General features: G+C 58.0%; 103 protein-coding genes, 15 pseudogenes and 1 other annotated feature (2 of these 119 running past the window's edge). Of the genes and pseudogenes, 62 read left to right on the forward strand and 56 right to left on the reverse strand.

Annotated features, from left to right (window positions below; all coding sequences use genetic code 11):
- Positions 1-658, forward strand: the 3' portion of a protein-coding gene (locus EEQ99_RS02215; protein WP_127429947.1) for an extracellular catalytic domain type 1 short-chain-length polyhydroxyalkanoate depolymerase. The gene continues 365 nt to the left of window position 1, outside the view; the window shows 658 of its 1,023 coding nt (coding positions 366-1,023); its start codon lies off the left edge, out of view; its stop codon occupies positions 656-658.
- Positions 659-958: 300 nt separating this feature from the next.
- On the opposite strand, the gene EEQ99_RS02220 is transcribed toward EEQ99_RS02215, so the two are convergent.
- On the reverse strand, positions 959-1,870 hold the full coding sequence (locus tag EEQ99_RS02220; protein WP_127429948.1) for a LysR family transcriptional regulator: 912 nt from the start codon (positions 1,868-1,870) through the stop codon (positions 959-961).
- 98 nt (positions 1,871-1,968) lie between these two features.
- Between EEQ99_RS02220 and EEQ99_RS02225 the strand changes: the two genes are divergently transcribed.
- Complete coding sequence (locus EEQ99_RS02225) at positions 1,969-2,730, forward strand: SDR family NAD(P)-dependent oxidoreductase (protein WP_127429949.1); 762 nt, start codon at positions 1,969-1,971, stop codon at positions 2,728-2,730.
- Between the two features lie 225 nt (positions 2,731-2,955).
- On the opposite strand, the gene EEQ99_RS02230 is transcribed toward EEQ99_RS02225, so the two are convergent.
- Both EEQ99_RS02230 and EEQ99_RS02235 read right to left on the reverse strand, forming a co-directional pair.
- Complete coding sequence (locus tag EEQ99_RS02230) at positions 2,956-3,864, reverse strand: nucleotidyltransferase and HEPN domain-containing protein (protein WP_127429950.1); 909 nt, start codon at positions 3,862-3,864, stop codon at positions 2,956-2,958.
- A gap of 330 nt (positions 3,865-4,194) precedes the next feature.
- Positions 4,195-4,800, reverse strand: a complete 606-nt coding sequence (locus EEQ99_RS02235) for a TetR/AcrR family transcriptional regulator (protein ID WP_097596194.1) — start codon at positions 4,798-4,800, stop codon at positions 4,195-4,197.
- Positions 4,801-4,860: 60 nt separating this feature from the next.
- Between EEQ99_RS02235 and EEQ99_RS02240 the strand changes: the two genes are divergently transcribed.
- Positions 4,861-5,730 carry a DMT family transporter gene (locus tag EEQ99_RS02240; RefSeq protein ID WP_127429951.1) on the forward strand — a complete coding sequence of 290 codons (870 nt, stop codon included), beginning with the start codon at positions 4,861-4,863 and terminating at the stop codon, positions 5,728-5,730.
- A 95-nt stretch (positions 5,731-5,825) separates the two neighbouring features.
- Here EEQ99_RS02240 and EEQ99_RS34855 read toward each other — a convergent pair.
- The 3 genes and pseudogenes from EEQ99_RS34855 to EEQ99_RS02250 form a co-directional block, all read right to left on the reverse strand.
- Positions 5,826-6,947: pseudogene (locus tag EEQ99_RS34855) on the reverse strand (transposase).
- A pseudogene (locus EEQ99_RS34975) lies at positions 6,927-7,043 on the reverse strand (recombinase family protein); the annotation flags it as partial. The pseudogenes EEQ99_RS34855 and EEQ99_RS34975, both read right to left, overlap by 21 nt.
- Positions 7,044-7,295: 252 nt before the next feature.
- Positions 7,296-8,462: an ATP-binding protein gene (locus EEQ99_RS02250; RefSeq protein ID WP_127429952.1), complete on the reverse strand. Its 1,167-nt coding sequence runs from the start codon at positions 8,460-8,462 to the stop codon at positions 7,296-7,298.
- 316 nt (positions 8,463-8,778) lie between these two features.
- On the opposite strand from EEQ99_RS02250, the gene EEQ99_RS02255 reads away from it, so the two are divergent.
- Entirely contained in the window at positions 8,779-9,156 is a 378-nt protein-coding gene (locus EEQ99_RS02255; RefSeq protein ID WP_097622528.1) for a hypothetical protein, read from the forward strand.
- Between the two features lie 93 nt (positions 9,157-9,249).
- On the opposite strand, the gene EEQ99_RS02260 is transcribed toward EEQ99_RS02255, so the two are convergent.
- Positions 9,250-10,344, reverse strand: a complete 1,095-nt coding sequence (locus tag EEQ99_RS02260; RefSeq protein WP_127429953.1) for a site-specific integrase — start codon at positions 10,342-10,344, stop codon at positions 9,250-9,252.
- 164 nt (positions 10,345-10,508) lie between these two features.
- On the opposite strand from EEQ99_RS02260, the gene EEQ99_RS02265 reads away from it, so the two are divergent.
- Positions 10,509-11,657: an RHE_PE00001 family protein gene (locus tag EEQ99_RS02265; protein WP_127429954.1), complete on the forward strand. Its 1,149-nt coding sequence runs from the start codon at positions 10,509-10,511 to the stop codon at positions 11,655-11,657.
- Between the two features lie 184 nt (positions 11,658-11,841).
- Here EEQ99_RS02265 and EEQ99_RS02270 read toward each other — a convergent pair whose 3' ends face one another.
- Positions 11,842-14,631 carry a restriction endonuclease gene (locus EEQ99_RS02270; protein ID WP_127429955.1) on the reverse strand — a complete coding sequence of 930 codons (2,790 nt, stop codon included), beginning with the start codon at positions 14,629-14,631 and terminating at the stop codon, positions 11,842-11,844.
- A 67-nt stretch (positions 14,632-14,698) separates the two neighbouring features.
- Between EEQ99_RS02270 and EEQ99_RS02275 the strand changes: the two are divergent.
- Positions 14,699-14,943 (forward strand): annotated as a pseudogene (locus EEQ99_RS02275) (helix-turn-helix domain-containing protein); the annotation flags it as partial.
- Between the two features lie 208 nt (positions 14,944-15,151).
- Here the strand turns inward: EEQ99_RS02275 and EEQ99_RS02280 are convergent.
- Together EEQ99_RS02280 and EEQ99_RS02285 are read right to left on the reverse strand one after the other, a co-directional pair.
- A complete protein-coding gene (locus EEQ99_RS02280) occupies positions 15,152-16,297 on the reverse strand; it encodes an XRE family transcriptional regulator (RefSeq protein WP_127429956.1) in 1,146 nt (381 codons plus the stop codon).
- Entirely contained in the window at positions 16,251-16,934 is a 684-nt protein-coding gene (locus EEQ99_RS02285) for a hypothetical protein (protein WP_127429957.1), read from the reverse strand. Before EEQ99_RS02285 ends, EEQ99_RS02280 begins: the two co-directional genes overlap by 47 nt.
- 504 nt (positions 16,935-17,438) lie before the next feature.
- Between EEQ99_RS02285 and EEQ99_RS02290 the strand changes: the two genes are divergently transcribed.
- From EEQ99_RS02290 to EEQ99_RS02305, 4 genes are all read left to right on the forward strand, one after another.
- Positions 17,439-18,707: a YiiX/YebB-like N1pC/P60 family cysteine hydrolase gene (locus EEQ99_RS02290; RefSeq protein WP_127429958.1), complete on the forward strand. Its 1,269-nt coding sequence runs from the start codon at positions 17,439-17,441 to the stop codon at positions 18,705-18,707.
- Positions 18,708-18,757: 50 nt separating this feature from the next.
- Positions 18,758-21,610, forward strand: coding sequence for an SEC-C metal-binding domain-containing protein (locus EEQ99_RS02295; protein WP_210212239.1), 2,853 nt, complete (start codon positions 18,758-18,760; stop codon positions 21,608-21,610).
- 188 nt (positions 21,611-21,798) lie between these two features.
- A complete protein-coding gene (locus EEQ99_RS02300) occupies positions 21,799-22,515 on the forward strand; it encodes an antitoxin Xre/MbcA/ParS-like domain-containing protein (protein ID WP_127429959.1) in 717 nt (238 codons plus the stop codon).
- Between the two features lie 87 nt (positions 22,516-22,602).
- Positions 22,603-23,100: an RES family NAD+ phosphorylase gene (locus EEQ99_RS02305; RefSeq protein ID WP_373289067.1), complete on the forward strand. Its 498-nt coding sequence runs from the start codon at positions 22,603-22,605 to the stop codon at positions 23,098-23,100.
- A 154-nt stretch (positions 23,101-23,254) separates the two neighbouring features.
- Here EEQ99_RS02305 and EEQ99_RS02310 read toward each other — a convergent pair whose 3' ends face one another.
- From EEQ99_RS02310 to EEQ99_RS02325, 4 genes are all read right to left on the reverse strand, one after another.
- The gene (locus EEQ99_RS02310) at positions 23,255-24,400 is read right to left on the reverse strand and encodes a hypothetical protein (protein WP_127429961.1); all 1,146 of its coding nucleotides are present in this window, start codon (positions 24,398-24,400) and stop codon (positions 23,255-23,257) included.
- Between the two features lie 134 nt (positions 24,401-24,534).
- On the reverse strand, positions 24,535-26,952 hold the full coding sequence (locus EEQ99_RS02315; protein WP_127429962.1) for an AAA family ATPase: 2,418 nt from the start codon (positions 26,950-26,952) through the stop codon (positions 24,535-24,537).
- Entirely contained in the window at positions 26,949-27,566 is a 618-nt protein-coding gene (locus EEQ99_RS02320; RefSeq protein WP_127429963.1) for a hypothetical protein, read from the reverse strand. The genes EEQ99_RS02315 and EEQ99_RS02320 overlap by 4 nt, the downstream gene beginning before the upstream one ends.
- A complete protein-coding gene (locus EEQ99_RS02325; RefSeq protein WP_127429964.1) occupies positions 27,563-29,281 on the reverse strand; it encodes an SIR2 family protein in 1,719 nt (572 codons plus the stop codon). Before EEQ99_RS02325 ends, EEQ99_RS02320 begins: the two co-directional genes overlap by 4 nt.
- Before the next feature lie 426 nt (positions 29,282-29,707).
- On the opposite strand from EEQ99_RS02325, the gene EEQ99_RS35550 reads away from it, so the two are divergent.
- Positions 29,708-30,046, forward strand: coding sequence for an FAD-dependent oxidoreductase (locus EEQ99_RS35550; protein WP_373289069.1), 339 nt, complete (start codon positions 29,708-29,710; stop codon positions 30,044-30,046).
- A 503-nt stretch (positions 30,047-30,549) separates the two neighbouring features.
- On the opposite strand, the gene EEQ99_RS02335 is transcribed toward EEQ99_RS35550, so the two are convergent.
- From EEQ99_RS02335 to EEQ99_RS34990, 7 genes are all read right to left on the reverse strand, one after another.
- Positions 30,550-31,614, reverse strand: coding sequence for a hypothetical protein (locus EEQ99_RS02335; RefSeq protein WP_127429966.1), 1,065 nt, complete (start codon positions 31,612-31,614; stop codon positions 30,550-30,552).
- Positions 31,615-31,810: 196 nt separating this feature from the next.
- Positions 31,811-32,251 (reverse strand): hypothetical protein, encoded by a 441-nt coding sequence (locus EEQ99_RS02340; RefSeq protein WP_127429967.1) that lies wholly within the window; start codon positions 32,249-32,251, stop codon positions 31,811-31,813.
- Between the two features lie 7 nt (positions 32,252-32,258).
- On the reverse strand, positions 32,259-33,593 hold the full coding sequence (locus EEQ99_RS02345; protein ID WP_127429968.1) for a hypothetical protein: 1,335 nt from the start codon (positions 33,591-33,593) through the stop codon (positions 32,259-32,261).
- Between the two features lie 18 nt (positions 33,594-33,611).
- Positions 33,612-34,961 carry a hypothetical protein gene (locus EEQ99_RS02350; protein ID WP_127429969.1) on the reverse strand — a complete coding sequence of 450 codons (1,350 nt, stop codon included), beginning with the start codon at positions 34,959-34,961 and terminating at the stop codon, positions 33,612-33,614.
- Positions 34,958-35,326, reverse strand: coding sequence for a hypothetical protein (locus EEQ99_RS02355; protein ID WP_127429970.1), 369 nt, complete (start codon positions 35,324-35,326; stop codon positions 34,958-34,960). The genes EEQ99_RS02350 and EEQ99_RS02355 overlap by 4 nt, the downstream gene beginning before the upstream one ends.
- A gap of 1,258 nt (positions 35,327-36,584) precedes the next feature.
- Complete coding sequence (locus EEQ99_RS34985; RefSeq protein WP_244604748.1) at positions 36,585-36,965, reverse strand: ATP-binding protein; 381 nt, start codon at positions 36,963-36,965, stop codon at positions 36,585-36,587.
- Between the two features lie 34 nt (positions 36,966-36,999).
- On the reverse strand, positions 37,000-37,221 hold the full coding sequence (locus tag EEQ99_RS34990) for a hypothetical protein (protein WP_244604749.1): 222 nt from the start codon (positions 37,219-37,221) through the stop codon (positions 37,000-37,002).
- Positions 37,222-37,493: 272 nt separating this feature from the next.
- On the opposite strand from EEQ99_RS34990, the gene EEQ99_RS02375 reads away from it, so the two are divergent.
- Positions 37,494-37,826 (forward strand): DUF6572 domain-containing protein, encoded by a 333-nt coding sequence (locus tag EEQ99_RS02375; RefSeq protein ID WP_127429971.1) that lies wholly within the window; start codon positions 37,494-37,496, stop codon positions 37,824-37,826.
- A 318-nt stretch (positions 37,827-38,144) separates the two neighbouring features.
- Here EEQ99_RS02375 and EEQ99_RS02380 read toward each other — a convergent pair.
- Positions 38,145-38,812 (reverse strand): annotated as a pseudogene (locus EEQ99_RS02380) (transposase); the annotation flags it as partial.
- A 698-nt stretch (positions 38,813-39,510) separates the two neighbouring features.
- Here EEQ99_RS02380 and EEQ99_RS02395 point away from each other — a divergent pair.
- The 8 genes and pseudogenes from EEQ99_RS02395 to EEQ99_RS02425 form a co-directional block, all read left to right on the forward strand.
- Positions 39,511-39,789, forward strand: a complete 279-nt coding sequence (locus EEQ99_RS02395) for a type II toxin-antitoxin system TacA family antitoxin (RefSeq protein ID WP_097596198.1) — start codon at positions 39,511-39,513, stop codon at positions 39,787-39,789.
- The gene (locus EEQ99_RS02400) at positions 39,786-40,313 is read left to right on the forward strand and encodes a GNAT family N-acetyltransferase (RefSeq protein ID WP_097596161.1); all 528 of its coding nucleotides are present in this window, start codon (positions 39,786-39,788) and stop codon (positions 40,311-40,313) included. Before EEQ99_RS02395 ends, EEQ99_RS02400 begins: the two co-directional genes overlap by 4 nt.
- Positions 40,314-40,366: 53 nt before the next feature.
- Positions 40,367-40,933, forward strand: a complete 567-nt coding sequence (locus EEQ99_RS35335; protein WP_280178049.1) for an NAD(P)-dependent oxidoreductase — start codon at positions 40,367-40,369, stop codon at positions 40,931-40,933.
- Positions 40,918-41,430: an NAD(P)-dependent oxidoreductase gene (locus EEQ99_RS35340; protein ID WP_280178050.1), complete on the forward strand. Its 513-nt coding sequence runs from the start codon at positions 40,918-40,920 to the stop codon at positions 41,428-41,430. The genes EEQ99_RS35335 and EEQ99_RS35340 overlap by 16 nt, the downstream gene beginning before the upstream one ends.
- Complete coding sequence (locus EEQ99_RS02410) at positions 41,414-42,004, forward strand: DUF416 family protein (protein WP_127429972.1); 591 nt, start codon at positions 41,414-41,416, stop codon at positions 42,002-42,004. Before EEQ99_RS35340 ends, EEQ99_RS02410 begins: the two co-directional genes overlap by 17 nt.
- Before the next feature lie 151 nt (positions 42,005-42,155).
- A pseudogene (locus tag EEQ99_RS34995) lies at positions 42,156-42,341 on the forward strand (IS110 family transposase); the annotation flags it as partial.
- A 384-nt stretch (positions 42,342-42,725) separates the two neighbouring features.
- On the forward strand, positions 42,726-43,034 hold the full coding sequence (locus EEQ99_RS02420; protein ID WP_127429973.1) for a type II toxin-antitoxin system RelB/DinJ family antitoxin: 309 nt from the start codon (positions 42,726-42,728) through the stop codon (positions 43,032-43,034).
- Positions 43,035-43,044: 10 nt separating this feature from the next.
- Positions 43,045-43,962, forward strand: a pseudogene (locus EEQ99_RS02425) (KUP/HAK/KT family potassium transporter); the annotation flags it as partial.
- A 251-nt stretch (positions 43,963-44,213) separates the two neighbouring features.
- On the opposite strand, the gene EEQ99_RS02430 reads toward EEQ99_RS02425, so the two are convergent.
- The 4 genes and pseudogenes from EEQ99_RS02430 to EEQ99_RS35000 all read right to left on the reverse strand — a co-directional run.
- Positions 44,214-44,420, reverse strand: coding sequence for a hypothetical protein (locus tag EEQ99_RS02430; RefSeq protein WP_097596206.1), 207 nt, complete (start codon positions 44,418-44,420; stop codon positions 44,214-44,216).
- Between the two features lie 13 nt (positions 44,421-44,433).
- On the reverse strand, positions 44,434-45,681 hold the full coding sequence (locus tag EEQ99_RS02435; protein WP_127429974.1) for a type II toxin-antitoxin system HipA family toxin: 1,248 nt from the start codon (positions 45,679-45,681) through the stop codon (positions 44,434-44,436).
- Entirely contained in the window at positions 45,674-46,009 is a 336-nt protein-coding gene (locus EEQ99_RS02440) for a helix-turn-helix domain-containing protein (RefSeq protein WP_127429975.1), read from the reverse strand. The genes EEQ99_RS02435 and EEQ99_RS02440 overlap by 8 nt, the downstream gene beginning before the upstream one ends.
- Positions 46,010-46,311: 302 nt before the next feature.
- A pseudogene (locus EEQ99_RS35000) lies at positions 46,312-46,434 on the reverse strand (type II toxin-antitoxin system VapC family toxin); the annotation flags it as partial.
- 338 nt (positions 46,435-46,772) lie between these two features.
- Between EEQ99_RS35000 and EEQ99_RS02455 the strand changes: the two are divergent.
- The 4 genes from EEQ99_RS02455 (at position 46,773) to EEQ99_RS02470 (ending at position 49,796) form a co-directional block, all read left to right on the forward strand.
- Positions 46,773-47,846, forward strand: a complete 1,074-nt coding sequence (locus EEQ99_RS02455; RefSeq protein ID WP_127429976.1) for a PAS domain S-box protein — start codon at positions 46,773-46,775, stop codon at positions 47,844-47,846.
- A gap of 810 nt (positions 47,847-48,656) precedes the next feature.
- Positions 48,657-49,133: an Hsp20 family protein gene (locus EEQ99_RS02460; protein WP_097623335.1), complete on the forward strand. Its 477-nt coding sequence runs from the start codon at positions 48,657-48,659 to the stop codon at positions 49,131-49,133.
- A 75-nt stretch (positions 49,134-49,208) separates the two neighbouring features.
- A complete protein-coding gene (locus EEQ99_RS02465; RefSeq protein WP_097623336.1) occupies positions 49,209-49,508 on the forward strand; it encodes a DUF982 domain-containing protein in 300 nt (99 codons plus the stop codon).
- A 9-nt stretch (positions 49,509-49,517) separates the two neighbouring features.
- Positions 49,518-49,796, forward strand: coding sequence for a hypothetical protein (locus EEQ99_RS02470; RefSeq protein WP_097623337.1), 279 nt, complete (start codon positions 49,518-49,520; stop codon positions 49,794-49,796).
- A 393-nt stretch (positions 49,797-50,189) separates the two neighbouring features.
- On the opposite strand, the gene EEQ99_RS02475 is transcribed toward EEQ99_RS02470, so the two are convergent.
- The gene (locus EEQ99_RS02475; protein WP_127429977.1) at positions 50,190-51,095 is read right to left on the reverse strand and encodes a LysR family transcriptional regulator; all 906 of its coding nucleotides are present in this window, start codon (positions 51,093-51,095) and stop codon (positions 50,190-50,192) included.
- A 96-nt stretch (positions 51,096-51,191) separates the two neighbouring features.
- Here EEQ99_RS02475 and EEQ99_RS02480 point away from each other — a divergent pair, with 96 nt between their 5' ends.
- On the forward strand, positions 51,192-51,515 hold the full coding sequence (locus EEQ99_RS02480; RefSeq protein WP_127429978.1) for a nuclear transport factor 2 family protein: 324 nt from the start codon (positions 51,192-51,194) through the stop codon (positions 51,513-51,515).
- On the forward strand, positions 51,512-52,291 hold the full coding sequence (locus EEQ99_RS02485; RefSeq protein ID WP_097623339.1) for an SDR family oxidoreductase: 780 nt from the start codon (positions 51,512-51,514) through the stop codon (positions 52,289-52,291). Before EEQ99_RS02480 ends, EEQ99_RS02485 begins: the two co-directional genes overlap by 4 nt.
- Positions 52,292-52,311: 20 nt before the next feature.
- On the opposite strand, the gene EEQ99_RS02490 is transcribed toward EEQ99_RS02485, so the two are convergent.
- Positions 52,312-52,779 (reverse strand): MarR family winged helix-turn-helix transcriptional regulator, encoded by a 468-nt coding sequence (locus EEQ99_RS02490; protein WP_097623340.1) that lies wholly within the window; start codon positions 52,777-52,779, stop codon positions 52,312-52,314.
- 142 nt (positions 52,780-52,921) lie between these two features.
- Here EEQ99_RS02490 and EEQ99_RS02495 point away from each other — a divergent pair, with 142 nt between their 5' ends.
- Both EEQ99_RS02495 and EEQ99_RS02500 read left to right on the forward strand, forming a co-directional pair.
- A complete protein-coding gene (locus EEQ99_RS02495) occupies positions 52,922-53,716 on the forward strand; it encodes an alpha/beta fold hydrolase (RefSeq protein ID WP_127429979.1) in 795 nt (264 codons plus the stop codon).
- Between the two features lie 183 nt (positions 53,717-53,899).
- Positions 53,900-55,522 carry a GMC family oxidoreductase gene (locus EEQ99_RS02500; protein ID WP_127429980.1) on the forward strand — a complete coding sequence of 541 codons (1,623 nt, stop codon included), beginning with the start codon at positions 53,900-53,902 and terminating at the stop codon, positions 55,520-55,522.
- 220 nt (positions 55,523-55,742) lie between these two features.
- Here EEQ99_RS02500 and EEQ99_RS02505 read toward each other — a convergent pair whose 3' ends face one another.
- From EEQ99_RS02505 to EEQ99_RS02565, 11 genes are all read right to left on the reverse strand, one after another.
- Positions 55,743-56,561: an alpha/beta fold hydrolase gene (locus tag EEQ99_RS02505; protein WP_244604765.1), complete on the reverse strand. Its 819-nt coding sequence runs from the start codon at positions 56,559-56,561 to the stop codon at positions 55,743-55,745.
- A gap of 14 nt (positions 56,562-56,575) precedes the next feature.
- Positions 56,576-57,088 (reverse strand): GlcG/HbpS family heme-binding protein, encoded by a 513-nt coding sequence (locus EEQ99_RS02510; RefSeq protein ID WP_127429982.1) that lies wholly within the window; start codon positions 57,086-57,088, stop codon positions 56,576-56,578.
- 46 nt (positions 57,089-57,134) lie between these two features.
- Entirely contained in the window at positions 57,135-57,854 is a 720-nt protein-coding gene (locus EEQ99_RS02515) for a hypothetical protein (RefSeq protein WP_127429983.1), read from the reverse strand.
- A 33-nt stretch (positions 57,855-57,887) separates the two neighbouring features.
- The gene (locus tag EEQ99_RS02520) at positions 57,888-58,718 is read right to left on the reverse strand and encodes an alpha/beta fold hydrolase (protein WP_127429984.1); all 831 of its coding nucleotides are present in this window, start codon (positions 58,716-58,718) and stop codon (positions 57,888-57,890) included.
- A 144-nt stretch (positions 58,719-58,862) separates the two neighbouring features.
- Positions 58,863-59,018, reverse strand: coding sequence for a hypothetical protein (locus EEQ99_RS02525; RefSeq protein ID WP_210212240.1), 156 nt, complete (start codon positions 59,016-59,018; stop codon positions 58,863-58,865).
- 497 nt (positions 59,019-59,515) lie between these two features.
- Entirely contained in the window at positions 59,516-60,274 is a 759-nt protein-coding gene (locus EEQ99_RS02535) for an SDR family oxidoreductase (RefSeq protein ID WP_127429985.1), read from the reverse strand.
- 679 nt (positions 60,275-60,953) lie between these two features.
- Positions 60,954-61,904, reverse strand: coding sequence for a GlxA family transcriptional regulator (locus EEQ99_RS02545; RefSeq protein WP_097623345.1), 951 nt, complete (start codon positions 61,902-61,904; stop codon positions 60,954-60,956).
- Between the two features lie 1,060 nt (positions 61,905-62,964).
- Positions 62,965-63,741 carry an ABC transporter permease gene (locus tag EEQ99_RS02550; RefSeq protein ID WP_097544138.1) on the reverse strand — a complete coding sequence of 259 codons (777 nt, stop codon included), beginning with the start codon at positions 63,739-63,741 and terminating at the stop codon, positions 62,965-62,967.
- On the reverse strand, positions 63,725-64,555 hold the full coding sequence (locus EEQ99_RS02555; RefSeq protein ID WP_097544139.1) for an ABC transporter ATP-binding protein: 831 nt from the start codon (positions 64,553-64,555) through the stop codon (positions 63,725-63,727). The genes EEQ99_RS02550 and EEQ99_RS02555 overlap by 17 nt, the downstream gene beginning before the upstream one ends.
- 15 nt (positions 64,556-64,570) lie before the next feature.
- Positions 64,571-65,572, reverse strand: a complete 1,002-nt coding sequence (locus tag EEQ99_RS02560; protein WP_127429986.1) for an ABC transporter substrate-binding protein — start codon at positions 65,570-65,572, stop codon at positions 64,571-64,573.
- Positions 65,573-65,619: 47 nt separating this feature from the next.
- On the reverse strand, positions 65,620-66,702 hold the full coding sequence (locus EEQ99_RS02565) for a 4-oxalomesaconate tautomerase (protein ID WP_097623348.1): 1,083 nt from the start codon (positions 66,700-66,702) through the stop codon (positions 65,620-65,622).
- Between the two features lie 109 nt (positions 66,703-66,811).
- Here EEQ99_RS02565 and EEQ99_RS02570 point away from each other — a divergent pair, with 109 nt between their 5' ends.
- The 4 genes and pseudogenes from EEQ99_RS02570 to EEQ99_RS02585 form a co-directional block, all read left to right on the forward strand.
- On the forward strand, positions 66,812-67,714 hold the full coding sequence (locus EEQ99_RS02570) for a LysR family transcriptional regulator (protein ID WP_127429987.1): 903 nt from the start codon (positions 66,812-66,814) through the stop codon (positions 67,712-67,714).
- A gap of 233 nt (positions 67,715-67,947) precedes the next feature.
- Positions 67,948-68,046 (forward strand): annotated as a pseudogene (locus EEQ99_RS35555) (6-chlorohydroxyquinol-1,2-dioxygenase); the annotation flags it as partial.
- 151 nt (positions 68,047-68,197) lie between these two features.
- Positions 68,198-69,208: an IS30 family transposase gene (locus EEQ99_RS02580; protein ID WP_127429988.1), complete on the forward strand. Its 1,011-nt coding sequence runs from the start codon at positions 68,198-68,200 to the stop codon at positions 69,206-69,208.
- A 178-nt stretch (positions 69,209-69,386) separates the two neighbouring features.
- A pseudogene (locus EEQ99_RS02585) lies at positions 69,387-69,881 on the forward strand (helix-turn-helix domain-containing protein); the annotation flags it as partial.
- Positions 69,882-70,180: 299 nt separating this feature from the next.
- Here the strand turns inward: EEQ99_RS02585 and EEQ99_RS02590 are convergent.
- Positions 70,181-71,212: an IS110 family RNA-guided transposase gene (locus EEQ99_RS02590; RefSeq protein ID WP_097596471.1), complete on the reverse strand. Its 1,032-nt coding sequence runs from the start codon at positions 71,210-71,212 to the stop codon at positions 70,181-70,183.
- Positions 71,213-71,333: 121 nt separating this feature from the next.
- On the opposite strand from EEQ99_RS02590, the pseudogene EEQ99_RS02595 reads away from it, so the two are divergent.
- From EEQ99_RS02595 to EEQ99_RS35020, 3 genes and pseudogenes are all read left to right on the forward strand, one after another.
- A pseudogene (locus EEQ99_RS02595) lies at positions 71,334-71,881 on the forward strand (ISNCY family transposase); the annotation flags it as partial.
- A 113-nt stretch (positions 71,882-71,994) separates the two neighbouring features.
- A complete protein-coding gene (locus EEQ99_RS02600) occupies positions 71,995-73,089 on the forward strand; it encodes a nucleotidyltransferase family protein (RefSeq protein ID WP_028759043.1) in 1,095 nt (364 codons plus the stop codon).
- Between the two features lie 1,102 nt (positions 73,090-74,191).
- Complete coding sequence (locus EEQ99_RS35020; protein WP_244604750.1) at positions 74,192-74,458, forward strand: hypothetical protein; 267 nt, start codon at positions 74,192-74,194, stop codon at positions 74,456-74,458.
- Between the two features lie 171 nt (positions 74,459-74,629).
- Here EEQ99_RS35020 and trpB read toward each other — a convergent pair whose 3' ends face one another.
- The 8 genes from trpB to EEQ99_RS02650 all read right to left on the reverse strand — a co-directional run bounded on the left by trpB (position 74,630) and on the right by EEQ99_RS02650 (position 81,185).
- Positions 74,630-75,835, reverse strand: a complete 1,206-nt coding sequence (gene trpB, locus EEQ99_RS02615; protein ID WP_097596436.1) for a tryptophan synthase subunit beta — start codon at positions 75,833-75,835, stop codon at positions 74,630-74,632.
- 286 nt (positions 75,836-76,121) lie between these two features.
- Positions 76,122-76,829, reverse strand: coding sequence for an SDR family NAD(P)-dependent oxidoreductase (locus EEQ99_RS02620; RefSeq protein ID WP_244604751.1), 708 nt, complete (start codon positions 76,827-76,829; stop codon positions 76,122-76,124).
- A gap of 44 nt (positions 76,830-76,873) precedes the next feature.
- Entirely contained in the window at positions 76,874-77,482 is a 609-nt protein-coding gene (gene folE, locus EEQ99_RS02625) for a GTP cyclohydrolase I FolE (RefSeq protein ID WP_097596437.1), read from the reverse strand.
- Positions 77,483-77,716: 234 nt separating this feature from the next.
- Positions 77,717-78,184, reverse strand: a complete 468-nt coding sequence (locus EEQ99_RS02630; protein ID WP_028756936.1) for a TspO/MBR family protein — start codon at positions 78,182-78,184, stop codon at positions 77,717-77,719.
- 61 nt (positions 78,185-78,245) lie between these two features.
- Positions 78,246-78,776, reverse strand: a complete 531-nt coding sequence (locus EEQ99_RS02635; RefSeq protein ID WP_028758878.1) for a lipocalin family protein — start codon at positions 78,774-78,776, stop codon at positions 78,246-78,248.
- Positions 78,773-79,351 carry a hypothetical protein gene (locus EEQ99_RS02640; protein WP_127429990.1) on the reverse strand — a complete coding sequence of 193 codons (579 nt, stop codon included), beginning with the start codon at positions 79,349-79,351 and terminating at the stop codon, positions 78,773-78,775. The genes EEQ99_RS02635 and EEQ99_RS02640 overlap by 4 nt, the downstream gene beginning before the upstream one ends.
- Positions 79,348-80,376 carry an SAM-dependent methyltransferase gene (locus EEQ99_RS02645; protein ID WP_127429991.1) on the reverse strand — a complete coding sequence of 343 codons (1,029 nt, stop codon included), beginning with the start codon at positions 80,374-80,376 and terminating at the stop codon, positions 79,348-79,350. The genes EEQ99_RS02640 and EEQ99_RS02645 overlap by 4 nt, the downstream gene beginning before the upstream one ends.
- Positions 80,373-81,185, reverse strand: coding sequence for a DUF1295 domain-containing protein (locus EEQ99_RS02650; RefSeq protein ID WP_244604752.1), 813 nt, complete (start codon positions 81,183-81,185; stop codon positions 80,373-80,375). The genes EEQ99_RS02645 and EEQ99_RS02650 overlap by 4 nt, the downstream gene beginning before the upstream one ends.
- Positions 81,186-81,442: 257 nt before the next feature.
- Between EEQ99_RS02650 and EEQ99_RS35560 the strand changes: the two are divergent.
- The 6 genes and pseudogenes from EEQ99_RS35560 to EEQ99_RS02675 form a co-directional block, all read left to right on the forward strand.
- A pseudogene (locus EEQ99_RS35560) lies at positions 81,443-81,544 on the forward strand (SAM-dependent methyltransferase); the annotation flags it as partial.
- A gap of 23 nt (positions 81,545-81,567) precedes the next feature.
- Positions 81,568-81,939 carry a DUF2147 domain-containing protein gene (locus EEQ99_RS02655; RefSeq protein ID WP_127429992.1) on the forward strand — a complete coding sequence of 124 codons (372 nt, stop codon included), beginning with the start codon at positions 81,568-81,570 and terminating at the stop codon, positions 81,937-81,939.
- Positions 81,940-81,966: 27 nt separating this feature from the next.
- Complete coding sequence (locus EEQ99_RS02660) at positions 81,967-82,389, forward strand: DUF2177 family protein (protein ID WP_127429993.1); 423 nt, start codon at positions 81,967-81,969, stop codon at positions 82,387-82,389.
- Between the two features lie 255 nt (positions 82,390-82,644).
- Positions 82,645-83,172, forward strand: coding sequence for a sigma-70 family RNA polymerase sigma factor (locus EEQ99_RS02665; RefSeq protein WP_049812552.1), 528 nt, complete (start codon positions 82,645-82,647; stop codon positions 83,170-83,172).
- Positions 83,169-83,822 carry a ChrR family anti-sigma-E factor gene (locus tag EEQ99_RS02670; RefSeq protein WP_127429994.1) on the forward strand — a complete coding sequence of 218 codons (654 nt, stop codon included), beginning with the start codon at positions 83,169-83,171 and terminating at the stop codon, positions 83,820-83,822. The genes EEQ99_RS02665 and EEQ99_RS02670 overlap by 4 nt, the downstream gene beginning before the upstream one ends.
- A gap of 84 nt (positions 83,823-83,906) precedes the next feature.
- Positions 83,907-84,307 (forward strand): annotated as a pseudogene (locus EEQ99_RS02675) (fasciclin domain-containing protein); the annotation flags it as partial.
- A 39-nt stretch (positions 84,308-84,346) separates the two neighbouring features.
- Here EEQ99_RS02675 and EEQ99_RS02680 read toward each other — a convergent pair.
- Positions 84,347-84,544, reverse strand: a complete 198-nt coding sequence (locus tag EEQ99_RS02680; RefSeq protein ID WP_028757999.1) for a hypothetical protein — start codon at positions 84,542-84,544, stop codon at positions 84,347-84,349.
- 1,467 nt (positions 84,545-86,011) lie between these two features.
- Between EEQ99_RS02680 and EEQ99_RS02690 the strand changes: the two genes are divergently transcribed.
- From EEQ99_RS02690 to EEQ99_RS35025, 4 genes are all read left to right on the forward strand, one after another.
- A complete protein-coding gene (locus EEQ99_RS02690; RefSeq protein WP_127429995.1) occupies positions 86,012-87,973 on the forward strand; it encodes an elongation factor G in 1,962 nt (653 codons plus the stop codon).
- 133 nt (positions 87,974-88,106) lie between these two features.
- Positions 88,107-88,346, forward strand: a complete 240-nt coding sequence (locus EEQ99_RS02695) for a DUF982 domain-containing protein (protein ID WP_063476242.1) — start codon at positions 88,107-88,109, stop codon at positions 88,344-88,346.
- Between the two features lie 101 nt (positions 88,347-88,447).
- A complete protein-coding gene (locus EEQ99_RS02700; protein WP_028756947.1) occupies positions 88,448-88,711 on the forward strand; it encodes a DUF982 domain-containing protein in 264 nt (87 codons plus the stop codon).
- 553 nt (positions 88,712-89,264) lie between these two features.
- Complete coding sequence (locus EEQ99_RS35025) at positions 89,265-89,513, forward strand: hypothetical protein (protein ID WP_028756948.1); 249 nt, start codon at positions 89,265-89,267, stop codon at positions 89,511-89,513.
- Positions 89,514-89,599: 86 nt separating this feature from the next.
- Here EEQ99_RS35025 and rsgA read toward each other — a convergent pair whose 3' ends face one another.
- From rsgA to EEQ99_RS35565, 3 genes are all read right to left on the reverse strand, one after another.
- Positions 89,600-90,622 (reverse strand): ribosome small subunit-dependent GTPase A, encoded by a 1,023-nt coding sequence (gene rsgA / locus EEQ99_RS02710; protein WP_127429996.1) that lies wholly within the window; start codon positions 90,620-90,622, stop codon positions 89,600-89,602.
- Complete coding sequence (locus EEQ99_RS02715; RefSeq protein ID WP_028756950.1) at positions 90,619-90,801, reverse strand: hypothetical protein; 183 nt, start codon at positions 90,799-90,801, stop codon at positions 90,619-90,621. Before EEQ99_RS02715 ends, rsgA begins: the two co-directional genes overlap by 4 nt.
- 143 nt (positions 90,802-90,944) lie before the next feature.
- Complete coding sequence (locus EEQ99_RS35565) at positions 90,945-91,145, reverse strand: Eco57I restriction-modification methylase domain-containing protein (protein ID WP_244604753.1); 201 nt, start codon at positions 91,143-91,145, stop codon at positions 90,945-90,947.
- 410 nt (positions 91,146-91,555) lie between these two features.
- On the opposite strand from EEQ99_RS35565, the gene EEQ99_RS02725 reads away from it, so the two are divergent.
- Both EEQ99_RS02725 and EEQ99_RS02730 read left to right on the forward strand, forming a co-directional pair.
- Positions 91,556-92,245, forward strand: a complete 690-nt coding sequence (locus EEQ99_RS02725; protein WP_028757993.1) for a carbonic anhydrase — start codon at positions 91,556-91,558, stop codon at positions 92,243-92,245.
- A 4-nt stretch (positions 92,246-92,249) separates the two neighbouring features.
- Complete coding sequence (locus EEQ99_RS02730; protein WP_127429997.1) at positions 92,250-93,776, forward strand: SulP family inorganic anion transporter; 1,527 nt, start codon at positions 92,250-92,252, stop codon at positions 93,774-93,776.
- A 360-nt stretch (positions 93,777-94,136) separates the two neighbouring features.
- On the opposite strand, the pseudogene EEQ99_RS02735 reads toward EEQ99_RS02730, so the two are convergent.
- Positions 94,137-94,409: pseudogene (locus EEQ99_RS02735) on the reverse strand (substrate-binding domain-containing protein); the annotation flags it as partial.
- Between the two features lie 89 nt (positions 94,410-94,498).
- Between EEQ99_RS02735 and EEQ99_RS02740 the strand changes: the two are divergent.
- Both EEQ99_RS02740 and EEQ99_RS35345 read left to right on the forward strand, forming a co-directional pair.
- A protein-coding gene (locus tag EEQ99_RS02740; RefSeq protein WP_127429998.1) for an IS3 family transposase occupies positions 94,499-95,727 on the forward strand; the annotation gives its coding sequence in 2 pieces (ribosomal slippage) (positions 94,499-94,793 and positions 94,793-95,727; 1,230 coding nt in all).
- Positions 94,780-94,896 (forward strand) — a sequence feature (AL1L pseudoknot). (Overlaps the previous gene by 117 nt.)
- Positions 95,728-96,177: 450 nt before the next feature.
- A pseudogene (locus tag EEQ99_RS35345) lies at positions 96,178-96,437 on the forward strand (response regulator transcription factor family protein); the annotation flags it as partial.
- A 55-nt stretch (positions 96,438-96,492) separates the two neighbouring features.
- On the opposite strand, the gene EEQ99_RS02750 reads toward EEQ99_RS35345, so the two are convergent.
- On the reverse strand, positions 96,493-97,443 hold the full coding sequence (locus EEQ99_RS02750; protein WP_127429999.1) for a LysR family transcriptional regulator: 951 nt from the start codon (positions 97,441-97,443) through the stop codon (positions 96,493-96,495).
- Positions 97,444-97,537: 94 nt separating this feature from the next.
- Between EEQ99_RS02750 and EEQ99_RS02755 the strand changes: the two genes are divergently transcribed.
- The 10 genes from EEQ99_RS02755 to EEQ99_RS02800 all read left to right on the forward strand — a co-directional run bounded on the left by EEQ99_RS02755 (position 97,538) and on the right by EEQ99_RS02800 (position 108,441).
- Positions 97,538-98,422: a dioxygenase family protein gene (locus EEQ99_RS02755; RefSeq protein WP_127430000.1), complete on the forward strand. Its 885-nt coding sequence runs from the start codon at positions 97,538-97,540 to the stop codon at positions 98,420-98,422.
- Positions 98,419-99,477, forward strand: coding sequence for a maleylacetate reductase (locus tag EEQ99_RS02760; protein ID WP_127430001.1), 1,059 nt, complete (start codon positions 98,419-98,421; stop codon positions 99,475-99,477). The genes EEQ99_RS02755 and EEQ99_RS02760 overlap by 4 nt, the downstream gene beginning before the upstream one ends.
- Positions 99,478-99,531: 54 nt before the next feature.
- Positions 99,532-100,812, forward strand: a complete 1,281-nt coding sequence (locus tag EEQ99_RS02765; RefSeq protein WP_028757987.1) for an ABC transporter substrate-binding protein — start codon at positions 99,532-99,534, stop codon at positions 100,810-100,812.
- Between the two features lie 61 nt (positions 100,813-100,873).
- Positions 100,874-101,593, forward strand: a complete 720-nt coding sequence (locus EEQ99_RS02770) for an ABC transporter ATP-binding protein (RefSeq protein WP_097623395.1) — start codon at positions 100,874-100,876, stop codon at positions 101,591-101,593.
- The gene (locus tag EEQ99_RS02775) at positions 101,593-102,312 is read left to right on the forward strand and encodes an ABC transporter ATP-binding protein (protein ID WP_097623360.1); all 720 of its coding nucleotides are present in this window, start codon (positions 101,593-101,595) and stop codon (positions 102,310-102,312) included. The genes EEQ99_RS02770 and EEQ99_RS02775 overlap by 1 nt, the downstream gene beginning before the upstream one ends.
- A complete protein-coding gene (locus EEQ99_RS02780; RefSeq protein WP_097623361.1) occupies positions 102,299-103,162 on the forward strand; it encodes a branched-chain amino acid ABC transporter permease in 864 nt (287 codons plus the stop codon). The genes EEQ99_RS02775 and EEQ99_RS02780 overlap by 14 nt, the downstream gene beginning before the upstream one ends.
- A gap of 9 nt (positions 103,163-103,171) precedes the next feature.
- Positions 103,172-104,257: a branched-chain amino acid ABC transporter permease gene (locus EEQ99_RS02785; protein ID WP_097623362.1), complete on the forward strand. Its 1,086-nt coding sequence runs from the start codon at positions 103,172-103,174 to the stop codon at positions 104,255-104,257.
- On the forward strand, positions 104,250-106,004 hold the full coding sequence (locus tag EEQ99_RS02790; protein ID WP_127430002.1) for an FAD-dependent oxidoreductase: 1,755 nt from the start codon (positions 104,250-104,252) through the stop codon (positions 106,002-106,004). The genes EEQ99_RS02785 and EEQ99_RS02790 overlap by 8 nt, the downstream gene beginning before the upstream one ends.
- Before the next feature lie 7 nt (positions 106,005-106,011).
- The gene (locus tag EEQ99_RS02795) at positions 106,012-106,896 is read left to right on the forward strand and encodes an intradiol ring-cleavage dioxygenase (RefSeq protein WP_097623364.1); all 885 of its coding nucleotides are present in this window, start codon (positions 106,012-106,014) and stop codon (positions 106,894-106,896) included.
- Between the two features lie 477 nt (positions 106,897-107,373).
- On the forward strand, positions 107,374-108,441 hold the full coding sequence (locus EEQ99_RS02800) for an AI-2E family transporter (RefSeq protein ID WP_097623365.1): 1,068 nt from the start codon (positions 107,374-107,376) through the stop codon (positions 108,439-108,441).
- Here the strand turns inward: EEQ99_RS02800 and EEQ99_RS35350 are convergent.
- Positions 108,434-108,556: a hypothetical protein gene (locus tag EEQ99_RS35350; protein ID WP_254955937.1), complete on the reverse strand. Its 123-nt coding sequence runs from the start codon at positions 108,554-108,556 to the stop codon at positions 108,434-108,436. The two genes, EEQ99_RS02800 and EEQ99_RS35350, sit on opposite strands and share 8 nt — an antisense overlap.
- An 89-nt stretch (positions 108,557-108,645) precedes the next feature.
- Positions 108,646-110,205 (reverse strand): phospholipase D family protein, encoded by a 1,560-nt coding sequence (locus tag EEQ99_RS02805; RefSeq protein ID WP_097623366.1) that lies wholly within the window; start codon positions 110,203-110,205, stop codon positions 108,646-108,648.
- 247 nt (positions 110,206-110,452) lie between these two features.
- Between EEQ99_RS02805 and EEQ99_RS02810 the strand changes: the two genes are divergently transcribed.
- From EEQ99_RS02810 to EEQ99_RS02820, 3 genes and pseudogenes are all read left to right on the forward strand, one after another.
- Positions 110,453-111,202 (forward strand): sulfite exporter TauE/SafE family protein, encoded by a 750-nt coding sequence (locus EEQ99_RS02810; protein ID WP_097623367.1) that lies wholly within the window; start codon positions 110,453-110,455, stop codon positions 111,200-111,202.
- A 426-nt stretch (positions 111,203-111,628) separates the two neighbouring features.
- A pseudogene (locus EEQ99_RS02815) lies at positions 111,629-111,742 on the forward strand (TerC family protein); the annotation flags it as partial.
- 444 nt (positions 111,743-112,186) lie between these two features.
- On the forward strand, positions 112,187-113,061 hold the 5' portion of the coding sequence (locus EEQ99_RS02820) for a DUF72 domain-containing protein (RefSeq protein WP_127430003.1). Its footprint extends 10 nt past the window's final position; the window shows 875 of its 885 coding nt (coding positions 1-875); it begins with the start codon at positions 112,187-112,189; its stop codon lies off the right edge, out of view.

The raw sequence follows: 113,061 nt of genomic DNA on the forward strand, positions 1-113,061 counted from the left end.
CAACTGGTTTCGACCAAGCGCCGTCGCGCGAGACCGCGGCGAGGTCCGTTCGATCAAGCAGATGATCGAGTACCTATGCGAGCGACATCGCATCGACCGGTCGAGGATATTCATCGCGGGGCTGTCCGCCGGCGCGGCGATGACGGGCGCACTTGTCGCGAACTATCCCTCACTGTTTGCGGGCGCCGCAATCATCGCCGGCATGCCATTCGGATCCGTCCGCGACGCGATGTCGGCCCTGCGCGCGATGAAGTCAGGCGCGACGCCGCCACCGGGCGGATGGGAACGGCCGATCGCCGAGATTTCGCCAGAAGTCAGGGCATGGCCTCCGATAACCATCTGGCAGGGCATGGAAGACCGGGTGGTCAAGCCCGCCAATGCGCTCGCTTGTGTTGCTCAGTGGCTCGAAGTTCAGGGCATTGTAGAAAGCAGCGGCCGCTTGGAGAAAAAACCATGGGGCAGCTTGCAGTCGTGGAAAGTGACCGGCGAGAGGAAAGTGGCCCTCTATTCGGTCAGCAACATGGGCCACGGGCTTCCGATCAAGAAACGCAAGAGCGTCATAACACCACGATCTGCTGACCCTTATGTGATCCCGGCAGATATCTCGGCTCCAGCTGAGATGATGCGATTATGGGGCTTGTCGAGGTTTCGAATGTAACCAGTTCGCGGGCATGTTCGACCGCACCAGGCAAAGTCCGGTCGCGATGGCTCATAGCGGCCTCCCGAATTCGTTCTCCAAACGTTCCAAGTAGTGCTGCTGTTCCCGCCGTATGGCGATCGTCGCATTGGGCAATCGATGGCTCTTGTTCGGACGTAAAGGCGCCCGCCGAGCGAGAGGAATTCCGCTCATTGCAACAGTCGCTTGGTCAGTGCCGAAAACGGTGGTCGATCGGTTCGTCCGAGAAAGCAGCGCGCCAATCCGATAGCCGTCGGCTGACCAGCCCGCCAGGACGGGTCATTAGGAATGTGGATCTGCCCGCCATTCGGATGTCGCGCCGAATTCTGAAATGGCAAACGAGATGACGCTCTGCAGGCGCGGCGTCATGCGGCGATCGCGATGATAGACAAGCGACATCGGTCGCTCACGGAGATGCCAGTCTGGAAAGAGTTGAACGAGCAGGCCTGCCTCGACATCCGAACGCAGCAGAATGGATGGCTGCATGATCACTCCGAGGGCCGCGCGTGCGGCCATGCGCACGGCCTGACCGCTATTGACAGTGATCGATATCCGCGGGATGACTTCGACCTGAACGTCGCCGTTCGCCAGCTTCCATGGTGACCGTGCCGCCGGAGCAAAGCCGATGGCGTCATGGTTGGCCAGGTCACTTGGATGACCTGGATTGCCCCTTCGAGCAAGGTAGTCTGGTGCAGCGCAGATCATCATCTGGTAAGGGGCAAGACGGCGCGCGATCAAGCGGCTATCGGGTAATTCGCCGATACGGAAGGCAATATCGAATCCTTCGTCGACAATGTCGACATTGCGATCCGTCAAGGTGATATCCAGCGTGACATCCGGGGCAAGCGCGCGGTAGCGCTGCAGTCTCGGCATCAGCACCTCTGCACCGAACGTCGTCGGAGCCGTCATCTTCAGCTTGCCACGAGGCTCTGCTTGCAATGCCTCGGCATCCTGATCGGCGATCGCCACGCGCTCCAGAATATCTCGACACTGTTCGACATAGCTGGCGCCGAAATCCGTCAGGCTCTGACGGCGGGTCGTCCTATTCAGAAGGCGCATTCCGAGCCGTTCCTCAAGTGCTGCCACATGCTGCCCAACCATCGCAGGTGACATCCCGAGCTTGCCGGATGCGGCACTCATCGAGCCCTCTTGCACCGTTGTCACGAATACCTGCATGGATCGGAAGAGGCACATTCGATAGCTCAACTTTTAAATGATGATATTATTTTCACGATTATCCATTTATCTGGGTGAAATACAACTCCTGTGACGCTGCAAACAAGGAGCACGACATGGCGCAGAACAGATTCACGGGCAAAACCATCCTCATTACGGGAGCGGGAACCGGCATGGGGCGGGCTGCCGCGCTTCGACTGGTCGAAGAGGGTGGCCAAGTCGCTCTCGTCGGGCGCCGGCCCGAGCCTATCAGCCAATTGCAGTCGGAGATCGAGGCCGCCGGCGGCACAGCCATTGCGATCGCCTGCGATATCGCCGACAACGAGGCGGTTGCCGCGGCCGTCCAGACGACGATAACTTGCTTCGGCAAACTGGATGCCCTCTTCGCCAACGCCGGCGTGCTTGGCGAGTTCAAGCCATTGGCTGTCACAGAAGCGGACGAATTCGACGCGCTGATCGCCACCAATCTGCGCGGCACCTTTTTCACCATCAAGCAATGCCTGCCGTTTCTGGCCGATGGTGCGATCCTCATCAACGCCTCCTGGACGGCTGGTGGCGTGATGCCAGGCGCCGGAGCCTATGCCGGCACGAAGGGTGCCCTGCAGGCGATGATGCGCACCCTTGCGGTGGAACAAGGCCCACGGAACATCCGCGTCAACGCCATAAACCCTGGCATCATCCTGACGCCGATGGCCGATGACGTCATCGACCCTGTCTTCGCGGCTCGCCTCGCCAGTCACACGCCTCTTCGCCGTAACGGCAGATCAGAAGACGTCGCGGGCACCGTGGCGTGGTTGCTGTCGGACGATGCCAGTTTCGTCACCGGCCAGGAAATCACCGTCGACGGTGGTTTCACAATTGGCGGTATCCGGCTTTAGTTCGGCGCTGTCCTATCCGTCAGGGAACTGACCGCATACACCTCGCAAGGCCGGCTCGCTGGTTAGCTTTGCGAGTTCTTCGGCGCAAGGTCCAACCTCGGACCGATCGAAGCCATCGTTGAAGTTTCTGATCAAGCCTTCCGTCTTCCACCTGTCATGATCACAGGGACAACTGAGGCCTAACGACCACACCGAATGCGTAGCATGTGCCGTGCCTCCCGGATCCTAGTAGATGTCGTGTTCGAGCTTTTCGAGGTGTTCGGAGCAAACCACCTTCACCAATTCAAGCAGCACGGTCGTCCGCTCGCTGAGCCAGGTGAGAGCCTCCTCGCTGATCTCGTAATGTTTCGAATAGCGCGCCTTCACATAGGCCTCGTTCAAAGTGTTGAACCAGGCGCGCTCCTTGTGATGATCACGCGGAAAGGCTTCGGCCAAACGACGGTCCTGCTCCTCGGCGAGCGAGCGCAGGAACTTGATGTTGTGCGATGGTGGGCCGTAGTTGGTCAGAGTGAGGAGGACGCAGGAATAGGCCTGTTCAAGCGATTGGTGAAATGCGAAAGCAGCTCTTTTTCGCTGTTGCTTAGTGCGGGCGTATTCTGCCCAATCAGCGAACTCCTCTGCTGCTACGAACCGGTCCTCATAGTGTTCCTTTGCAACCCGCAGACGATCCTCGGTCGAGAGTGGCTCGGGCTCGGGCAGGGGCTCATCGTCCAGTTCGTAGAGAACGATGCCCTCCTTGCGAATATCGGAGAAGAAATAATGCCCTTCCTTGAGGTAGGTATTCACCTCGCGCCTGGAATGGACGATGAAGCTCACCGGCGTTTCGATCGAGGCCTCGTGGATCAGCCGATCGGCGGCCTTGTACCAGTACTCGGCGAATTCGCAGAGTTTGCGGTTGTTGACGATGATGAGCAGATCGAAATCCGAGCGATACCCCTTCATGGTGAAGGGCTCGTCGACCCACCCGCCCTTGGCGTAGGAGCCGAACAGGATGATCTTCAGGATCCTGCCGCGCTTCTTGAAATCGGCCGTGCCTTCTTTCAGCGCATCCTCGAATTCCTCGTGGAGGATTTCAAGGACCCGGCCGAGTTCTCGTTGCTTGCGAAGCGGCATATGATCGAGCGACGATTTCATAAGCAATCGATAGGCGAAAGATCCAATATCGTCTACTCGCAGTTTTGAGAGGGAATCTGTGGGAACTAATCGCCTCGGAGATCACGTTCTCTCGAGGAACCGCGTTAATCGAAGACGACCGTGAATGTGGCTTCCCAAGAAGGTCCTGCACTCCAGGAACGGGGAGCACACGCTGCGTCACCGGCGCGTTGGCCACCGAAAAGGCAGATGCCCTTTCGCCTCTGAATGGGGATGTCGATCAGCTTGATTACGCGGAATCAATTTCGTTGGAATGATACCACTTTATTACCTGCCAGGATCATTGGAATCTTCCGGATTGGCTGAATGCGACTAGCGGACATTTAGCTTCGTGGGCGAAATCAAACGTTTCAGCCCGATTTCACGGAAGCGGGTGAATGCCAACACACCATCCTTGGCTTTAGCTCGAATGAGCGCCCCCTCGTAAGCGTCCACGATACTCGCTGTTAGATCATTGATGTTCTCGTCACTGTCAATATCGCCATCCTGCTGCGCAGCGGCCAGCACCCCTTGAATACTTTTCTCCCAGCGTTCGAATGAAGCGGCGAGCGCATCGAGAACGACTGCGCTCCGGCCTGCAGCGCTTTGGGCAATCATACCGTAAAGGCACCCTGCATATGGGGCGGCCGCCTTATACTCTTGTTCAAGAGCTGCGAAATAGGCATCGAGGCGGGCCAGCGGACGGAGCGACATGTCAGTGAAGAATTTCTCCCGCACCTGCCGGTACTTCTCCTCATACGCTTCGACGACCGCTACGACGAAGTCATCCTTGCTCTGAAAGAAATAATAGAAGGACCCTTTCGGGACGTCGACGGCCTTCAGGATCGGGCCGATCCCCACACCGTCATAGCCATGCGCCAGCAATTGCCGCATACCTTCGGAAATGAGGCGTTCACGCGTCGCAGATTGACCATCCATAACTAGACCAATCGTCTACTAGGCTGTTTATGCACATCTCTCTCCACGGAGTGACCTCATATGAGCATAGCACGCAGTAGGCTTGTCGGCATCTATCTCGTGATTTCTTCTGCTGTTTTGTGGAGCACGGCCGGGCTTTTTGTGCGCATCGCCGACATGGATGTCTGGTCAATGGTCGCTTGGCGGTCGGCCTTCTCATTCGTCACGCTTGGCGCATTTGTATTGATCCGCCGAAGATGGACGAAGAAAGGTGTTAAAGGGACTTTCGGCATGCCTGGTGTGGTTGCATGTGTCGTTTCTACAGTAGCGGCGATCACCTATGTTGCGTCTTTGCAGCGGACGACCGTCGCGAATGTCATGACGGTGTACGCCACGCTTCCGTTTGTAGCGACCGGGATCGCTTTCTTATGGCTGCACGACCCCGTGACATACCGCTTCGTGATCGCTGGCTGTCTAGCTTTCCTGGGAGTAGTTATTTCGGTCGGAGCAGCTATGTCGGCAAACGACCTTCTTGGCATCCTGGCTGCTTTTATCATGACGGCTGGATGCGCCACGCAGATTGTCATTGCCAAACGGTTTCCAAGCATGGATTCGACGATGATGACGGTCTTGGCCGCGTTGGCCTGCTTTTGCATCGCCCTTCCGCTCATGCAGTATTCGATACCGACATCGACACAGCTCCTCGCATGCGCTTTCTATGGGATTTTCACGACCGGCATTGGTTATGTGCTTTTGTTGCTTGGCTCTCGCCGGATTGGTTCAGGTGAAGCCGGACTATTATCCATGCTTGATGTCATCCTTGGCCCAATATGGGTCTGGATTTTCTACAGCGAGGAGATCACGCTACCAGTCCTTCTGGGCGGTGCAGTCGTTTTGACTTCTGTCTTTTGGTATCTCCTACCGAGCCGTAAGGTTGCTGCCCCCGTTTGAGCAACGGCCGCTTTGGGCAGATACCTTTGATAAAGTCGCGTCGAGATCGTGCGGCAGCTCTGGATTGCGGCTGGCGCGCCAAGGTGTAGCTCCCTTTATGCTGGTTTCGGCATCGGCGTCGGGATTAGCTTTGCGAGTTTCCGGAGGTTTTGGGCTGCGGCTGCGAGGTGGAACTCATCTCTAGCTCCGTTCGGCCCTCGTAGTCGCAAGCGATCTAATCTGAGGATGCGTTTGAGGTGAGCAAAGAGCATCTCGACCTTTTTCCTCTCCCGCCTCGAAGTGACATAGGCTTCCGTTTTGGCGATATCGCGAGCCATGTCGCGAGCGCCCTCATGGATGGAGCGTGGTATTTTGCGCGCCGGGGTGTTCGGGCAGCATTTGGGTTTCAGGGCGCAGGGATCGCAGTCGTGCTCGCTGACTCGGTAGCATACCATGCCATCCTCGTCGACAAGCGGACGCTCATTTTTGTAGGTGATCTGTCGCGAGCGTAACTCCTTGCCGCCAGGGCAGGTATAGAGATCGCGTTTGTGGTCGTAGACAAAGTCGGCTTTTTCGAAAGTGCCGTCGCGCCGCTCGGACTTGTCGAAGACCGGGATATGCGGCTCTATCCCCGCTCGTGCACCAGCCAGCCCAGCATCTCGGCAGAACCATAGGCGCTATCGGCGGCCAGCCGTTCTGGATAAAGGTCGAAGCGATCCTGGGTGCGTTCGATCATGGTGCGTGCCGCGCCGACTTCGGCCTGTTGGATCGCCCGGCTCGCTTCGACGTCAACAATGATGGCATTGTTCATATCGATCAGATAGTTGGTGGCGTAAGCGAAGAAGGCGTGGCCCCCTTCTGCGCTCCGGTCCACTGCGCCGCCGGATCAGACCTCGATACGAACTTCGGCTTCACCTCACTGGCCGCACCCCAGATCACTATCCCGGAAGCGGCCATGCCGGTTCTTGGAGAAAGTCGAATGATCCGGCACATCGCCTTCCAGGCCGAGCCGGCAGAACCACCGATAGGCGAGGTTCAGATGCACCTCCTCACACAGCCGACGCTCGGAACGGATGCCGAAGCAGTAGCCTACGATCAGCATGCGGATCATCAGTTCTGGATCAATCGAGGGCCGCCCGATCTCGCTATAGAAAGGCCGCAAGTGGGACCGCAAGGCCGGACAGGTCGACGAAGCGGTCGATAGAACGCAGAAGGTGGGCGGCGCGCAACTCATCCATCTGCGCGTCATGGACCTGATCGTCCGTCGAGACGCGGGCGTAGCCGACGAGCCGTTTCGGTAATGGCGGCTGATTTGAAGCTGGTCGTCTTGCCATGGGTATTTGCGGCTGCTTTTCAGGTGCTTTGTACAAATAAGGAATGCGCGAAGAAATGACCCTTTGCGAGTATGTTTTATGATCAAAGAGGAGGCGCTTCCAGCGCGTCTTCCGGTCGACACGGAACGCGCGTCAGCGGCCTTCCACCGGCGTAATGCCGCAGAACTGTGTGATTGAATGAGCGCTATCGCATTGTTCGCGCATTGTTGCCCAGAGAGATGCTGGAGCGGGCTTCTATAGGCGATACGCCCGCTAGGTAAGGTCAACCAGAGCTTTGCCTATCGAGGCTAGGGGCATTGCTTCCACATCGTGCTTTAGGCGGAAAGTTTCCTGCCCAGGGTAAACGACGATGCATCGTGCTGGGTCGAGATCTTCGCATGCAAGATAGAAGCCTTTCTCGAGTTTCGGCGTCAGGCTCCGCTTGATTTCGATAGCCCAAGGTCGTTCACCCGGGGGCGTCAGAAGGAGGTCAATCTCCGCACCAGCCAATGTTCGGTAAAAATTGCTCTGAGTTCCGGGGGGGGCTGCTGCAATCAACGTCTCGATCACGAGACCTTCCCAGCTTGCCCCGGCGACTGGGTGTCCAAGCAGGTCCTCCTGAGTGGTCAGTCCCAAAAGGGTGTGGGTGATGCCGCTATCGCGAACATAGACCCGCGGTGATTTGACAAGGCGCTTGCCAACATTCGCATGCCAAGGCTCAAGGCGTCGCACGAGGAGTAGATCAACCAGGAGATCGAGATAGGAGGCGACCGTCTTGCCATCGACGCCGAGCGAACGCGCAAATTCTGCGGCATTCAGAAGTCCGGATTGATGATGTGCGAGCATTATCCAGAAGCGCCGCAATGTCTCGGCAGGAATACGAGGACCAAGCACGGGAATATCTCGTTCCAGATAGGTTCGTATGAAGTCCTGCCGCCAGCGCTGGCTTGCACGATCATTTACCGCAAGGAAACTATCAGGGAAGCCGCCTCGCACCCATAGCTTATTCAGATCATCAACTGGTACTTCCAGGCCGTCGATCGGACCCATTTCAAGGTAGGCGATGCGACCGGCCAGCGTCTCACCCGACTGTTTCAATAGATCGATGGATGCGGACCCGAGCAGCAGGAAATGGCCAGCCTTCCTCCCATTTCGCCGGCCCCGATCGATAAGCCCACGCAAATTCTGAAAAAGATTTGGTAGCCGGTGAACCTCATCCAGGATAACGAGCTTGTCGCTATGCTGGCTGAGATATAGTTCCGGCTCGGTGAGTTTGGCGCGGTCGGCATCCGATTCCAGGTCGAGATAGATTGATGAGCGTTGTTCGGCTATGGCGAGAGCCAGCGTAGTCTTGCCGACCTGACGCGGGCCAATGAGCGCAACGGCGGGGCTCGAATCGATCAACTCAGTCAGTTTTGTAGATATTCGACGTTCAATCATCCTTGCATTTATGGAGTATAATTCCGTAATTGCAAGGACGATATGTTGATAGCTCGGCTGCGTCCGCTGGCGCGTCGCGCGTCGTTCACATTGCCGTGCGCCTAAAGGCTCGCCGCGTCGGTTGTTCGGAACGCCATCTTTAACCCAAGGTCGATGACTGGATTGATTTCTACCGCGGCCGTTGGCGTGGGGCCTTAACTCCAACGGTCGATGAACGGCAGCGAAACGCAACATTCACAGCCTGTTCAGCGCGCCAATGTCATCAAGTAACCAGAAAGAGCCTTACCTCCCAACACAGGCTCTGATGGAGTAGCCGATGAAAAAGCTCATTCTCTCGACACTTGCTACATTGGTCGCGACCGGCAGCATCTTCACTTCCTATGGCTCCGCGAGCGCACATGATTATCGCGAGCACCGGCACGGCGACAGGAGTGCTGCCATCGTTGGTGGGCTGGCGGCGGGGCTCATCGGCGGACTGGTTGCCGGTGCTCTCATCGAGGACAGGGACCGTCCGCGGTATGATGAAGGCGCAGATTATCGCTACAGCCGCGGCCCGCGCTATGAAGGTAATGTCGGTTATCGCGACTATGGTGACTCGGGCTACCGTTATAGCGTTGGTCCGCGTCATGAGGACAACTCCGGCTATCGCGATTTTGACGGCACAGGCTATCGTTATGACAGTGGCTGGCGTTGATGCAGACCAAGTACATTTCCAGCCTTCCATGACGGCGACCTGAATTGCCTCGTAGAACTTTTGCGCCAACGGGGCGATTTGAGGGTCAATCCGTCAAATGACCAGCCTTGCGGCCCGCCCGTTCTTCCGTTCTACATTGTTGTAGTAGCTTGCAGCCTGCGCCACCGATTTATGAAATGACTGCTGCATGGCTTCCTGAAGCGGGATGCCGCGGTTGGCCGCTTCGGTGAGATAACCAGATCGCAGCCCGTGGGCTGAAAATATCTCTGGATCGAGACCAGCCTTCCTGCAGCGGGCCTTGAGGATGAAATTGACGGACTGCGGTGTCAAGGCGCGGCGATCGACGTTGCCCCACTGGTCGATACGACGGAAGATTGGCCCTGCCTCAATTTTTGCCTCCTGGATCCATCGCTTCAAAGCCCCGACCGGACGGCCGATCAGGACGGCATGGGCCTTATCTTCTACATTCGTCGTCTTGGTGCGGCCGAGGTTGAGTGTGAGGCAGGGCAGGAGAGGGGAGGCGGAATTCTGCGGGTCGGCATGCACCGGCTCCTCGTCAATCAGATCCTCGATGCGAAGGCTTGCAATTTCGGAGCGTCGGCGGCCGCCGGAAGCGAAGGCGGTCAGCAGCAGGGCGCGATCGCGAACATCGACCAGACGATCGCCGGCGCAGGTGACCATGAGCTTTGCCAGGACATCGCCGGTAACCGCTTTTTTGCTCTTGCGGCGGCTTTGCCGCGGCGCGGCGCGCACAGCAAGCCGGAGCGCGGTCTTCAATGATGGCGCCGAAAACGCTCCGGTTAGTCCGCGCCAGCGTGTTAGGATCGACCACGAGGTCAGGCGCCGGCGCACCGTGTCGGGCGCATGCGGGCCGTTGACCCGTAAAAACCCTTCGGCGCGCAATCCTGTCTCGACCTCGACCGGCATGCCATGGTTCGGATCCTCGGCACGTTCAACAGGGTCCCAGAGATGATGAGCGACGAATTTCAACAGCAGGCTCTCCGGCGCCGGCCAGGGCAGGGGAGAGCCGATGGCAAGCGCGCACCAAGCCTCAAGATAGCCGAGATCGGAAGCGAGCGCCCTGAGCGTGTTGCCGCCCATGCCCTGTTGCGCCAGATGTTTTAAGGTGGCGACATCATCGTCCGTCAGCAAAGCGGCTAGCTGATCACGACGGGCAAACGGCAGCATGGCGGTCTCTGGCGCTGTGACTTGCCCGACTCTAGCGGTTCTGCGCCGCCAAATCCATCACTATCGATACTTGATACTTATCGATGGTTAGCACCCCAACCAGCTGTCATACCATGTGGCGAACCGCAATATTCATATAGAGTTCCTTTAGCAAATCATTTATCATGATTTCAATGGCTTACGATCTCGCGAAAATCAGCATGACAGCCTTGATGGAGCCGGCTTTTCGCGCCGGCATCGAACTGGCTCGTCTCGACGAGCGGATTGCCCGCTCGCCGGTCGGCCCGGGCTGGATCGAGCGGTCCCACTTCGCCGACGCCTGCGCTTCGCTCTGGATCGACGGCGAACTCGTCCATCTCGAAGACCTCGTCCTCCACGACGCTACAAAAGATATTCGCACACCCACCCACGAACTGACCATCGCCCGCGACGTCTTACGCACCCGCCGGCGCATTTCTGGCCAGCAACCCGACTGGGCGCTCTCGGTCGACGGGGTTCGAACGTTGCGAAAGACTGCGGAAATCACCCCCGCCGACGCGGACGAGGCGGAGACAGCCAGTACCGTTCGGCAAGCGGATGCGACAGATCCAGAAGGGGAGGGGGAAGAGGGGGAAGATGTCGACGACATCGGTAGCCTCGCCGGCGTTGACTATGCCGCCATCGATGCGGTGCTCGCGCGATCGGAAGCGGCTATCCAGCAGGCAAAACTGCCTGGCCGCGCCGGCGCCTCGGAAAGGGATTCGCTGGTTTACGATCTTGACTGGGACGAGGATGCGCGGCTGCAGGAATGGCGCGGGGTGCTGCGGCAGGCGCAAGATTTGCCGGCGGTGCTACAGGCGATCGTCACTCTCGATGCCTGGAACGAGCTTTCCGTCCTGCAGCATGCGCCCTGGCTCGGCCGGCTATTTGCCGCTTCCATCCTGCGCCAGGCCGGTATCACGACCGGCGCCCATCTGACCGCCATCAATCTCGGCCTCAAAACCATCCCCGTCGATCGGCGCCGGCATCGCGATCGTGAGACCCGGCTGCTTGCCATCGCCCGTGGCCTCCTTGCGGCCGCCGAGATTGGCTTGAACGAGCATGACCGGCTGGCGCTCGCTCGGCAGATGATGGAACGCAAATTGTCGGGAAGACGAACATCTTCAAAACTGCCGGAGCTGGTCGAGCTGGTGATGGCAAAACCGCTGGTGTCGGCCGGGATGGTGGCTAAGACGCTCGAAGTGACGCCGCAGGCGGCGCGGCGGATCGTTTTGGAGCTCGGGCTTCGCGAGATGACGGGGAGGGGGAGGTTTCGGGCGTGGGGAATTCTCTAGCTAGATCCGCAGTATTCTGCAATCAACGCTATTCAGGCAAAACGGACGCTCGGGGGAATATCAGTGGGACGACCGCCGGCACCTGGGGAAATCGCCGGTCTGTCGAGTTCTTTGCCTCGGATCGGGCGTCGTCGATCACTGAAACCGAACAGAACGCCGCCGCTAGGTAAATGCCCGTCTCGGTCTAGTTGTCTTGGCCGGCGCTGGGCACGGCAAAGATCCCCGGATGGGCAACCCGTAACTTGTCAAGAAGCTGGGGGTGCTGCTTTCCCAAACGCGCTGATATCGATTTGACGAAAATTGCTCTGGCTTTGACTTTGCTCTGGATGGTTCCTTGCGCAACGAGAAAGAGATTGCCAATAGCCTTGAATCCCTGTTTGCCCATCTTCACTCTGTCCTCGGTGTCGTCGATAAACAATATGCCGGCGCAACGCTCGAGGATGATCGTCATATCTTCATCGACGGTGAGGCGCTTCGAGACGATCTGGTCTTCATAAAGCAGGCGCTCGACGAATTTCGTGCTGGGGCTAAAGCCAACGAATTGGCAATCGGTGAAGCTACAGTGCTCGATCATAACTGGTCGGTAGTGGGGGCCCGCGACGTCGGCGATTTCGCAGTTCTCAAACTTGCAAAAACTTAGGCGAGAAATCGTTCCGACACCAACATCGATCGACAAACTGGTCATCCTGAATTCCGAGGAGTTTACCTGGAATTCGCCCCGCACCGTCAGCGCGCCGCCTGAGATGATGCATGTCTGGAAGACTGTCTTTTGCGTTGATGCCGCCAATACGCAGTTGGACATCTGGACGTCCTCGAAATGACAGTCCTGAAGTCTGCCGTTGAACGAGACGTTGACCCAGCTGCCGCCCTCAACGCGCCAGCCGCTAAAGTGGCTCTGGCTTATCGAGGAATTCGAAAGCGTGACCAAGTGCCAGCCACAATAGGTCCATGTCGTTGCGCGCACGACCAATCCGTCCATTGCGCGCTTCCTGACAGACAGCTCCCAGACGTGATTGTTCGAGAAATAGTCCGTGTTGATTATATCAGTTGCCCCGAGCAATATCCCGATGGCATTTCGCTTTACGAGATCGCCTTCATCTCGCTTCTTCGCTGCATTTGTCTGAGCACGCAGCACCGCGGAGACAGTGGAGAGAAGTTTGGGATTAACCGCGGCAGCCTCCCCGATGAAGGAAATGATTTCGCGCGTGAAGGGCTCAGTAAGCGACGATCTCGCCAGTCTACTTTCAGAGAGCTTGTCGACAACTGACTTTGCGACGAAAAACTCCATAAAGGACTTGTGCGTGAAGCGAAACGAAGAGGCTTGCCGAGACAGGAACGTCGTCACCTGTATATCCGCGGCGATCTGCTCTGGATTGTACTGGCTCAGATCTGCGGAGAACTCGAACGATGAGGGCGTTTTTTTCGCGACCTCAACAATCTCTGAGTGCTCAACATCCAGGGAGGCACGTTTGAACATCGTAAGAGCGATCAGCTGTGCATACTCTTGGCGCTGCTTCTCGTTGAGTAGCTTTCGGCCTTTGCTTTTCCCCCAATCTCTCTTCAAATTGAGACTCGTATAAGCATCGTAGAGCGAAAAAGCGCCGCCGATGACGTTGTGGCGACGAATGTCGATCTGTCCCTGGAGGATCGTGTCCTTGATCATCGACAACATGATGGGCCGCTTCATAAGGTCGGTAAGGTCGTAGATTTTCTCGATCTCTGCCTTCACCTCCTTCCATCCACTGTTGCAGACCCCTTGGAAGTCCGCGTCAAATTTCGTCAAGTACTCATCAATCTGGGCGGGCCGGAAGACGTCAAGGTTTGCCACAGTGCTGGAGAGATCAAGAAGTCTCTCAAGTGTGGTGTTGTCGACATACTTATCGAACAGAAACTGGCTCGTGCGAGCAAGCGTCGTGGTCTCCGCGATGTTGAAAAGATGTGCGTCCCAGCGTCCCGGCAGACCGACATTTCGCTGGCCCTCCTTGAGATTGACCAGGCGTATGAGTTCGTTCAACTCTTCAGTGGAGACGAAGTAGGCCGGACGGCACGTCAAAATGACGGGCGAACCAGATGTGATCAATCGGTGAAGTGATAGAAAGGTCTTGGCACGATCGGTCCGGTTCGACCCTGTAATGATTTCGTCAAATCCGTCGAGAAGAAACAAGAAGCCCGCTTCCCGCGCAAGCGTCCAGAAGACGTTCGGCGGCATATTGCGCTGATATTTCTGCCGGACAGAAGCTGTGATGAAATCATCAAGCCCTTCGTAGAACGAATAATCCTTCAGCGTGAAATAGAGCGGCCGATGTCGAGTTTTCTGCTGAAGGAAAAGGCTTGAATATTCGTATTCGAGTCGCCGTAGAAACGTGGTCTTTCCACCACCAAAGTCGCCTAGAACGGTGAGAAACCCTTCGCCGAAGTCTTCGATCCACTCGATGGTGGTATCCAGGATATTTTCTATTTGCCCATCGGTTTTACCGTAGGGGAGTCTTCCCTGCGCTGATTGCGGTAGGAACTCATCGAATATCTGTTCGGACTCATACCCCTTCTTCAGGGCCAACAACGAATCCGCGACGTTGACCAAGTCATCCTCCAGGTCAGGGAGGCGGACCAGCTTGAAAAGCCTGTCGTTGTCTGCGGCATTCTGTGCCTGTTGCGAAAAACTGGTATTCGTCACCATCACGCAGTGCGAAATGCCGTGGCTTTTCATCAATGCGCCAAAAGTGCTGATCGTGTCGAAGACATCCTGGTTGCTGACCGATCCGCTGGTCTTGTATTTGCACTCGATGATGACACGTGTGACACCGATGCCTTCGAGATGGCGTTCGACGAGAACGTCGATTTGCTGACCACCAAGAGGAACGTTGGTCTTTACGCTGTAGCCAAGGATTGCGTAGAGGCTTGCGACGTAAGCTTCCAGCTCGGCCGGGCCAGCGATCCCGCCTTTTGATCGGTTCCGCCCCGCCGCGCCAGCCATCAATATAATTCCCACTTGGACCAGAATCGTCTTTCGCTATATTCTAGGTAAAGTAGCAAGATGCAAGATCGGCCTGGCGGAGCACGACCGGCTGGCGCTGGCGTGACAGATGATGGAGCGCAAATTGGCGGGGAGAAGAATGTCTTCAAAACTGCCGGAGTTGGTCGAACTCGTGATGGCAAAGCCATTAATATCAGCCGGGATGGTGGCGAAGACGCTCGAGGAAACAACGCAGGCGGCGCGGCGGATTGTTTTGGAGTTGGGCTTGAGAGAGAGGAAAGGGGGAGATACCGTGCTTGGGGGATTTTCTAAAGGGAACCGAGTTCTTAGATCGGCATGCGGGGGCAATGACTGTTCGCCCGACAAGCTGGACGGCAGCTTCGCTAATCCGATCTGCGCCAGCCTGGTCGTAACGGGAGGCGACGAAATGGCCCTCATCTGGTCGCGGCGCCCAGCCGGGAATTAATCGAGCCGCCGGGGCTCGCGTTAGCGGCGCCCGGCACCTCCAAAGGGTCAAGAATCAGTCGCGGCTCGCCACAAGCCGCAGCTTTGGCTTGTCTGCGCCCTTGGGGTCATTTCGAGGTGGCGCAAGGCCATGCATTTCAGCGAATTCACCCGGATCCGTTCGAAGCGCGTCGGCCAATTCCTCAAGAGAATAGCCAAGTTCTTTCATGTGAAGGTCGACAAGCTGCCTGCTAAGTTTCCCCGATTCCGGCGGTATGTCGAATTCCTTAGGCTCACGTGTCCTATACCCATACATACTCATCTGCTTGTACAACCGGGTTGCACTTTCATCTGGGATTACCCCAAGCGTCTTGGCTCTGTAGATCAAGGCGGACATCGCAACCCGCCATTTTTGTTTCAGTTGCCCCAGCTTCGGAATTGAAAGCCCCCGCTTCAGGTCTGCCAGTACCCCCGAGCGTGGCATGAGCAGCTCCGCGGCGAACTCATTCGCCTCTTTCTCCATTGCTTCATACGGATAGGGATGAAGCACGACATGTCCATATTCATGGGCCAAGCTAAAGCGTTTGCGATCAACAGGGCGGTTCTGATTTAGCACGATGACCGGCTTCATTCCCGCTGGCCGGAGCGTAACGCCATCGATGTCGGCCTCACCGAAGTTGCCTTCGACAACGAGGATGCCCGTGGACTCAACATAACGGATCAAGTTGCCGATTGGAGTATCCCCCAACTGCCATGACGCGCGCACATGAAGGGCAGCCATGCTGGCTGACGTGACCGCACTGGCGTGTTCACTGACACTCGACTGGCTATTAACAACCTCAAATTGGAGGAGTGGGTATTCAGGTTCCAAATCGATCGCGTCGAGCAGCCTTCGGAACTGGAAGACGAAATGGTTGGCGAGCGCAATGACAGCATGTTGATCCTTAGCGGAAACAGCAGCCTTCTTTCGAAAAGCTGCCCCGTGAAGGCTCATTGGTGTTCTGTAAAGAAGCTCCTGCTCATAGAAAAAGCTTACCGGGAATCCCAAAAAACGCGCAATCGATTGGGTTTCCTCCAACGAAAGCACGTCTCGAGTGCCGTTTTCGATACGAGAGATTGCGGCTTGAGCAACCCCCGTCCCCGCGGCCAATTCCTTTTGAGTCTTTCCGCGTCTGTTACGAGCTAGAAGCAGCATCTCCCCGTTTATCGGTCTTGCCGCCATGTTTGAACTCGTCTCCTCTTCCCTTCTTCAACGTCATCTTGGTTCCGCTTGGCCCATCTATAGGAGCACGTTCCGCCACGCCAGTGGCTTCAGCGGGCAATTCGCGGTGGATTTCAATTTTCCGCTGATCGACCTTATCGGCAAACTTCAGAAACGCCCGGGCGACCGAGGCGCCAGTGCCGCTGAGATGGCAGGCGATGAAAAACAAGAGGTCGGATGGCGCCTCCACTTCAAAGCCGGGAAGCGTGGGCTCGCTTTCAATATCGTAAGCGGCGAATTGATGCGCGGCTTTCGAAGTGCCGCCGCGCGGCCCGGCAAGATGAAGCTCAAAGCAGACAGTGAAGTCTTTTCCATCGATTTCAAGGTCACCGGTAATCTTATTGCTCTGACCATTTTCGCAATAGCTGATGGCCAGTCCATGATCGGAGAGCTTGGCCGCCGCCGCCGCGTCCGTCAGCGCCCCGTTGAGCACTGATCCAGTGGCCCTTGGATCGCCCAAGTCCACGTGTCGAACTTTCGCGAGATCGGCCAAAGTCCCTTCGAGCTCGCAAATCAGCGCCCAGATTGGAGCTTCGAAGCGTTCTCGAGCAGCAAGCAGTGCGTTGTCTCTGTTCAAGTCCGAATCGCCTTCTACCATTTGACACTCTCCTTATACTGCTGTTGCGGCGATTCGTCAAAATATTCATGAAAATATTCACAGCTTGAATATTTAGACGCTTCGCCGTCGCCAACGAAACCTCTACCCGTGCTCCCGCGTATATCCCAACTGCCCAAAAGGCCCGCTGGTTCGCAGAATGACGATGCTCCGCAGAAGGACTGACGAATGGCCAAGGACTTCGTGATAGATCGGACGATATCAACTCGGGCTGCGAGACTAGGCTCACAATGTCGTCACGCAGGAGCTTGGGACCCGAACTGATCTCGACATCAGCCCTTCGCGCGAACGCCAAATCGAGGCGACCGCTGGACGCAGCTTGGCGACAACTTTATTTTTTCATTGCGGCCTTTTGCATATCAGAAGTCGAGACAGTTGCTCGCTCAAATGGATACGAATTGCTCAGGACGAATACTTCTGTGCGGCTGATCATCTCGTTGCGGGATCTAAGTTTTACCGATAGAGGTCGCTTCGTTGGGGGAAGATATGAAGCGCATCGACATCAATACGGTGGAGCCTGGAGATATCCTTTTTACAGCTCGGCCAGGCAAGGTGAGCAAATCGATCCGTTTTGCCACGAAGGGTATCGTTTCTCACGCAATGATCTGCGTTCAGCTTGGCTCGTTTATCGACTCCACAGCAGAGGGTGTACAGGCGCGGAACCTCCAACGCGAGCTGTTCAATGAGGACGAGTTAATCTTCCAGTTTCGGCTGAAGGACCCTGTGGGTCAGGAGGTCCTGTCCAAGGTCATCGATTATGCGCGGGCCGAGATCGGCGCGCGCTATTCCTTACCCGAAGCTATGCGGTCGGTTGCCGGCATGCGAAAGCCGAGATCTAATCGCCAGTTTTGTTCTCGGCTTGTGGCGCGCGTCTATAAGAAAGCAGGTCTCGATCTTGTTCCGGACGCCGACTACTGCTCGCCGGAAGACTTGAGGCTCAGTCCCCTGCTGGTGGAGATTCCGGTCCAGACCGAAACGGTATCAGAGGAGGAAACACGTTGGCGCGAAACCAACGCCAATCCCGTTCGTGATACCCATCAAGCCCACAATGCAATTCTCGATGTCGCACGTTCGTTTGACCCGGGTATCGAGAGCCTGAACGACCTGTATCCACTGCTGGCGAACCGTCCTGATGTAGATCCGGAAATCGCAGCCGTCCTGCGCGAAAGCGGTTATCTTGATTTATGGCGGATTGAGATTGAAACCTTCCCTTGGCGTTACGACCAAACCCTCATCGCTACGATGACTGATCCTGGGCAGATGGCGCAGCTGCGCGAATACTGCATTGGCACGGTGATAGAAGCGTACAGCGGTGGCATGCGTTTTGCGGTCAATCTGGTTCAATTGCAGGCGCTGCAAAGCCAGTACGGCGGTGAATCCTTCCGGCTATGGGTAGAGCTCTATGAAACGCTGGTTCTGAACGACCAAGCCCGCAGGGAAGTCGCTTTCACATGGCTATCGGAGCACCATCCCGATGACCTGAAACGGCATATGGAACAGATCGAGCCTCACAGTCCCTACTGGTATTCCATCGTTGACCGCGTTGAGCCGAAGCTGGCGGCGCTGTCGCGCCTTGGCGTGGCTGCAGAGGAAGACCTGAACGTCTGCTCATCATGCGGCGATCAGCCAGCGGCGGCGTACCGTGTAGTCAATGGGGCTCAGACCATGCCAGGAGTGCCATCTCTACGCTTGTGCAACGACTGCATCGAAATCCGGCGCGACATGGGCAATATTTTAGCGCCGTTTCTGCCGTAACTTGGAACTGAAATGCATAACCAGCCTGTGAGCCAGAAGGACGCGCTGCTTTGAGTCAGTCAGGAATTAGTGTTCTGGACCCTGCGCAGCTGCTTCGAATTGAAGCCGTACATCGCGGCTATCTTTTTCAACACCTCTATGCGGTTCAATGTTTGTTGTCGGCTGCAACCTTCTCGGCGCAGGCCATCGCTGTAGAAGGGGATGAAGACGTCGAGATCCAGCTCGATGGTCTGCGCATCTATGTCCAGGTGAAACACCGCAAGGATCCCCTCTCCTGGGATGACATTGAGAGTGCGGTATCGCGATTTGCGGATCTGCGCCGCTCGCACCAGCGTTTAGAACGAGAGGGCGCTGCACGGTTCATCGTCGTCAGCAACGCAGCTCCGAATGGACCATTGCTGGAACGGACTAAAGCCTCAGACTGGCCCACCGATGTGAGTATCGATTGGCCGGCGGCAGAGGTGAGCAATCGGATCATTCCCGCCCCCGCGGCCTCCTTGATGGAGGCGGTCCAGGCAAGCTGCAGGTTGGCGGAGGTTTTGCCTTTCGCAACGTTGGCACCGGAAACACTCGTCTGGAAGCTGGCAGGCGTCGTTATGCTGGCGGCGACGGGAGAAAGAGCTTCGCTCGATCACGTCTTTGCGGCAAACGAACTTCCTCCGCTTTTTGAGCAACTTCTGCTGCAATTGCAGGATTTGCCCGTGCCACCGGTTCCTTATCGCGTCCAACAAGACGAGCCCGACCTGTTAACGGGCGACCGAGTCCGTCTGATTGTCGGTCATTCGGGGGCGGGCAAAACGTCGTGGCTCGCGCAGGCCGCGCAGCATGCCGCGGGTCCTTTGGTCTATCTCGACGTCGCCGACACGCCAAGCGCCGCCTTGGCGAATGCGGTTGCGAGGGAGGCCGCAGGTCGTTTGCAGGGAAGAGGCTATGGTCTCGGCGAAATATTCCTGCCTGGCGCCTCCGGACGAGAAATCCTGCAACTTCTCTCGCGCCGGATTGCTGACCGCGGTGATGCTGTAACGGTTGCCTTGGACAATGTGCACAAGCTCGCGGCTGATGACCTTATCGGTGTCATCCAGGCCGGCAAGGATATCAATTTCCTCCTTCTTGCCCGGCCAGAGGGCGAGGTCCCTGCTATCGAAGCGACCGTAGGCGTGAGGCGCGAAACCCTTGGTGGCTGGGCTGCTGATACCGTCGCAGCCGCTGCGCGCGACGCAGGCTGCAAGGGTGATGCCGCCGATTTCCAGCGCTTGATCGATTTGACGGGTGGTCTTCCACTGTTCGTTCAAAACGCTCTCGCTGTGGCGGAGGCCGACTACCAGGGCTCGGTGAAGCGCCTCTGTGCCGACTTGGCCCGCTCGGCGCACACAACGGAGATGGCGCAGGACCTTATCTTGGGCCGCGCATTCGAACGGCTGCCGGACACAATGGCCAAGATCGCCGATCTCCTCAGTCTTTGCGATGCACCCCTCACACGTGAGGAAGCAGCCTCCTACGTGGTCGCGGCGGGTGGGGCAGAACGGCCGATCTTTTTACAATCTCTTCGCAAGTTACTGAGCTCGGGTCTTTTGCAAACCTTCGCGAGCGACAAGATCAAGCTCCACGACGCGGCCCGGGTGGTCGGCAAGGGGCGGCTCGCTCTTCTCGGTACAGAGGCGGTCAAAGCTCATCAGGAAGCCTTGAGAAGTGTCGTCCAGCAAAGCCTGCTGGAAAGCTGGAGCCCAGCGAAGCTCTCGCTGTTTCTGCGGCTCACCGGCGAGGTTGGCCGCCTCGATGTGCTTGTCGAAATGGCAACGGAAGAACTGTTCCATGAAATGGGAGTCTGGCCTGAGGTTGAAGCCTATCTCGAGCACGGCGCGCAGGACGAGGGCATCCCGCCCGACCAGCGCATAAAGGCATTGGATGGCCTCGCTTTCGCCGACATGAAAGCGGGGTCCGACCGGGTCGCCTCATGGCTCGATCAGATGGACGCTCTCATCACGACGCATAAGCTTGGAGCCGAAGAACGGCTTCGCGTCGGCATGAAGCGCATGAATCTTCTGGCTAGCAAAGGCGATGGCCAAGGTACTGCACGCCTGATGGCGGATCTGGCGCCGTTCGTGAATAAACTGTCACCCGGTCATCGGCGCGTCTTTTCTTACAATCTCGCTTGCGCCGAACTTGCACTCGGGGAACCGAAGGCAGCAATCAAACGAATTCAGCCTCTGATCAAGGAATACTACGACCTCATAGGGCTGTCCCCCGAATTGGTGATGGGAAATAACGCCCCCGAGCTCGAGCCAATGCTGAAGGAGGGGGCGGAGGTCGATGACGTCAAGCATCTTGCGGACTCCCTTGATGTCTTGGCCAAGGCGCTGGATGCTGAAGGTAGCTTCTCTCCTCTGGCGCGCGTTCACGCCCTGAAATTCTACGATCTGGCACGCGCCCCGGACTCCCTATTCCGTGTCGGGCAGGATCTCGTCGACCAGTTCATCCGCCAGCGTGATTTCGATGGCGCACTTAATATGATGGAATCGATCGTTCTGCCGCAGCTGCGGCAGTGGAAGTTGGCCGACTATCTTATATCCGTTCGTTCCCAGTTCGCGGTCGTCTTGGCATATTGCGAGCGATATTCTGAAGCCGAGGCCGAGATGTTCCGACTGGAGCCCTACAGATCTGGGCTCGGTCCGTTGGCGCAAAAGGAACTGGATGACCAGCGAAACTTGATTGCAAACCTTAAAAGGTTCGGGCCGCCTCCCAAGTGGGTTCCACCGCCGGGTTTGCTCGACCGGCTTGCCGCGCAGCTCGGCCGCAAGGGGAGAGTTCCATCTATGCCATCACGCGCTGTTGTGCCGAAGGTTGGGCGGAATGAACGATGTCCATGCGGATCAGGTAGAAAGTATAAATACTGTCACGGATGAAGCGACCAGCGTTGGGATCGTGATGACGGACGGTCGCTTGAAGCGTGATTAGGCGGTTAGAGGTGCAATCTGGCATGGGAGGTCAACTGAACTGACCGACAGCACGCTTCATTGGAGAATCTAGACAAACAATCTGGACATTCCGGACAATCCGAACTATCTTCATTTCAAAGAACATGGAGGTGATTATGGCATTGATTGCTCCAAAATCGGGTAGTGAAAGCGGGTTTGCGGTAAAGCCAGCTGCGATGCACGATATTCTAGAGGTACTCGCCCGACACAATCCCGGATTATCCAAGACGGCGCTCAAGGCGACTGGAAAGGTTGTGGCCGCTATTTCGGCAGCGACGGCGCAGCTCACGACCGAGCAGCAACGCAAGATCGTAGCCCATGAGAACAAGCTAGCGGAGGCGCTGGGGGCGGTGGTCGCTGACCTCGCGTCCAGCGATGGCCCCCCCTTGACCGTTATGAATGCCGAGCGGCCGGTGGAAATTAGTCAGGGAGCCGGGCTCAATAACCTGTTGGACATGGACGAAGGGCGACGACGACTGGCGGCCTATGCGACGCCGGTGCGGATCGAGGATTGGGCGGGTCCCGTTGCTGGTCCCGCCGAGATCGAGAAGGCGTTTGGCACCAAAAGATCGACGCTGCACGACTGGCAGAAACGCGGGGCGGTTATCGGTCTGTTGAAAGGGGAGCGTAAGCATGTCTTCCCGTTGGCTCAGTTCGTGGACGGTCGTCCCGTCAGTGGGATGTCGGATGTGACCCGGATCATCGGCAATCCGCGTGCGGCATGGCAATGGTTGATCCAACCGAAGCCCAGCATCGGCGGGACTCCCCTTGATCAGCTCAAGGCAGGGAAGATTGATGAGGTTATCACGGCGGCCGGACGGGACTTCGGCTGAATCGTGAAGCTTGATTCAAAAACAGTCTCGGAACTCGCGCTTGATTTCCAGCCCCGGTCCTATCTCCGCGTGATGCCTATTTCCCATATGGCGACTCCCCTCGGCATGGGCTTCGGGCAGACGCGATTTTCGAGCCCGAGCATGGCATTCCGGCTGGTTTATATCGCACGCGACGTGGCGACGGCGATTGCCGAAACGATTGTCAGGGACCGTTTCGAGGGCGCGACCGAACGGGTTCTTGACCAGACGGAGATCGAGGAATGGGCCGTTGCCGAGGTAACGGCTCCGACGCCGTTGGTGGTGGTCGACTTACGCGCTGCGGGGTTGCTGAGGCTTGGCGTCAGCACGGATGCGGCGCGCGCCAAGGAGCATCGGGAAGGCCAGAAGTTCAGTGAGACTCTCTACAGCTCGTTCGCCGTCGATGGTTTGCTCTACTCGTCGCGGCTGACATCGGCAGAATGTTTGGCGGTTTATGACCGCGCCGTCGGCACCAAGCTTGAGGCATCCCCTGCGGTAAACCTCATCCGGCATCCCGAACTCATTCCCGCGCTGCAATCCATCGGTGTCACTATCCGGGGAGCGTAAAGCTGGAGGTCGGGGAAAACTGCGTCCCGGCAATTTGTCGTGGCTTATTTGTTCCTCGTTGTTGGGGGAACTGGGCGAACACGACAGAAGCGATCAGCGTTCACGGATAGCCTATTGATTTCGTCCACGTCCTGGTGCGCCACGTCGACGGCCATCAAACGCCGGGCGCTGCTGGTGTGGATTTCCAGATCGCGTAGTTTTGTTGCAAACGAGACTCGATCGATTTCAGCTGTGCGGCATAATCGATCCCTGCAGAAGACTTCGCCGCGACTTCCGATGCCAGGATGATAAGGCGCCAGGCTGCGTAGTCGTGGAACGGGTTGAGCCCGATGACATTGCCGTGCGAGAAATCAGCGGGCTCTGGCGCATTCAGGAGCTTGGCGAACTTTCCGATCGCAACGTTCAAATCCCAATGCGACACAAATAGCATGAGGGCGCAAAGCGCGAGAAGCGGGGCCGGGGCCTGGTTGAACCGGAAATACTCCGGCCTCGTCTTGCTGAACGAGATCTTGCTGTTTTTGCCAACAAAAGCACAAAGCGCAACGCTCTTGTCGTAAAATGGCTGAAGGACGGTGGTGTCGAACACCTCGTGGGCAAAATGCCTTTCTGAAAGATCACGGGCGCGTTTCCAATGTGCATCATCGTGCATAACGCGCTTGGCACATTCGATCAGCGTGAGATTTTCCTCGGTGAACTGAAATTTTGCGGCTGCCTTCCAGTCAAAGGCAGGCATATCAGCCTGCGCGGGGTGAAACTCCCAGCGATGATAGCTGGGATGTCGCTGAAGGTGTTGCGCCCAGTCGACGATCTCCGGAGACGCAGTCACCGTGAATCTGGTCGAGGACTTGAGATCAAAAAACCACTGGCGCATCGAACGTACAGCGGCCTGGTCGAAGATCTTCTGTTCTATCCCCTTGCAGATCAGCGTGCGCACGGCTCTGGTCTCGACACTTTTTTCAGCTCCGAAGTTAATAAGGCTGTCGGGTTGCCGCATCGTGTCATCGGCGCTGTAGAATTCGCAAAATGGGTGGTGCGCATCGCCACCAGACTGATCGGTAAACCGGAAATGCGCTTGTCGAACGACAGTCGTCGTCCCGCGTGCCTTGCCGGGCCGAACGATTTGAGCCCCGCGCTTTCCGCAGGAGGAGCATTGTATGTCGTTTCGGATCCAGTCCGCCCAAGGCGAAAGATCAGGAATGCTCTGTTGTCCGACGACAGGTCCGATGTGGGTCAGCAGCCACGCAAGCTGTTCGACATCCAATTCACGGGCATAATGCTGAGAGAAAGCTGTCGCAGGCATACATCACCACCCTTCAATTCCGAATCTGCGCAGGGCACTGTGCCTGAATTGCGTATTTGCAGCCAAACCACGCCTGTCATTGCCGAACATGTGGGCACGCAGCAGGCCGCGGTCTGTCGACATCTTCTCGAAAGTCAGGCCGCAATAGCCTGGTCTGGTCGCCAAACATGTGGCTGATAGTTCATCAGAGTCTGGCCATCCGCACTTCGGCTGAGTTCTATCGTAATCAACCTGTCATTCTGAAAAGCCGGACTCAATTCCAGCGCAAGATAGTCGAATAAGGGTTTCTCATGCACGGCCACGATAATCTGGCGTTGTGTTCTGGATTTAGCCAACGTGCGCAGCAAAGCCGCGAATTGCGCAATATGCACCTCATCCATGCTCTGGACGGGATCATCGATCACCAGCCATGGTAGATCCGGCGACACCGAAAGATGCAGAGCGAGGAAAAGCGTGAGAGCTGCGGTGTTCAGATTGCCGGCACTTAGCATCGCACGCGGGTTTCCGCCTTTTCCACCCGCCCGGTACCACGTCTCCAGGATTGCCTCGACCGGACCACCATTTGTTTCCGGTACGGCGAACGCCGGAACGAAGGGCTCCTCAGGTGCCAAGCGGACAAACAGGTCGCGCCAGACCCGGTTCAGTGAGCCGTTGAAGACCTTTCGAACAATTCCTGTCCGCGCCTCGCCGGCGCGTTTGGCAAGTTCGCGCGCATCCTGAATAATGGCATCGGCACGCCCCTTGGCCGCATTCAGCGCATCGATGCGGCTTTGCGCAGTGGTGATCGCGGACAATACCGGTTCACGCGATGCTCTCAACCTGTTCGACTCGAGAGTGTTGCCGGTCATTTCTCTTCGGAGACTCTGGTTCGAGGTGTATGCTGTTACAAGGCGGGACGCTTCAGCTGTGAAACGAGCCAGTGCGGCGTCGACAGCTTCGGCTGCGCCGACCGGATCGAGGTGAAGTTCGGTCGCAAAGCGGCTCAATGAGTCTCGGAGAACCGTCCCGCTCTGATCTGCAGCGGCAAGATCGGAAAGCACACGCGATGCGGCGGTTGACGCGGCCAGAAGGCGCTCACCTTCCCCGATGCTATCGGCCATCTGTTCAAGAGCGAGGTTCGCCTCCTGTAGGAGAGCTTGTCTCGTCCTAAGATCGTCGCGGCTTTGTGGCTCGAGCCGTTGGCCCCGAACCTCACCCAGGTGCCGCTCTGCACTTGCAGCGGCCGCCAGTGTCGTTGCACGATCCTGGCTCAGTGCCTGTAGCTGGCCTGCTGCTGCGGTGAGCTCTGCTATCCTCGCCGAGACATGCGCATGCAGAGGAGTCTCGGACGTTTGGCTAAAGTCCCGTCCGCACACCGGGCAATCTTCAGAGTGTATGTGGGGTAGCACGCCACTCAGCGCTTGGGCCAACACACCAGCTTCGGTCGCAAAGCTGGAAATCTGTTGTTCCAGCGCCAGGATTCTAGCTCTTGCCCGGGTGATCTCGCCGTCAAGATCAGCTTCACGGACCGAGGCTTGTGCGTCGCTGTTGAGAACCGTCGTACACCGAGTGAGTTCCTCCTTCACCGCTTCAACGGCCGTGGAATGAGCATATTGCGGGCCACTGGAACTGATCGGCGGCAAATCCGGAAAGAGCGGAGCAAGACGTTCAAGCAGGCGGGTCAGTTCGCTGCCCTGAATAGCTTGCCATTCCTGTATTGCTCTTTCAGCGGCTTCGCTACGTGGCTCAGCTGCGACGCGCTCTTTAGACGCATCGGTGTTGGAAATCTGCTGCCATTGTCTTACCGCGATTTCGATTTCCCGCTTGATGCCCGTCAATCTGACAAGTTCTCGCTCCTCGAATTCGGGTGTGATCGGCAGCGCGTCAGAGTTTGGTGGCTCAATAGATGTCAGTTGCGAGGTGCGCTCTTCGTTTGCCTTAGTGAGCTCCTGTATGCGCGTGTCGGTTGTTGCGAGTCCTGCGCGGAGCCGTATTACCTCCTGTTCGAGCTGCGGCACGGCATCCTTTGTCTCGGCGTAACCTGGAACTCCAGAGCGAAGGCGACGGACATCGCCGGCATCATGTAGGCCGTCAATGATGGCGTCGAGATGATCGAGTCGGAGAAGATCCTTAACGAACCTCGTCAAGGCTGAATCGGTTCGTTTGGGGGAATCCTGGTAGAGTTCGAGCAGTCGGCCCAGCGAGGATTGAGCGAGAAAGCAGCGCTCGCCGTAGAAGCGCGACAGATCGGTGTTGAGCAGAGCGGCTCCCGAAATCCCACCGGCGCCCACAGTAAAGTCTGCTTCATTGACATCCAGGCCAGTCGTATGGATCTGCACGTTGGCGGACTTGGAGTCCTTGTGTACCAAATGGCTCGCATACTCCGGATCAACACGTTCAAGCGACGCAACGGAGCCCGTCAACGCCAACTCAATGCCGGATAGCAGGCTGGTTTTTCCAGCTCCATTTTGTCCATGCACCAAGACAATTGGTGCATCGAGAGGAACCGTAATACTCCCCCTGATGCTGCGGAAATTGGTGAGCGTGATCGACTTCAACTGGGCAGGACTCATTCGAAAATCCCTCCGGTGAGGTTAGAGCCTTTGTCATGATCTGGACTAGCGACGTCGGGAACGGCTAACGAGGCGTTGAGAAGTTCGTGCAAGCGCGCCTGCACCGCATCAGAACCGTGCGCTCCCAGCGCCACCATGTCGACAACGGTCTTTTTCAGGTCGCTCGAACTTTTCACAATCGACTCCAATGGTTCCGCGATGTCGTTGCTCGGCTCTGGTAGCGCCAAGGGGAGGAGCACCGCCAACCAGTTCTGCAGCAGAGAATTATCTTCTTCGGTTCCGATGACACCAGTCGCCAAAACGCGACATACTTTGGTCATCGCATCAAGGACAACGGCCTTTGGCTTGGGTCCTACAAGAACGGTCGTCAGAGGGCGTTTCGAGCGCGCGACATCAAGTGCACGGGCAACTCCCTCAACTTTACGCAAAATGCGTATGTCTGTCTCAAACGCTGTGTCCGCGACAAGAATGAGATCGGGTGACGGGTTCTCGCCCACCAATGCCGCGGGAACCTCAAAGGAAAGGCCGGCAATCGAGAGTGGGGATGGAAGTCGTCGATAGCCCGAACCCGTCAGCAGCTTTACGACGCCTTCTATGGGCGTGGAAGTGGTCATATCGCGGCCTCCTCACGAAAGAGTTGCATGAGTTCAGCACTGCTGGTCGTGACTTGCAACAAGTCGTACATGCTAACTTCGCGCAAACCCAAATGACCCGTTCGGCCCGGGGAGCTTCGAGGCGACCGCGTCATGGTTGGCGGTTTCTCCGCGCTGTAGACGAGCACGGCGTCCTCATCATCGACAATGTGGCCGTTTTGCTGTAGCCGAATTGCAGCCCGCCCATGTGCGGCGAGCACCATCTTTGTGCTGGCAGTAGCTGTTTTGACACGCGCGATGCCAGCAGACGGATCCGATGGATCAACGCCTTCCAAGGCCCACACGCCGGTTTCGATACCGATGCCAAGAACGCCAGCGATGACAGCGACTTCGGCCAGTCCGGTGGATGGGATGTTCTGGTCCCCTGCGATCCGATGCAGCGGCGTGGAAGTCAGTGGATTATATCGCCGCGGCGCGGTTCCTGCCGAGCCGTCCCGAAACATGGTCATTATCCGCGAGGTTTGGTCCGCAAATGATTTGACGAACTCCAACCGGTCGCCGTTGTCCAGACTGGAGAGGTGGTTCCGAAGCGAGACGATGCCTTGCTTTATGGCATTCTTCCCATCCGGATCCAGGGTCCCCTCGACCAATTCGACCATGCCGCTCAGCTTGTCGCAAATCACTGATAACAGGAGCGCCATCAGCAGCGGATTGGCATAGGATTTGACAAGAGATTGTTCGTTGATCTGATCTCGCATGGCTGCAGTATAGACCTGAGGATAGACGTTCCTCAGCAGTGCCTCCTGGTCAGCTCCAACCTGATCGCCGGAGAAAACGAAACTTGGCCTGTCACCAGGCCACGGCCATCGCATCGTCGCTTCTGCACTCGCGAAAAACGCCTGGATATTCGAATCCTGCGCTGACAAGCCCATCATCAATGTCGGCTTGGAAACGGCGATGTCGGTGAGGCGGCCAATAACCGCTCTGTTTTCGAGAGCTGCGGCCCAACGATTGATCTGAGAGAAACGGGCGACAAGAAACGGGCGGTAGTGCGCTTCGTCGGAGACGGCGAGTACCGCGCAGCCGTGGAATTTGATCAGCTGGGCACTCAGTTTCGGCTGCCGAAGGTCCTCGGACCTCACACAGACTACGAGTTTCGGTACGCCGCCCGTGAGTTCGTCGATTGCTTTTTCCACGAGGCCGTCCCAGTTGGCCGTCGCGATATCCGAAGCCGCACCTTCCAGCACAAGCATTGCCATGCAAAGATGCTCAACGTCCGGTTCGATCGCTGGATTGGCGAACGTGGCTGCAATCCCTACACCTTCCCACAAAAGATAATCTTCGGGCTGGCCGGCAACGGTAATTTCCAGCAATCGCGCGTAATTGTTGGTCAATCGTGTGACGATGGCATCCCGATCAGGCCAGGTCGAAAACTCAGCGCCGGTATTTACTCGCGCCCATTCTTCATCTGAGAGGCCAGCAAGCGCCAGGGCGCGGTTCAAGGCTGCTGCAACGGCACAGTTTGCATCAGCGCGGTCAATCCTCTGTCGCAGGAACTCGATGACGCGTGGAATGATCTTCTTCAAGCCATCCACTTTTCCGAACGAGATGCCCGAACCAAGCCAGAATGCGTAGCGATCCTCGGCGACTCCGGCCGCGACAGACCGAAAGGAGCCATCGAGGATATCGAGTGTTTGGCGAATAGAAATTTTGGATGCGCTGGGCGCTAGTGCCATGTTTTTATGCCCATCGCGAAAGAAATCGAAGCAGCTTACTGATACTATCGACTATATTTTTACAGATCACTATCTCAATCTCGGCGTGCAATAAGAAATCGAACCAATTGTTCCTCATCAATCCGGCTGCGTGATGTCAAGCCAGGAGCCATCGGTGATCGCACGTGTAGCAGCACAAAACCCGATAAAGGAGATCGAGCCGAAGTTTACGATCGTCGAATTCGAAGTTGGCGTCGGGAGGCGGAGAAATAATGAGGCTCTCACCGAATATGTAAATGGCTGAACGTTTCACGCTACCGCAAGGAATAAATGGATCGCCGAGGCAAATGCCTTAGCACTTCGAACGCATGCCGGCCAAATCCAGTCGGACCGAGGCGATAACCAGTGTCGGCGCTATCGGACAAGCGGGCGAATGAACGTCATCCAGTGCTTCCTTGGCGGAGCAGGGGCAGAGCAGCAGCGCGGCGTGGCCCGGAGGCCACGCTAAGCGCGGCGCTCGATGAGCTACGGCTCCCTTTCGGTCCAGAGGCGTGTAAGAAGCTACAGCCTCTCGTCTATTCCGATTGGGTGAACCTACCGTCAATCGGAGGGGCCTATAGTCATGCAATCTCTAGACTCGTCGATATCATGGGAGTACTCGGGGCGCCTTATTACGACCGTGTTTTCTTCCCTGGCGAAGCGACGCATCCTTACGACTTCTCGGCTGCTCACGGAGCTTTTGAAACCGGACTGCGTGCCGCGCGCGAACTTCTCGCAAGGTGGTGAAATGGCCCCTTCTCTCTGCGGAAGAACCTCCGAGTTCTACAAATGCCATTCATGCGCAAAAAGCGAGCTTTTTCAGACGTTTACGCAATTTTGCCCGCCCGTCAGCGGTTCGATTCCTTTCAAGGCGCCCGACACTGATTGAAAGAGGTTCGCCGGCAAATCCGAAGTCAATTCTGACCGCAAAGGTTAGTCTGCCAATTTGACCAATCATACGTTACAGAAATGATAGCGGCGGGTCGAGCCGCCGTTGCTGCTCCCAAGGGAGTCAAATTGGGCGTGCCTTGAAAGGCGGGGCCGAAGAGCAGGCTCTCGTTTAAGATGTGTCGCGTATTTGGTACAAAAATGCGGGTCATGGCCGTAACGGCCTAGAAACGGCTGGAAAGCACGTGGGTGCCAAACGCCTAATCTTGAGGGAGCCGTTTGCCAACTCAGTAATATTTTCTTCTGGAACGAAGCTGGCGAGTAGCCCGTAGTCTATTTGGAGGGAGCGTGATTGAAATCCCTTATTTCGTTTGGGAAAGCCAAGCAGCATAGCCGTTGTTTTCCGGGCGGCAGGCACGTGCTGGATGGGCTGAGCAAATGAAAGCGTCGAGCAGCGGATTGTCGTCAGACGACAGTGCCCGCCGGTAGGTCGAAGAGACAAGAGCGAGCCAGTATTGGAGATTATCTGTCGTCTCGAAATACGATTTGTCGTCATCGTTCAGTGTAGGTAATTGGATTGAAGTGTCGGCCGTGTAGATGTGGAACATTTCCGGCGTGGTGCTGGATATCCGAGCTTTGCCTGTCCTTGCAGAAGATGCAGGGAGGGAACGGTTGCGCCTTTCGTCATCGCGGCAGTTTGTATAAGGATCGGTGACGCTGGCATCGTGAGTCTCACCATTGGTGCAACCGTCTACTCGGACGGTGACGCCGTTGCGGAATATATACATTTCTTCGACATGATTGATCATGGCTGCGACCTTCCAGCCACCCTTTCCAGTGGCGCGGTGGATGCAGCCTTGGATATCATCGGGAGCGCAGAGTTCGACCTTGGTTTCCACTGTCCCGTTGACCAATCGCCTCAGCGTCACCTCGCAGATCGACGGCGTTCCGGCGTCGCAGCTTAGGTCTTCAAATACTTGTCCCGCCACCGGAAATTGCGAGCCTGACTGGTCTTCGATCGCGCCAATCAGCTCATTCGCGCAGGCGTCGAGGCGATAGCTTTTGGAAAGCACCCGACTGCAGGCGGTCGCAATCCACGTCGCCAGCCGGATCGCGTCGGCATTCGCGACATACACTACGGCATTAAAGGCTCGTGTTTTTGTTTTGTGCGTTTTCGGGGCGGTGAAGATGTCGGTGCGCAAATAGGTACATTTTTTCACACTGCCTTTAGGCCAGTCTGGAAACAATGCGTCAGCGTTTTCACATGCGCCGGGCGGCGACATATATCGTGAGTTGTCAACTAATCGGCGGTGAACTTGCCCGACTAAAGCTGAGACCGGCTCTCCAGCCCACGCACCCGCGGCAACAACAATCATGAGTGCGAACAATATGAGGCGCATACTGAATTCCCCCATGAGCGCTGCCATTACCCGGTCCGGTGTATCAGATATTCTGCATGCAAAAAGCGAGCTTAAGATAGTCGCGCCCGCCGTCCGACGGAAGACGCCAGTGGGTCGCCGTCAACCTCTGCGCTTGGTAGGATATTCAGCAATAGACCCTGTGTCCGGACTGCCGCTTCTGACCGAGATGGCGGCTAGTTCTGTGGAAGCCTCATCAGTGTAATCAGGAAGTCACATCTATGGTGATGCTCGCCTCCGCTCGGAAAGTGTCGCTATTAACTTGGAAGCGAAATCGATAGGGGGTTTTTGTCGGGTCGAACTCTAGGTTGCCGGCGTAGGGAGGCTTTGAGGTGTCGATTGGAAAGTTGATCCAGTAATCTTGGCCGGGTTGAATTTGGAGAGGCGGCTGACTCGGCAATGGCGGCGGTAGGAAATCGTTAATGTGCACGACATCTCCCGCTGCATCCTCTAGATCCACGATAAAGTAGTGCGAATTGCGGAAAGTAATTTCAAGCTCGATTGACGTCTTGTTAGAGAAGATGGGGGTGACCGTAACCTTGCCATCCTGAATTTTGGCTGAGGCTAGCAGCCCGAAACCGGACACCTCGGGCTGCGGATCGCCCGAGGCCTTCAGTACTATCGGCTGTTCTTTCAGGAATTTCATGGTGCACCTATTTCGAGAGATTGATACGGCAGCCGAACAGCATCGCGTCGGCCCCGCAGGTGATGGCGTTCGGCAGCAGATCGATCTGGAATGGGGTGCCCGAGAGCCTGAAGCGTTGACGTAAGTCTATGCCAAGGCCGTCGAGGAATCGCTGCAGAAGCGGAAGACTCCAGGCATCGAGCGCCTCGTTCACACCCCTCAGCATCAGACGTATTATGACATCCCGGACCACGAAGAAAACGGCTGCCCAGCCGGCCGATTTCGCCCAGCCGAGGTTGATGTCGATATTGGATGCGAGCAGGTCAACGAATAGGAGGTCGTTACTGAAGCGGAATGCGACTTCGAGCGTTGCGTCGAGTTCAAGCGGGATTCCGATCACCTCTCGCCCGATCTGAGCATGGATCTGAAGCGACCCCTCCATAAAGGTGAAATCAACTCGGTGCAGAATCACCTTTCCCGTTGAGTCGGGCCGCCCATGGTCATCGAACTTGATGGGGATCGCACCCCCCGCCCAAAGATCTTGCAGTACCTGGCGGGTCCAACGGTACCCGACGGCGAGTCCGACATCGAATGCGCCGTCCGTGAAGGCTTCGACGTCGCTGTAGTGCTGATGGCCGACATTCTGATCGGCTTCGAGAAGGACATGGATTTCATCGGGCGTAGCCGCATTCTGGCCTCCGACGACTTTGAGATCAGTCGTTCCGAACTGGCCGGATGGCGTGCCGAATATCTCATTTGCCGGCGCCGGTAGCGATCCGGCAAGCCCCGAGAGGGCCGGGAAGGCGAAAGCCGTGCGCAAGCGTACGACGCCGATCCGCTCGAATATCTGCCGAACGATCGCATTCACCGCAGGACCGAACGTCAGGTCTCCGATGCTATTGAGATCCGCCCGCAGTAGCTGACCAAAGCGGACCGTAGCGATCTGCGCTCCACCAACCCCGGATATGGACACGTCCGCCGTCGCTTCGAGAATACCGCTGAAGTCGCAGATAAACGACTCGTCAAGGGCGGGATCGCTATAGCCACCTGCCGGCCCACTGAAAGTCCATTCGTCGAGTTGGAAGCGCGATCTAATGCTTCCCGAATATTCGATGTGGATGCCAATCCTACGATCCACTCCGGCTCGCGAGAATAGCTCCACGACGTCAAAGTCGCATTCGAATTCAATCCCTATTGTTGCACCAAGATCCGGCTCGACGACGGATTTATTCGTTTTGAACCGACGAGGCAATTCGCCCGAGGTGATAGCAAAGTCGATGACGCGATTCAGGAAATCCAAGGAAACGCCTGCTTGGATGTCATAGTCTCCACCATCGAAGACGAACGGATGTACTGTGGGCACGAGGGGGGGCATCCGTTGTCACTCCAGCCGCAAGTTGGTCATCATCGCGAAGGTGCCATCTGGCCAGGTAAAAGCGCGAGGCTTCGCTTTCGCGCGTAAACCAGTGCCGGGGATCGGCTGATCGATCGCCAGGGTGAAGCTCTGTGCATCGACCATCTGAGTGACCGTCCGGTCGAGGAACAGCTTTCCGAGGATCATTAGGGTCGCTGTCACAAGCGATCCGAGTGGTAAGAGCGCATCGGCAGCAAGGAAAACCAGAACCGCGACGGGATAGGAAAGGTTCACGCTGATGCCACTGGCGTCGACGCGGACGTTTCCGCCGTCCACGTAGGGTCTGAACCGGCCGTGCGCGTTGGCAAGTTGGTCAAGCTGAACCCAGTCGATTACGGTCTCGACGACCTTCTCGCACCAGAGATTGCATGGGTCGATTGCCGTACAAATCGTTCGGGTGACCTCGTGCTCGATCTTCTCAAGTGTGGAGGATTGAACCTCTAGATTATCGAGGACAAACGCGCCTGGCTCCACGTGCATGCGGGCGTCGTGAGTGACTATGTCGCCCACGATATCACCCGCATGAGCGATCTTGAAACCTTCGAGTGCACTGCACACCGATTGGAGCACGCGGTTCATTAGATTAAGGCTCACGAAGATCCCGGTGTCGTCGGGTTGGTCGAGCGCATAGACGACCTGCGTCGGGTCTATTGGCTCGTTCTGAACACGAAGGAGGAGTGCAAGGGCGCGTAGTCCCGCCGTAGATTGAACGATCCGGTAATCCAAGCTGACCGCTGCCGGCAGGCCTAGGACGGGGATGTCAGGCCCGACTGTCCAGCTGACCGGCATCAATCCTACGTTGCTGGCCAGCGACTTGATCGCAGCGCGTCTGGCCAGAGCGGAGATGGTCGCGAGCAGGCGGGGGGAGAAGACCGCTGTTGAATTATCGAGATTGAGCTGAAAGTCAGTGACTGAGAGCGCTCGAAGATCGAGCGCCAAATGTCGCATATCGTGGGACTGCACGAAGACGCCGGCAGCACGGACAACAAAGCGACCCGAAAGGCCTGCCGTCAGATCCGGAGTAGGGGAAGGCGTTGATCCTCCTGGCAACGCCAACAGACGGGTCTGGACGTTGGCTAAGCACGAAACGGTGAACGCCAACTCGATCTCACCGGTTGGGTGGAGAGTCACGCGCGGAAGTCGGAGTTCCGTCGCGATGAGGGCGGTCTGCTCGATGTTATAGTCGCCGAGGTGGAGTATGCGGGATAAGTCGACCCGGAAGAGGTGCGCCTGTGTCCTGGCGAAGGCCTCGACGGCGCTCTGAAGGACCTGCTCGGGGACCTGTAGCATAATACCGTAGCCGCCCGAGACGCTCATCCTGACACCTCTGACGTATCGACGGTCATCACATCGGGACGGAATTCATTGGGCCGGGCCTCAATCTTAATGTCGAAGGTAACCGCCTGAGCCGCTTGGGAGGCGGTTGGAGGTTGCCCCACCCTCACGAGAGTGGCTTTCACGTGCAGTTTTCCGCTGAGCTGGGCAGCCGACCTGTTAGGCCTGATGACAATCGCGAAGTCGCGACGATAGTTAGCTTCGTTGAGCGGGAAATCCGCAATGTCCGGCAGCACCTCGGGAAACCGATCTCCTGTCCGAAGACCCTTACCGCTTATTCCCTGGAGCCGCACCTCAGGAGTGCCAATGATCGGAGCGCCGTCGTTAACCACTTCAATGACGGGCACCAAGTCTCCGCTAAACTGGCGCCTCCACTCTCCCTTTTGCTTGCTCCAGCAGGCAAAACACATTGGGGAGTTCGGGCGACTGCCATTCTGGTATGCGAGGTATATGAATAGTTTCTCGTCAGCCGGCGGCTTCCCCGCCTGAGGCCTGTAAATCACCACATTTCTCGGATGGTATATGCTGAACTGATATGAATCCAGCGGTGCCGACGCCCCGAGGCACGCGCATCCACTGAGAACCACCGCTGAAACGGCAGTAATAATCCACGCAAAGGACGCACGTAATACTTGACACGACCTGACAAGGTCGGTCGCGGGTCTCGCAACTTTCATTGATGCCCCCAAGTTTGTACTACAGTTAATCTTTGACTCCTTATAAGTCAACTGAAACTGCACGCTATAAGGGCAAACTATTGGAAGAATGCGTTCTTTCCCTTTTGTTTTCATCCTTTCCCATCAATCCCCGCACCGCGGGTCGCCCGGCGAGAGCTGGGCGGCCCGTTCACCACTAATCTTCAATGGCTCACCGATCTGACTTGTCCAGAGGATCACGGGTGCAAATCGGGTCGACCGGAGCCAGCGCCTCACGTTTTTGGGCTAGGTGAAGACTATCTCGTGATGCGAGCTTCAAGAGCTTCACTGATGGGCGTATGCCTTAAAAGGCAGAGCATATGGTTGGCACCCGGATCGAGCTCGAAGATCATCGGGATGTATTCCCAGTACCGGATGCTCTTTCCTGTGAGAGCACACCGGGACCGCACGCCATTGCCCGGGTTGACTTGGTCCTGATAGCTTCCGTTGCATTGGCGTTCGCCCGAGGAGAAGCAGTCGTCTGGCTACATTGTCCTGCGGGCTCGGTGAACTTGCACTCGACGACAAGCGCAGCTGCGGAAACGGCGGCAAGTGCATCGACTTGCATGGCCTGGGCTCCTCCAAAGTTATCTACAAAAATGAGGCCTCAGACGCCGCAAACATCTACCCGACGCTCGACTTCCTGTTTCCGAGGGAATGGTTCTAGTGACTAGTCGACATCCCCTTAAAGCCAGAATTCCTTCATCGCTGGCACAGCGAAAGCTTTGGAGTCAGTGCCAGGCTTGTTGCCATAGTGTTCACGTTCTGGGCTAAAGAGATCGCATAATGTATCGACGGGAACTTCTCCGGCCAGCGAATAGAAGAACGATTGCTTGCCAAGCATGTAGCTATCGCGAGTGGCTGGTCTACGGTTCGAATACTTTCAAGGCGTCGCTGTGGTCAATAGATTTTAGGCGGCCCAATATGGAACGCACCGCGCGTTGCGCCTACCTTGATCGGGATCTGCGGGCGCAATGCGATCGAATTTGATCGATTCAGCGATGATTGCCGAAACGGCCTGATATTCCTCCGGCGGGAGTGAAAAACGCTCACGAAGTGTGGCGTTACTCATGTAGTCGTGGGTGAGCCAGCGAAGGACACAATGGAAGAAGCAAGCTCGCAGCTTTTCGGCCTTTGACATCTGAGCGAAGCTTTTCGGTGCGAATAGAACGACACGCATCGAATTTTCTGACGAGATAAAGTCGGGAGCGGGCAGATGCTGCGCTTCGATTTCAATTAGGGACTTGTCGAGACCCCTTCCGCGCTCTTCGCAGAGTCCGAACGAACGCATAGTTGCAGCGAGCTTCTCGTTTCTTGCGCGGCGCTCATCGAGGATGCGGTCGGCGCTGATCAGGGAATTGCCGGGGGTTGGTGACTTCGATGCGATTGTCGTAGATTTCGACCACGGGACCAACACCGGTCGCCATGAAATCCTGTTGGATGAGTGCGTTCGCGATAACTTCGCGAATTGCGGTCTCAGGAAAGTGCGGCACCATCCGCCGAACGCCATCGATGTATCGTTCTTCTTTGGGAAGGCGTTCCATCAAGAACCGCATCATTGCGGTAAAGCCGACAGCGTATCCTTTCTTGCAGAACACGTATCGACTTGATGGGGCGTGACGCAAACGGGAATATTGCTTGCACAGAAATGCAAAGCGTCTGCAACAGCACCATTGACTAAGAATCAAGCGGCGGCTTTCCCTGAAATGCAGCAGTCAGGTGCAGTGGTTGTTGGCAGGGGGAAACCAGGATTTCCTGGAGGCACACAAATACCTCCCACAACAGTCGATATTAATAGGCCGTAAAACGAGGTAGTGAAATGTCTGTTGATCAAACGAATGTAGTTGATGCTATCGGGATTGATAACTCCACAGGTGAGGTAGTCCTGACGATTACTGATCACCTTGATTGGACGGAAAACGGCCGTAAGCACCTTTTCCTACTGCAGGAAAAGCTCAATACCTATTTGAGCTTTGTTGAGAGCGGTGAGATCTTAGAAACATACCCGAACGCAAAAGACAGGGCCGTTTTAATAGACATTGTAGGCAAATATCAGCTGAGCGAGCAGGCCCAAGCCTTTTATGCCCAATTTGCGCAAATCGTCGAAGGTGCCGGAATAAAATTCCGGTACCGACTGTTTAGCGGAAGTTAGTTCTAAACACACGTCGGCGAAAAGGTCCTCGTATTTTCGGCCCTACGGCCTCAGCCGGGTGATCCGCAAGGAGGTGACGGAACCGGGTGCGACGGTGGCAACGCTGCTGGCTAGAACACCTATGACGAACCGGCTGCCACCGGCCAGTCGCACAATGCCGGCATGCTGACCAAGGCCGAGAATGACAATGCGACGGTGACTTACACCCGTTTCTACAACGGCGCCGGCGACAAGGGCATCACCAGCACGACGATCGACGGGGTGACTAGCACGACCACGGTCGAGCACGGCCCGACCGGCAAGACCACGGCAATCGCCTATGCGCCTGCCAACATCGTCGTCGGCAAAAGGAAAATCCATCGCCCAGACGTGATTGGAATGGGTCGGCTCCGTCCGGTCGGCTCGCAGCTTCGCCTTGACCCGACGCTTGGGAACCTTGTTGCGGAGTTGCAGGTCCATCTCCTTGTAAAGACGATAGATTCGCTTCGGATTGACGGGCCACCCGTCGCGCTTGAGCAGGACATGAACGCGACGATAACCGTAACGCACCCGTGTCTGGCAGATGTCTTTGATCTTCAGCTTCAACTCGGCCTGCTCGCCGCGCCTGGACTTGTAGACATAAAGCGACCGGTCAATCTTCAGCACCGAACATGCGCGCCGGATAGAAACCTTCCAGTCTGCCTTGATCGTGTCGACAAGCTTGCGCTTGCGGGCAGGCTTCAGAGCTTTTTTGACAGCACGTCCTGAAGCATCGCCTTGTCCAGCGACAGGTCGGCAACAATCCGCTTCAGCTTGGCGTTCTCCTCCTCGAGCTGCCGCAACCGCTTCATCTCTGACGGCATCAGACCGGCATATTTTTTGCGCCAATTGTAGAAGGTCGCGTCCGAAATTCCTGCCTTGCGGCAGACCTCACCGATCGGCGTCCCGTCCTCTGCCTGCTTCACAACAAAGGCGATCTGCGCTTCCGAAAACTTCGAGGCCTTCATCTAATTCTCCTCTTCTGCCCAACAGGGATCTTAAGTGGAAAATTCCAGTTCCAAGTGGCCTAATTTGACGGGGGCACGTCACTCGCCTGCCAGCGCATACTGCAGGCGAGCAACCCGTCGTTTGCGTTCAGCGTTTTATTTCCTTGCTATGCTGTCCATCGGATCGTCGACGTTGGTAAGCTCCTTCGCCACCACACTCTACGCGTCGTCCGCCGGGAGTGCCAACCTCAGATATGACAGTGGGATGTCGTTACTCGCGAACTTCGAGACGGTCTCCGTATTTGAGAGCGAGCCACCTGCAATCTTCGCAATCAAGCTCAATGCCATCGAGTGTGACTGTCGCAGCCGCCGTGCTGCGAACAGACTGATCAACCTGGCGACACGAAGAATGGCGTTGCCAAGCAGCATCTCACATGGAGCCTGATCTACTTCAGGGCCGCCGACAGCTCGGACTATCTGCAGACTTTGCGTCCGTACTGGGCGTCAACGGGCGAAATCGGACGCCCGTTGCTCCTGAGGGCGTTCGCGATGGTCTGAAAATCGCTGAACAGCTGACAGGTGATCCCAACGTTCTGCAAGCCCTGAGGCAAGCCAAGAAGATATAGAACTGCTCCCATCCGCCGTGTACGCCTTGAAGGCGCACACCATTGACGCCGAGAGGAGTTTCGCCTATATTTCATTGAGAGATGGAGGCTGACATGCCGAGTATAGCGAACGAGAACAGTGAGCGTATGAGTTTGAGGGTGCCTGCCACGGCCAAGGCTAAGCTCGTGCGCGCTGCGGCACTTCGTAATACCGATCTGACGAATTTCGTAACCCAATCCGCACTGCGAGAAGCAGAAGCTGTGATCGAAGAAGCCGAAACGATCAAAGTGTCAGAGCGCGATCATCTTCGCATTCTTGAGCTTCTGGAAAATCCGCCCAAACCCAACGCCAAGCTGCGCGCGGCGATTGCCGGTTTGCCGGACAGCCTATGACTTTACCTGCATGGCATGAGGAACCGATCGCCAAGTCTCACGGTCGGGCGGCCTTCGATTGCGGCGACGCTCAGATGAACGAGTTCCTGCTCCGCTTTGCTCGACAAAGCCATGAGCAGAATGCCTCGAAGACCTTCTGTGCTATCGACGACGCAGTGCGCGACCGCATTCTTGGGTTCTATACAATCGCGCCTTCGGCAGTCGAGCACGCAACTGTCCCTGATGCAATGACACGCGGTCTTGCCCGCCATGATGTGCCGGGCTTCAAGCTCGCGCGATTGGCTACCGACCGAGCGGTTTCCGGACAGGGATTGGGAGGCCAGCTCCTAGCCGCCGCAGCGCTCCGCTGCCTACGACTTGCAGGAGAGGGCGGGGGACTTCTATTGATCATCGATGCCAAAGGCGAGCGCGCCGCCAACTGGTACGCTTCCTATGGCGCCGAACCGCTGAAGGACAAGCCGCTGACTCTCGTGATGCCGCTCATCACCTTCGCGGCCGACTTGCGGGCTAAACGTCTTCTTTGATCCCCTAAGGCGCGGGGACACGATTGATTTCCCCGAAAGCGAACTGTTGCATCATGGCGATCAGCTTAAGGACTAGCTCTACCACAATTGCCATCTGGAAAGCCGGGAGCCCCAGCAGCCGTCTAGAGAGGAAAGAGGCCGAAGCGGCCTTCAAGGCTCCTGTACGAGGTCCGGCGATCGCTTCTGCTCCCAACCTCAAGTTGGTCGCCGTTGCGGCCACGGGAACCGACGTCGTCGACGTCGCCGCATGCGCACAGCGCGAAGTTACGGTCTCGAACATCCGCAACTACGCGGTCAATACGATTCCCGAACATACCTTCGCTCTAATCCTTGCGCTTCGCCGCAGTCTTCTCGCCTATCGCAACTCGGTACAGGCCGGACGCTGGCAGGAAGCAAACCAGTTCTGCTACTTCGACTTCCCGATCAACGATCTCGCCGGTTCGACGCTCGGTGTCATCGGTGACGGTGCGCTTGGACGCACGGTGGCGGACATTGGCCGTGCCTTCGGGATGAAGGATCTCTTTTCCGACTACAAGGGCACCAAGGGAATGGGGCCGCTCATACGCCTTTCGAGGAGGTCCTCGAGGTCAGCGACATCATCACCTTGCACTCGCCGTTGATGCCTTCGACCCGCAACATGATCTCGACCGCGGAGTTCGCACAGATGGCCAGGCGGCCGCTCTTGATCAACACCGCGCGCGGCGGTCTATTTGACGAGGCGGCGCTGGAACACGCATTGAGAACTGGACAGATCAGCGGCGCTGGCTTCGACGTCGTCACCACCGAGCCTCCGGCCCACGATCATCCTCTCATGCGCCTACTCGACCTGCCGAACTTCATCCTGACGCCGCACGTGGCGTGGGCTAGCCGCGAAGCGGTCCACTCGCTTGTCGATCAGCTGATCGACAACGTCGAGGCGTTCGAGCGCGGCGAACCGACGAACATTGTGGCCGCATGCAGAAATTACGGCTCTGGACCAAGCCAAGAAAACCGGACAGTCTCCGTACCGATTGTCGGTTTCCCGCGATTTTTGTCCGGCTTGTGCCGCCCGCATCGAGCAGCTTGGTGGTACCAGATTCACGATATGCGGAGTGGTGGAAATGATGGAAGGATTTGATGAACAGCAGTTGCTTCAGAGACTTGGACAACTCCCGTCCTATGAGCTAACCGTCCTAGCGACAGCGTGCGCCTCTCGCCAGACCGGCAATGTAATTTGGTATTGTGAAGAGTACGGTCTTGACCGATATCCCTTGGTTTCAAAATGTATCGAAAAACTTTGGGAAGCCCCCGGCGAAAATGGGCACGGCGGCATTTGGGAGGAAGCGCTAGAAAGCATTATGGAGATGATGCCGCCGGACGATCACGTTTGGACGGTTATAGATGCCCTTGCGGAAGATGCTTTCGCATCATTGTGCTATTCGATCAGAACAAAGCTACACGCAACTGCACAAGAAGCCACTTGGGCGCTTCGCCGCGCCTACGAGGCGGCGGACCAAGCGGCTATCCATCTTTCTCGCAAGCAAGCGCATGAACTAAAAGAGCCAGAGATTTTAGCTCATCCAATTGTACAGCGTGAGTTGGTACGGCAGAAAAGGGACTACGAATTGATCTTGCAAGGACGAGTCACCGACGTGATCGCGGCGGCTTCCAGAGAACAACTAATTCAACCAGACGAGCGAGAGTTCTTTTGACCTGCCACTGAAAGTTCATCAGGCCGAGTCCCGGGGGTTTTGAACCGCTTGTGATCTGAACTTGACGTGCCCCCGTCAAATTAGGCCACTTGGAACTGGAATTTTCCACTTATGATCCCTGTGATCAACTGTCTCTCGTCAGTAAGACCGTATGTCCGTCTTCGTAGCTGAGGTGGCTCGCCCTGCACTGGTCTTCCGAGGGTTGCTCGGACAGGCCGAGCCGATCCTCATCACAGGAGGACGAGCCGTGGCAGACTATAGAGAAGTGTTCGTAATCGATGTTGCCAAACTAAAGAATGCGATTGCTGTCGCTGAATCCGGCCGGGAGGGAGAGATTCCATCCGATGCATCAACCTCACCCCAGAAGCGGCTGTGGGGTGAAATAATTCGAGGCGATCGGAGCAGCCCCGGACGCACTATCGGGAATGCGGTAGCCAATCCGCGCGTCAGAGCTTGATCACCGACGTCCTTGAGTTCGGCCTCCACCCATACGCGATCATCATCATGAACAGCCGTTCGTTTGGGCGGGTCGGTTCCTCGCGCCTAAAGCATGGCAATGCGCGTCCGTCCCGGTTCTGATCTAAAAACATAGCTCAATGCCGGGACTGTTCGGTTGCTCAGTTTAGGTCGTGCTGCTTATTCATCCAGCAGGCGGTCCTAAAAGCACTATGGCGTTTGTCATTCATTTGCATTATCATTTCGCCAAAAAGTGGAGATCGCTATGGCTGCAAATGCACTGGTACAAACTCGTATCGATGCCGATGTTCGGGATCGTGCCTCCGCAGTGCTTGGAAATATGGGGCTGACCGTATCTGATGCGGTTCGTATCTTACTCACCCGAACGGCCAACGAAGGTGCGCTGCCGCTGGAGCTTCTTTCAGACAGCGAGGCCCACGACGCTTGGTTTCGCACCAAGGTACTTGAAGCTCTGAACGATATTCGACCGGACGTCTCAGATGATGAAGTCGAGGCGCATTTCGCTGAACGTCGAGCGGCAGCCCGCCTTAACGCGGGTGCGCGCAAATCGTGAAGCTTACCTGGTCTGCCTGCTGCCACGGCTTCAGATCCTACACACGTCGGAAACGCATTCCGGTCAGATCTTCATGCCGCAAGTGAATTCCTTCCTCTTCATCTTCGTCGTCGCGCTCGTTCTATACTTCCGCAATTCCAGCGGCCTGTCCGCCGCATACGGCATCGCCGTCACCGGCGAGATGGTGATCACTTCCGTGCTTCTCTTCGCCGTCATGCTGCGTGGCTGGAACTGGAAGCCCGTTGTCGCAGCGGCTGTGATTGCACCGCTCTTTATCATCGACGTCGGCTTTTTCGCCGCAAACGTCGCCAAATTCGCGGACGGCGGTTGGGTGCCCGTCGCAGTCGCCTGCACGATGGGACTTATCATGCAGACCTGGATGGCTGGGCGTCGCCTGCTTGCGGCCCGCACCAAGATGGACGAGGTTCGGTTGGCGGCGGTCATCGACAAGCTCGCCCAGAAGAGACCGCCGACAGTCCCAGGAACGGCGATCTTCCTCACCAGCGACGTCGAGGGGGCGCCAACCGCGCTGCTGCATAGCCTCAAGCATTATAAGGTGCTGCATGAGCAAAACGTCATTCTCAGCGTCGTGACCGCGACGAAACCCTTCGTCCCGGACAATGAGAAGATCTTTCTGGAAAGCTTCAATCCGCTGTTCAGCCGGCTGATTATCACCTTCGGTTACATGGAAACACCGAACATCCCCCGTGCTCTCGTTCTCGTCCGCAAGCTCGGGCTCAAGTTCGACATCATGTCGACGTCCTTCTTCCTTTCACGCCGTACGATCCTGCCTTCCAAAAAAGGCGGCCTGCCTTTCTGGCAGGACAGGTTGTTTATCACGCTGGCTCAGAACGCCGGCAATGCAACGGACTATTTTGGGCTTCCGACCGGCCGGGTCGTGGAACTCGGACTTCAAACGACGATCTAATGCGTCTCGAGCGCCCGATATGGACCATTTCCTCGAGGCAATCCTTAGCCGTCGGAAATCGGCAGAGCGGGACTTGAAGCGTGACGCAGCCCTGCGGTAGACGCCCCGCCCGAGGATTGGGAGATGACAGACCGGGATCGCCTTCGCTTCTATCTTGCGATCGCCGCGCTTGCGGTGATCGCCATAGTCCAGTTTGCGGTTATCGGCCTTGGCATGGCTGGATGGTTTTCCCATCACTGATATCTCGCGGTTCAATGAAGCGTCGCTGTGGTTGGAGCGTTGACCTTCGTCGCATCCAGTCCGACATATGTCCCGATCAGCATCGTCGCGATATCACCTTCGGAACGATAGCCTTCATTGAAGAGCGCGATCGCCGCGTTGCAAAGCACGTCCGAGGCACCATCGTCGTGCTCTAGTTCATAGTAGCGGTACCAGCGCTCGACCGCTCGCGAGAGCATCTTCACTTTCTCGTCATAGGGCTAGCGCTCGCTGCAAATCATCGTGCTCGAACGCACTGGCCATACGGTTGATCTCTGCCGACCGCGCACCGACTGCTTTTGCGGTCTCGCGCCACGTCGCGGTGGAGGTCGCGACTTCCTTGATGATAGCGCGTGCCTGTGCGAGGGTGAGCGCGAAGAATCCGGCAGCTTCTTCCAGCAGATCAAGCGAGCAGGTGCCGTCATCAAGGTCGATGTTAGTCGTCAGGATGCGTGCTTTGACGTCTGTAGGCACCGGGTTGAGGTCATAGGCAGGGGACAACGACCAGCCGCCTTTGCCAAGCCACAGAAAGCCGTGATTTCGCAGGTGGTCGTCGACGTTGGAAATCAGCACATTGAAGGCGACGCGGCGATAGAGCGCTTGGGCATCGGTTTTTCCCTGTGCGCCGTGCTCGGCCAGGGCGTCCACGATCTCCGGGTAGCTGCCACGCTCGCCGTCCATTGCGCCCATCATCGCCATCGCGGAAAGGAATGGAAGGCGGATACCAAAATCGCGGTCGAAGCGACGCGAGAGCATGACCTTCTTTCCGCCGACGTCAATGAGTTCGTGTAGGGGAGTGACTATGCCGGCTTGTTCAGCCAGTCGCATAGCAATCTCCTCCCATGTCTCTATGCTGTAATCGTCGGTTTCCTTAGGAAACTTGGCGATCGAGAGATGGCCATGTTGATCGATGACAGAAGCCTTCGGCCGCGCTCCACCAAGCGACGAGCCAGGTGCGAAGATAAGTTGGAGGTCTTCGTCGGTTTCCTCATCGCGCAGGATGCGTTCGGTGATCTGCAGCAGGCGGCCGAGCTCGATGAGGGCGGGGACGCCGGCGCGGGCCGGCGCTTGGAATTGCTCCTCGCCAGCCCAGCGAAAGCGGAGCGCGCCGAGCCGTGTCTCGTCCGCGACGCCAAGCAGATAGTCGCTTTCGGCCAGTGTGCGAACGGCCCGGCCATCACGCTCAGCCGTACGCCGCTCCGAGCGTTGCATGAGGCGCCGACCCCAGGTATCGGGCGCAGAGTCGCCAATGGAGCCAAAGGTTGCAAGGCCGGCAGGTGGCGCGAAAGCGCCCCGGGTCAGGGCTAGCGCGGGCTCAAGCGAGAAGCGGTCAGTGTCCTCAAGCCAGGCTCGGTCATACTCGAACATGATCGTCTCGGCACCACGCACGCGATTACTCCGCGCCAGCCCGATCGGACGGGTGCGGCCGTGTAAGTCGAGATGAACTTCGAAATCAGCCATCACGCGACGATCCCGGCGATCGCTTCGAGTGGGCGTGTTTAGGGAGTTGCGCACTGGCGAGCGACTGACCGACGCTGTCGTTACTGATGTCGGCGACTTGGCTCAGTCCCTCTAGCAAGCCGAGTGCCTGTAGAACGCCTGCGTAGATGCCGATGCTGACATTGGTGTCCCCGGCTTCGATCTTTTGAAGCGTTGAGCGTGAGGTAAAGGCACGCTCGGCCACAACAGCCATAGGCAGGCGGCGACGCCGGCGAGCGTCATGTATGTCTGCACCCAGTTTGCGCAGCGCGCGCCGCACAGCGGCCGGAGGATTATGAGGTGTTGGCATTTGCCACCTTCGCACTACATATCGCACTAGGTATGTAGCACGAAGCTTACAATTGTTCCAGAGGAAGTTCAGGGCACGATCAGATCGCTTCGTCGTGCCTACGCCAAGTTGCGCGTTGAGCCCATCCTGGTCCCATTAATGCGGAACCAGAAGCAGCTAATGTTACCTAATAGCGGCTTATGCCACAGAGTTTCAAGCAAATCAGCGCCTTAGGCCAAGTAGGCTTGGGTTCGAAGGTTCTGATCTCATCAAGGCGTGGGATCGAAACTGCTCCGGTCCCCAGGAGCAGTCTATTTGGGCATTCAGTTGGGCCTGTTGACAAAAATGTATAGCCAAGCGCCCGCCTTTTCGGCCGCTGCCCTCAGGCGCTTGTCTCTTGTCCATAGGGCCGCGCGCCGGTCGCGAAGTACTGATGCCAGCAAGTGTGGCGATCGATCATTGTCATTGGCACGCCGTACGTCGCGGCGTATGCAATTGCCGAAACAGCGGTTCGTATTCTTCGCGTCCTCCATGGCGCGCAGTAATGGCCAGACACTTTGCCAACGCTCCAGGCTGTGTTCTCGATGCTGGGTATCAACGGGTCGGCACTTTTCAACGCGAAGGCATTTTGCCTGCGATCTCGCGTTCGGACGGCGTCATACGGATTTGCGACCCTTATATTATTCTAACTGTTGTTAGTGGTGTTTAGCGAATATGGTCGCGGTGCATTGGCGGTCGCGACCGTCTCGATTTCTTCAAAATGCGTTTTATTGACGGGGCGTAAATGTCGATTTCCGATCACCAGCAACACGAGGCCCAGGCCCAGCTCCGTTTGCGACAGCTGGAGGCCGACATAGAAGCTGCGCAGCACGGACATAATGCTGCAGCTTTCCTCGCAGCGATCGTCGAATCCTCCGACGACGCGATCGTTAGCAAGAGCCTCAGCGGAGTCATCACGACTTGGAACAAGGGCGCTGAGCGTCTTTTCGGTTATATGGCAGACGAGGCTGTCGGCAGCCCGATCACGATCGTCATTCCACCCGATCGCCTCGACGAGGAACCCGCCATTCTCGCCCGCATCCAAGCCGGCGAGCGCGTCGACCACTTCGAGACGATACGACGACGTAAAGACGGTACCCTGATCGATATTTCTCTTACCATCTCGCCTATTCGGGATGGCAACGGAAAGATCATCGGCGCATCGAAAATTGCCCGCGATATATCGGAGCGTAAGCGCGCCGCCGAGCGTCAGGAACTTCTAATGCGCGAGATGCATCACCGGGTAAAAAACCTGTTTGCCATTACCGGCAGCATCATCACCCTTGCTGCAAGGACGGCAAAGACGACTGCCGATCTCGCTGCGGGGATGAAGGACAGGTTGATGGCCCTCTCTCGGGCGCATGAGATGACATTGCCGAGTTTGAACGGTGAAGAGGCGACCGGCGCTCCGGAGACCACCCTCTTTCAGCTTCTGTCGAATATTCTCGCGCCCTATGAGCGGGACGGTGCCAATCGTTGGCAGCTGATCGGAGATGACATCGACATCAGCGGCACCAAAATTACAAACTTCGCGCTGCTGTTCCATGAATTCGCGACTAACGCCGCGAAATATGGAGCGCTGTCCGTCGAAGAGGGAAAGCTGGAGATAGCAGCGGCGGTGAAGGGCGAGACCCTCGAGATCGTCTGGCTGGAGAGCAGTGGTCCTCTACAGCCTACGTCAGAGCCACGTTCGATCGGTTTTGGAAGCCGGCTTGAGCAGATAATCGGAAAGAGCGTCGGGGTCGATATCTCGCGCGAGTGGATGCCTGATGGACTCTCGATTCGACTGTCCATCCCCCGCCGCGTTATCAGCGACTAAACGAGGCAGCGCAGCCAGCCTCGTGTCAAAACCGGCCGGACCGAGTTGCAGGACGTTGGCGCCGATCGCGTCGACGCGTTCAAGGCGGGATGGTAGGATCCTGACATGGGTCTTCATCGAACCACGCCCGACCTCCACCGCCAACTGATGGTTGGGTGCAGCTGCGGCAGGGGCTTTCCGTCCTTCCAGGCAATCGAGCCCGTCAAGTTGGTCCCCTCAAGATTTTTCGTAGCTCTTCGGCTTGTATTCACGGGCTCCGACGGCGTCACAGGAACAAAGGGATGAAATGGGCGTTCGCAGACAGTCATTCCGCACGCAATTCGCGAGGAGGCGTTGCTGGGCGCTGATCTTGGCATTTGATGGACACCCGATCGATCGAAAAGGCGCTTCTTGGGGGATACGACTGAGCGGCCGATCCGGGTTCGCCGGACAAGAGGCGTGCGACTGGTGCCAAGTCTTGCTCGCCGCGCGGCGGCATCGGCTGCTGCTGCTTGCGGCTTCGTCGCGGCCACGTCTTCGCCCAGCCGATGCTGATTGTCGAGATCGAATTCCGGGGCTGGACCGACGACGGCGAATGCGTCACGCATCCTAAAACACCTTGCGCGAAGTTCAGGATAATGCAGTCGTTTATGAGTTGGATCGAGCTGGTGGCAGAAGCCGAAAACGAGCAATTTTTTTCTGCCGCCACTCTTGAATCCGAAATTCTCAAAAACCAAATCGATTGCCGCCAGCTGCTGAATCAGGGCTGGCCTCGCTGGGAGCGCCGCTTTCGGCGCTTCCATATCCATGTTGCTCAAGGAGGATATGGCTATGGCAACATCTTACGACTATGCACCGCTCTACCGTTCGAGCGTCGGCTTCGACCGAGTTTTCAATCTTCTGGAAAACGCCCAGCGCGCCCGGTCGATCAGCGACTGGCCGCCCTATGACATTGTCAAGACCGGCGACGACACCTACCGGATTTCGATCGCGGTGGCAGGCTTCGCCCGGGACGATCTCGACATCACCTTCCAGTCCAACCTTCTGACCGTGACCGGCAAGAAGCAGGAGGCGGCTGCCGAGGGCTACCTGCATCGCGGTATTGCCGCCCGGCCGTTCGAGCACCGGTTCGAACTCGCCGACCATGTCAGGGTCAACGGAGCGGATCTGAACAATGGTCTCCTGTCGATCGATCTGGTTCGCGAGATCCCGGAGGCGTTGAAGCCGCGAAAGATCTCCATCCAGACCGAGCCTGCTCTGGTGCCTTCGGCCGCCCCGGCGCAGATCGAGGCGCAGAAGGCAGCTTGACCCGCATTGACCGCAGAACGAGGGCGCCGCCACGTCGGCGCCCCATCAACATTCCGGGTTGGGAAGGAGAGAGCGATGAAACCCGATATGTTTAGACGGCCTGTTTCCATTCTCGTTGGCCTTGGCTACCCAGCGGAGGTTCGCAACGTCATGGATGCCTACCGGCATCTTTCCGAGTGGCCGACGTCACTCAGGGACAGCGCGCATGCGATTGCCCTCAAAGCCTGCAGTGCGGCACTGTGTGGCGAGATTGAAGCAGAAACCGCGCGTGGCCTGTTTTTGGCCTTCGCCGAGAAACACGATCTGCTGGCCCCGGACACCAATATGTTCGCGGCCTCACGCTTGCGGCGTGACCGGGATCCACACGTACAGTGAGGCGGTCCGATGACGTACGACATGTTGCAGCAGGCGGCCAGCAACGCGATGGCGATGGGACCCGCGGTCTTGCTTCAGGGTATGCAGCTTCAGCGGCCAATCGATGTGGTGAGAGAGCCGGCTCTTTCCGTCGATGATAAGCGGGCGATCCTCGCGGCCTGGGCCTCCGACTTTTACGCTATCGACTCGAAGCCGGCCCTGCGGCAGGTGCCGGGAACGCCAGAGCCGATTTCGATCGATGAGGTACAGTTCGCGCTGAAAGAACTCGATCGGCGCTATGGTGTCTGACGGACTGCGCGTTCAAGCGGCCTGCTTCTTGGCGAGCCGCTTGATCGCCTGTTCGAGGGAACGCCCTGCCGACCGAAATAATCCTGCCAGGCGCTCGCCGCACCTCCCCCGCGGCAGGCTTTTTCGTTTTCGGCGCCTTGGTCCTGTTAAGTTTGAGATCGAGTTGCGGGCTCCCCTCGGTCCCGGCGCTGGACTGCTCGTCGGTCAGCGACGAGAGCGAGACGCCGAGCAAGTACACGGACAGCTTGAAGTGCGTAGGTGTGTTGTCCCCGCGCCGCTGAACACCGCTTTCAGGCCGCGCTCGGCCAGTATCAATACCCGAACGGACAGCCTTCTCCTAGAAGCCGCATGTTCCGCCCATCGCATTTCACCGCGTCGCCGTCGACGACGGGTTCACCCGGCTGCCGGTCGCGAGAGTTCACGAGCTAATTCCAAGAACGCTCTGACTCCGGCCGAGAGGTTTCGGCGCCCGGGATAATACAGGCAAAGCCCTGGATACGGGGGCGTCCAATCTTCCAGAATACGGATGACGCGCCCCGCCTCGATTTCCGGAAGAATGTCTTGTTCAAAAATATAGCCGACGCCGGCACCTTCAAGCACCGCAGTCCTTGTCAGGCTGGCTTCATCAAGCGCAAGCGGTCCCCGCACATCAATCTGCACTTGCTCGCCGTCCTTCTCAAAACGCCATCTAAACAAGGAGCCGTCCGGCAACCGAACACGAATGCATCTGTGATTGAGAAGATCAGGAGGAACCACGGGCTTGCGATGCTGCTCGAAATACTCAGGAGAACCAACCACGGCGTGTCGTTGAGGGCGGCCGAGCGAAACGGAGATCATGTCGCTGGGAACGAGGCCTGCAACCCTGACACCCAGATCGAAACCGTCCTTGACGATATCGACCATTTTTCCTTCGGTGACGATATCGATATTCATGTCGGGATAGCGGCGCAGGAACTCAAGCACGAGCGGTGAGATGATGGCGCGCGCGGCAAACGGGGCGGCGTTGATCCTTATCGTTCCGGAAGGTGTCTCGCGTTGCGAGCGTACCAGATCCAGAGCGGCATGGAGGTCCTGGAGCGATGGCGCGACCTGCTGCACAAAGATCCTGCCGGCATCTGTCAGCGACACGCTGCGCGTAGTGCGGTTGAACAATCGCACACCCAGTCCCGCCTCAAGCCTGCCTATCGTGTGGCTCAGCGCGGTCGTGGACATGCCGAGATCGATGGCGGCTGCGCGGAATGTCCCGCGCCGCGCGATCGCGGCGGCCGCTTCGAGTTCCTTCAGGCTGGCCTGTTCCATTGTCCCGATCTGTTCAATATCGCATGCCGGTTTATCCCACTTATTCGTGCAATGGTCGAGCGCTAACTATCGGGTCAGATCATGAGGAGAAACAGGATGGATATGCCCGATATTGTGAACAATTACTTTGACGCAGACAGCCGCAGCGACGTGGATACGCTGTTGAACACCTTTGCAATTGAAGCGGTGGTCGAGGACGAAAATGCGCGTCATCATGGCATTGTTGCAATCCGTGGATGGTGGGTGGCTGCGAAGAAGGCCACCCAATACCGTGCAGAACCCGTGGAATTCATGGTTGAAGGCGACAAGGCACTCGTCCGGGCGAGGGTGAGCGGCCACTTTCCCGGTAGCCCGGTGATGCTCACCCACGACTTCACCATCAAGGACGACAGGATCGTCAGGCTGGAGATCCGTTCATGACCGACTTTCTCAACCTGAGGGGCAAACGTGCCCTCATTACGGCTGGAACCAAGGGTACAGGCGCCGCGACCGTCAGACTGTTTCGGGAACTCGGCGCGCAGGTGCTGACGACAGCGCGGGCCCGCCCGAAAAACCTGCCGGAAGAATTGTTCGTCGAGGCCGACCTGACCACCGAAGAGGGATGTGCAATCGTCGCAGAGGCCACGCGGCGGCGCCATGGCGGCGTCGACGTCATCGTCCATATGCTGGGTGGCTCTTCTGCAGCCGGAGGCGGATTTTCTGCATTGTCGGAAGACGACTGGCATAAGGAGCTGTCGCTCAACCTCTTTCCGGCCGTTCGCCTGGATCGGCAACTGGTTCCGGACATGGTCGCTCGGGGAAACGGTGTGGTGGTGCATGTGACATCCATCCAGAGGGTTCTGCCGCTTCCGGAATCGACGACTGCCTACGCTGCAGCCAAGGCAGCACTTTCCACCTACAGCAAGGCAATGTCGAAGGAAGTGTCGCCAAAAGGTGTTCGCGTCGTTCGGGTGTCGCCAGGCTGGATCGAAACGGAAGCTTCGGTCCATCTTGCCGAGCGCCTGGCGAAGCAGGCGGGAACTGACCTTGAGGGAGGCAAAAAGATGATCATGGACGGGCTGGGCGGCATTCCGCTGGGGCGGCCGGCAAAGCCGGAAGAGGTCGCAAACCTCATTGCCTTCCTCGCCTCCGACCGCGCTGCGTCGATCACTGGTACCGAATATACAATCGATGGAGGGACAGTGCCAACAGCCTAGGCGCCGACATGCACGGCAAATCAGGTCGGCGCATCCCACCCGCCGATCTGGGAGTAGATCGCGTTGCGCAGATAACGCACGTCGCGGTTCAGAGCGGCCAAGTCCTGCGGTGTCTGGGTCGAGGCAGCAAGCAAGGTATCGCTGAGACAGCCAGCCTTGTGCTGCAATGCCCGGCCTTCGTCGGTCAAAGCAATCAACACCTGGCGCTCGTTGCTCAGGTTTCTCGTCCTGCGCAACAGGCCGGATATCTCAAGGCGCTTTAGAAGCGGCGTCAGCGTGCTGGATTCCAGGGCAAGGGCGTTGGCAATGGCACCCACCGTCTGCCCATCTTCGCTCCACAACACATTGAGCACGAGGTACTGCGGGTACGTCAGGCCCAACTCGTCGAGAAGAGGTTTGTAGGCGCGCTGGATTGCAATTCCGGCAGTGTAAATCGCGTAGCACAGTTGGTCGTGCAGGGGGGGTGGGTCGTTATGGCGTTCGGTCATTCTGAGCTCCTGTGGATCTCTATATAACCTATGCAACAGCAAAATTAAATATCGCGATAAGAATTATCTTGACGCGCCATCTAAAGTCTGGCAGCTTATGTATATCGCGATAACAGTTATCGCAATTAACGAGGAGACAGCCATGACACGCATGACCACGACCACCGTAGCCGCAATTGCTGCTGCAGCCTCACTGTCCGCAGCCGCATTGCCGGCGAACGCCGGCGACACCATTCCTCAAGACCAGTCCGTGAAAAACGTTGTGCTCGTCCACGGCGCCTTCGCCGACGGCTCTGGCTGGAAGGGTGTTTACGACATTCTCACCAAGCGTGGATATCGCGTCAGCATTGTTCAGAACCCCCTGACATCTCTCGAAGACGATGTCGCGGCTACCAAACGTGTGCTGGAACGGCAGGATGGTCCGGTCATTCTCGTTGGTCATTCCTGGGGCGGCACGGTCATCACGGAAGCTGGAATTGATGCAAAGGTTGCAGGCCTCGTTTACGTCTCGGCTCTCTCTCCTGATGCAGGCGAGACAACGGCTCAACAATACCAAGGATTTGCTCCCGCATCGGAATTCGTCATCGAGACCACGAAGGATGGCTTTGGATATGTCAGTCCGCAAAAGTTCAAGGCTGGTTTCGCTCATGACGTCAGCGATGCGGATGTTGCGTTCATGAGGGATGCGCAAGTCCCGATCAACATGTCAGCGTTCGGCACGAAGCTCGAACATGCTGCCTGGCACACCAAGCCCAGCTGGGCTGTGATTGCTACCGAGGATAAGGCATTCGATCAGGCCATGCTGATCCACATGGCGGAACGCATCAAGGCGAAGATCACCAAGGTGTCAGCGAGCCACGCCCTGTTCATGACGCAGCCGACGGTGGTCGCGGATACCATTGCTCAGGCAGCCACGGCTGTCTCAGCGAAGAAGTAATGACAGACGCAGTTTCATCGGGACAGCCCGCACTGTCCCGATGACGACGAGCAAGGGCTGTCGAACCGAGCGGGGTCGGGCAAAGCGAGCACATAAAAGGCCGCACGATCTCGGACAAGGATCCATTGCCCGATTCCCCAACACTTTTGCAATTTTCCTCAATCCATTCACGGAGGTAACCACGTGAAGCCGAATAGTCATGACAAGAAGGCACCCGAAAATCCGCCCATTCCTCAGAGCGAGGTCGATGTTGTTTTCGACTTCATCGTCTGCGGCGCCGGGTCCAGCGGCTCCGTTGTTGCCGCACGACTGGCAGAGAATGAAAACGCAAGTGTCCTGCTGCTGGAGGCAGGCGGGGACGATGCGGCCGAGACCGTTACAAACCCTGCGCAGTGGCCGCTCAATCTCGGCTCGGTCCGGGACTGGGGTTTTGTCGGACAACCGGCACCTGGCCTGGACGGTCGACGTCTTCCTCTCAGCATGGGCAAAGGGCTCGGTGGCGGTTCGAGCATCAATGTCATGGTGTGGGCCAGAGGACACAAGGGAGATTGGGACTACTTTGCCGCTGAAGCCGGCGATGACGCGTGGGGCTATCAGTCCATCCTCGGCTACTATCGCCGGATCGAAGATTGGCAGGGCGCTCCGGACCCAGCGCGTCGCGGCGTGGGAGGACCGGCCTACGTAGCGCAGCCGCAGGCGCCCCAACCGATCGCGGGGGCCTTGTTGAGTGCGGCATCCACTATCGGCATTCCCGTCTACGATAGCCCGAACGGTGAAATGATGGAGGGCCCGGGCGGCGCATCTATCGCTGAGCTGCGGATCCGGGATGGCAAGCGGGAGTCTGTCTTTGGATCCTATGTCCGCCCGCTCATGTCGCGCCCAAACCTGACTGTGCTGACCGACGTACTGGTCACGCGCCTCATTTTCGATGGCAAGCGCGTGACGGGGGTCGAGGTTCTCATCGATGCTCAGCGGCATCAATTCACGGCGCGTTGCGAAACGGTACTGTCGCTAGGCGCGATCAACACTCCGAAATTGTTGATGCAGTCCGGCATAGGTCCGGAAGATGAGCTGCAAGCCCACGGCATTCCCGTGGTTCAACACTTACCTGGCGTTGGGCGCAATCATCAGGATCATCTCGCATTCGGGTGCACGTGGGCATATCGAAAACCAGAAGCCGTCGGTGGTAGCGGCTGCGAAGCAAAACTCTACTGGAAAACCGACTCGCGGCTTGCGCAGCCGGACATTCTTCAGTGCCAGTTGGAGTTCGCTGTGCCGTCCCCGATCGAGACGGGCCTCGAAACACCGCAACATGGCTGGACGATGTTTAGCGGTCTCGCCCAGCCAAAAAGCCGTGGTCGACTGCGGCTCTCCGGCCCCAATATAAATGACCCTATCCTGATCGAACCGAATTCTCTCAGCGCGCCGGAAGACATGGCGGCTGCCTTGGCTGCGGTGGAATTGTGTCGCGAACTCGGAAACAGTGATGCCTTCTCGCCACTGGTGACAGACGAGGCGGCTCCGGGCGGGCGCGACCGATCGGGGATGATCGACTTTATCCGGCGTTCGGCCGTGACCTATTGGCATCAATCCTGCACAGCCAAAATGGGACGCGACAGCATGTCGGTGGTCGACAGCGAGCTCAAGGTCTACGGCATCGATGGCCTGCGCATCGCAGACTCCTCGATCATGCCGCGGATCACAACTGGAAATACGATGGCACCTTGCGTTGTCATCGGAGAGCGGGCGGCTGATCTCATTCGGGCGACGCATAGCCTTCCGAACTTGAGCGGAGGACTGGCTTAGTCCATCATGAAGAGATTCATGTGAAGCTCGGCGGCCAGCCTAAGCGGGCCGCCGGCGTTTGCGTTAAACGGGCGACGGATCGTAATGGCTCAAGAGCTGAAACCCGCCCAGTGCGAAAACGGTTATGGCAGTCCGCCGCTTTCATCGCGTTCAATGCCCTTGCCGACGACCCTGACAGGCTGCTGCGGCTTGTGAACAGTTACTCTGTTTGTGGGATGGTTCAGATGTCCCGATAGCTTCCGGTGATCCACTCAGAGATGAGCTTCCCATAGGTCTCAGCTGCATCTTCCCAGACGAAGTGACCGGCCTCGATCACTTCGGCGCGGCAATGCGGCATGCGATGATTTAGAAACTGCCCGTTCGATGGCGGAACGTACGGGTCGTCCTTTCCTGAAACCACCAATGTCGGTGTCGCTATCGTCGGCAACAACTCCGCCAATCGGGGAAGGTCGCGACGATAGGCGCGCACAAAATCCGCGACCTCGTTCCAGCGCTGCCCTTTGGAAGACGCCCGGTAATCCTCCAGAATGACCTCCGGGATGGGGCCCCGCGCCATGGTCTTGGCCAGCTGATAGACCTGTTCGCCGCCATCCGAGCCGGCAAAGTCGTCCCTTGATGATCCTACAATTTGCCGCAACGGTTCGCCCAGAAGCTCCAGACTGATGCCACCGCTGCCGCCGACGATGCTTTCAAAGCGCTCCGGATTGCTGCTCGCAGCGAAGAGCGCCGCCAGCGTACCGACATCCGGCGCAACGACATGCGCGCGTTCGATGCCAAGCTCATCCATCGTCCGGATGAGGAACTGACCCATCGTCTCGGGCGACATCAGATCCGGCCTGCTCTCGGACATGCCGAAGCCTGGAAGATCGACCGCCGTGACGGGACCCAAGGCGCAGATCCGAGGCCAGACGAGATTGAAGGCATAGATACTCTCGGGCCATGGCGCTGTGATCAGTACCGGCAGACCTGTGTCCGAAGGCGACCGGACCAATCGGATCTTAAGGCCGTCGATGTCAACAAAGGAGGCAGTTCTCGGCATCAGCAATTCAGTCGTCATAACGGAGATCCTTTTCGATGCGCTAACCCCATCCGGTCGCCTTCGTCATTGCGGACAAACAACCGTTGTGATTGCGGCCAGTGTCTGGTGGTCACGTTTTTCCTTGCTCGAGGACAGTTGCTTCGAGCAATGAGCGCGTCCTGTTCCCCGGAGCCGCCACTCACACCGACCGCTCCTGCGACGTGCCCTTCCAGTTCGATCGGAAGGCCGCCGGGAAGGATGACATATTTGCCGGCGCAGGCATTCCCGACGGTAAAGAGACCCGCGCCCGGCTGGATCATCGGGACGAATGCGGCAGAGGACGCATGAAACGATCGAGCCGTCTCAGCCTTGCCAAAGGCCAGATCGAACGCCCCCGGCCAGGCGCCGTCCATACGCGCCATGGCGATCTGCTCTCCGCCGCGATCAAGCACGACGATGGCCACCCGGACGCCGATCTCGGTCGCCTTGGTCTCTGCGGCCATGATCGCTGCCATGGCGACGGCCAGACTGACTTCAGGAACATACATCACGTTTTCCTTAGGGGCGGGCAGCATTGCTATCGCCGACTGGCGTTCAGCGCAGCGTTATGTCGGAAAGGTCGATCGACACGACGAGAGGTTCCGGAAGCGATGTCCCGTCGGCCTGACGCGGAAAAATGCGCCGTTCGGTTGGGAATTTGATCCCCGATACCGTCGTGTAGCCGTCGATGTAATGGGCACCCGGCGTGTTGCCGGCGATTTCCACGTCGTAGTCGTGCCGTTTCAGCAGACCGTCCGCATCCACGTAAAGCGTCTGGACGGTGCTGTGGGTTGCGATTCCCTTCGGGAACGTCACCTTGAGACGCTGCCAAGTCTCCTCGTTCTCGCTCCAGTCGGAGAGCTGTTCGCTAACGACGCCAGGAGCGGCCAGAAGGAACGGCATATTGAGATAAGTCCACATGGCAATCCCGACAAAGTAGGCTAGCTGCGGGTCCGTCCACGGCGTCTCGAGCGTGTGGCCGGCGAATGAGGCGCGGGGGGCTTCCAGTTCCTCAAGCACCCGACCCGAGCTGTCCTTGATCTCAACCTTCTCGGGCCGGAACAGAGTAACCTTGCCATCGGCTCCGAACGGATGGTGGGACGCCCATTCATCGCCCAACCAGACCGTGACATTGGTCTCGCCGAGTTTGCCGCCATGGCCCTTGAGGTCCCAGAGCGCACCGCCCTGCTTCAGATGCGCAGTGAGGCCGGTGAATGTCTTCCAGGTGTCGAGGCCGCCATGGGCATCGATGATCTTCTGCGCAAGCGTGTTCATGAGAAGGCCCTTCGAATGGATGCGGATGAGCGTTCAGGCGTTAAGGAAGGTCTGGACGTGCGCGACGAAGGTGTCGGCGTATTGGAAGAGAGCGCCGTGGCCGGAGTCTGGATAGATGATCAATGTTCCGCTGCTCATGTGCTTGAACATCTCGTAGGCGTTGACTGCCGGAAACATCGTGTCGTCGCTGCCATGCACGATAAGGGTGGGCTGGCGGATGGCCTTCAAGGCTGCGTGGTCGGCATCTTTGTTTGCACACCACGCGATGATCGCGGCCGCCTGCGGGTTGCTCACGGCATCACCGCTTTCGGGGTCGCGGCCTTGGCTGCGGGCGGCCGCGCGGTCGACAAAGGCGGAACCTGCGGCTTGGCTCGCCTTGCTCGGCGTAAAGAAGAGGGGAAGGCGCACGTCCCGGGCGTTTTTCGAAAATGCTTCTTGAACCACCTGCAGGAGATGTTCCTCACCGCCTCCGGGGGCGGAACCTGCGACAACGAGCTTCCGAACCTTGACCGCCGAACCGGCAGCGATCACCTGGGCGAGGAAGCCGCCGAGCGAGAACCCAAGAAGGTCGACTTCGGTCAGGCCAAGCGCCGCCATGAAGCTTTCGGCATCGGCAGACATCTGCTCGACGGTGTCGGGAACGTTGCCGGTGGATGTCCCCACGCCTGCATTGTTGAACACGATGACAGGCCGGTCGGCGGCAAGCGCATTGACCACGCGCGGATCCCAGGCATCCATGGTTCCGGTAAAATGCTGCAAGAAGACAAGCGGAACGCCACTTTCTGCTCCAAGCTTGCGGTAGGCGAAGCGGATGCCGCCAGCTTGAACGTGGAGTGTCGGGGCCGTCTCGAGGGTCGTGCTCATGATCAGTTCCTTTGCGTCATCCGTTGCTGGATGTGTGTTCGTAGAGGATAGGTTTTGGCAGGCCTGTTCAGAATGACGTAAAGACTGCAATTCAGGACGTGCCTGGCGATACGGCCGCCAGCACATCGAGAAGCACGAAAGTCGTCACTTGTGCATCGCCTGCAGGGCCGAGGTGTTGAGGCTGCCGACGGCGGCATAGGGGTTGGGAACCATGCCGATGGACTTGCGGGTCGCGGCAAAGACATCGGCTGTTTCGCCGGTCGCAGCGGTGGCGGCCGGAGTGTCGATACGAGGGGTCATAGGATTGCTCCTTTCGAGCTGTTTCCGTGGCGAAATGATCGCCGGTGGGCGAGGGGATGAGGATGTGGCGATTGCTGTGACAGGAGGAAAGCGTCCGATCTGTCGATCGCAGTCATCGCTTGCTGACGAAGACGGCATTCACTGCGAAGGCGACGAGTTCCGCCGGGGCCGCCAGTAGGCCGATATCCCAGATGACGCCCATGCCTAGGACGGCTGCGCCAAGCCCGATTCCCACGGAGAACCAAAATACATAGTTGACGTGTTGAACGCCAATGGGCTACCGCCGGTACGGCCATGCGGAAGTCCTCGGCCATGACCGGCAAGAGCGGCGCGATCATGAAACCCTCGGTGCCGATGGCGAAGCTCCCGAGCGCAAGGAATCCCGCGCGAACAAATCCATCGTGGGAGGTGTGGGCGAGCGACGCAGACATGGCTTTCAAGCTCCTTGACGTCAGAGCCCGCCGTCTGCGGGCTCTGGCACTGACGGGATGGAGATCTCAGAAGGGGATCGGGTTTGCGGCGATCTCGGCGTTAAAGCCATTGACCAGCGCGTGTTCGTTCAGACCGGGATTGTCACGCAGCGCGCGGATTCCCTCGACGAAAACCTCCGGCGCATCGGTCGCAAGACCCTTCATGGTTTCCACGATGAAGGCATTCAGCGGCATGGCGCGAGGATCGCCGCTCTTCTTGATGAGATCGGTATCGACCCACGGCGGCGCGATTTCCTGCACGGTGACACTCGTATCTCTCAGCATGAAGCGCTGCGACAGAGAGTAGGAATGCAGCGCGGCCTTCGCGGCCGAATAGACGGCGTTGGTCGCAATTGGCACATAGGCAAGGACGGAGGTGTTGTGGATGATCGTCGCGCGCGGCTGGGCCTTCAGATGCTCGATCAGCGCGGACGTCAAGCGTATCGGGCCAAGCAGGTTGGTGTCGAGAATCCGGCGCGACACGCTGTCATCGATGGTCGCGGAAGGATCGTCGAACGGCATGATGCCAGCATTGTTGATCAAGACATTCAGTGTGGGATAGTCGTGGACCAGCTGTGCTGCGATACGGTCGATGTCGGCCGCGTCCGAGATGTCGAGCTCCACACCATCGATGCCGGGGTTGGCAGAAGCCACTTGATCAAGCAGAGCCTTGCGCCGGCCGGCGATGATGACCTTGTTGCCAAGCACATGGAATGCCTCGGCGAGCGCCCGGCCAATACCGGAGGTTCCGCCGGTGATGAAGATTGTGTTGCCGGTCATCTGCATGGAATCGTCCTTCTCTTTCAAATCTCGTGCCGCCATGGCGCCGTCGATGGGTTCACTATGCGTGCTGACTGTCGCGGCTCAAATGACATAAAAACGGCAAATCAGGACATGGGCCTTTTGACGACATAAAAGCCCGGCACGGGGCCGGGTATTGCCTAGAACGGCTGTGACGTTGCGGCCTCAGGCGAGGAGAGATAGATCTTTACGGCAAAATCCTCGATCTCCTGAAACAGGAATGCGTGACCCGCATCAGGATAGAGGATCAGCCTGGCGTCCGGCGCCTGCTGTGAGTGAACGAAGGAGAGGCATCACGTCATGGGCGCCTGGCGACCAGGATCGGCATGCGCGGATCCTTCGCCTTGGGAAAGAACGCGCTGCCAAGTGCAGATTGCTCTGGGTGAGGAGAGCTTCTGTGGTTAACCACGGTCGTCCTGGACGGGCATGCGCCGCAATCCTTGCAATCGACGCCTTGCCACAGAACACCCCAGCCGGATAAAAATTCGTCGCGTCGTTGACCCCGCGTGTCATGACCTGATGCTGAAGCGACAAGCCGGACGATTACCTCAGTCGCGACAGCTGCTATTCCGGCAATCGTTTCGGGGGCGCGCCCTTCGGATCGGCCCACGCCTGCGCTATCAAAGTGGATGACTCGTCGATCGGCGGAGAACGGCAAATCCGGTCATGCCGCCGCGCTGTCTTCCATCAGTTTGAGGCTGCGCTTCAGGCTGGCGGGCGGCTGCCCGTAGCTGCGCAGGAAGGCACGGCGCATGCGGTCGCGGTCGGCAAAGCCGGTATCACGGGCCACGATGTCCATCGGATGCCGGCCCTCTTCAAGCATAACGCGCGCAGCTTCCAGGCGCAGCATCTCGACGGCCTTGGCCGGTGACTGACCGGTTTCCTCACGGAAAATCCGGCTGAACTGACGGGGCGACAGGCTGGCTGCTTCTGCAAGTTCCTCGACCGAGAGAGGATTGCGCAAGTTCTCCCGGGCATAGGTCAGGGCACGCTGCACCCGGTCGGATCGTGGCTCCAGTTCCAGAAGCGCCGAGAATTGAGATTGGCCGCCGGGGCGCCGATGATAGACGACGAGTTTGCGGGCAATCGCTCGCGAAAGGGTCGATCCATGATCGTCCTCGATCAGCGCCAGCGTCAGGTCGATGGCCGAGGACATTCCGGCTGAGGTCCAGATATTGCCGTCGCGGATGAAAATTCGGTCCTCGTCTACGGTAACTTTAGGAAATCGGAATCTGAGGTTGGGTGCATGCGCCCAGTGGGTGGTGGCGGTGCGGCCGTCCAGCAGACCGGCCTCAGCCAGCACGAAAGCACCGGTGCAGACGCCGGCAACCCTGCGTGCCTCCTTGCCGGCGCGCGCCAGATAGCCACGCAGCCCTGAGGAGATGGGAGAGGGAACGAGTTCGCCCGCCACCATCAGCGTGTCGGGCATGACGCCCAGCGCCACGGTCTCGATGCCCGTGTTCATCGAAGACCTGACAGTGCCGCCGTGTTCCGATAAGACGGTCAACTGATAACCTTCTTCGCCGAGTTCGGCATTAGCGAGTTCGAAGGCAGCAAGGGCCGCCAGCCCCATAAGCTGAAACCCGTCTTCAAGGATCAGGCCAATCCGTCGCATAGAATTCCTTTCCACATGGCAAAATGACGATAGCCAAGTCATTTACGTCAATCAACACGACCGGGTCGGTGTTGATATCGAGCAACGACCATATTGTGGCTACTAAAGAGTAGATTTTTAATAGTTGAGCCGAGCAACGGTTCGTATTGGCTCTGGAGCGGCAATTCACCAGGCAACTTTCAGTCCGAGGTGGGCAATGTGGCGGCCGGTCCGCGCACGAGCGCCTGGGTGCGTGTTTCCAGCAGACAAAGCCTCGCGATGCGATGGCAGTGTCGTGATAACGCGGCAACAAGGCAGTGCTATTGCCTAATGTTGCCTAATCGCGGCAAGCCGAACTAACGCGTACCCCGCGCCGCCAACTTGATTCAAAAGGTCTGCTCTCATTTCCCTGTCGGTGACGACCTTGATTTTGGTCCATTTGTCTATCTTGGTATCGAGCGGTAGAGGCAGGCCCTCTCGCAGCAAGAGGGTAAGCTCAGGGGCTCTTTCCGACTTATAGATGCAAATCCTCATCACACGGCACCCCAACTGCACAGATTTGTAACAGTTATATTGCAGTGCGTTATCAGCTATTGCAATGCCGCAAAATACTTCTCCGCAAATGTGCCGAGGTATGTTTCCGTTCCGCTGTACATACGCCGCCGCTTCGTCCAGTTATGAGCCTGACATAATGGTAGAACACTCAGCTTTCAGCACTTCGCAAGCTGGTATCGTACACTACTCGCCGTCAACGCATCTGGCGCTGGTATTGCGTCTGCAAGGCAATCACGCAGATCGTCCCGTATCGCGATGCGCTTGTCGCCGAACTCAAGCTTATCCCGACGGACAAGGTCACCACAGGACAAGCGGGCATCATAAGGCATGCCACGTGGTCAACGCGTTTTTGGAAGCCAATCCAATTGAGGTGTTAACCAATGGCTGCTTAATACGCCCACGATTCCAACTTTGAGCCAGCATATCAATCGGGAGCTGGCGGTACTTTCTAACACAAGGCCAAAAAGAACGGAGTGCCGATGGCGGCACCCCCAATCAGAACTCACATGCAAACTAATTCGATTTGTTACGCCGCTCTCTCTTCTGCGGCGTTCGGTCTCCACTTGATGAGCCGGCCTTCCAGAACATCGAGAATTCGATCGATGATGAGCACGAACATGGCCAGGATGATGATGCCGGCAAACACCCCCACCGCGTCGAAGTTGCCTTCCGCCTGCGCGATCAGGTAGCCCAGTCCTGCAGAGGAGCCAAGATACTCGCCAATGATGGCGCCGACGACCGCGAAACCGACGGAGGTACGAAGCGACGACAGGATCCAGCTTGCTGCTGCGGGGAAATAGACATGCCGCAATAGATCGGAAGGTTTGGCTCCGAGGATCCTTGCATTCGCGAGGACCACCGGGTTGACTTCGCGGACGCCCTGCATGGCGTTGAAGAAGGTAATGAAGAAAACAAGTGTTACGGCAAGCGCCACCTTCGACCAAAGGCCGAGCCCGAGCCAAAGAACGAAAATCGGGGCAAGCACCACGCGCGGAACGGCGTTGAGCCCCTTGATGAACGGGTCGAGGATCCGGGCGGCGCTCCGGCTGAGACCGAGCCATACACCAGCGGCGACACCAAGGCCCGTGCCAATGATGTAACCGAGCACTGTTTCCGTCAGGGTTATCGAGACGTGCTTGTAAAAGCCCGGGTCAACGATCCAGCTGACAATCTGATTGAAGATATCGAGTGGCGCCGGGAAAAAGAAGACATCAATGAAGCCGGCGGTCACGCCGAGCTGCCAGCCACCGAGGATAAAAACCAGCATACCGAGCTGGATAGTGCGTTCAGTCCCGACGTTCATAGCTTTTCTCCACTTCGCCACGTAGGGAAGCCCAGATATTGCGATACAGATCCATAAAGCGTGGATCGAGTTTGATCTCTGCCACATCCCGTGGCCGCTCGAGATCGACCGGGAAACTTTCGATGACCCGCGATCGAGGGCCGGCGGCCAGAATGGCGACGCGGTCTCCCAGCGCGATGGCCTCTTCAAGGTCGTGCGTAATCATGACCACGGCGCGGCGTTCTTCCTGCCAAAGGCGCAGCAGTTCATTCTGCATAAGGTGCCGCGTGTGGATGTCGAGCGCGGAGAAGGGCTCGTCCATCAGGATCACCTTCGGACCGGCAATGAGGGCCTGCGCCATCTGGACACGTTTACGCTGGCCGCCGGAGAGTTGGTGCGGATAGCGGTGTTCGAACCCCTTCAGCCCGACCTTGGCAAGCCAGCTCATCGAACGCTCACGGCGCTCAGTGGCTCCAACACCCCTGAACATCAGGCCGAGCTCGACATTCTCGATGGATGTCTTCCACGGAAGCAGCGCGTCCTGCTGGAAGAGATAGCCAATGTCATTCTGCACGCCCTTTACCGGCGTGCCGTCGATCGTCACCGTACCGCTCGCGGGTTTCAGAAGACCTGCGATCGCGTTCAAAATAGTGCTCTTGCCGCAACCGGTCGGGCCGACGATGGCGAGAAACTCGCCATCGGCAACCGTGAGGTTGACGTCCTGCACCGCGACATAGGAACCAAATGACATTGTCACGGCGTCGATCGATACCATCGACTTTGCATTTTGCTGTCCCGTCGGGATAGGCATGGGGTTTACGACAGCCAAAGACATGGCCTCCTCCTAGGATCAATTGGTGGTCTTATCCGTTACCTTGTCCACGAAAGCGTTCGTGTAGGTTTTGGAAAGATCGATTGTTGCGGCAGCAACCTTTTCGTTGAAGCTCTTGAGGACGGCCAACGGCGTCTGCGTGTCGGTCTCGCTGAACTTGCCGTCCACCGAGAAAATCGGCTTGGCATTCTGGACGGCCTTCACATAGGTGTCCCGGTCGCCGGAGATGAATTCTTCCGGCAGTTTTTCGACAATCTCTTCCGCGCTATGTGTGTTCATCCATGCCAGTGCCTTGACGGTCGCGTTCGTGACCTTCTGGATGGTTTCCGGGTTCTCATCGATATAGGCCTCTGTCGCATAGAGGACGGCGGTCGGATAAATTCCGCCATAGATCTCCTTGGCTCCCTCGTCGCTGCGGGCGTCGATCAAAATCTTGCCGACACCCTTTGCCTCGATAAAGGTCGCGGCGGGATCGTAGTTGACCAGAAGATCCACTTTACCTTGCTCGAGGGCCGCGACTGCGGCCGCGCCGGAACCGACGCCGATCAGCGAGATGTCGTCGGCCGAAAGATTGTTGCGCTGCAGGTAGTAGCGCACGAAGAAGTCGGAAGATGATCCCGGTGCGGTGATGCCGATCTTCGCGCCCTTGATCGTTTCCGGCTTGGTCGGATCGAAGGATGAGTTTTTCCCGCCGGCCAGAACCAGGCCAGAATTGCGCGCAAGCTGGACAAAGCCGACCACCGCCTTGTTCTGCGACTGCATCTGGATCGTATGGTCGTAGAAGCCGACAGCGATATCCGTGGAGCCGGCAACAAGCGCCTGCAGCGTCTTGGAGCCGCCAGATGCGAAGTTTTCGACGGTCACCTCAAGACCTTCCTTCTCGTAAAGACCTAGGCCAGCTGCGACCGGGAAGGGCAGGTTGTTGAGGTTGTAGGACCCGACGCTGATGCGCACAGGTTCCGCAAAAGCCGAACCGGCAAAAGCGACCGTTGCCGCAAGGGCGAGTATAAGTTTGCGCATGTGTATTCCTCCCTGATGCGTGGCGCCCTCCCGGCAACCACTTCCGATTATGCAGCGCAAACCACTTGCGCGATAGGTTTTGCAAAGACCCGGCCCTCGAAGAGGCGTCGGGCCGTCCGCAGGATTCCGGCAACTGTCTTGCCGTCGCGGGTATCCAGTTTTACTTCCAAACGACCGCTTGGATGTTCGAGAACGAGGATGACCGGCGGCTTGCGATTGCCGATCAGTTGCGCAGCGACGGTTCCGTCGCTGATGCAGGCCGTGGCAATCCCAACCGCGCCGGTTGTTGCAAGAGACGGGTGGCATTGGTGCGGCATGAAATAGCGCACGCCGAGATCTCCGCCCTTGTTGGGAGTGGAGATCAACACCGGTTTGGGCGTGACCTGGTTGCTGACATCGCCCATGCCCATACGACGGCCAGCCTCAAGCCGTAGCGTTTCGAGTCGGTGCAGCATTGCGCCGTTGGCGTTAAGCTCGGCTGCAGGTTCGTTTCCCGTCACACGGAGGGCGGCGGCTTCGAGCAGCATCATCGGCATGGCGCAATCGATGCAGGTCACATCGATGCCATCAATCGTGTCGCACGGGTTGCCGGTCGGGAAAAGTTTGCCTGTGCGTGCCCCGGCCGCATCCATGAAGGTCAGCGCGATCGGTGCCGCATTGCCCGGCACGCCGTCGATCGAGGCATCTCCCATGTAGGCAACGCGGGCATCGGGGGTCGGAACCTCCGCTTCGATGAGTTTGCCGGTATTGACGTTGTGAATGCGCACGCGGGTTACGCCCGTCGCCGCCTTGACCAGTCCGGCCTCGATCGCGAACGGCCCGACGGCCGCAAGCATGTTTCCACAGTTGGGCGAGATATCCACGAACTGCTGATCGATGCGGACTTGGGCGAACAGATAATCGACATCAGCATCGGACACAGTTGACGGGCCGACGATGGCAACCTTGCTGGTGACGGGGTTGCCGCCGCCAATACCGTCAATCTGCAGAGGGTGACCCGAACCCATGACTGAAAGCAGGATCTGATCGCGTTGCCGCGAATCCGATGGAAGATCGGATGCGAGAAAGAACGGTCCTTTGGAGGTGCCGCCTCGCATCAGAACGCAGGGAATGGAAATCAGGTCGTTCATGGTTGTACCCGCATACTGATGTGATTTATATATCAATCAGCTTCTTTGTTGCAGTAAGCGGCAAAATGATTGATATGGGAAATGCGAATATCAGAGGGAATGATGCGTTATGAGCATCAATTGCGAGATACTGGATCTGCGCGCGTTTCTGTCGGTCGTCGAACTGGAAAACTTCCACCGCTCTGCCGAAGCGCTCAATCTGTCCCAGCCGGCGCTCAGTCGTCGAATTCAGAAGCTCGAGCTGGCAATCGGGGCGCCTTTGCTCGAGCGCACCACGCGTCATGTCTCGACAACCGCCCTTGGCGCGGAACTGATACCTTTGGTGCGACGAATGCTTGAGGAGTTCGACACGTCGCTGTTTGCGGTGCGCGATGTCGGATCTCAGCGCAGCGGCCTCGTGACAATCGCATGTCTGCCGACGGCTGCTTTCTATTTTTTGCCGACCGTCATCAAGCAATTCAGCGCCGAGTATCCGAACATTCGTTTTCGCATTCTCGATCTCCCGGCCACCGACGGACTGCAGGCAGTCGCCCGTGGGGAAGTCGAGTTCGGCATTAATATCATGGGCTTTTCAGATCCCGACCTCATCTTCGAGAGGCTCATCGAAGATCCATTCGTGCTGGCGGCACGCAAGGATCATCCGCTGGCAGCGAAGAGCGAACTCGAATGGGACGATCTGGCGCCCTATCAACTGATCACAGTTCACCGGTCCAGCGGCAACCGTACGCTTCTTGACGCCGCGCTGGCGAAGTCGAACCTGAAACTGCGCTGGTCCTATGAAGTCACACATCTTTCGACATCGCTTGGTTTGGTGGAAGCGGGGCTTGGAATTTCGGTTCTGCCTAAACTCGCCACACCACAGGAAGAGCACCCGTTCCTCGTCACGAGACCTATTGGCAATCCTCAAATCTCACGAACGATCGGCATTGTGCGTCGTCGCGGTGGGACGCTTTCGCCCGCGGCCGAGCGCTTCATGACAATGTTGATTGGGACGTGGGCCGAAGGAAACTGAGCAACTGAAAGGAATCCGGGATGGTTACCCGACTACTTTTGAGTCAAATGCTCGTGTATGCGGTTGCCAGCTCAAAAAGATCGCCATAGCGGACGAGCACCCTCTAGTTTCTGGTGCCTTCGCTGGGCTGCTAGGTGCCTTCGGGTACAGCCGGACTCCACCATGTCATTACGCTTGTGGCTGGAAACGCGGGTGCTGACCGTCGCCTCGCCACCTATCTGGCGGCGAAGGGCCGGACCGGCGCCGACGGCCGCTATTGGTTTCGAGCGGTGAAGCCAAAGTACTACCCGATCGCAGACGATGGACCCGTTGGCAAGCTGCTGGGTGCGCTCTATGGGCGAAAAGGCGCAGCTTGCTCCCGAGACGGTCGAAGGTGTTCCATAATAGCGGATTATGTCGTAAATCACTGTAGGGGGGTGGGTTCAAGGATGAAGTGCGACTTGCGAAAGATGCCAATCGGTTATCGCTCGCAAGGAAAGCGCAATGAGACACACCTACTCCCATATCGACCTGGATGAACGCCGCAAGATCGCTCGCTGGCGGACGGCCGGCATCAGCGTTGACGTGATCGCCGAGAAGCTGCACCGACATCGCTCAACGATCTTTCGTGAGCTCAAGCGCAACACGTTCGTCGACAAGCTGATACCGGATCTCAACGGCTATTACTGCGTGACGGCCCATGACATGGCGCGAGAACGGCGTACCAAGCTGCGCAAACTTGCCCGGTTCTCGCAGCTGCGCCAATCGGTGATCGAGCGCATCATGCATGGCTGGTCGCCACAACAGATCGCTGGCCGATTGCAGCTTGAGCGCCATCCGATCTCCGTCAGCCATGAGACGATCTATAAGTTCGCCTATTCCTCGGACGGTCATGCGATCAAGCTGTGGCGGCACCTGCCGGAACACCGGGCCAGGCGCCGGCCGCGGCATGCTCGACGTCGACACGGTCAGCGCTTCAGCCCGGAATTGAACATCCTGCGCCGCCCGGACGTCGTTGCCGATCGCAAGCAGTTCGGGCACTGGGAATGCGACCTGATCCAGTTCCGCAAGAAATTCGGCAAGGCCAACGTGACATCGCTCGTCGAACGGGTCAGCCGCTTTGCGATCTTCCTTCGCAACAACGATCGGCAATCCCGGCCTGTCATGGACGGGCTGATCCGCGCGCTGCAATCCCTGCCCCATCTTGCCCGCCGCTCGATCACATTCGATCGCGGCACCGAGTTCACCGACTGGCCGTATCTGCAAGCAAACATCGGCACCCAGACCTGGTTCTGCGATCCGCAATCGCCTTGGCAGAAAGGCACCGTCGAAAACACCAATGGGCGAGTTCGCAAATGGCTTTCGAGAGAGGTCGATCCCTTGTCGGTGACGGACGCAGACCTTCCTGCGGTCTGCAACCGGCTGAACTCAACACCGCGGAAATGCCTCGGCTACCGAACACCGGCAGAGGTCTTTCGAAAGAAATTGCTCGCCCAGATGAGACATGCCGGATAGCTTGAAGTGCTCCGCAAGTCGCGGTTCGCCATGAACTCACAGGGCTATTTAGTAATGCGACAGTTGGGCCAGTTAGAGATGCGACAGTCTCGCCTCTCGATGCGCTGGTCAATGCCAACGTTGGGAGCAAGGATGACGACCTTCAGCCTGGTCGAGACCATGAGCGGTCGGAGTCGTCATGTCCTGTTTGATCACCATGTCGCAGAAAGAATTGCATCGCCTCGAAGTTATTCAAAAGATCCGTGATCAGCGCCTGAGCGTGGTCCAGGCCGCTGAGCTGCTTGGGCTCAGCCGAAGTCAGGTGCACAGGCTGCTGCAGGCCTATGACCGTTCCGGTGCAGCCGGGTTGGTTTCGAAGAAGCGATCACGGCCAAGCAATCGGCGCCACAGCGAGGAGTTTCGCAATGCGGCGCTAGACCTGATCCGCGAACGCTATCTCGATTTTGGCCCGACGCTGGCGCGCGAGAAGTTGATCGAACTGCATCACATCTCGCTCGCCAAGGAGACGTTACGACAATGGATGACAGAGGCCGGCATATGGGTCTCGCGACGCGAGCGTAAGAAGCGGGTTTTCCAGCCGCGTGGCCGGCGCGATTGCTTTGGTGAGCTCGTGCAGATCGATGGCTCGCATCACTGGTGGTTGTCTAATCGCATTCCATCCGTCAAGCTGATTTGAGCATTCCTCGACGTTGCCGTCTTGCGGGATGGGAAAGACGGCTAGACTGTTTGGATGGATCTGCCCTCATCGGCCGTACCGGCAGAGCTGTCCATTGCTGGGCGCAGGGTTGTCTCCGCGGTCGACAGATGTCGCCGCACAATGGTCTTCGCAGGTGGGATCTTCCTAATGTTCGAGGCGCAGTCTCAACGAGCTGCAGCCACTAGAAGCGGAATGATCCTGCCCACGTCCGCAGCAGGGACGCTCAGCGCCTCTAGTTAGATGACGCGCTGAGGGATGAAGGCTGAGCGCATCGCCTATACAGCGGCACCAGCCGATGCGTTGAACACTTCTCCTGTTCTGAGCATGCTGTGCATGATGACCGCAAGCTTTCGGGCAACCGCCACGGCGGCGCGCTTGAAGCCAAGTCGCTCGCGCAGCTTAAGTCCCCAGCTCTTGAGACTGCTCTCGGCCCTGGCGCTGGTTCTCGTCAAAAGCACTGTCGCCGCTTCATAAAGCAGCCCACGTAAACGATTGTCCCCCCTTCGCGAGATATGGGCGTCATAGTCGACCTCACCTGACTGATAACGTCGCGTTGTCAGCCCAAGCCAGGCGCCGACCGAGCGTGACGTTCGAAAGTTTTCTGGATTTTCAATTGCCGTAACGTAGGACACCGCTGTGACTGCGCCGATTCCCGGGATTGTCATCAATAGCTTCGTGGCTTCGCTTTGACGGGCCACTATAAGCAACTGGCGACCAAGATCGGCGGCGCGCTTGCGGATATCGTGCCACGCGTCCAAAAGAGGCAAGATGATCTTCGCAAGCTCGTTGTTCCCGTCCAAAAGCTTCCGCACATCGCCATCAAACACTCGACCCTTCGCTTTCGGGATGATCAGACCGAAGGTCTTCATCAGGCCGCGGATTTGATTGCCGAGTTGCGTTGAGATGTACAGGAGTTGTTCGCGGGCAGCCACCAATGAGCGGGTCATCATAGCGTCAAACGACTTGACGCGAACCGCTTTGTAAAAACCGGCTTCAGCGAGTTGAGCTAAACCATCCGCATCATTGGCATCGGTTTTGTTGAGCGTCTCGTTCAATACCTTTTGCGCGTGCCGCGCTTCTATACAGATCGCCGGCACTCCCTCGCTCGTCAGCACGTGATAGAACCACGTCGACAACGGTCCCGTCTCGAATACGACGCGCCGAGCGTAAGGGGCATGCTTGCGGATCATCTCCGCCAGAAGTTTTGGATCCGAAGGACATTTCCCCCGCCAGATCCGCTTCCCGTCTTCGCGGATCGAAATTGCCGTATCTTTCAATGAAACATCAAGGCCAATATATTGGTTCATGGTTGCCTCCATCCGATGTTTGGGCCCGGTTCCAATCGAGAGCCCGTTTTTCCATCTTATCGGGGGCAACCACCCTCGCCAGACCAAAAGCCGCAGACGATCGCGCCGCGATTACTCCATGTTCGAGAACCGCGGCCCCAAATGCGCCCTACTCGACTATATCGATGACGCCACCGGCAAGCTGCTACATCTACGGTTTGCCGGATCGGAGAATACATTCGACTATCTGCACGCGACCAAGGCCTATCTGCAGCAATGGGGCAAGCCGCTGGCGTTCTACAGCGACAAGCATGGCGTTTTCCGCAGTACGCATGCTTCTGAGAAAGACCGGACGAGCGGCCTGACACAGTTCGGTCGGGCGCTTTATGAGCTGAACATCGACATTATCTGCGCCAACACCCCGCAAGCCAAAGGCCGTGTGGAGCGCGCCAACCAGACGCTGCAGGATCGGCTGGTCAAGGAGTTGCGGCTTCGCGGCATCGATACGATTGAGGCAGCCAACGCTTATGCGCCGGAATTCATGGCAGATTTCAATTCCCGGTTCGGCAAGCAGCCGCGTAATCCTAAGGATATGCACCGGCCGCTGGCCGATCATGAGAACCTGGATCCATGTGTAGGAAAGAAGCTCGCACGCTGTCGCAATCCCTGACGCTACGCTACGACAACGTGAGGCGCCGCCGGTTTGACTCCCTTCAAGGCGAAAGCTAGCATCCTATCTTGTGACCTACCCTCTCGACCGTTATACTGTTTTTGAAGAACAGTATAACACCGGAGTCGAGCTTATGAAGTCCATCGACCTCATGTATCAGACCATGCTCGCCGAGCTGGGTCAGCGCTCGCTCGACGCCGCTTGGACGGCCGATTTCCCTCCTGAGGGTCGGTTCACCCCGGCAAACATCAAGGGGCGCAAGTACTGGTACTTCGACATCCCAGATGGACATGGTGGTACCAAACGGCGTTACGTCGGTTCTGCTGATGATCCCGATATCGCGCAACGCGTAGCTGATCATAAGCGGGACAAGGACGATCTACGCGCTCGAAGGCGCTTGGTAAATAGCCTGACCCGCGAAGGCGGGATGATCGCCCCTGACGCCATGTCGGGCGACATCGTCGAGGCTCTTGCCGATGGCGGTCTCTTTCGGCTCCGGGGTGTTCTCATCGGCACGGTGGCCTTTCAATGCTACTCAGGACTGCTGGGCGTCCGCCTTCCCATGGCTGCGATCCTGACCGGCGATGCGGATATCGCCCAGGACTATGCCATCAGTCGGGAGGTTGAAGACAGTCTGCCTCCGATCGTTGAGCTGCTGCAGGGCGTCGACGCCAGCTTCCGGCCAGTTCCACACCGATCCGGATCCGCGGCCTCGTCGGCGTTTCAGAATGCCGACGGCTACAGGGTTGAATTCCTGACGTCGAACCGTGGTTCGGATGATTACATCGACCAGCCGGCGAAGATGCCTGCCCTTGGTGGCGCCGGCGCGGATCCACTACGCTTTCTCGACTTCCTCATAAGGGAGCCCGTCAGGACAATGCTGCTCCACCGAAGCGGTGTCCCAGTCGTCGTCCCTGATCCGTCCCGGTATGCGGTCCATAAGCTCATAGTCGCCAGCCGCCGACACACTGACGGGCAGGGGCCGGCGAAGCGAGAGAAGGATGTTCATCAAGCTGCGCTGCTCGTTGAAGCCCTGCAGCAGACAAGGCGATCTGCCGACTTGGCGCTCGTCTACAACGAAGCATGGGAGCGCGGGCCTGCGTGGCAAGAAGGTATTCGAACCGGGGCGGGAATGCTGCCGGCACAAGATGCCGAGCGGCTCAACACGGTGCTAATGGAGGGGGCAAAAAGAAACCGCGAAGAAATTGAACTTCCGTTTGGAGAGTAGCCTGTCTTCCGCTTCGAAAGCCAAGCAAACGGCACCGTGAAACTCTACCCATCTCCGGCCATGATGATGTCGTGGAAAGCCACTTGAAGGCGGCATGGATGACCTCCAGTCATCCCAGGCGCGGCCGCGGAGAAGCATTGTAGGCGTGGAGTCTTCATTGATATTAGTTCTGAAAAACGGGCCGTTGGTCCCGATCCCTTCAAGAGCAGGACATTTTGTTGGCGGCTGCCGGCCCGAAGCAGATTGATTCTGTCCCCAATTGGCCCAAAAAATCTCCCCATGAACCGCCAACCGCGCCGGCCATCCAGAATTGACGCATTTTGGCTCGCAAACCTCATGAGGCTTCGGATAGAGAGGCCTAAGATAGAAAATTCGATTAAGCTATTGGATGGCTGAAGCCTGTAAAGCTTAAGCGAGATGCACGCGTATTCTGTCAATGTATCCTACTAGTAACATAATGTACGCATCATTCCCTCAATATTTGGTTTAATGCCGCATCCTTGTCTTTCCGAGAATTTTTTAGCAGGAGAATTACTGTGAGATGCAACAGATATCGCGCTAGATCCGTTGTAGGTCGAGCATGCCGAGAAGATAATAGAAGTTATCGATATTATGACGATTTTCTGCATAGCGTTCATCTGCGTCCTCCATCTCATTGCGAAGTCTCGGTCTCAGCGTTTGTATCCTCCACATTGCCTCCTCAATGCGATCAAGGGCTGGCGATGATCAAAATATGTTGTAGTGACTACGTGGATTCGAAGCTTTGGATCAAAAGCTTTTCGTTTTCTCGTGTACCGGCGTTTTGATCTGCTTTGACCAGCCGCCCGTAATATTGCTTATTCAAAACAGGGCCGCATGCCGCGAAAGTATCCAAGTTGGAAACGGATCTTTCGGTTGCTGCGAAGCTGCGATCGTCGACAATTGCGATTTTGTTGTGCGCGTTAACGATTGCCGGTCCGTCGGGGAGGGTGGCGCCGCACCGACGTGGCCGCAGTCTGCAATACCGGCCGACCGGCGCTCTCGATGGTTGGAGAGCGCTCGTGGCGTGAAAGGCCAGCGGTTGCGTCGGCCTCGTTGGTTCGTGCGGGACGAAATGAGGTTCATGGAACTCAAGACGAAACTTGATCCGGCGCTGGACGACCTTTGCGACGACTGTACCGCAGAGTTTGCGATGTTTGCCGCTGAGACCAAAAAGATGTTCAAGGCCATACCACGCAGTCACCACGACCGGTTCGATATCGAGCTTCAGTCCAAGTTGTCCGAGAGTTATGTCGTGCCGAGCTCCGGATTGATGGCGATCGGTTATGCACTTGAAGAGGTGTCGAAATCCGGGGATGAAAATTATCCTCGCAGGTTAGACCACCAGTGATGGGGCGGTCATTCCTTCAATGTCGAGCGAATGCTGATCGGCCATTATATCGCGGAAGGCCGCCTACGAAGACTGACGGCCTCCCGCACTCAAGGACCCTATCGAGCATCAAGTGGCCGAAGACGAAGCGCATGATCTCGGCATTTGTTAACATGGGTGCCTCCGCAATTGTCACTCTCGTTTCAACAGGTTGGACACCGTGAAAATGTCCTTGTCGCCGCGGCCGCAGAGATTGACGATAATGATCTTGTCTGGCGCCATGAGCTTTGCTGTCTTCATGACCTCGGCAATGGCATGCGATGGCTCCAGCGCCGGAATGATGCCTTCCACCGTCGATAAGAAGTGGAACGCCTCCAGAGCTTCTGCGTCCGTGGCCGACGCATAGCTCACGCGTCCGCTTTCCTTCAGCCAGGCATGCTCCGGTCCTACACCCGGATAGTCGAGGCCTGCAGAAATCGTGTGTCCCCCGTTGATCTGTCCGTCACCGTCCTGCAGAAGATAGGTGCGGTTTCCGTGGAGGACGCCGGGCTTCCCTTTGGTCAAGGATGCGCAGTGCTCCGATGTATCGAGCCCTTTCCCGGCGGGCTCAACGCCAATCATGGAGACGCGACTATCGGCGAGAAACGGGTGAAACAGGCCGATCGCGTTCGAACCACCACCGATAGCTGCGACCAGAAGGTCAGGCAGGCGGCCCTCATACCCAATTATCTGCTCACGCGCTTCCCTGCCGATCACCGACTGCAAGGTCCTGACCATCTCTGGATAGGGATGGGGACCGGCTGCCGTTCCGATCAAATAGTAGGTATCCTCGACGTTCGAGACCCAGTCGCGAAGCGCCTCGTTCATGGCATCCTTGAGAGTGCCGTTTCCCGAGGTCACGGCGCGCACCTCCGCTCCAAGCAGCTTCATCCGGAAGACGTTAGGAGCCTGCCGCTCAATGTCTGTCGCCCCCATGTAGATGACACAATCGAGCCCGAACCGCGCCGCCATCGTAGCGGTTGCGACACCGTGCTGACCTGCGCCCGTCTCCGCGATGATGCGCTGTTTCCCCATCCGCCGGGCGATAAGGATCTGACCGAGGCAATTGTTGATCTTGTGTGAGCCGGTATTGTTCAATTCATCCCGTTTCAGGTAGATGCGCGCGCCGCCGAGCCTGGCGGTGAATCTTTCGGCAAAATAAAGCGGACTGGGCCTACCAACATAATTTCGGGACAACTCGTCCAGCTCGTCCCAGAATGATTGGTCGGTCTTGGCCGCTTGCCACTCCTCGGTCACCGCCATGAGCAGCGGCATAAGCGTCTCCGCGACAAAGCGGCCTCCAAACTTTCCGAAGAAGCCGTTGTCGTCGGGTAGCGCATTTGATGACATCTGTTGCATTTTCCAACTCCTATCTTTGTTCGATACGGAACTGGTGAAATTCGGATGGTCTGGAGGCCGATATATTACACCCGCGCCAAAGCCGTTTGGATGATAAAGGCTCTTGCCTTGTCCAGTGTCTATGTTGAGCGATGCTTACAGCCGAGGAACCGGAGGCAGAGACCACGCACCGGAGAGCTTTTCCGCAAACGCTGCGGATATTTTGCCACGGCGCATTATCGTCACTTGAGCGTCGCTGCGCGAATACCTACGGACCGTGGCGTTGAGATTGTCGGACCAAATGCGGCTACCAAGGAATGGTTGTTCCATCATATGCGAAGAAGCCGCCCGTATGGTGTGGTGTCAAATCGTCCAGCATCCGCAAGATGCGCTTGGCGGCTTCATCAGGCTTTGAACGCCGGTGGCCCGATGAAAATGGATCGGACAATCGAGTTATGACGGTCCCGGGATGCACGGTTACAAGCAGGGACAGAGGGTTCGCCCTGGCCACTTCTATTGCGGCTGTGTGAACGATCTGGTTAAGCGCGGCCTTCGACGAGCGATATGAAATCCAGCCTCCCAGCGCATTGTCGCCGATCGATCCCACCCGCGCCGATAGAAGGGCAAGAATTACCCGCTTCTTTTTTGCGAGCAGCGGGACGAAGTGCTTCACGACGAGGGCGGGTCCAACGGCGTTGACGGCAAACTGGGCCATCATGGCATTTTGCGAAATCTGGCGTATCGACTTCTCCGGTCCCATGCCGCCAATGGTCAAAGCACCCGTGGCACAGATGATGAGATCAAACTCATTCGACTTGAGCATGTCCGCCGCGCGCTGCACGGAATTCTCGTCCGTAAGGTCGAACCCGTTCTCTTGACGAGAAAGTCGGGCAATCTTGGCGCAGTTGTTGTCCCTTTCCATCTGCCTCGAAATAGCATCTCCGATTCCTCCGCTGGCTCCAATGACCAAGGCAGAATACCCCGCATCTAATGATCGCATCAGCGTTTCGGTCATCCGGTGTTCTCCAGATTGCGTTCATTTTCGTCAGGAGGCCGGTTTCAACCGCGGGCCAGCATTATGAAACGCGCCTGATCCGATGCAGAAGCTTCGAACTGTCCCGCGAACGCGGTCGTGAGCGTCTTGGCTCCCTGCTTCCGGAGGCCGCGCATCGCCATGCACATGTGCTCCGCCTCGATCATGACGGCGACGCCTTTCGGGCGTAGGCTTTCTTCAAGAGCCTTCGCGATCTGAGCAGTCATGGTTTCCTGGGTCTGCAGCCTGCGGGCATAGAGATCGACAAGCCTTGCCATTTTTGAAAGACCGAGCACGCCCTGCTCGGGAATGTATGCGATATGAGCAATCCCATGGAACGGCACCATGTGGTGCTCGCAATGGGAATGAAACTCGATGTCTCTGACGAGCACCATCTCGTTGTAGCCACCGACTTCGGAAAAAGTCTTCGAAAGCACATCCTCAGGCTCCGTTGCGTATCCGGAGAAGAGTTCGCGATAAGCCTTTGCCACCCGCTTCGGAGTATCAAGCAGACCTTCGCGTGATGGATCGTCTCCGGCCCAGCGTATTAGCGTACGCACCGCCTCCTCAGCCTGATGTTGAGTTGGACGTTCCGAGGCAGCCACCGGGCATGCATTGGTGACAATAGCATCCATAAATCTCTCCGGAATTAATATGCGACTTGGCTTACGTCCCATGCCGGGTTGCGGATCAAAACTGCCGATCTGCAAAGTAGCGCAACTGTCAGATCGTTCTGGATACGCTGGTGGTCTGGATTTGGTGAAGAGGTCGTGATTGCGACAGTCGATTTAGCGCGGACCCTGTTGACTTGTTCCGTCGCCTGCAACCAGTGCTCAGGCCACCTGTCGGATATATTTTGGTATGGCGTTTCAGCCGTTCAGCCAAATCAAAGACGCGTTCAGGACGGAAGCAAATCCCACCCATAGCGCATAGGGAAAGAAGCAAAGACGCGCGACTCTATCTCTTGCTATCGCAATAAAACCAACGATGAAAATCAGTAGGCAGAGGATAATCGCCAGGCCCAAAGACATCGCATGCGCTCCAAAGAACAGTGGTGTCCAAAGCCAGTTCAGGACCATCTGCCCTCCCCAGACCGTCATGGTCCGGCCCTTGGCACCCTCGGTAAGCCACGTGCGCCAGCCCGCGAATGCAATCAGGATATAGAGCACGGTCCATGCCGGACCGAAAATCCAATTCGGCGGATTGAAAAACGGCTTGTTCAACGAGGCATACCAAGCCCCTGGTTGAATGGTTAGGCCGATCGCCAGCCCGACCCCGATGACGACAAGGAGAAACAGGCACAGCATCATTGCGCTGGTGGTGCGGTTTGAGGTCATAGCGCTGTTTTCTCCTGAACATCCGCGCGCGATCGGATATGCGACCGGTCTGTTTCTTTCGTCACTGCGGCGGAAACTCAAGCTTGCGAACGTCATAGCCGAGTTCGCTCGCCTTCTTTATCATGCCGTGCAACTTGTTTTTCGAGGGAACGTTCCTGGAGTAAATCCACAGGTTCGTCATCGACGGGTTGGCGCTGATAAACCAGGATTTGTCAGGAGATTTATACAAAACCCAATAGTTGAAAGTGATCAGCCAGGGGTATCGGACCTGCATCTTCGCATTTGTTGTCCCGAAATCCTGGATGGTCCCGGTGCCGCGGACGGTCTTCAGTCGACCTTGGGGCGTGTCGACTTTACAACCGTCCTCGATGATTATTTCATCTGGCGATTTGCCTTGTCGGTAGCTCGAATAGCCCGCAACGCAGCCGTCGGTCAGGAACATCGGTGTCCGGCCGACCTCCAGCCATGTCCCGCGATAGTGATCCAGTCCCACTTTAATCACGTTGGGTGTGGCGTACGCAGCGGCGGCTTCGCCAAGGATGAAGAGCACCGCCAGCAGAAGCCGACCCGCACGATTGAGACAATGTTTCATGAATACCTCCCCGGTGTAGGGTGCTCAGGCACCGCTGAATAAAGCCTCGACTGGCGTGAAGTTCCCGCATACCGCAGCGTTACGAAGGCCATCAGACTAGCCACGGCGAACGCGTTCAAGTTGAGGAGCATCGCAAGGTCTGTTTGCGTCCAAACGTGCAGCGGCGCGCCGATGAAACCCCGCGAAAACACGAAGGCGGCGAAAATGAGGACAGCCATTCCACGTTGCCACCAATGTTCGTCTTCTCGAAATGAGACTGCAACGAGCATTAAGCAGGCCGCCAGAAACAACTCAGTACCAGAGGATTGTCCAAAGAGCTTCGTTTCGAACAGAGTGTCAAACGTACCGACCAGCGGAAGCGCGATCCTTGCCGATAGCGGCGAACGCCGGGCTATAAAAGGGATCGCCAGAAAGAGCGGCGCTGCGGTTAATGTGCCAAGCGAAGCTGCCACGCCATCACCCACCAAATACCAAATGTATAGCGGGTAAAACGGCTTGTTCAGGAGGATGACCCAAACGACCGTCACGGAAGCCTTTGTCAATGGATCAAGATTTGCAGGTGCAACTGCCATCATGGTGTTCGCCCCAGAAGGTAGTGGCCGACACCCCAGATGTCTCCCCTGTGATGGCCGAACATGCCAGCTGTCGAAAGAAAGAACAGTCTCCAACGGCGCTGCCATAGAGACGCGTCCCGGCCATAGATCTGCCTTAAGATTGGCTGGATGCGATCGATGTGCCGATCGAAATTGGCAAGCCAGTCAAGAGAAGTGCGGCGATAATGTATGCCCGACCAGCGCCATTCCATTTCCACTTGGAACAGATCGCCGAAACGGTGCGGCAGATCATGGGCCGGCATGATGCCGCCGGTGAAGAAGTGCTGGGCGATCCAATCGGCAGGGTCAGCGCGGTCGAAACGATATGATCGGTCTTTGTGCGTGAAGATGTGCAGGAACAGCTTGCCGTCAGGCTCGATCCAGCGGTGCACCCGCTCTAAAAGCGCCCGCCAGTTCGACATGTGCTCGAACATTTCCACAGCGACGACGCGGTCATAACGCTGGTCGGCGTCAAAGTTGTTCATGTCGGCGGTGATGACGCTCAGGTTGGTCAATCCGCGTGCTTCGGCGCGGGCAATGATATGCGCTCGCTGAGAGGCGGAGTTTGATACGGAGGTGACGCGCGAATTCGGGAAATGCGTGGCGAGATAGAGCGACAGCGAGCCCCAGCCGCAGCCGAGCTCAAGAATACTCATGCCATCGTCGATGGCGGCGTGGTTCACGGTCTCGGCAAGAGCAAAGGTTTCGGCCTCGTCAAGCGTCGTGGTATCTGTCGGGTATAGACAGCATGAGTATTTTTTCTGCGCCCCGAGCGCCAGCGCGAAAAACGCGGATGGCACTTCATAATGTTGGCGGTTGGCCTCGTCAGTATGCGTGGCGACCGGAAAATGCCCCATCGCGTCGACAAAGATCCTCTCGCCCTCAGCTGACGTCGCCGCCAGTCTGCGCTTGGTGCGGTTGCAGAGGAGCTCGATGCCTGCGAGCGTTATGCTGTCGCTGAGCGGGGCTCGCTCAGCAGTCTTGATAGCGAAAGCCATCACATTCATCGCTCATCTCCTTGTGGGCGCTGTCTTCGAGGTGCTGGGAAAAAGGCGTTGACGCGGGTCTGTAGGTCGCGGAACTTTTCGCCGCGCGAGCGCAGCATGTGCTCTTCGAGTGGGGGGATGCCGGAGACATGAACGAGCAGCCAATACATCAGCAGTGGTGCGAGGATCGACAGCCAGCTCGAGATTGGCGCCGCAATCGCGAAAAGTGGCCAGCAACACCAGAAGAGCCATTCGAAGAAATAGTTGGGGTGGCGCGAATAGCGCCATAGGCCTGCTTCGCAGACCTCTGTCTTCGCCTGTGGTGTTTTCCGGAAGCGCGCCAGCTGCACGTCGGCGATCGCCTCGCCAACCAGCGCTACAGCAGCGATCAAGGCTGCGATCCCATCAGCGAAACCTGGGAACGCCATCCCATTGTTCGCTGCGAGATAGACCGCCAGCACGAGCACGAATGCCGCTAGCGCCTGGATCTGGAGAAAGAGGAATAGTCGCCACGCACCGCTATCACCCCACTCTGCTATAAGTCTTGCATAACGGGGGTCTTCGCTACCGCCTCTGGTACGTGAACCGATATGGCCGCCGAGCCTCAGTGCCCATGCGGCGATGATAGTCATGAGGGCGATGCGACGATCAAGGTCCCCATTCGAAAAAAGCGCTGCGGTCATACCGCCGACGCCTACCGCGGCGGACCAGATCGTGTCGATCCAGCCGCTCAAGCTCGTGACACGCTGAATTGCCCAGGCGATTACCATCGCAAGCGACAATAGGATCGCGATGAGAACTAAAAGAGACAAATCCATCGTTTTTTCCATCGGGGTGGATTGCTAACGAGTTTCTCTACGGCCTTGCACACCGATCAGTTTTCCCCCGGGCCGCGAAAATTCTCAAAAAATTGTGCGGCCAGCAAAACTAACCTGAGTTCCTCCTCGTAGAGGCGGTCTGAAAACCATGCATCAGGGTCGGCAACCGCTCACACCGAGAGGCTATATGGAATTTGATAGTCGGAACGCTGGCGGACGGCGCCGGAATATAGCCGTCGTTGGAACCGACATCTCAGGGCTTTCGGCACGAGCGCTTCGAACGGCTCTGGAATTATTACCTTAGTTACTGCCAGGCTGGTTTTGAGGAAGGAAGCATCGACGTCGGCCTTTACACGATCGAACATGCTTGAATCGCACCTTGAGGAGAAACGGAATGAACCCGATGATGCCGATGGTCGCAGTTTTAGCTATTGGGGCTGCAAGCATGGCGGGGGCTGCTGACATCAGCGGTCAGTGGGCGCGCGGAGACGGAAACGCAAAGGTGAAGATCGCGCCTTGCGGTTCGGATGTCTGCGCTGTCAACACCTGGATCAAGCCGGGGACGCCGAAGGAGAAGGAAGGCGACAAGCTTGTGATGTCGATAAAACCAGACGCCGAGGGTAGCTATTCGGGCACTGCTTTCGATCCGCAGCGTAACTTGAGCTACAAGCTGACGGTAACCGTCGACGGCAACAGGATGACCACGAAAGGCTGTGTGGTCGCTGGTTTGCTTTGCAAAGCTATGGACTGGACGCGCATTGACTGAGGCGCAGGATTTGCAAGGAGAAAAAATGTGAAAACCTATATTGTCGCTTATCTTGCAACGCTGATTGTTTTCGTAGCGATTGATTTCGTATGGCTTGGCAGCATGGCAGATCGCCTTTATCGCCCGACTTTGGGCGAAATTCTGGCCCCTGAATTCAGGCTGGCTCCAGCCGTCGCCTTTTACCTCACCTACGCGGCCGGACTGACGTTTCTGGCTGTCAGGGCAGGCTTGATGTCTGGCTCCGTGGTCACGGCCGCACTATACGGCGCGGCCGTTGGCTTCACAGCGTACGCAACCTACGACTTGACAAACCAATCGACGCTTAAAAATTGGTCGACGACTTTAACGATGGCCGATTTGCTTTGGGGTAGCGCCTTATCGGCTGTTTCAGCCGGCGCAGCTTTTTGGATTACGCAGCGAGTTGTGGGAACACTGGATAAGATGTGGTGAGGTTCCGTAGGGGATATCTGACTTCGCATCGGCAGATGATCCGTAGCGTGTTTAAATTATTCACGTCGCTTTTTTGATCCGCTCAGGTTCGCACGCGTAATTCAGGTCATGAACATGCAATTACCGCTCCGATCCGGATTACGTCGAGGGAACTGTGCTAAGGCAGTCGCCTGGCGCACGCCGGGTTTGGAACGAAAGGTCGGCGCCTTGGGGGAAGAGAAGCAAAAATTGGATGCCGCGCGGATCAATTCATTGATGTCGGCCGTGGGAAAGTCGCGCGACATCGACTCATTCGAAATTCTGTACAGGCACTTTTGCCCGCGCGTCCGCTCTTACATGGTCCGTCTGACGAGAGGCAATCGCATACTCGCTGAGGAACTGACCCAGGAAACCATGATGCGCGTCTGGAATAAGGCGGCGCTGTTCGATTCATCAAAAGCGCAGGCATCGACCTGGATATTTGCGATTGCGAGAAATCAAATGATCGATGCTGCCCGCAAAGGTGCCCATCCGGAATTCGACATTAACGACCCCGCGTTTGTGCCAGATGAGATGGAAGCAGCTGACGTCAAGATACAGCGGCAACAGAACGCGCAGGAGCTGCATAATGCAATGCTCACATTGAAACAGAAGTACGTGGAAGTCCTTCGGATGTCGTTCTTCGACGGTCTGACCCACACAATGATAGCAGAAAAACTAAACCTCCCACTTGGAACGGTAAAATCGAGGATACGGCTTGCATGCGAGAAATTGCGGATGGCGATTCAGGACGATGCCAAATGATTGAACACCATCTGGATGACGATATGCTCCTGCACTACTCCGCCGGGACTCTGGCGGAGGGTTGGAGCGTCGCAGTTGCGACCCACCTCGCACTTTGCCCATTATGCCGCGCAAGTCTTGCGATGCTCGAAAACGTTGGGGGCTACTTTCTCGAATCCGAAGACGCAGGCGAAGACGACGTGACAGCAAGCTGGCAAAGCCTCCGAGCGACGATTGAAGCTGGTGAGATCGAGAAAGTGGTGCCAATCAAGAAGCACACGGCCGCCAACAACATTTACCCCGAGCCCCTGAGGTCTTACATAGAGCGAGCTGGCGGGTTGAGGTGGCGCAGACTGGGCCGCGGCGCAGCGCAGATGATTATACCGACCGACGACAATACGACGACCGTTCGATTGCTGAAGATTCCTGCCGGTCAGCCCGTTCCGGAACATTCCCACGACGGCTCCGAACTGACGCTTGTTCTCGATGGCAGCTTCAGCGATGAAGTCTCGACGTTCGCGCGAGGCGACGTCGAAATGGCAGATGGCGATCTCATGCATCAGCCACGTGCCAGCGCCGGAAAAGACTGCATTTGTATTGCCGTCACTGACGCGCCTTTGCGCTTCAAAAGCAGGTTTGTGCGCTGGCTGCAACCTCTGTTGGGCATCTGATGGTCAATAGAAATCACGACGCCGAGAAGCGCACAGTAAGGCGCCTTTGAACTGTAAATATCTGAAATCTCGATCTTGCTTTAAAATACTAGACCAATTTCCGAGAACGCAGCCAACTCCAAGGATCACACGAAACTCGTCGCCGCTGTAAAGGCTGCGGGTTTGGTTTCAGCGTTTAAAGGCAAAGGACCTTTCACAGTCTTCGCGTGCACCAAGGAAGCGTTCGAAGCGCTCCGAGGGCACGGTGGAAACGCTTCCAAAGCCGGAGAATGAGGCTCGACTTGTAAAGCTGCTGACCTGCCACGTGATTGGTACCGATGCCATGTCGAGCACGGTCGGCGGCTATGTGTTCAGGGCCAAGGAAGCATGGGCAAGATCACCCTTACTGACAACCTAGGGGTAGTGCTACTGTGACGGTCGCTGATGTCAAGCAGTCGAATGGCGTCAACCATGTCATCGATAAGGTGCGTCTGCCGAAAATGTAGATAGGGGACGCTGTGGCGTCCCGGCTTTCTATTGCAAGATCAGTCGATTGACGTGTCTGGCGTTTCTTCAATATCTGATTGCCATCCGAGTTCCATGCATAACTTTTCTCCAGCAGTCACCCCTGTCCGGAGGTCTTGAAAGGGGCCTTCAAGAATTGTGGTTTTGCCACGAAAGATCACAATGACATTTTTAATCACCGGATCGTAGAAAACCGTCATTCCATACTCATAATTCACGATCTGCTCCTTCCCTGACTTAACAGGGGCCGGCGGATGCCGCGCCGACCCCCTGCAGGCCTCACTCTGGTCCGCATCAGCTCCTGGGGTGCGGAGCCGGTCCGATCGCGGGTAGGACTTCCGCTCGGAACAGATGTTTTACGTCAAACAACTCCGGCAGATCAGAACCGTTTCAACTCTGTTGACGATACCAGCAATTTCATTTCTGTGGCGCTCAACGCCGGATTATCTCATTGCTTCACTGGCGGATAAAAAGTGTGGAAGCCTGAACAGGTCTTGTCCCACAGACGCTAGCACCAAAAGAACAAAAGAGGAGGAACCCGAGGGCAGTGGCCGGCACAGGATCGTGGGCTTGGCGCAACAGAGCGTCTTGTCGCCAACATAGCCTAGACCATAGTTCCCTCGTCCTGGCTGGCCATCTACGGTTCAGCGAAGCTGGTGACCGGGGCGAGTCCGGCGCTTGATGCCAAACCACCGCGTCTAACGCGGAAGCGTTCGCTTGCACACGTTGGTCGTACGGCGAACGGCCGTCCATGCGGACAGCGTGTAAGTAGTCACCGAGTTTCCAAAGCGCCTTCTTGCCCCGCCACCAAGCTCACAGGCGTAAAACAAACGTGGTGTGGCATGGTGAAGAATTGTGTCGCTGTCCAAACCAAGCGCTTTGAGACCTTCCCTCATCTTTGGGAGCCTCGGACTGGTGCCCTCGCCGAAGCGATTGTTGATACGACGCGAAAAATGCATTGCCTGCGTTCGCTGGACCGCCCGGCCAAGTTGTCGTCGAAAATCTGACGGACGAAGTGCCCCGAGTCGCAATGGTTAGCAAGGAAATAAGGGTTAATGAATCCTTAAACCCTAGTGGGCTGGAGATGAGCGCCTTCTGTGCGGCAGCAAGGGCTCTAGGAGCTTCTAAAAAGTTGCGACCTCGCAACTTTTTCAACGGAAGAAAGAGAGCACCAATCCGCAACGATGATACACCGACAGAAAGTTGCGGTGTAAGCGAAATTCCGCCGGCTTTGACGGACGACATCAAGAGAGAGCATGTTGCCCTTTGCAAAGTTGCGACCTCGCAACCTTAGTCCTGAAGGAGCCGGGCGACACTGCAAATCCCGTTTTCGGTTTTTTCCAATTTACACAGTTTCCGGCTCCTAATTCAATGTCGTCCGGGGATGAGAGGCTAGGGAGTTGCAATGGATGCATCGCCTAAATGCGCGTTGTCTAGCAGCATCTGCGTGCGCTGATCCTCGAACTCGGCAAGGGTTTTTCGTTCGTCGGAAGAAGAGCGGCATAGGACGGTATTTCCAAAGGTGAAATCGGGGTCATGGCGCCCCAACATCGTCAATCATCAAGCGTTCCATGGTCGGGCGCCGAGATAAAGCACGCCGCCATGAACACCTCTGGCGCCTTGCAGCGGTTCAGGGCATCCTATGATGGCTGAAAATTGTGTTTATGGCAGTTGGAGGATTGCCGATGCGCTGCTTCACCGTGCTTGGACCCTCGCAGACCGGAAAATCAACAGTCGTGGAAAAGCTCGGCTCCCTGGAGGGGGCGCCGAGAAAATCCAGCTCCCCTTATGGATTGAACCTCACAGAATTCACCTTTGGAAACGAGGCGTGGTGTGCGCTGGATGCGCCAGGACCCAACGAAGCGTTGGCGCATGCACAGCACGCGCTTCTTGCCAGCGACGCCTGCATCCTGTGCGTTTCATCGGCACCCGAGGAGGCTGTGCTCGCTGCGCCCTATCTGCGCGTAATCGAGAACTCGGAGACGCCGTGCATCCTCTTCGTCAACCGGATGGACGAACCGAGAGGGCGGCTGAGGGACGTGATCGCCGCGCTTCAAGACTACGCCAACCACACGCTTTTGCTTCGCCAGATCCCGATCCGCGACGGGGATAGGATCATAGGCAGTTGCGATCTGATTTCGGAACGGGCGTGGCGCTACCGGGAAGGCCAGACTTCGGCGCTGATCGCAATCCCCGAAAGCGCCGCCGAGCGCGAGCACGAAGCGCGCAGCGAGCTCCTGGAACACCTGTCCGAATTCGATGACTGGCTTCTCGAGGAACTGATCGAAGATCGCGAGCCGCCCAGCGACGCGCTCTATGCCATTTCATCGCGGGTTCTCAGGGAAAACAGGATTATTCCGGTCCTGATCGGTGCCGCAAGTCACGGCAACGGCATGATGAGGCTGATGAAGGCGCTGCGCCACGAGGCGCCGCCGGTGGGGGTTCTTCGACAGCGCCTGGCTCGCGGGGGCAATGTCGATGAAAACAAGCTGACCGCCGTGAGCTTCCATGCCTATCATCGCCAGAATGTCGGTAAGACAGTGCTCGTGCGCGCGCTTGGCGAGGGACTGCGGCAGGGCGCATCACTGGGCGGCTCCAACCTCGGCGCCGTACAGCATCTCGCAAACGGGAAGTCCAATTCGGCGGTTGTACCTGCGCTGGGGGATGTCTTCGCGACGGTCAAGTCCGACCACTTGCCCGTCCCTTCGCTGTTGACATCAAGCGCGGTGGTCGCCCCGCCTGAGTGGACGGAGCCGCCCACCCCGATGCTTGAAAGGATCCTAGTCCCGGGCAGCGAGCGCGATGAAAACAAGCTCTCCGAAACGCTGGCAAAACTTTCCGAGACGGATCGCGGCCTAACGGTCTTGCAGGAAGAGAGCACCGGCGCCCATCTCGTCTGCGTCCAGGGGCCGGTGCATCTGCGCGATCTCTGCCGAACCCTGTCCGACGTGTTTCATATCGACGTAACCGATCGAACGCCCAGCCCGATCTACCGCGAGACAATTGCGAAACCATCTGAGGTTCATTACCGTCACCGCAAACAGACAGGCGGTGCCGGACAGTTCGCGGATGTGAAGCTGAACATTCGCCCCAATGAGCGCGGCCGGGGATTCACCTTTAGCGAAACCGTCAAGGGTGGCGTCGTTCCGCGCAACTACATCCCTGCTGTCGAAGCAGGCGCGCGCGAAGCGATGGAGAAAGGGCCGCTAGGCTTCAAGGTCATCGATGTCGGCGTAACGCTGTACGATGGTCAGCACCATGCCGTCGACAGTTCGGAACACGCTTTCCGAACTGCGTCGAAAATGGGAGTGCGACAGGCGCTTTCCGAAGGGGCGGCCGTTTTAATGCAACCGGTCTTCCGCAGCGACATTCACATTCCGTCGATCTATTCCGGCAGCCTTGTCCAGATCGTCTCCGCTCTCAAGGGTCAGGTTCTGGGCTTCGACCGGGATGAAACCGCCAAGGGATGGGACATCTTCCGGGCACTCATTCCGGGCGGCGCACTTGACGATCTGGCCCGGGCGTTGCGCTCGGCGACGCAAGGCATTGGTTATTTTTCCAAGACCTTCGATCACTTCGAGGAGCTATACGGCAAGGAAGCGAACGCCATCGTGAGGGCACACGAGGAACCAGGCGTCGCACACTGAAACGTTCGCGCCACTTCGAAGCCCTGCCAATAGGCTCTTGGGCTGCCGCCCTCCAAAATTTCGGCGGGATCGTCCGCTTGGAACAGATCTTCCTAATATACGTTTCTGGGAAGCCTGCCCCACGGAGGACGCCATGATCAGCATCTGGGACGCGAACGTCGAATTGAAGATAGATGATCGTGTTCACGTCATCAGGAACGCTAGAGAGGCGGTCGCATTCTTGAAGAAATACTGGCCCGACAACAGAAGCGCGAGCTATGCGACAGCGTGGAAGGTATGCCTGGACGCGGCGAGTGGCGTTGTTCCCGATGCGGAAGCGCGATCTGCGTTTGCGGCTGCGGCGAAGGAGGCCGGCATCCTTCGACAAACTTAAGGTCGCTTCGTTTGAAGTGAGCCATGGATCATGCCCGCCACCCTACCCGGAACGGTTCTTGCACGGTTACTAATATATTTACCGTGGGGAGGCGTAACGTTATGAAGTGGCACACAATCGGAGAGTTTACCCCTCTGATGCTCGCTGTGAATGGGCCGGAAAAATACAAGCTTGTCGCGAGCCTTTGGGAGGCGGCAAATATGTTGACGGCTTGCTGGCCCATCGACGACGGGGAGGAATATCTTATCGCGATCAGGGCGTGCCAGGACGCCATCCATGGCGACATTTCGGCTGAGGACGCGCGAGAAGCGCTGATCCGTGCCGCCGATGAAGCTGGCATTCCGGTGATCACCGTCGTCCACTGAGTTGCTCCGGTCCTTGATGCCGCAGCCCTCTCCGCTTTGCATCGAAAGCGGCTGTCCTGAGTTCAACGAACGCCTGCATCCATTTGATCTCGGGGATGGCGCACTGGTGACGGAAGACCTGGTGAAGAGGTAATCGGCGTCATACTTCCCAACTGTCGTGTTGATCTCACCGGCTCAGTGATCTCACTGCAGGGAGTGCAACATCTCAGTCCTCGCACCTTGGCCAGCCCCTGAATTTTCAAGAACGGCCGAAGCGAAGGTGTTGTCCGGCCTGAAGCCATATACGGTTGATCAGCGGCGCAGGCGCTCTCGAACGAGTGGGTGTTCATTTCTGTTCAGGAGCACTAGCTAAGCGGGCGGGGCCCGGCTCCGTCGTACCGATTGACAATGATTGCTCCGAGTCTTTCTCGCAACACCTAAGCGGCAACTGCAATCTTGGATGGATTTGGCTGGTCTAGAGCATTTCAGTTACGGTATCCGTAGGACTGCAAACCGATTTGCACGAGCGGATTGCTAGGGAAAGCAAGTCCGCATCTTCTAAAGCAGGACCTTAATGAACGCGGACATGATAGCCGCCTGGGCGGTGGAAAATGGATTCCATGCAATCGATTCGGGGAATTATCGTCGCCACGACACCGCAGGTGTGATCACGATCGAGATTAAGAGGATCTCATTCCTCCTCATCGATGAGAGGCAAGGATTGCGACCGCGCCTTATATCTTGGTTGTTCAAAGACTTATCCCTCACGAGCGGGAGCGGCCGCTTGCAGGGTCTTCTTCTTGACCGCAATCCCATTCATTGAGCGCTGACGCTATCACCAAAGCCCAGCCAATTCTGGTGGCGGATCGTGGTTGACGACGATGAGCACCGTCGCAAACGTCAACACTTTCAATATTTCTTCTTGCGAACGATCTTGTTGCCGCGGGGTCCACTCACGACCGGGGTCCGGTCGCGGTTTTCTGCAAGCAGGTTCCGCCAGCGTTCCAGGCGATCGGCGAGCAGGGCACCGCTTGCGACAGCTGCCTGCACCGCGCACCCCGGTTCATGGGCATGGGTGCAATCGCGAAAGCGGCAAAGCGGTGCCAGTTCGGTTATCTCAGCAAAGAGGGTGTCTATACCGTCGGCAACATCGCTCACGTAAAGCGTTCTTATTCCCGGCGTATCGACAACCCACCCGCCCCCTGAAACTGCATGTAGGGATCGCGCTGTGGTCGTGTGTCGGCCCTGCGCGTCGTATTCCCGGATGGTGCCTGTCTTTTGCTTTGTGTCAGATTCAGGCCCAGTCATGGTGTTCACCAGCGTTGATTTTCCAACACCAGAGGATCCCACCAGCGCGACCGTCTGGCCAATGCCGCACCAAGGCCTCAACAGGGAAACGGCATCCGCGGAGCGCCCATTCAAGGCAATGACAGGCAGGTCGCGCTGCAAAGCCTCGGCTTGCGCCTGGAACATGTCGGCATCGTCCGCGGTGTCAGCCTTCGTCAGGACAATCACCGGATTGATCCCGGCCTGCGTGGCCATGATCAGGTAACGTTCCAGCCGAGCAAGATTGAAATCGGCGTTGCACGAGGTCACGATCAACAGGGTGTCGACGTTGGCGGCAACAAGTTGCTGGCCACGTCCGCCTTCCGGGCGTCTTTGAAGGACGCTTTTTCGGTCGAGACGTCTGACAAGCATGTCAGTGAGTGAATCGGCAAGAACCCAGTCGCCCACCGCGTAGTCACCAGTATTGGTATTGGATGGAAACGCCAGTCCGACCGGCCCGGTGACATCGATCGCCTCGATGCGGGCCCGGTGAACTGAAGCGATGCGTCTGGGGATCAAGTCCGCTTCGCTGGGCTGGACCTGGTCTGCGAAGAATTCAGACCACCCAAGCCGTTCCAGCGGTGAAGAAAGTTGGGAGCTGGTCAAATCTTGTTCCGTGGATGATCCCGTTTTGGCAAAGAGGTTGCGTAGGCAGCCGCTTCGCCGGGATAGGGGAAATCGTCCCCGAGCTGACGGTCGTTATCGTAGACTTTGAACGAAGGCCCTTCAACTTCAACGATCCTGTAGCCATTCACGTATTCGATCTTCGGTGTTTTCCAGCCCATTAAAGCTCTCCGGTCGGTCCGCGGTTCTCTCTGAAGATGGTGCCACCTCATACTCGGCGGTCTATGATCTATCAGGTGCTTCACGATTAGCCAACGCCGGTTCGATCCCATTCGGCGGGCAAGACGAAGGCCAGGCGACCGCCTTACTTCAGGAACAATGCAGAGTGCACCGTAAATGTTGCCCAACTCGAGGCGAGGCCCGTCGGAGAAATGCCGCCCCTGATGGCCGCCTCCCGGGCACGGGCGCGGGCTTCCCCGGTAAAGTCCTGGTATCGGATATAGGGAGGATTTCCGATGACGACGTCGAACGCGGGATCAGCCCCGACGGCAAAGAAGTCGGACACTGGGTAGTCGCCGGCGCCCGCGGATGGCCGCCTACTTCCATCCAGAACTACAGCGCGCTATGGGTTGGGGCAGCCTATCACATTGAAATCAGGCGCTTTACGATCTGCTGGTCGATGTTCGGATGCTTTCAACAGCGGACAATTGCCGCTTCTCTGGATCTCACCCAGAGACGCTTTCACCGAAACGAATTTGAGATTTCAACGTCCATCACGATAAGCGGGCGTCGACTAAAATCATTTCACAATCCACTCACAAGATTTTTATAGATTACATTACAATCATTCCGTGTCGGCTATTTTCTTGCCGGCAACTTTACCTATCTCGCAAGTGCGAAATGATCGCGCATGCCAACCCGCCGGGCATGGGTACGCCCCCTGCCTGCCGTCCGGCCCAACACAAGGACTCGACAATGGGTGATTTGCTTAAAGGGATCTCCAGCTTTCGCGGTGCCGTCTTTCCCGACCATCAGGCACTTTATCGCAAGCTGGCAGAGGAGGGACAGCAGCCGCAAGCGCTGATGATTTCCTGCGCCGACAGCAGGGTGATGCCCGAAACAATCACGCAGTCCGGCCCAGGCGAACTCTTCGTCTGCCGCAATGCCGGAAATATCGTTCCTCCCTTTTCCACGGCAAATGGCGGTGTATCATCGGCGATAGAATATGCGGTCGTAGCACTCGGCGTGCGTGATATCATCGTGTGCGGGCATTCCGATTGCGGTGCGATGAAAGGGCTTTGCCATCCCGATCTTCTGAAGCCGATGCCGAACGTCGCTGCCTGGCTGAAGCATAGTCATGCTGCCCATTCGATTGTTTGCGAAGCCTACCCCGTCGACCTGTCCGAGCGTCAAAGGGTTCGCGCCATCGCGATGGAAAACGTCGTCGTCCAGCTCGATCACTTGCGCACGCATCCTTCCGTCGCCGCCAAGCTGGCGACCAACGACATTACCCTGCACGGGTGGTTCTTCGATATCGAGACGGGGGAGGTACTCGTCTATGACGGTGCGGCCGCTCGCTTCACCGAGATCCTTGAGGACAGGCCCTTGCCTGTCGCGGTTAAGGGTCGTGGTCGTCCGCATGTGATTCCGCAAGCCGCGGAGTAGCCCGATGATTTCCAGCTCTGTTCTTTCGCGCGATCTCGCGTCGTCGCTCGTCGTGTTCCTGGTCGCCATACCGCTTTGCCTCGGGATTGCGGTGGCGTCAGGAGTTCCTGTGGCCATGGGCCTCATATCCGGCATAGTCGGCGGCCTCGTTGTCGGCCTTTTGGCCGGATCCCCACTTCAGGTGTCGGGGCCGGCGGCGGGCTTAGCCGTGATCGTCTTCGGCTTCGTCGAGCAATATGGCGCTGCCATGCTCGGGCCGGTTCTCATCGTGGCGGGATTGCTGCAGGTCCTCGCGGGTTTCCTGCGGATCGGCTCGTGGTTTCGGGCGATTTCGCCTGCGGTCGTCCACGGCATGCTCGCCGGGATCGGCATCCTCATCATTCTTGGCCAGATCCATGTGCTTATGGGGGCAAGACCCGCTGCCGGAGGCATTGAGAACGTCACTGCCATGGAGCAGACTTTCGCTCGCGTATGGGGCGCGGGGCTGACGCGTGAAGCGGTCGCCCTCCTCGTGGGGTTGATTTCCTTGCTTGCCATGATCGCCTGGGAGAAGTTCAGGCCGAAGTCCCTGATGCTGGTACCCGGTGCCCTGGTGGGGGTCGCGGCCGGTACGATATTGACGGTCGGGATGCAGCTGCCGATCGCAAGAGTGGAGGTGCCGTCCTCTCTCGTCGAAAGCATTACACTGCCGACGCTCGATGGCTTCGCCAGGATGGTCGAGCCCGGTATCATCGTGGCGACGCTGGTCATCGCGGTGATCGCCAGCGCAGAAACGCTGTTGTCATCCGCCGCCGTTGATCGAATGCATGATGGCGTGCGGACCCGCTTCAACAAGGAGTTGTTTGCCCAGGGCATCGGCAACGGACTTTGCGGTCTGCTTGGCGCCTTGCCGATTACCGGTGTCATCGTCAGATCGTCCGCCAACATTCAGGCTGGCGCACGGACGCGGGCGTCGGCCGTTCTGCACGGCGTTTGGATCCTTGGGCTGGTGGCATTTCTGCCGCAGCTGCTCGCGATGGTGCCGCTGACCGCACTTGCCGCGGTGCTGCTTGTGACAGGATGGCGGCTGATCAGTCTCCATCACGTCCGGCACCTCTTCGATCATCACGGCTGGGTTCCCGTGGGAATCTGGACCGCGACGGTGGCGATGGTGGTGCTTCAGGACCTGCTCGTCGGCGTGGCGCTCGGCCTTGCGCTGTCCATACTGGAAATCCTTCCGCACCTCCGTCGCAAACTTGCCATCGACAGGTCGGAGGATGAGGAAACCATCCACCTCGACCTCGTCGGCGCGGCGACTTGCAAGGACGTTCCTGTCCTGCTCGACACGCTGGAAACGCTTCCCGAGGGTCGTAAGATCAGGATCGCGGGTGCCCGCCTGCACTATCTTGATCATACCAGCGCCGAGACCCTGCGCGACTGGTTGAAGCGCCAGAAGAAATCAGGGCGCCTCGTCGAAATAGAGCATCCGCCGGTCGGACGCCATCGGCGGCTGAAACCGATCTTTGAACGGCTATCAGAGGAAGTTGCCTGATCGGCGGAGAAAAACCAGCTATCTAGCGACAATGTTCTTGCCCCGCTTGCGGGGCAAGAACAGCAAGAAGCGAAGCGCGAAACGCGAAACAATCCGTCACTTCCATTGCTGCGGCCATACGAGACGCCATGTCACAGTCACGCCTTGTTGGCACTCGGTCTCTGCACCTCTGGAGGAGCGCGTTTCAACGAACCGATACCTGGCACGCAAGGTAAGCCAATCTCGGAAACGGAAGTATCGGGTGATCTCGACCAGCTTGGAAAGAACATGCAAATCGGTTCGGTACAGTCCTACGCATGCTATTACCGCCATCGATCATGGTCAGAAGTGCGAGGCGATACTTGGACGGTCCCAGATATTTCATGCGGATGACCTCGGCACAAACCGCTCCTGGATGACAACCATTTCGGCGTCGCGCTTTCCGGTGATCATTTCGACAATGGCGTCGACCATCTCGCTGGCGGGCTGTTGGCAGCTTGTCAGTCCATAGGCGGGGGCGCCGCCGAGCCCGATATTGTCGAAGCCGACGATCGCCAGCTCTTGCGGAATTCCTAGGCCGAACTCGCTACGGATGACATCCATCGCTCCCAGCGCCAAAATGTCGTTTTCACGCATCAATACGTCGACGCTGGACTCCAGATTAGTTGAAGCGGCGCGACTTCAGTCACGTGAACCGCACCGGGTTTGCCGGAGGCTCCAACTTCTGAGAAAGTGGAGCCGATATGAGCAAGACAACAAACAAATTTTCACCTGAAGTCCGCGCCCGAGCAGTACGGATGGTTTTGGATCACCAAGGCGAATATTCCTCGCGATGGGCAGCGGTTTCCTCGATTGCCGCCAAGATCGGCTGCACCGCGCAGACGCTCAATGAATGGGTGAAGAAGGCGGAAGTGGACGATGGTTCCCGGCCCGGGCTCCCAAGCGACGTCGCCGAGAAGATGAAGGCTCTGGAGCGGGAGAACCGCGAGCTTCGGCAGGCCAATGAGATACTGCGCAAAGCGTCCGCTTATTTCGCGATGGCGGAGCTCGACCGCCCATTGAAGCGATGATCTCCTTCATCGACGAACACCGCTCGGTATTCGGGGTCGAGCCGATCTGCAGACTGCTGCCGATTGTCCTATCAACCTACTACGAGAACGTTGCCAAACGTGAGGACGTGGACCGCCTGTCGGTCCGCGCCCGCAGCGACATCGCCTGGAAGATCGAGATACGCCGTGTCTTCGAGGCGAACTTCCGCGTCTATGGCGTGCGCAAGGTCTGGCGGCAATTGAAGCGGGAGGGCTTCGATATAGCCCGCTGCACCGTTGCTCGGCTTATGAGGTCGATGGGCCTTCGGGGCATCATCCGCGGCAAGCCGGTCAAGACGACGGTCTCCGACAAGACGGCTCCGAGCCCGCTCGACCGGGTGAACCGCCAGTTCAAGGCTCCCGCGCCGAACAGGCTGTGGGTTTCGGATTTCACCTATGTCGCCACCTGGCAAGGCTTCGTCTACGTGGCCTTCGTCATCGACGCCTTCGCCCGCCGCATCGTCGGCTGGCGGGTGAGTCGGACGGCGCATGCCGGGTTCGTCCTCGATGCCCTGGAGCAGGCGCTCCATGAGCGGCGTCCCGTTCATGGCGACGGCCTGATCCACCACTCGGACAGAGGCGTTCAATACGTGTCGATCAAGTATTCCGAGCGGCTGGCCGAAGCGGGCATCGAACCGTCCGTCGGAAGTGTCGGTGACTCTTACGACAATGCACTCGCCGAAACGATCAACGGTCTCTACAAGGCCGAGGTCATTCATCGGCGAGGACCGTGGCGCAACTTCGAAGCGGTTGAATTCGCCACCCTCGAATGGGTCGATTGGTTCAACCATCGACGGCTTCTGGAGCCCATCGGCAACATCCCGCCAGCCGAAGCCGAGGAGCAGTACTACGCCATGCTGGACGAACCAGCCATGGCTGCATAACTTAAACCAAACGGCCTCCGGCAAACCCGGTGCGGTTCACACGTAAGAGATCCAAATTTACCGAACTTTACTCGAGCTTTGCGTCACTTAGCATTCGCGCGGCTATTCTCTTGGCCAGATTGCAAGCGGTATCCGTTTCTGACCCAACGTCAGGCCAAACCAAAGTGACCGATAAAATGTACCGGCCCTACGTCCCGATTTTGGCAACAGTGCTTGCCATTGCTCTTTTGGTCGGCGCCACCGACCAGCCGAAGCGCATTGCTCGCTATCCCTGTAACCTCAATTTGGAAGGCCGATGCAACGGGCCAATGTCGCTGATACCAGCGAAAATCTGGCGCGGCGAGCTGGCGACTGATATTGCTGGACAAGCGGGACGCTCACCATCCTTGCAAGCCAACCCCTTCCAATTTGATCTCTCTCGCACCAGACGTCCGGGACCGCACTAGCAGAGATAGGATCTGTGCTCTGGAATTCGGAGCAGACGATTACCCGGCAAGCCGTTCAATCCGCGAGAACTTGTAGCGAGGATCAGGGCAGTCCTGCGACGAGCCGCTAACGCTGAGGACGCTGACACCGACAAGGTCTTCAACTTCGCAGAGTTTGTCGCTGACACAAGTACCCGGCGGGTTTGCAAGTTCCTTGGCCCGGAAATCGAGTTGACCGGGGCCGAATTTGACCTTTTGGTGGTCTTTCTTGAGAGACCGGGCCGACAGCCTGCCGAAGTGCCCTGCCTGCGGCCGCGCCTGTAGCATGCTTGCATATTGTTCATGAGCCCCAGACCACTGACTGCTCATGCCGCTTTATCAGGTGCTTGAGGTTATCGAAGCCCGTGCGGATGTGACGGGCGAAGTGATCGACGGCGGGCGTGCGGGGTGCGTCCGAGCGCTTCAGCAAACCGAGCGCGCGTTCCGGATGGGGGATGGGGACGGGCAGGGCGGTGATGGATTTGTCGTTGCGCAATGCGAAGACGACGCTGTGCGGCATAATGGTCAGCGCATCAGCCGCCCTCATATAGTGGATGACGCTCATGAGGGAGCCGCCCGAATAGCGGATCTTGACTTCGGTTGCGCCGAAAGACAGGAGCATGCTGCGCAAGTCGGCGAGAAGCGGGCTACCCGGCGGCGGCGCGACCCAGGGAAAATCGAGCAGATGCGCAGGCTGTGGACGTCGCTTCATGAGCAGCGGATGGGTGACCCGACAGGCAACGACGTTGCGGCCAGGCAGGATGTGCTGGAATTCCAGGCCGGACCCTTCGTCGAGAATATCGATCGGACAGATGGCCAGATCGATCTGGTCGGCGTGAAGTGCTGCGCGCAGGTCCGGGAAATAGCCGTAGGTCTGATCGATACGCACGTCGGAATGCTGGTTCTGGAACTCGGCGATCATGCCGGCGATTAGCGCATCCATGAAGAAGGGCGTGCCGCCGACGCGCACGACGCCGCTCTTGCCGACCCGAAAACTCTCGACGACATCGGACGCCTTGCGCGATGCCGAGAGCATGGTCTGACCGTGGTCGGCTAAGGCTCGGCCGAGCGGCGTCGGCTGCAGCGGACGGCGGCCCTTGATGAAAAGCGGTTCGCCGATCCGCGCTTCCAGCATGGAAAGCGTGCGCGACACCGCCGGCTGGGAAAGGCCGAGCAGGGCCGCGCCCTCGGTGACGCCGCCGGTTTTGACGACCGCAGCCAGTTGGACAAGATGTCGTTCATCTATTTTCATAACGATATGATATATTAAACTGGAATAAAATCATCATGGGCAACCTGATCTCGCGCTAATTTATCTCTACCAGCCAATGCCCTGGAGGAGACGCATGACGCCGGGACCGACGGCGCTGCATTTCAGCGAGGCCACCTCGCATGACATGTTCGCGCAACGACTTCCGCATTCGAAGGACGACAGTCTGCCGCAGATTCTGGCGGCTGCGGTGACGCATCTTCATGCCCTCATCCGGGAATTGCGGCCGACCCAGGCGGACTGGCGCAAGGCGATCGAATTTCTGACCGATGTCGGCCATGCCAGCGACGAGCGGCGCCAGGAGTGGGTGCTGCTGTCGGATCTGCTCGGTGTTTCAGCACTGGTCGAGGAGATCAATTCGCGCCGTCCGAAGGCGGCCACCCCCAACACCGTGCGCGGACCCTTCTTCCGCGCGGACGTTCCGCAACTGGCGCTCGGCAGCAATATCTCGCTCGATGGCGTCGGCGAGACGGTCGATGTGTCTGGCCGCGTGCAGGATCTCGATGGCGATCCCATCGCAAATGCCGAGATCATCACCTGGCAGGCCAATGCTCAAGGCTTTTACGAAAACCAGCAGCCGGACCTGCAGCCGGAGTTCAATCTGCGCGGCAGCTTCCGCACGGATACGGATGGACATTTCCATTATCGCACCATCAAGCCCTGCGGCTATGGCGTGCCGGACGATGGTCCGGTGGGAAAGCTCCTGCGACAGGCGGGCTATCCGCTGCGCCGCCCCGCGCATCTTCATTTCATCATCAAAGCGCCGGGCTTCGAGACGATCACCACGCATATCTATGACAGCAGCGATCCGCATCTGGCCGAAGACGCGATCTTCAGCGTCAAGCCGGATCTGGTGCGAAGCTTTGAGCGCCAGGGCGAGCGGCAAGGCAAGGGCGCAACGACGTGGCGGCTCGACCTCGCCTTCGTCATGGTCCGCGCCAGACAGGGAGCCGACACATGAGCCGCGACTTCATCTATAGCGGCAGCCCCGCCCATATCGTCTTCGGCCAAGGCAAGAGCGCTGCCGCCTGTGAATGGGTGGAAAAGCTCGGATGCACCGGGGCGCTCGTCCTCTCGACGCCGAATCAGAAGTCGGATGCGGAGGCCCTGGCGGAGCGGCTGGGCTCGCGCGCCGTCGGCGTCTTTACCGGCGCTGTCATGCACACGCCTGTTGATGTCACCGAAAAGGCGATGGAGGTGGTTCGCGAGACGAAGGCCGATTGCATCGTCTCGCTCGGCGGCGGCTCGACCACCGGGCTTGGCAAGGCCATCGCCTATCGCACCGATCTGCCGCAGATCGTCATTCCCACGACCTATGCCGGATCTGAGGTGACGCCGATCCTCGGCCAGACGGAGGGTGGGCGAAAGACAACCGTGCGCCATGCGAGCATCCTGCCTGAGGTGGTGATCTACGACCCGGCACTGACGTTTGGCCTGCCGGTCGGCATGAGCGTCACCTCTGGGCTGAATGCCATGGCCCACGCGGTCGAGGCGCTCTATGCTCGGGATCGCAACCCGATTTCGACGCTGATGGCGGCCGAGGGGCTGCGGGCCTTCAAGACCAGCCTGGCTGACATCATCGCCAGACCTTGGGCTCCCGAGGCCCGCGCCGATGCGCTCTACGGCGCCTGGCTCTGCGGCACGGTGCTCGGCACGGTCGGCATGGCGCTGCACCACAAGATCTGCCACACGTTGGGTGGCACCTTCGATACGCCGCATGCCGATACGCATGCGATCATGCTGCCGCACACCGCCGCCTACAATGCCGCCGCCGTGCCTGAGCTTCTGGCGCCGGTCGCTGATATCTTCGGCGGTTCGGTCGGCGGCGGGCTTTGGGATTTCGCCAGGCAAATCGGCTCGCCGCTGGCGCTGAAGGATCTGGGTCTGAGCGAAGCCGATCTCGACCGCGCCGCTGATATTGCCACCGAAAATCCCTATTGGAATCCAAGACCGATCGACCGCGAATCCATGCGCGCCCTGCTGCAGGATGCTTGGGAGGGCAAGCGGCCGGCATGAGCTGACGACAGACACCACGCTCTCTGGGAGGAGAGAAAAATGGGAGGAGGAAACATGTTTACGAGGCGAGATTTTCTGAAGACCACGGCCGCCACCGGGGCACTGGCGGCTACATCCGGGCTTACCGCCCCCGCAATCGCACAGGATGCTGCGATCAAGCTCGGCTATGTCAGCCCGCAGACCGGGCCGCTTGCCGCCTTCGGCGAGGCCGACAAATTTGTCATCGACAGCTTCCTGGCAACCACCAAGTCGATGGGTCTCAACTATGAGATCGTCGTCAAGGACAGCCAGTCCAATCCGAACCGGGCAGCCGAAGTCGCCAAGGAACTGATCGTCACCGACGAGGTGAACCTGATCCTCGTCGCCTCGACGCCGGAGACCACCAATCCGGTGGCGACCACCTGCGAGGCCGAGGAAATGCCCTGCATTTCGACGGTCGCGCCCTGGCAGCCCTGGTTCATCGGCCAGCAGGGCAATCCCGGTGACCCCACGTCCTGGAAACCGTTCAACTATGCCTATCATTTCTTCTGGGGTCTGGAGGACGTCATCTCCGTCTTCACCAATATGTGGGCGCAGATCGAGACCAATAAAAAGGTTGGCGGCCTGTTCCCCAATGACGGCGACGGCAATGCCTGGGGCGACAAGGTCGTCGGCTTCCCGCCGGTGTTGGAGAGAATGGGCTACGGCCTGATTGACCCCGGCCGCTACCAGAACATGACGGATGATTTCTCAGCGCAGATCAACGCCTTCAAATCCGGCCAGTGCGAAATCATCACCGGCGTGGTGATCCCGCCTGACTTCACCACCTTCTGGAACCAGGCCAAGCAGCAGGGTTTCGCCCCGAAGATCGCCTCGATCGGCAAGGCGCTGCTCTTCCCGCAGACCGTGGAGGCGCTCGGCAATGCCGGGCATAATCTGTCGTCGGAAGTCTGGTGGACGCCAAGCCATCCGTTCAAGTCGTCCTTGACTGGGGAAAGTGCGGCTGAGGTGGCAGCGGCCTTCACCAAGGCGACCAACAGGCCCTGGACACAGCCGATCGGTTTTGCCCATGCGCTGTTCGAGCTGGCGGTGGATGCGATGAAGCGGGCCGGGGACCCCAAGGATGGTGATGCCGTCGCAGAGGCGATTGCCGCCACCAAGCTCGATACGCTGGTCGGTCCGATCGCCTGGGACGGCAAAGGCCTGCCGCCATTTGCCGCCAAGAACATTGCCAAGACGCCGCTCGTCGGCGGCCAGTGGCGGTTGAAGGACGGCGGCGGCTACGATCTCGTCATCACCGACAATAAGACGGCGCCGAGCATTCCGGCCGGCGGCAAGATGGAAGCGATCGCCTGATTTTTGGCGCCTGATTTTTGGCGCGGGGCCTGAGGCCCCGCCTGTTCTGGGAGGAATGGGTTTGGCAATTCTCGAACTCGATGGTGTTTCGAAGAAATTCGGCGCCCTGACCGTCGCCGAGCAGATTTCCTTTGCCGTTGGCGAAGGCGAGGCGCTGGGCATTATCGGGCCGAATGGGGCCGGCAAGTCGACCCTCTTCAATCTGATCACCGGCAATATCGCCGCCGATAGCGGCAGCATCCGCTTTCTCGGTAGCGATGTGACGCGCACACCGCCGATGGCGCGCTGCCTGTCGGGCATGGGCCGCACCTTCCAGATCCCGCAGCCGTTCGAGAAGCTGACGGTCTTCGAAAATCTCCTCGTCGCCGGCGCTTTCGGCTCGCGGCGCCGCGAGGCCGAGGTGTCGGACCGCTGCGCCGAAATCCTGGTGGATACAGGGCTGATCGACAAGGCGAATGTGCTGGCCGGAAGCCTGTCGCTGCTGCAGCGCAAGCGGCTGGAACTGGCGCGAGCGCTGGCGACGGAACCGAAGCTGCTGCTGCTCGATGAAATCGCCGGCGGATTGACCGAGGGCGAATGCCGATCGCTGGTTGCCACCATCCGCGCCATTCACGCGCGCGGCGTTGCCGTCATCTGGATCGAGCATGTGCTGCATGCGCTGAATTCCGTCGTCGAGCGGCTGCTGGTGCTGCATTTCGGCACGGTCATCGGGATCGGCAAGCCGGAGGACATTATGGCCTCGCGCGATGTGCGTGAAATCTATCTGGGGATCGAGATCTGATGGCGCTGCTTGAAACCAGAGGCTTGACTGCCTCCTACGGTGATTTCCAGGCGCTGTTCGGTGTCGATATTGCGGTCGGCGCCGGCGAGACCATCGCCATCATCGGCGCCAACGGTGCCGGCAAGACGACGCTGATGCGCTCGATTTCAGGCGTGCTCACCAATGCGCCGGCATCGATCCTTTATCGCGACGAACCGATCGGCGCGCTGCCGGCGCCCGACATCCTGGCGCGCGGCATCTCTATGGTGCCGGAGGGGCGAAAACTCTTTCCGTCGCTGAGCGTCGAGGAGAACCTACTGATCGGCAACTATGGCCGCAAGGTCGACGGGCCGTGGACGCTCGAAAGCGTTTTTTCGCTGTTCCCGATCCTCAAGGAGCGGCGCAACAATGCGGCCACAGCACTTTCCGGTGGGCAGCAGCAGATGGTGGCGATCGGCCGCGGGCTGATGTCCAATCCAGCGGTGCTGCTCTTCGACGAGATCAGCCTTGGACTCGCGCCTGTCGTGGTTCGCGATATCTACGCCGCTTTTCCGCGAATCCGCGAGACCGGCGCTTCGATCGTCATCGTCGAGCAGGACATCGCCCAGGCGCTGAAGGTGGCCGACCGCGTCTACTGCATGATGGAAGGGCGGGTGACGCTCTCCGGCCGCGCCGCCGATGTTAGCCGCGACGACATCCACAAGGCCTATTTCGGGACGGATCACCATGAACTGGCTTGATACCATTCTCCAGGGCGTGCTGCTCGGCGGGCTCTATGCGCTGTTTGCGGCGGGGCTCAGCCTCGTCTTCGGCATCATGCGGCTGGTCAACCTCGCCCATGGCGACCTGATCGTGCTTGCCGCCTTCCTGATCCTGGTGCTGGTGACGACACTCGGGCTCGACCCGTTCGTTGCCGCGGTGATCGCGATGCCCTTGATGTTCGCCATCGGTTGGGGCCTGCAATATTTCCTGCTCAACCGCACGCTCGGCAAGGACATTCTGCCGCCGCTGCTCGTCACCTTCGGCCTGTCGATCGTCATCCAGAATGGCCTGCTCGAAGGCTTCTCCGCCGATAGCCGCCGCGTCTTTGCCGGCAGTCTCGAGAGCGCCTCCGTCAATCTCGGCCCGGCCACTGCCGGCATCATGCCGCTGATGACCTTCTTTTCGGCCGTCGCCGTCATCGTCTGTCTCAACCAGCTGATCTATCGTACATCCGTCGGCCGCGCCTTCCGGGCGACCTCGGACGATCCGGTGACCGCGGGGTTGATGGGCATCCGGCCACACCGCATCTTCGCGCTGGCGACGGGGCTTGCCATGGTCGTGGTGACGATCGCCGCCCTCTATCTCGGGACGCGCGCCAATTTCGATCCGACGTCAGGGCCATCGCGGCTGATCTACGCCTTCGAGGCGGTGATCATCGGCGGGCTCGGCTCGCTCTGGGGCACGCTTGCCGGCGGCATCATCTTAGGCGTTGCCCAGACGGTGGGTGCAGCAATCAATCCGGAATGGCAGATCCTTGCCGGCCATCTGGCATTCCTTGCCGTTCTCCTGTTCAAGCCGCGCGGTCTTTTCCCGCGCGCGGTCGATTGAGGTGCATCGATGACCATGGCCATTCCATCCTTCATCGTCGAGACACGCACCCGGGCATCGACATTATCCGCCGCAGCAGTGATTGCTCTCTTGCTGCTTGCCTTCGCCGCACCCTTCATTGTCTCGCGCGGCGTCATCCAGGACCTGTTCTTCATCCTCACCATGCTGGTGCTGGCGCAGAACTGGAACCTGCTTGCCGGTTATGCCGGGCTGATCTCGGTCGGCCAGCAGGTCTTCGTCGGCTTTGGCGCCTATACCATGTTCGGCTGCGTCATCCTGTTCGGCATCGACCCGGTCGTTGCCATCCTGATTGCCGGGCTGCTTTCTGTCGCTCTCGCTATTCCGACAGCCTTCTTCACCTTCCGGCTCTACGGCCCCTATTTCGCCATCGGCACCTGGGTCGTGGCCGAGGTTGTGCGGCTGCTGCTCGCCCAGTGGAAGGCGCTCGGCGGCGGCACCGGCACCTCGCTGCCCCGGGATGCGACCCGCGACATGATGGGCGTCGGCGCAATGCGCGATCTCTTCGGCATGAAGGCCTCCGAGGCAGGTGACGCGCTGACCTACTGGCTGGCGCTGATCCTCGTCGTCGCGACCATCGGCTTCATCTATGGGCTGCTGCGCAGCAAGCAGGGCCTTGGGCTTGCTGCCGTCCGTGACAACGAGCAAGCGGCCGGCGCCGTCGGCGTCGATGCGCGGCTGATGAAGACGCTGGTCTATCTCGCCACCGCCTTCATCACCGGCATCGCCGGGGCGCTGATCTATGTGCAGAAAGCGCGGATCTCGCCGGATGCCGCCTTCTCGGTCACTGACTGGACGGCCTATGTCATCTTTATCGTGGTGATCGGCGGCATCGGCACGATCGAGGGACCGATCCTCGGCGTCATCATCTTCTTTCTGCTGCAGAACCTCCTCGCCGATTACGGCTCCTGGTACCTGCTGATGCTGGGTCTTCTTGGCATCGCCATCATGCTTTTCGCGCCGCGCGGCCTCTGGGGGCTGTTCTCCGACCGCACCGGCATCCAGCTTTTCCCGGTCCGCCGCGTCTTGAAGGGCGGGCCGCTCAGTCTCACGCATAAGGGAGGGCCTCATGGCTGACATTACCACCGACGTACTCATCATCGGCACCGGCCCGGCCGGCTCCGCCACCGCGGCGCTGCTTTCGTCCTACGGGGTCGAGAACCTGGTGATCAACCGTTACCGCTGGCTCGCCAGCACGCCGCGCGCCCACATCACCAACCAACGCACAATGGAAGTGCTGCGCGATCTCGGCCGCGACGTGGAGGATGAGGCCTATATGTTCGCGGCCGAGCAGGACCTGATGGGTGAGAACGTCTTCTGCACCTCGCTCACCGGCGAAGAGATCGGCCGGTTGAAGAGCTGGGGCAAACATCCGCTGTCACGCGCCGAGCATCAACTGTCGTCGCCGACCCATATGAACGACCTGCCGCAGACCTTCATGGAGCCGCTGCTCTTCAAGACGGCCTGTTCGCGCGGCAGCCAGTCGCGCATGTCGACGGAATATCTGAGCCATGTACAGGATGAAGACGGGGTCACGACCATCTGTCTCGACCGATTGACCGGCAAGGAACTTACCGTCCGCTCGAAATATCTGGTCGGCGCCGACGGCGGCAATTCCAAGGTTGCGGAACATGCCGGCCTCACCTTCGAAGGCAAGATGGGCGTTGCCGGCTCGATGAACATTCTGTTCAAAGCCGATCTGTCGCGCCTGGTCGCCCACCGTCCATCGGTGCTTTACTGGGTGCTGCAGCCGGGTGCGGATGTCGGCGGCATCGGCATGGGGCTGGTGCGGATGGTGAGACCATGGAACGAATGGCTGATCGTCTGGGGTTACGACATCAACCAGCCGCCGCCTGAGGTGGATGAAGCGCATGCGAAGAAAGTGGTACGCGACCTCGTCGGCGATCCCGATCTCGAAATGACCATCAAGTCGGTCTCGACCTGGACCGTCAACAATATGTACGCCACGACGATGTCAAATGGCCGCGTCTTCTGCATGGGCGACGCCACTCACCGCCATCCGCCCTCGAACGGTCTCGGCTCCAACACCTCGATCCAGGACGCTTTCAATCTCGCCTGGAAGCTTGCCTTCGTCCTGAAGGGAGCCGCAGGCCCGGTACTTCTCGACAGTTATCAAGCCGAGCGCGCGCCTGTTGCCAAGCAGATCGTCACCCGCGCCAACAAGTCGATTGAGGAGTTCGGGCCGATCTTCAAGGCGCTCGGACTGCTCGATTCCATCGACCCGGTGAAGATGCAGCAGAACATGGACGCGCGCTGCAACAACACGACGGCTGCCGAAGAGCAGCGCGCCGCGATCCGCAAGGCGATCGCCGACAAGGTCTACGAATTCGATTGCCACGGCGTCGAGATGAACCACCGCTACCGCTCGGGTGCTGCGATTTCAGATGGGCAGGTGGAGCCGGCTTTTACCAAGGATCCGGAACTGCATTGCCAGCAGACGAGCTGGCCCGGTGCGCGGCTGCCGCATGCCTGGGTCTTCTCCGCCACTGGCGAGAAGGTTTCGACGCTTGACCTCACCGGTCACGGCAAATTTGCCGTGCTGACAGGGATCGGCGGGCAGGGCTGGGTCGAGGCGGCCCGCAGTCTCGGCAAGGAATTCGGCACTGAGATCGTTGCTCATGTCATCGGCCCCCGCCAGCCGTGGCAGGATTTTACCGGCGACTGGGCCAATATCCGCGAAATTCGCGACAGCGGCATCCTGCTGGTCCGCCCGGACCACCACGTCGCCTGGCGGCGCGAGGCGATGGCCGACGATCCCGCGACTGAACTGCGCCGCGTGCTGACAGCAATTCTTGGAAAGTGAGATCGTGATGGACGCGCATGAGAAAGGCTTCTTCACCGAAGAAAACTCCGTCGAGGTCGTCACCGGCCGGAACAAGAACGCCAAGGACCAGCGGCTGAAGCAGATCATGGGGGTGGTCACCCGCAAGCTGCACGAGGCAGTGAAGGAGATCGAGCCGAACCAGGACGAATGGATGCAGGCGATCCTGTTTCTGACGCGCACCGGCCAGATGTGCAACGAGTGGCGGCAGGAGTTCATCCTGCTGTCGGATGTTCTCGGCGTCTCGATGCTGGTCGATGCGATCAACAACCGCAAGCCGTCGGGCGCATCCGAAAGCACGGTGCTCGGACCTTTCCATGTCGAGGGTGCGCCGGAACTGGCGATGGGCGCCAATATCTGCCTCGATGCCAAGGGCGAGGACATGGTGATCGGCGGGCGGATCCTTGATACGGCGGGACAACCCATCGGCGATGCGGTTATCGATGTCTGGCAGGCCAATGACGAGGGCTTCTACGACGTGCAGCAGCAGGGGATCCAACCAGACTTCAACCTTCGCGGCGTGTTCCGGACCGGCGCCGACGGCCGCTATTGGTTTCGAGCGGTGAAGCCAAAATATTACCCGATCCCGGATGATGGACCCGTTGGCAAGCTGCTCGGCGCGCTCGGTCGCCATCCCTACCGGCCCGCCCACCTGCACTACATCATCAAGGCCCTCGGCTTCGAGACGCTCACGACACACATCTTCGATCCGGACGACCCGTACATCCAATCTGACGCCGTCTTCGGTGTGAAGGAGAGCTTGCTTGCCCAATTCCAGCACGTTGAGGATCCGGTACTCGCTAGCGAACTCGGTTTCTCAGGCAAGTTCTGGCAGATAGAGCACGATTTCGTGCTGGCTCGGCCCGAGGAGTAGCATGCTCTTCAGCTGGCGGGTATTCGTCGTTGACCTTACGAATGCGTCAGGATCTTCGAATGGATATGCGCGGGTCAAAGCATCAATCCGTAGGGGGCTGCGCGCGGCAGTCCATCATATGGGCGAAAAGGCGCAGCTTGCTCCCGAGACTGTCGAAGGCGTTTCAAAAATGTGCTTACGCCTCAGGAGTCGATCGCGGCATTCCGCGATAAGCCCTCGGGCCAGGGCTGCCTTTACCGGGTCCTGGTGACGGCTTGGAGACGCGTACTTCTAGCGCTCTGGCGGACGGTGGCCCGCGTGCCGCTCCCTCCGGGCTCGGGTGCGGCTATGGCGGTAGTCAGGTGGTCCACGTTGGTCTCAGGGTGGGATTCGCGTTGGCCTTATGCGGTGACGCGGCTATGGTTGCGACGAGAAATTTTCGCCAAACAATAATCCCGCTACAACGGCGGTGGAGACTGGCCAGCGAACAAGGCAGACATGTCTATCCAACGTACGAGTTTTTATGTCATGCTAGCGGTGGTGACGATCGCGTTCATCTGGCTGCTTATCCCCTATTACGCGGCGGTCTTCTGGGCAGTGATCCTTGCGATCATCTTCTTTCCAGTACACATGCGACTGGCGCAGATGCTAGGGGGGCGACGCAGCATCGCTGCCCTGCTGACGGTGCTGCTATGCATCGGCCTCGTCATCGTGCCAGCGTTGATAATTCTCGTTTCCCTTATCCAGGAAGGCACCAGTCTTTACCAACGGATAAGCAGCAACGAAATCGACCTCAATGACTACTTGGTCCGGATTCAGAATGCGTTGCCTGGCTTCGTCGACAACTGGCTGAACTCATTGAAGCTCGGCGGCTTCGCGGAACTTCGCGCCAACATCTCATCAGGCGCAGTACAGGCAAGCCGGTCGGTCGCCGGGAGCCTTCTGAGTTTTGGACAGAACACGCTGCATTTCTTCATAAGCTTCGGGATCATGCTTTATCTGCTTTTCTTCCTCTTCAGGGATGGGGCTGACCTCGGCCGGTCGATCCGACATGCAATCCCTCTGAATGACGACTATACCCGACAGTTTCGCGACAAGTTTTCCGCTGTTGTTCGGGCAACCGTCAAGGGGAATATCATCATTGCTGTGATCCAAGGAACGATCGGTGGCGTGGCATTCTGGGCCCTGGGAGTCGAGGCGGCCCTTTTGTGGGGCGTCACGATGACGTTCATGTCGATGCTGCCCGCAATAGGAGCAGCTCTCGTATGGGTTCCAGCCGCCATCTGGCTAGCCCTCACGGGTGCCTGGTTGAAAGCATCGATCCTGGTTCTCGTCGGCGTATTTGTCATAGGGCTAATCGACAACCTGCTGCGTCCTCCACTGGTGGGCCAGGGGACGCGGCTGCCCGATTATGTGGTGCTGATTTCAACGGTCGGCGGCATTTCGCTTTTCGGTATCAATGGTTTTGTCATTGGACCCCTGATTGCCGCCTTGTTTATCGCTTCATGGTCGATCTTCGCCGACCAACAGGACGCACACAAACCAGACGCCGGGGATACTAAATAGCGCGGGTCGGGATGGCGAATGGCCAAAGCGCACGCGGGTAATCATGCGCCGGATTGTTGACGACCCGATCGGTCTTGCCGGCTTCGATCCAGATGAATGCTTCGCTTACGGCCAAGACCACGTTCCCCTACGATCGGGTTGTCTCGTGCCGAGCAGCTTCTCACAGCTCAGCTTGGCCTCTCATGACGAGACCAGTCGTCACGGTTATAGCTGAGATTCGAGCGGCAACCACTTGATCAGCCAAGCGGTCGCGCGCCGGGCAATCCCGGCATCCGGCTCGTCTCGGAGGAGAGTATTTTTCCCGTCGACGACCTTAAGCCACCGCACGGATCCCTTTTCGAGCGTTAGGGGATAGCTCAAATCCGCATCGGTTTCTACGGCAAAGATCGCGTCCATTCGCTCGACAAGTTCCTGTGACTCGAACAGGACACCCATTTCGGTGTTTAAGGATACGGACCTCGGATCGAGATTGAGAGATCCGATGAAGCCGTACTTGCCATCCCTGGCAAAGGCCTTCGTGTGAAGGCTGGCCTGCTTGGAACCGCGCAAAGAGAAGGTTCCCATGTCTGCAATCGATTTCAACTCAAAGAGCGCAATGCCGGCTTTCAGCAGGGCGGGGCGGTAGCGCGAATATCCCGCGTGAACTGCGGCAACATCGGTGGCTGCAAGCGAGTTCGTCAGAACGGAAACCTTTACTCCTTTGTCGCGTAGCTTCGTCAGCGCCTCGACGCCGCGTTCGCCGGGAACGAAGTACGGCGAGGTGATATGGATGAACTCGGCCGTGCCCGTGATGACCGGGAGCAGCGTTCCCATCAGCGTGTTTTGCCCGCTGCGCAGCTTCCCGGCCGCCTTTTCGGGGGGGTCTGCCAGAACGTCGAGTTTGTGGACCCAGATGTAGCGGTCTTCGGCAACGATATGCGTCAGCGATGTTTCATCGCGAACTGGATCAAGATATGGCTGGGCGCGCTGTTCGAAATGAAGGCGTTCCATATTGCGGCGAAGCTTCTCCAGCTTGTTAGCTCTGCGTGACAGAAGTGCACGCACGGGCACGGCAACCGAACTGTTCCAGTAGCCGTCGAACAGCCGCTCCGTCTTCGCAACGGCTTCACCGACCATCAAGAGATCGAAGTCCCTGAAGTTAGCGTTCTCCCCGGCATCGAAATACGGATCGCCGATATTGCGCCCCCCGACCATCGCGATCCGGCCATCGGCAATCCATGCCTTGTTGTGCATGCGACGGTTGACGCTTCGGAACCGCAAAGCCATCTCGAGGCCGCGACGTAGGATATGCTCACGTGCCTTTGTGGGATTGAAGAGCCGCAGCTCGATGTTCGGATGACAGTCGATCGCATGGAAGATCTTGTCTGACATGGAGACGCCGAGATCGTCGAGAAGGATCCTCACACGTACGCCACGGTCGGCCGCCGCGACGACCTCCCGCATGATCAGCATTCCGGTCAGGTCCGCATTCCACATATAGTACATGAGATCGAGGCTGCGCCCGGCGGAACGGGCCGCTAGAAGCCTGGCTGCGAACGCGTCCAGGTTGGAGGTGATCAGGACGAGGCCGCTTGCCGCCTCCCGCTTGTGGCACAGCCCAGCGCCGTATCGATCAAGCTCGGTGTCGGCAGCGGCAATCTTGAGGACGTGGGAATCGATTTTCTGGACCCGCTTCAGAAACCCGGCATAGCTTGATGCTGCTGCCAGAGCCCATAGGGCTACCAGCGCTACGGTCGCGATGATGGCAATGCCGAACCAACTCACACGATACCCCTGAGCCGCGGCCAGGAAGCGCTATGCTGACTCGATCCGCCCGGGTAAAATAGGGTCACGCGAGTAGCGAGCAAGATGTCGCCATAGGAGATGCGAAACATGGGCGATTTGACATGATGGCCAGGGTTGCCCCGTCACCGGGAGCGCTGTAAAGCGTCGGTGCCCCTCAACCCGCCCGGGCGCCGGTTTTCGACAAGCGTGTCGCGAACTCAAGCTTAGGTGCTAAGGCGAGCTGAACATGTACGATATTACTCTTCTTTTCCTGGCTGGCTTGTTAGCAGGCAGCATGAATGCGTTGGCGGGCGGCGGGTCGTTCGTCTCCCTGCCTGCGCTGATATCGGTCGGAGTGCCGTCGGTAGCCGCAAATGCGACAAGCACCTTAGCCTTGTTTCCCGGCGGTATGGCAAGCTCGTGGGTTTATCGTGACGGCGTTACGAGTGTGTGCGGCGTCAATGTCGTTCCAATTGCTATGGTGACAATGGTCGGTGGAGTGGCCGGAAGCATTTTGTTACTTCTGACCCCATCCAGGATCTTCGATGGAATACTGCCATGGCTTTTGCTGATGGCGACAGTGATGCTGGCAGTCGGTCCGAGGCTCACCGCCAAGCTCCGGACGCAGGCACGCCCGAGTATTCTGGCCTTCGCAGCGGTTCAGTTCTTTCTCGGTCTCTATGGCGGCTATTTTGGCGGCGCAGTGGGCCTTATGATGCTTGCGGCATGGAGCGCGCTCGGGGGCGGGGACATCAAGAGCCTCAATCCGACAAGAATGCTGATGGTAACTGGCGCAAATGCGGTCGCCGTAGTCACCTTCGTACTCGCCGGAGCAATTGTATGGCAGGAGTGCATTTTCATGACGGTCGGGGCCATTATCGGCGGGTGGATCGGAGCGCATATCGGCCGTAGGCTGCCATCGCCGGCCGTCAGGGTTCTAACCGTCGCGGTCGCCGTTTTGACGACAACGGTGTTCTTTTCGCGAGCTTACCTTTGAACGGAGGCGTGCTTTCTAAATTGCGGACTCTCCACCACAACCAGCTGCAGCGTAAGCGCAGAGCGCATCCCTGATCGCCTGAGTCTGACCAGCGCGGCGCCGGGAACGGGCAGCCTTTGTTTTCATCAGCAGCGCACCCGCGCGTCCGGCTACTTCAATGCTACGTCGACTATCGCGCGTGACCGGCGTAGGTCGAGTGATACCCCTATGCGGGTCATGTTCGGCCTCAAATTGCCTGCGCAAAAGATCATTAGCCATATCAATCAATCCGCCGCTCCGGGCTCCACGCCCTGGCAACCCCTTCCTTAAACAGCGTCTTCCCGATTGCTTTATCGCTCTTTCGGTAGATGTTAACGAGCGGCCGATGTGCTCGTGTCCTGTCGATTGCACGGGGGGACGAAGAATGTCGTCTGGGTTCGGCTCTACGCCGTGGTCATTGGTCTCGCCGCGGCCGGCCTCGAGGCCTCGCAGAGGTGCAAGGCGATCGTAGTCGGCATTCTCGCGGCCACCCTCCTGCGCTTCCTGTTCGCCAGCGCTGCGCGAACGCGGCATGCTAGACACAATGGCAAGTTCCTGTGGTGCAGGACAACGCCGACGGCGCGGCGAACTGGGTAGCCATTTTCTGCAGCCGCGTCCAGCCCATCACGGAAAATCGCTGAACAGACCTGCGTAGGCCGGAACTCACGCCCTTTGTCGGAGTTACGGGGGTGGAAACCGCTGCTAGCCGTCAGAAAAAACGGAAGAGTTCGATGAAGGTACGAGATTACGCCGTTGAAAGTTGCCTGGAAGGATGACGATATCACCGAGACGGCCGAGATGCGGCGGCTGGCAGTCTTCACCAATGAAGGTGAGCTTTAGCCATTATTTTGCTCGGCGATATCGCAATTGAACATCAGGGATATGTCGCTTCTGCTGCGCTTGAAGACATATCGCAGGACGGTTGGCGGTGCAGCCGAGGCCGAAAGACCTTCACACGGATACCAAATGGTAGAGCGCATTGCTGAAGAGATTGAAAGTCGGCGGGCACGGCGCGCCGAGCGCCGCCAAACGCAGCGCGAGGCCAATATTGCGCGCGCCGCTAAAATGCATATAGCCCGTCTGGCGAGCGATCCGCTGATTGTGATCAGCTCCGATGGCAATGTCGCCAGGCGGGTCCATATTGGCTGTTCCGGGTGGTATTACTGGCACTGGAAGGGCCATTTTTACCCGACCGACGCTCCCTCCAATCAATTGTTTTCGATCTACCAGCACAATTTCAAGACCGTCGAGCTCAATGCCCCATTTTATTCCTGGCCGACGGTGGCAACTGTCAAGACATGGAAACGTCAGGCCGAGCCGAGCTTCGTCTATACGATCAAGGTGTGCGAGCTCATCACGCATATCAAACGCTTCGAAGATACCCACGCCCTCATTGAAGATTTCGGATACGTCGCAGACGTTCTTGGAATGCAGATGGGATGTTTTCTGTTTCAGCTTCCACCGAGCGTCCGCTACTCCACAGACATGTTGCAAATGATCTTGTCGCAGCTGGATCCCCGTCGCAGGAACGTCGTCGAATTCCGTCACAAGAGCTGGTGGAATGAGGACGTTTATAGTGCGTTTCAAGCTGCAGGCGCGATCTTCTGTTCATGCAGCGGTCCCCGGTTGCCGGATGAGCTTGTTCGGACAGCCGACGACATCTACATCCGGTTCCATGGGATCAAACAATGGTACCGCCATGACTACAGCGATGCCGAATTGACGGTGTGGGCGGAGCGCATCAAGCTGTCTGGCGCTAAGACCGTGTGGGCCTATTTCAACAACGATCGCGATGGCTATTCGATCAAGAACGCCAAGCGGCTTTTAGAGCTGATCGACGC

This window comes from Rhizobium anhuiense (genome assembly GCF_003985145.1).
In the GTDB taxonomy this organism is placed as follows: Bacteria; Pseudomonadota; Alphaproteobacteria; order Rhizobiales; family Rhizobiaceae; genus Rhizobium; species Rhizobium anhuiense.

Coding starts and splice junctions, on each gene's coding strand:
- EEQ99_RS02650 (WP_244604752.1), bottom strand. CDS start 81,185: ATGGAAAAAACGATGGATTTGTCTCTTTTAGTTCTCATCGCGATCCTA.
- EEQ99_RS02715 (WP_028756950.1), bottom strand. CDS start 90,801: ATGGGCTGGAAAACACCGAAGATCGAATACGTGAATGGCTACAGGATC.
- EEQ99_RS02235 (WP_097596194.1), bottom strand. CDS start 4,800: ATGGATGGTCAATCTGCGACGCGTGAACGCCTCATTTCCGAAGGTATG.
- EEQ99_RS02785 (WP_097623362.1), top strand. CDS start 103,172: ATGACCATGGCCATTCCATCCTTCATCGTCGAGACACGCACCCGGGCA.
- EEQ99_RS02475 (WP_127429977.1), bottom strand. CDS start 51,095: ATGGAACAGGCCAGCCTGAAGGAACTCGAAGCGGCCGCCGCGATCGCG.
- EEQ99_RS02545 (WP_097623345.1), bottom strand. CDS start 61,904: ATGCGACGGATTGGCCTGATCCTTGAAGACGGGTTTCAGCTTATGGGG.
- EEQ99_RS02565 (WP_097623348.1), bottom strand. CDS start 66,702: ATGAACGACCTGATTTCCATTCCCTGCGTTCTGATGCGAGGCGGCACC.
- EEQ99_RS02300 (WP_127429959.1), top strand. CDS start 21,799: ATGGCATTGATTGCTCCAAAATCGGGTAGTGAAAGCGGGTTTGCGGTA.
- EEQ99_RS02440 (WP_127429975.1), bottom strand. CDS start 46,009: ATGCCAACACCTCATAATCCTCCGGCCGCTGTGCGGCGCGCGCTGCGC.
- EEQ99_RS02645 (WP_127429991.1), bottom strand. CDS start 80,376: ATGAATGTGATGGCTTTCGCTATCAAGACTGCTGAGCGAGCCCCGCTC.
- EEQ99_RS02280 (WP_127429956.1), bottom strand. CDS start 16,297: ATGGCGGCAAGACCGATAAACGGGGAGATGCTGCTTCTAGCTCGTAAC.
- EEQ99_RS02635 (WP_028758878.1), bottom strand. CDS start 78,776: ATGAAACATTGTCTCAATCGTGCGGGTCGGCTTCTGCTGGCGGTGCTC.
- EEQ99_RS02590 (WP_097596471.1), bottom strand. CDS start 71,212: ATGAACCAATATATTGGCCTTGATGTTTCATTGAAAGATACGGCAATT.
- EEQ99_RS02255 (WP_097622528.1), top strand. CDS start 8,779: ATGAAAAAGCTCATTCTCTCGACACTTGCTACATTGGTCGCGACCGGC.
- EEQ99_RS02375 (WP_127429971.1), top strand. CDS start 37,494: ATGTCTGTTGATCAAACGAATGTAGTTGATGCTATCGGGATTGATAAC.
- EEQ99_RS02510 (WP_127429982.1), bottom strand. CDS start 57,088: ATGTATGTTCCTGAAGTCAGTCTGGCCGTCGCCATGGCAGCGATCATG.
- EEQ99_RS02580 (WP_127429988.1), top strand. CDS start 68,198: ATGAGACACACCTACTCCCATATCGACCTGGATGAACGCCGCAAGATC.
- EEQ99_RS02560 (WP_127429986.1), bottom strand. CDS start 65,572: ATGCGCAAACTTATACTCGCCCTTGCGGCAACGGTCGCTTTTGCCGGT.
- EEQ99_RS02230 (WP_127429950.1), bottom strand. CDS start 3,864: ATGAAATCGTCGCTCGATCATATGCCGCTTCGCAAGCAACGAGAACTC.
- EEQ99_RS02420 (WP_127429973.1), top strand. CDS start 42,726: ATGGCTGCAAATGCACTGGTACAAACTCGTATCGATGCCGATGTTCGG.
- EEQ99_RS02480 (WP_127429978.1), top strand. CDS start 51,192: ATGGATATGCCCGATATTGTGAACAATTACTTTGACGCAGACAGCCGC.
- EEQ99_RS02240 (WP_127429951.1), top strand. CDS start 4,861: ATGAGCATAGCACGCAGTAGGCTTGTCGGCATCTATCTCGTGATTTCT.
- EEQ99_RS02570 (WP_127429987.1), top strand. CDS start 66,812: ATGAGCATCAATTGCGAGATACTGGATCTGCGCGCGTTTCTGTCGGTC.
- EEQ99_RS35335 (WP_280178049.1), top strand. CDS start 40,367: ATGGCGATCAGCTTAAGGACTAGCTCTACCACAATTGCCATCTGGAAA.
- EEQ99_RS02505 (WP_244604765.1), bottom strand. CDS start 56,561: ATGCCGAGAACTGCCTCCTTTGTTGACATCGACGGCCTTAAGATCCGA.
- EEQ99_RS02260 (WP_127429953.1), bottom strand. CDS start 10,344: ATGCTGCCGTTTGCCCGTCGTGATCAGCTAGCCGCTTTGCTGACGGAC.
- EEQ99_RS02535 (WP_127429985.1), bottom strand. CDS start 60,274: ATGCAGATGACCGGCAACACAATCTTCATCACCGGCGGAACCTCCGGT.
- EEQ99_RS02695 (WP_063476242.1), top strand. CDS start 88,107: ATGATCAGCATCTGGGACGCGAACGTCGAATTGAAGATAGATGATCGT.
- EEQ99_RS02400 (WP_097596161.1), top strand. CDS start 39,786: ATGACTTTACCTGCATGGCATGAGGAACCGATCGCCAAGTCTCACGGT.
- EEQ99_RS02795 (WP_097623364.1), top strand. CDS start 106,012: ATGGACGCGCATGAGAAAGGCTTCTTCACCGAAGAAAACTCCGTCGAG.
- EEQ99_RS02665 (WP_049812552.1), top strand. CDS start 82,645: ATGTCGGCCGTGGGAAAGTCGCGCGACATCGACTCATTCGAAATTCTG.
- EEQ99_RS02515 (WP_127429983.1), bottom strand. CDS start 57,854: ATGAACACGCTTGCGCAGAAGATCATCGATGCCCATGGCGGCCTCGAC.
- EEQ99_RS02555 (WP_097544139.1), bottom strand. CDS start 64,555: ATGTCTTTGGCTGTCGTAAACCCCATGCCTATCCCGACGGGACAGCAA.
- EEQ99_RS02410 (WP_127429972.1), top strand. CDS start 41,414: ATGATGGAAGGATTTGATGAACAGCAGTTGCTTCAGAGACTTGGACAA.
- EEQ99_RS02800 (WP_097623365.1), top strand. CDS start 107,374: ATGTCTATCCAACGTACGAGTTTTTATGTCATGCTAGCGGTGGTGACG.
- EEQ99_RS02455 (WP_127429976.1), top strand. CDS start 46,773: ATGTCGATTTCCGATCACCAGCAACACGAGGCCCAGGCCCAGCTCCGT.
- EEQ99_RS02790 (WP_127430002.1), top strand. CDS start 104,250: ATGGCTGACATTACCACCGACGTACTCATCATCGGCACCGGCCCGGCC.
- EEQ99_RS02315 (WP_127429962.1), bottom strand. CDS start 26,952: ATGAGTCCTGCCCAGTTGAAGTCGATCACGCTCACCAATTTCCGCAGC.
- EEQ99_RS02655 (WP_127429992.1), top strand. CDS start 81,568: ATGAACCCGATGATGCCGATGGTCGCAGTTTTAGCTATTGGGGCTGCA.
- EEQ99_RS02250 (WP_127429952.1), bottom strand. CDS start 8,462: ATGATTGAACGTCGAATATCTACAAAACTGACTGAGTTGATCGATTCG.
- EEQ99_RS02325 (WP_127429964.1), bottom strand. CDS start 29,281: ATGGCACTAGCGCCCAGCGCATCCAAAATTTCTATTCGCCAAACACTC.
- EEQ99_RS35025 (WP_028756948.1), top strand. CDS start 89,265: ATGAACGCGGACATGATAGCCGCCTGGGCGGTGGAAAATGGATTCCAT.
- EEQ99_RS02525 (WP_210212240.1), bottom strand. CDS start 59,018: ATGACCCCTCGTATCGACACTCCGGCCGCCACCGCTGCGACCGGCGAA.
- EEQ99_RS02225 (WP_127429949.1), top strand. CDS start 1,969: ATGGCGCAGAACAGATTCACGGGCAAAACCATCCTCATTACGGGAGCG.
- EEQ99_RS02520 (WP_127429984.1), bottom strand. CDS start 58,718: ATGAGCACGACCCTCGAGACGGCCCCGACACTCCACGTTCAAGCTGGC.
- EEQ99_RS02435 (WP_127429974.1), bottom strand. CDS start 45,681: ATGGCTGATTTCGAAGTTCATCTCGACTTACACGGCCGCACCCGTCCG.
- EEQ99_RS02600 (WP_028759043.1), top strand. CDS start 71,995: ATGAAGTCCATCGACCTCATGTATCAGACCATGCTCGCCGAGCTGGGT.
- EEQ99_RS35020 (WP_244604750.1), top strand. CDS start 74,192: ATGGAACTCAAGACGAAACTTGATCCGGCGCTGGACGACCTTTGCGAC.
- EEQ99_RS02310 (WP_127429961.1), bottom strand. CDS start 24,400: ATGCCTGCGACAGCTTTCTCTCAGCATTATGCCCGTGAATTGGATGTC.
- EEQ99_RS02495 (WP_127429979.1), top strand. CDS start 52,922: ATGACACGCATGACCACGACCACCGTAGCCGCAATTGCTGCTGCAGCC.
- EEQ99_RS02775 (WP_097623360.1), top strand. CDS start 101,593: ATGGCGCTGCTTGAAACCAGAGGCTTGACTGCCTCCTACGGTGATTTC.
- EEQ99_RS02470 (WP_097623337.1), top strand. CDS start 49,518: ATGACGTACGACATGTTGCAGCAGGCGGCCAGCAACGCGATGGCGATG.
- folE (WP_097596437.1), bottom strand. CDS start 77,482: ATGGATGCTATTGTCACCAATGCATGCCCGGTGGCTGCCTCGGAACGT.
- EEQ99_RS02730 (WP_127429997.1), top strand. CDS start 92,250: ATGATTTCCAGCTCTGTTCTTTCGCGCGATCTCGCGTCGTCGCTCGTC.
- trpB (WP_097596436.1), bottom strand. CDS start 75,835: ATGCAACAGATGTCATCAAATGCGCTACCCGACGACAACGGCTTCTTC.
- EEQ99_RS34985 (WP_244604748.1), bottom strand. CDS start 36,965: ATGCGTTCGTTCGGACTCTGCGAAGAGCGCGGAAGGGGTCTCGACAAG.
- EEQ99_RS02220 (WP_127429948.1), bottom strand. CDS start 1,870: ATGTGCCTCTTCCGATCCATGCAGGTATTCGTGACAACGGTGCAAGAG.
- EEQ99_RS02290 (WP_127429958.1), top strand. CDS start 17,439: ATGAAGCGCATCGACATCAATACGGTGGAGCCTGGAGATATCCTTTTT.
- EEQ99_RS02465 (WP_097623336.1), top strand. CDS start 49,209: ATGAAACCCGATATGTTTAGACGGCCTGTTTCCATTCTCGTTGGCCTT.
- EEQ99_RS02320 (WP_127429963.1), bottom strand. CDS start 27,566: ATGACCACTTCCACGCCCATAGAAGGCGTCGTAAAGCTGCTGACGGGT.
- EEQ99_RS02780 (WP_097623361.1), top strand. CDS start 102,299: ATGAACTGGCTTGATACCATTCTCCAGGGCGTGCTGCTCGGCGGGCTC.
- EEQ99_RS02490 (WP_097623340.1), bottom strand. CDS start 52,779: ATGACCGAACGCCATAACGACCCACCCCCCCTGCACGACCAACTGTGC.
- EEQ99_RS02700 (WP_028756947.1), top strand. CDS start 88,448: ATGAAGTGGCACACAATCGGAGAGTTTACCCCTCTGATGCTCGCTGTG.
- EEQ99_RS02265 (WP_127429954.1), top strand. CDS start 10,509: ATGATTTCAATGGCTTACGATCTCGCGAAAATCAGCATGACAGCCTTG.
- EEQ99_RS02340 (WP_127429967.1), bottom strand. CDS start 32,251: ATGAAATTCCTGAAAGAACAGCCGATAGTACTGAAGGCCTCGGGCGAT.
- EEQ99_RS02430 (WP_097596206.1), bottom strand. CDS start 44,420: ATGCTCTCGCGAGCGGTCGAGCGCTGGTACCGCTACTATGAACTAGAG.
- EEQ99_RS02485 (WP_097623339.1), top strand. CDS start 51,512: ATGACCGACTTTCTCAACCTGAGGGGCAAACGTGCCCTCATTACGGCT.
- EEQ99_RS02750 (WP_127429999.1), bottom strand. CDS start 97,443: ATGAAAATAGATGAACGACATCTTGTCCAACTGGCTGCGGTCGTCAAA.
- EEQ99_RS02765 (WP_028757987.1), top strand. CDS start 99,532: ATGTTTACGAGGCGAGATTTTCTGAAGACCACGGCCGCCACCGGGGCA.
- EEQ99_RS02305 (WP_373289067.1), top strand. CDS start 22,603: ATGGCGACTCCCCTCGGCATGGGCTTCGGGCAGACGCGATTTTCGAGC.
- EEQ99_RS02690 (WP_127429995.1), top strand. CDS start 86,012: ATGCGCTGCTTCACCGTGCTTGGACCCTCGCAGACCGGAAAATCAACA.
- EEQ99_RS02395 (WP_097596198.1), top strand. CDS start 39,511: ATGCCGAGTATAGCGAACGAGAACAGTGAGCGTATGAGTTTGAGGGTG.
- EEQ99_RS02335 (WP_127429966.1), bottom strand. CDS start 31,614: ATGGCAGCGCTCATGGGGGAATTCAGTATGCGCCTCATATTGTTCGCA.
- EEQ99_RS02460 (WP_097623335.1), top strand. CDS start 48,657: ATGGCAACATCTTACGACTATGCACCGCTCTACCGTTCGAGCGTCGGC.
- EEQ99_RS02670 (WP_127429994.1), top strand. CDS start 83,169: ATGATTGAACACCATCTGGATGACGATATGCTCCTGCACTACTCCGCC.
- EEQ99_RS02270 (WP_127429955.1), bottom strand. CDS start 14,631: ATGGCTGGCGCGGCGGGGCGGAACCGATCAAAAGGCGGGATCGCTGGC.
- EEQ99_RS02630 (WP_028756936.1), bottom strand. CDS start 78,184: ATGACCTCAAACCGCACCACCAGCGCAATGATGCTGTGCCTGTTTCTC.
- EEQ99_RS02640 (WP_127429990.1), bottom strand. CDS start 79,351: ATGATGGCAGTTGCACCTGCAAATCTTGATCCATTGACAAAGGCTTCC.
- EEQ99_RS02620 (WP_244604751.1), bottom strand. CDS start 76,829: ATGACCGAAACGCTGATGCGATCATTAGATGCGGGGTATTCTGCCTTG.
- EEQ99_RS02285 (WP_127429957.1), bottom strand. CDS start 16,934: ATGGTAGAAGGCGATTCGGACTTGAACAGAGACAACGCACTGCTTGCT.
- EEQ99_RS02725 (WP_028757993.1), top strand. CDS start 91,556: ATGGGTGATTTGCTTAAAGGGATCTCCAGCTTTCGCGGTGCCGTCTTT.
- EEQ99_RS02760 (WP_127430001.1), top strand. CDS start 98,419: ATGAGCCGCGACTTCATCTATAGCGGCAGCCCCGCCCATATCGTCTTC.
- EEQ99_RS02550 (WP_097544138.1), bottom strand. CDS start 63,741: ATGAACGTCGGGACTGAACGCACTATCCAGCTCGGTATGCTGGTTTTT.
- EEQ99_RS02755 (WP_127430000.1), top strand. CDS start 97,538: ATGACGCCGGGACCGACGGCGCTGCATTTCAGCGAGGCCACCTCGCAT.
- EEQ99_RS02810 (WP_097623367.1), top strand. CDS start 110,453: ATGTACGATATTACTCTTCTTTTCCTGGCTGGCTTGTTAGCAGGCAGC.
- EEQ99_RS02350 (WP_127429969.1), bottom strand. CDS start 34,961: ATGAGCGTCTCGGGCGGCTACGGTATTATGCTACAGGTCCCCGAGCAG.